Source organism: Streptomyces sp. NPDC126499, assembly GCF_040302485.1.
In the GTDB taxonomy this organism is placed as follows: Bacteria; Actinomycetota; Actinomycetes; order Streptomycetales; family Streptomycetaceae; genus Streptomyces.
This window is the reverse complement of sequence record NZ_JBEOUO010000012.1, coordinates 112,319-226,105: the sequence shown is the minus strand read 5'-3', so window position 1 is coordinate 226,105 and position 113,787 is coordinate 112,319. Positions and strand designations below refer to the sequence as shown.

100 protein-coding genes, 1 tRNA gene and 1 pseudogene (2 of these 102 only partly in view) are annotated in these 113,787 nt (G+C 72.3%); 33 read left to right on the top strand and 69 right to left on the bottom strand.

What is annotated here, in order from left to right; translation table 11 throughout:
• From ABTZ91_RS20225 to ABTZ91_RS20210, 4 genes are all read right to left on the bottom strand, one after another.
• A protein-coding gene (locus ABTZ91_RS20225; RefSeq protein WP_352078544.1) for a hypothetical protein crosses the window boundary here: on the bottom strand, positions 1-964 show its 5' portion. It extends 89 nt beyond the left edge of the window; the window shows 964 of its 1,053 coding nt (coding positions 1-964); it begins with the start codon at positions 962-964; the stop codon falls past the left edge of the window.
• Between the two features lie 502 nt (positions 965-1,466).
• Positions 1,467-3,161, bottom strand: coding sequence for a DUF3492 domain-containing protein (locus ABTZ91_RS20220; RefSeq protein ID WP_352078543.1), 1,695 nt, complete (start codon positions 3,159-3,161; stop codon positions 1,467-1,469).
• A 216-nt stretch (positions 3,162-3,377) separates the two neighbouring features.
• Positions 3,378-4,451 carry a DUF3152 domain-containing protein gene (locus ABTZ91_RS20215; RefSeq protein ID WP_352078542.1) on the bottom strand — a complete coding sequence of 358 codons (1,074 nt, stop codon included), beginning with the start codon at positions 4,449-4,451 and terminating at the stop codon, positions 3,378-3,380.
• Between the two features lie 545 nt (positions 4,452-4,996).
• Complete coding sequence (locus ABTZ91_RS20210) at positions 4,997-5,983, bottom strand: alpha/beta hydrolase (RefSeq protein ID WP_352078541.1); 987 nt, start codon at positions 5,981-5,983, stop codon at positions 4,997-4,999.
• Between the two features lie 151 nt (positions 5,984-6,134).
• On the opposite strand from ABTZ91_RS20210, the gene ABTZ91_RS20205 reads away from it, so the two are divergent.
• The 4 genes from ABTZ91_RS20205 to ABTZ91_RS20190 all read left to right on the top strand — a co-directional run bounded on the left by ABTZ91_RS20205 (position 6,135) and on the right by ABTZ91_RS20190 (position 8,224).
• The gene (locus ABTZ91_RS20205) at positions 6,135-6,350 is read left to right on the top strand and encodes a hypothetical protein (protein ID WP_352078540.1); all 216 of its coding nucleotides are present in this window, start codon (positions 6,135-6,137) and stop codon (positions 6,348-6,350) included.
• A 334-nt stretch (positions 6,351-6,684) separates the two neighbouring features.
• Positions 6,685-7,344 (top strand): TetR/AcrR family transcriptional regulator, encoded by a 660-nt coding sequence (locus tag ABTZ91_RS20200; RefSeq protein WP_352078539.1) that lies wholly within the window; start codon positions 6,685-6,687, stop codon positions 7,342-7,344.
• A gap of 147 nt (positions 7,345-7,491) precedes the next feature.
• A complete protein-coding gene (locus tag ABTZ91_RS20195; RefSeq protein WP_345485791.1) occupies positions 7,492-7,719 on the top strand; it encodes a DUF3107 domain-containing protein in 228 nt (75 codons plus the stop codon).
• A gap of 235 nt (positions 7,720-7,954) precedes the next feature.
• Positions 7,955-8,224 (top strand): hypothetical protein, encoded by a 270-nt coding sequence (locus tag ABTZ91_RS20190; protein ID WP_352078538.1) that lies wholly within the window; start codon positions 7,955-7,957, stop codon positions 8,222-8,224.
• A 28-nt stretch (positions 8,225-8,252) separates the two neighbouring features.
• Here the strand turns inward: ABTZ91_RS20190 and ABTZ91_RS20185 are convergent, their stop codons facing one another.
• Entirely contained in the window at positions 8,253-8,984 is a 732-nt protein-coding gene (locus tag ABTZ91_RS20185; protein WP_345485793.1) for a ferritin-like fold-containing protein, read from the bottom strand.
• Positions 8,985-9,466: 482 nt separating this feature from the next.
• Here ABTZ91_RS20185 and ABTZ91_RS20180 point away from each other — a divergent pair, with 482 nt between their 5' ends.
• The 3 genes from ABTZ91_RS20180 to ABTZ91_RS20170 all read left to right on the top strand — a co-directional run bounded on the left by ABTZ91_RS20180 (position 9,467) and on the right by ABTZ91_RS20170 (position 14,458).
• Complete coding sequence (locus ABTZ91_RS20180; protein ID WP_352078537.1) at positions 9,467-12,337, top strand: DEAD/DEAH box helicase; 2,871 nt, start codon at positions 9,467-9,469, stop codon at positions 12,335-12,337.
• A gap of 457 nt (positions 12,338-12,794) precedes the next feature.
• Entirely contained in the window at positions 12,795-13,286 is a 492-nt protein-coding gene (locus tag ABTZ91_RS20175) for a hypothetical protein (RefSeq protein ID WP_352078536.1), read from the top strand.
• A 215-nt stretch (positions 13,287-13,501) separates the two neighbouring features.
• The gene (locus ABTZ91_RS20170; protein ID WP_352078535.1) at positions 13,502-14,458 is read left to right on the top strand and encodes an alpha/beta fold hydrolase; all 957 of its coding nucleotides are present in this window, start codon (positions 13,502-13,504) and stop codon (positions 14,456-14,458) included.
• On the opposite strand, the gene ABTZ91_RS20165 is transcribed toward ABTZ91_RS20170, so the two are convergent.
• Positions 14,376-15,296, bottom strand: coding sequence for an NYN domain-containing protein (locus tag ABTZ91_RS20165; protein WP_352078534.1), 921 nt, complete (start codon positions 15,294-15,296; stop codon positions 14,376-14,378). The two genes, ABTZ91_RS20170 and ABTZ91_RS20165, sit on opposite strands and share 83 nt — an antisense overlap.
• A gap of 109 nt (positions 15,297-15,405) precedes the next feature.
• On the opposite strand from ABTZ91_RS20165, the gene ABTZ91_RS20160 reads away from it, so the two are divergent.
• On the top strand, positions 15,406-15,558 hold the full coding sequence (locus tag ABTZ91_RS20160; RefSeq protein WP_352078533.1) for a hypothetical protein: 153 nt from the start codon (positions 15,406-15,408) through the stop codon (positions 15,556-15,558).
• Positions 15,559-15,659: 101 nt separating this feature from the next.
• On the opposite strand, the gene ABTZ91_RS20155 is transcribed toward ABTZ91_RS20160, so the two are convergent.
• The 4 genes from ABTZ91_RS20155 to ABTZ91_RS20140 form a co-directional block, all read right to left on the bottom strand.
• On the bottom strand, positions 15,660-16,265 hold the full coding sequence (locus ABTZ91_RS20155) for a MarC family protein (protein ID WP_345485798.1): 606 nt from the start codon (positions 16,263-16,265) through the stop codon (positions 15,660-15,662).
• A 398-nt stretch (positions 16,266-16,663) separates the two neighbouring features.
• On the bottom strand, positions 16,664-17,524 hold the full coding sequence (locus ABTZ91_RS20150) for a PHP domain-containing protein (RefSeq protein ID WP_352078564.1): 861 nt from the start codon (positions 17,522-17,524) through the stop codon (positions 16,664-16,666).
• A 135-nt stretch (positions 17,525-17,659) separates the two neighbouring features.
• Positions 17,660-18,298, bottom strand: a complete 639-nt coding sequence (locus tag ABTZ91_RS20145; protein WP_352078532.1) for a DUF6758 family protein — start codon at positions 18,296-18,298, stop codon at positions 17,660-17,662.
• 256 nt (positions 18,299-18,554) lie between these two features.
• Complete coding sequence (locus ABTZ91_RS20140; protein WP_352078531.1) at positions 18,555-19,145, bottom strand: suppressor of fused domain protein; 591 nt, start codon at positions 19,143-19,145, stop codon at positions 18,555-18,557.
• A 426-nt stretch (positions 19,146-19,571) separates the two neighbouring features.
• Between ABTZ91_RS20140 and ABTZ91_RS20135 the strand changes: the two genes are divergently transcribed.
• Together ABTZ91_RS20135 and ABTZ91_RS20130 are read left to right on the top strand one after the other, a co-directional pair.
• Complete coding sequence (locus ABTZ91_RS20135; RefSeq protein WP_352078563.1) at positions 19,572-20,717, top strand: magnesium and cobalt transport protein CorA; 1,146 nt, start codon at positions 19,572-19,574, stop codon at positions 20,715-20,717.
• 119 nt (positions 20,718-20,836) lie between these two features.
• Complete coding sequence (locus ABTZ91_RS20130) at positions 20,837-21,355, top strand: hypothetical protein (protein ID WP_352078530.1); 519 nt, start codon at positions 20,837-20,839, stop codon at positions 21,353-21,355.
• Between the two features lie 99 nt (positions 21,356-21,454).
• On the opposite strand, the gene ABTZ91_RS20125 is transcribed toward ABTZ91_RS20130, so the two are convergent.
• On the bottom strand, positions 21,455-22,222 hold the full coding sequence (locus ABTZ91_RS20125) for a hypothetical protein (protein ID WP_352078529.1): 768 nt from the start codon (positions 22,220-22,222) through the stop codon (positions 21,455-21,457).
• Positions 22,223-22,442: 220 nt separating this feature from the next.
• Here ABTZ91_RS20125 and ABTZ91_RS20120 point away from each other — a divergent pair, with 220 nt between their 5' ends.
• Genes ABTZ91_RS20120 through ABTZ91_RS20110 form a run of 3 tightly spaced genes read left to right on the top strand, consistent with a single transcriptional unit; the run spans position 22,443 to position 25,469 of the window.
• Positions 22,443-23,723: a magnesium transporter MgtE N-terminal domain-containing protein gene (locus ABTZ91_RS20120; protein ID WP_352078528.1), complete on the top strand. Its 1,281-nt coding sequence runs from the start codon at positions 22,443-22,445 to the stop codon at positions 23,721-23,723.
• Positions 23,716-24,291, top strand: a complete 576-nt coding sequence (locus ABTZ91_RS20115; RefSeq protein ID WP_352078527.1) for a DUF1003 domain-containing protein — start codon at positions 23,716-23,718, stop codon at positions 24,289-24,291. The genes ABTZ91_RS20120 and ABTZ91_RS20115 overlap by 8 nt, the downstream gene beginning before the upstream one ends.
• A 44-nt stretch (positions 24,292-24,335) precedes the next feature.
• The gene (locus ABTZ91_RS20110; RefSeq protein ID WP_352078526.1) at positions 24,336-25,469 is read left to right on the top strand and encodes an Mrp/NBP35 family ATP-binding protein; all 1,134 of its coding nucleotides are present in this window, start codon (positions 24,336-24,338) and stop codon (positions 25,467-25,469) included.
• Between the two features lie 86 nt (positions 25,470-25,555).
• Here ABTZ91_RS20110 and ABTZ91_RS20105 read toward each other — a convergent pair whose 3' ends face one another.
• From ABTZ91_RS20105 to sigE, 5 genes are all read right to left on the bottom strand, one after another.
• On the bottom strand, positions 25,556-26,158 hold the full coding sequence (locus ABTZ91_RS20105) for a hypothetical protein (RefSeq protein ID WP_352078525.1): 603 nt from the start codon (positions 26,156-26,158) through the stop codon (positions 25,556-25,558).
• A 74-nt stretch (positions 26,159-26,232) separates the two neighbouring features.
• Positions 26,233-26,670 (bottom strand): sec-independent translocase, encoded by a 438-nt coding sequence (locus tag ABTZ91_RS20100; RefSeq protein ID WP_352078524.1) that lies wholly within the window; start codon positions 26,668-26,670, stop codon positions 26,233-26,235.
• Positions 26,671-26,776: 106 nt separating this feature from the next.
• Positions 26,777-28,426 (bottom strand): trypsin-like peptidase domain-containing protein, encoded by a 1,650-nt coding sequence (locus tag ABTZ91_RS20095; RefSeq protein ID WP_352078523.1) that lies wholly within the window; start codon positions 28,424-28,426, stop codon positions 26,777-26,779.
• 85 nt (positions 28,427-28,511) lie between these two features.
• Positions 28,512-29,207, bottom strand: a complete 696-nt coding sequence (locus tag ABTZ91_RS20090) for a zf-HC2 domain-containing protein (protein WP_352078522.1) — start codon at positions 29,205-29,207, stop codon at positions 28,512-28,514.
• Positions 29,204-29,962 (bottom strand): RNA polymerase sigma factor SigE, encoded by a 759-nt coding sequence (sigE, locus tag ABTZ91_RS20085; RefSeq protein WP_352078521.1) that lies wholly within the window; start codon positions 29,960-29,962, stop codon positions 29,204-29,206. Before sigE ends, ABTZ91_RS20090 begins: the two co-directional genes overlap by 4 nt.
• Positions 29,963-30,104: 142 nt before the next feature.
• On the opposite strand from sigE, the gene ABTZ91_RS20080 reads away from it, so the two are divergent.
• The gene (locus ABTZ91_RS20080; protein WP_352078562.1) at positions 30,105-30,785 is read left to right on the top strand and encodes a class I SAM-dependent methyltransferase; all 681 of its coding nucleotides are present in this window, start codon (positions 30,105-30,107) and stop codon (positions 30,783-30,785) included.
• Positions 30,786-30,935: 150 nt separating this feature from the next.
• On the opposite strand, the gene ABTZ91_RS20075 is transcribed toward ABTZ91_RS20080, so the two are convergent.
• Positions 30,936-31,103 carry a DUF3117 domain-containing protein gene (locus ABTZ91_RS20075; protein WP_006346801.1) on the bottom strand — a complete coding sequence of 56 codons (168 nt, stop codon included), beginning with the start codon at positions 31,101-31,103 and terminating at the stop codon, positions 30,936-30,938.
• A 279-nt stretch (positions 31,104-31,382) separates the two neighbouring features.
• Between ABTZ91_RS20075 and ABTZ91_RS20070 the strand changes: the two genes are divergently transcribed.
• A complete protein-coding gene (locus ABTZ91_RS20070) occupies positions 31,383-32,186 on the top strand; it encodes an enoyl-CoA hydratase-related protein (protein WP_352078520.1) in 804 nt (267 codons plus the stop codon).
• On the opposite strand, the gene ABTZ91_RS20065 is transcribed toward ABTZ91_RS20070, so the two are convergent.
• Entirely contained in the window at positions 32,183-32,785 is a 603-nt protein-coding gene (locus tag ABTZ91_RS20065; protein ID WP_352078519.1) for a DNA-3-methyladenine glycosylase I, read from the bottom strand. The two genes, ABTZ91_RS20070 and ABTZ91_RS20065, sit on opposite strands and share 4 nt — an antisense overlap.
• Positions 32,782-33,102 carry a DivIVA domain-containing protein gene (locus tag ABTZ91_RS20060; RefSeq protein ID WP_352078518.1) on the bottom strand — a complete coding sequence of 107 codons (321 nt, stop codon included), beginning with the start codon at positions 33,100-33,102 and terminating at the stop codon, positions 32,782-32,784. Before ABTZ91_RS20060 ends, ABTZ91_RS20065 begins: the two co-directional genes overlap by 4 nt.
• Before the next feature lie 113 nt (positions 33,103-33,215).
• Between ABTZ91_RS20060 and folP the strand changes: the two genes are divergently transcribed.
• Entirely contained in the window at positions 33,216-34,076 is an 861-nt protein-coding gene (gene folP, locus ABTZ91_RS20055) for a dihydropteroate synthase (RefSeq protein WP_352078517.1), read from the top strand.
• Between the two features lie 81 nt (positions 34,077-34,157).
• On the opposite strand, the gene ABTZ91_RS20050 is transcribed toward folP, so the two are convergent.
• Both ABTZ91_RS20050 and dapE read right to left on the bottom strand, forming a co-directional pair.
• Complete coding sequence (locus tag ABTZ91_RS20050) at positions 34,158-34,907, bottom strand: TIGR00730 family Rossman fold protein (RefSeq protein ID WP_352078516.1); 750 nt, start codon at positions 34,905-34,907, stop codon at positions 34,158-34,160.
• An 84-nt stretch (positions 34,908-34,991) separates the two neighbouring features.
• Positions 34,992-36,098, bottom strand: coding sequence for a succinyl-diaminopimelate desuccinylase (gene dapE, locus ABTZ91_RS20045; protein WP_352078515.1), 1,107 nt, complete (start codon positions 36,096-36,098; stop codon positions 34,992-34,994).
• 38 nt (positions 36,099-36,136) lie between these two features.
• On the opposite strand from dapE, the gene ABTZ91_RS20040 reads away from it, so the two are divergent.
• Positions 36,137-37,075: a hypothetical protein gene (locus tag ABTZ91_RS20040; protein ID WP_352078514.1), complete on the top strand. Its 939-nt coding sequence runs from the start codon at positions 36,137-36,139 to the stop codon at positions 37,073-37,075.
• A 340-nt stretch (positions 37,076-37,415) separates the two neighbouring features.
• Positions 37,416-37,814 carry an ATP-binding protein gene (locus tag ABTZ91_RS20035; RefSeq protein WP_352078513.1) on the top strand — a complete coding sequence of 133 codons (399 nt, stop codon included), beginning with the start codon at positions 37,416-37,418 and terminating at the stop codon, positions 37,812-37,814.
• Positions 37,815-37,909: 95 nt separating this feature from the next.
• Here the strand turns inward: ABTZ91_RS20035 and ABTZ91_RS20030 are convergent, their stop codons facing one another.
• Together ABTZ91_RS20030 and fdxA are read right to left on the bottom strand one after the other, a co-directional pair.
• Positions 37,910-39,004 carry a bifunctional succinyldiaminopimelate transaminase/glutamate-prephenate aminotransferase gene (locus ABTZ91_RS20030; RefSeq protein WP_352078512.1) on the bottom strand — a complete coding sequence of 365 codons (1,095 nt, stop codon included), beginning with the start codon at positions 39,002-39,004 and terminating at the stop codon, positions 37,910-37,912.
• 76 nt (positions 39,005-39,080) lie between these two features.
• On the bottom strand, positions 39,081-39,401 hold the full coding sequence (gene fdxA, locus ABTZ91_RS20025) for a ferredoxin (RefSeq protein ID WP_010474859.1): 321 nt from the start codon (positions 39,399-39,401) through the stop codon (positions 39,081-39,083).
• A 112-nt stretch (positions 39,402-39,513) separates the two neighbouring features.
• Between fdxA and ABTZ91_RS20020 the strand changes: the two genes are divergently transcribed.
• Together ABTZ91_RS20020 and ABTZ91_RS20015 are read left to right on the top strand one after the other, a co-directional pair.
• Positions 39,514-40,515 carry a GNAT family N-acetyltransferase gene (locus ABTZ91_RS20020; protein WP_352078511.1) on the top strand — a complete coding sequence of 334 codons (1,002 nt, stop codon included), beginning with the start codon at positions 39,514-39,516 and terminating at the stop codon, positions 40,513-40,515.
• Positions 40,512-41,351, top strand: a complete 840-nt coding sequence (locus tag ABTZ91_RS20015; protein WP_352078510.1) for a transglutaminase-like domain-containing protein — start codon at positions 40,512-40,514, stop codon at positions 41,349-41,351. The genes ABTZ91_RS20020 and ABTZ91_RS20015 overlap by 4 nt, the downstream gene beginning before the upstream one ends.
• A 23-nt stretch (positions 41,352-41,374) precedes the next feature.
• On the opposite strand, the gene ABTZ91_RS20010 is transcribed toward ABTZ91_RS20015, so the two are convergent.
• From ABTZ91_RS20010 to ABTZ91_RS19990, 5 genes are all read right to left on the bottom strand, one after another.
• Positions 41,375-41,453, bottom strand: a tRNA-OTHER gene (locus tag ABTZ91_RS20010).
• Between the two features lie 109 nt (positions 41,454-41,562).
• Positions 41,563-43,578 (bottom strand): hypothetical protein, encoded by a 2,016-nt coding sequence (locus tag ABTZ91_RS20005; protein WP_352078509.1) that lies wholly within the window; start codon positions 43,576-43,578, stop codon positions 41,563-41,565.
• A 173-nt stretch (positions 43,579-43,751) separates the two neighbouring features.
• Entirely contained in the window at positions 43,752-44,132 is a 381-nt protein-coding gene (locus ABTZ91_RS20000) for a DUF6113 family protein (protein WP_407077994.1), read from the bottom strand.
• On the bottom strand, positions 44,129-45,076 hold the full coding sequence (gene mshB / locus ABTZ91_RS19995; RefSeq protein WP_352078508.1) for an N-acetyl-1-D-myo-inositol-2-amino-2-deoxy-alpha-D-glucopyranoside deacetylase: 948 nt from the start codon (positions 45,074-45,076) through the stop codon (positions 44,129-44,131). Before mshB ends, ABTZ91_RS20000 begins: the two co-directional genes overlap by 4 nt.
• Positions 45,077-45,117: 41 nt before the next feature.
• A complete protein-coding gene (locus ABTZ91_RS19990) occupies positions 45,118-45,312 on the bottom strand; it encodes a hypothetical protein (RefSeq protein WP_345485825.1) in 195 nt (64 codons plus the stop codon).
• A 168-nt stretch (positions 45,313-45,480) separates the two neighbouring features.
• Here ABTZ91_RS19990 and ABTZ91_RS19985 point away from each other — a divergent pair, with 168 nt between their 5' ends.
• Positions 45,481-47,712, top strand: coding sequence for an alpha/beta fold hydrolase (locus ABTZ91_RS19985; RefSeq protein WP_352078507.1), 2,232 nt, complete (start codon positions 45,481-45,483; stop codon positions 47,710-47,712).
• On the opposite strand, the gene ABTZ91_RS19980 is transcribed toward ABTZ91_RS19985, so the two are convergent.
• The 13 genes from ABTZ91_RS19980 to ABTZ91_RS19920 all read right to left on the bottom strand — a co-directional run bounded on the left by ABTZ91_RS19980 (position 47,713) and on the right by ABTZ91_RS19920 (position 65,765).
• Complete coding sequence (locus tag ABTZ91_RS19980; protein WP_352078506.1) at positions 47,713-48,699, bottom strand: hypothetical protein; 987 nt, start codon at positions 48,697-48,699, stop codon at positions 47,713-47,715.
• A gap of 235 nt (positions 48,700-48,934) precedes the next feature.
• The gene (locus tag ABTZ91_RS19975) at positions 48,935-50,020 is read right to left on the bottom strand and encodes a dipeptide ABC transporter ATP-binding protein (protein WP_352078505.1); all 1,086 of its coding nucleotides are present in this window, start codon (positions 50,018-50,020) and stop codon (positions 48,935-48,937) included.
• Positions 50,013-50,996 (bottom strand): ABC transporter ATP-binding protein, encoded by a 984-nt coding sequence (locus ABTZ91_RS19970; RefSeq protein WP_352078504.1) that lies wholly within the window; start codon positions 50,994-50,996, stop codon positions 50,013-50,015. The genes ABTZ91_RS19975 and ABTZ91_RS19970 overlap by 8 nt, the downstream gene beginning before the upstream one ends.
• A 4-nt stretch (positions 50,997-51,000) precedes the next feature.
• Entirely contained in the window at positions 51,001-51,993 is a 993-nt protein-coding gene (locus tag ABTZ91_RS19965; protein WP_352078503.1) for an ABC transporter permease, read from the bottom strand.
• Positions 51,986-52,909 (bottom strand): ABC transporter permease, encoded by a 924-nt coding sequence (locus ABTZ91_RS19960; RefSeq protein WP_352078502.1) that lies wholly within the window; start codon positions 52,907-52,909, stop codon positions 51,986-51,988. The genes ABTZ91_RS19965 and ABTZ91_RS19960 overlap by 8 nt, the downstream gene beginning before the upstream one ends.
• A gap of 104 nt (positions 52,910-53,013) precedes the next feature.
• A complete protein-coding gene (locus ABTZ91_RS19955; protein WP_352078501.1) occupies positions 53,014-54,639 on the bottom strand; it encodes an ABC transporter substrate-binding protein in 1,626 nt (541 codons plus the stop codon).
• 185 nt (positions 54,640-54,824) lie between these two features.
• Positions 54,825-55,931 (bottom strand): dipeptide ABC transporter ATP-binding protein, encoded by a 1,107-nt coding sequence (locus ABTZ91_RS19950; protein ID WP_352078500.1) that lies wholly within the window; start codon positions 55,929-55,931, stop codon positions 54,825-54,827.
• Positions 55,924-56,982, bottom strand: coding sequence for an ABC transporter ATP-binding protein (locus ABTZ91_RS19945; RefSeq protein WP_352078499.1), 1,059 nt, complete (start codon positions 56,980-56,982; stop codon positions 55,924-55,926). Before ABTZ91_RS19945 ends, ABTZ91_RS19950 begins: the two co-directional genes overlap by 8 nt.
• Positions 56,983-56,996: 14 nt before the next feature.
• Positions 56,997-57,947, bottom strand: coding sequence for an ABC transporter permease (locus ABTZ91_RS19940; RefSeq protein ID WP_352078498.1), 951 nt, complete (start codon positions 57,945-57,947; stop codon positions 56,997-56,999).
• Entirely contained in the window at positions 57,940-58,872 is a 933-nt protein-coding gene (locus ABTZ91_RS19935; protein ID WP_352078560.1) for an ABC transporter permease, read from the bottom strand. The genes ABTZ91_RS19940 and ABTZ91_RS19935 overlap by 8 nt, the downstream gene beginning before the upstream one ends.
• A 171-nt stretch (positions 58,873-59,043) precedes the next feature.
• Positions 59,044-60,681: an ABC transporter substrate-binding protein gene (locus tag ABTZ91_RS19930; RefSeq protein ID WP_352078497.1), complete on the bottom strand. Its 1,638-nt coding sequence runs from the start codon at positions 60,679-60,681 to the stop codon at positions 59,044-59,046.
• Between the two features lie 451 nt (positions 60,682-61,132).
• Entirely contained in the window at positions 61,133-63,034 is a 1,902-nt protein-coding gene (gene typA / locus ABTZ91_RS19925) for a translational GTPase TypA (RefSeq protein WP_345485838.1), read from the bottom strand.
• Positions 63,035-63,392: 358 nt separating this feature from the next.
• Positions 63,393-65,765 carry an ABC transporter family substrate-binding protein gene (locus ABTZ91_RS19920; protein WP_352078496.1) on the bottom strand — a complete coding sequence of 791 codons (2,373 nt, stop codon included), beginning with the start codon at positions 65,763-65,765 and terminating at the stop codon, positions 63,393-63,395.
• Between the two features lie 296 nt (positions 65,766-66,061).
• Here ABTZ91_RS19920 and ABTZ91_RS19915 point away from each other — a divergent pair, with 296 nt between their 5' ends.
• From ABTZ91_RS19915 to ABTZ91_RS19900, 4 genes are all read left to right on the top strand, one after another.
• Entirely contained in the window at positions 66,062-66,289 is a 228-nt protein-coding gene (locus ABTZ91_RS19915; protein ID WP_352078495.1) for a hypothetical protein, read from the top strand.
• A gap of 86 nt (positions 66,290-66,375) precedes the next feature.
• Entirely contained in the window at positions 66,376-67,197 is an 822-nt protein-coding gene (locus tag ABTZ91_RS19910; protein WP_352078494.1) for a hypothetical protein, read from the top strand.
• A 1-nt stretch (position 67,198) separates the two neighbouring features.
• A complete protein-coding gene (locus ABTZ91_RS19905) occupies positions 67,199-69,130 on the top strand; it encodes a fumarate reductase/succinate dehydrogenase flavoprotein subunit (protein ID WP_352078493.1) in 1,932 nt (643 codons plus the stop codon).
• A complete protein-coding gene (locus ABTZ91_RS19900) occupies positions 69,127-69,897 on the top strand; it encodes a succinate dehydrogenase/fumarate reductase iron-sulfur subunit (RefSeq protein WP_352078492.1) in 771 nt (256 codons plus the stop codon). The genes ABTZ91_RS19905 and ABTZ91_RS19900 overlap by 4 nt, the downstream gene beginning before the upstream one ends.
• 38 nt (positions 69,898-69,935) lie before the next feature.
• On the opposite strand, the gene ABTZ91_RS19895 is transcribed toward ABTZ91_RS19900, so the two are convergent.
• Entirely contained in the window at positions 69,936-70,937 is a 1,002-nt protein-coding gene (locus ABTZ91_RS19895; RefSeq protein WP_352078491.1) for a hypothetical protein, read from the bottom strand.
• A 234-nt stretch (positions 70,938-71,171) separates the two neighbouring features.
• Here ABTZ91_RS19895 and ABTZ91_RS19890 point away from each other — a divergent pair, with 234 nt between their 5' ends.
• Positions 71,172-73,268 (top strand): TPM domain-containing protein, encoded by a 2,097-nt coding sequence (locus ABTZ91_RS19890; protein WP_352078490.1) that lies wholly within the window; start codon positions 71,172-71,174, stop codon positions 73,266-73,268.
• A gap of 47 nt (positions 73,269-73,315) precedes the next feature.
• The gene (locus tag ABTZ91_RS19885) at positions 73,316-74,026 is read left to right on the top strand and encodes a PspA/IM30 family protein (protein WP_352078489.1); all 711 of its coding nucleotides are present in this window, start codon (positions 73,316-73,318) and stop codon (positions 74,024-74,026) included.
• Between the two features lie 86 nt (positions 74,027-74,112).
• Here ABTZ91_RS19885 and ABTZ91_RS19880 read toward each other — a convergent pair whose 3' ends face one another.
• From ABTZ91_RS19880 to ABTZ91_RS19860, 5 genes and pseudogenes are all read right to left on the bottom strand, one after another.
• Positions 74,113-76,776, bottom strand: a complete 2,664-nt coding sequence (locus ABTZ91_RS19880) for a SpoIIE family protein phosphatase (RefSeq protein WP_352078488.1) — start codon at positions 76,774-76,776, stop codon at positions 74,113-74,115.
• Between the two features lie 144 nt (positions 76,777-76,920).
• On the bottom strand, positions 76,921-77,343 hold the full coding sequence (locus tag ABTZ91_RS19875) for an ATP-binding protein (RefSeq protein WP_407077993.1): 423 nt from the start codon (positions 77,341-77,343) through the stop codon (positions 76,921-76,923).
• A gap of 325 nt (positions 77,344-77,668) precedes the next feature.
• Positions 77,669-78,085: pseudogene (locus ABTZ91_RS19870) on the bottom strand ((deoxy)nucleoside triphosphate pyrophosphohydrolase); the annotation flags it as partial.
• A 106-nt stretch (positions 78,086-78,191) separates the two neighbouring features.
• The gene (locus ABTZ91_RS19865) at positions 78,192-78,374 is read right to left on the bottom strand and encodes an SPOR domain-containing protein (RefSeq protein ID WP_352078486.1); all 183 of its coding nucleotides are present in this window, start codon (positions 78,372-78,374) and stop codon (positions 78,192-78,194) included.
• 179 nt (positions 78,375-78,553) lie between these two features.
• Positions 78,554-79,306 (bottom strand): GntR family transcriptional regulator, encoded by a 753-nt coding sequence (locus ABTZ91_RS19860; RefSeq protein WP_352078485.1) that lies wholly within the window; start codon positions 79,304-79,306, stop codon positions 78,554-78,556.
• A gap of 231 nt (positions 79,307-79,537) precedes the next feature.
• Between ABTZ91_RS19860 and ABTZ91_RS19855 the strand changes: the two genes are divergently transcribed.
• A complete protein-coding gene (locus tag ABTZ91_RS19855; RefSeq protein ID WP_352078484.1) occupies positions 79,538-80,887 on the top strand; it encodes a glycoside hydrolase family 18 protein in 1,350 nt (449 codons plus the stop codon).
• Between the two features lie 176 nt (positions 80,888-81,063).
• Here the strand turns inward: ABTZ91_RS19855 and ABTZ91_RS19850 are convergent, their stop codons facing one another.
• Entirely contained in the window at positions 81,064-82,332 is a 1,269-nt protein-coding gene (locus tag ABTZ91_RS19850) for a DUF4190 domain-containing protein (protein ID WP_352078483.1), read from the bottom strand.
• A 138-nt stretch (positions 82,333-82,470) separates the two neighbouring features.
• Between ABTZ91_RS19850 and ABTZ91_RS19845 the strand changes: the two genes are divergently transcribed.
• On the top strand, positions 82,471-83,685 hold the full coding sequence (locus ABTZ91_RS19845; RefSeq protein WP_352078482.1) for a serpin family protein: 1,215 nt from the start codon (positions 82,471-82,473) through the stop codon (positions 83,683-83,685).
• Between the two features lie 96 nt (positions 83,686-83,781).
• On the opposite strand, the gene ABTZ91_RS19840 is transcribed toward ABTZ91_RS19845, so the two are convergent.
• Positions 83,782-85,356, bottom strand: coding sequence for a S8 family peptidase (locus tag ABTZ91_RS19840; RefSeq protein ID WP_352078481.1), 1,575 nt, complete (start codon positions 85,354-85,356; stop codon positions 83,782-83,784).
• A 206-nt stretch (positions 85,357-85,562) separates the two neighbouring features.
• Between ABTZ91_RS19840 and ABTZ91_RS19835 the strand changes: the two genes are divergently transcribed.
• On the top strand, positions 85,563-86,702 hold the full coding sequence (locus ABTZ91_RS19835; protein WP_352078480.1) for a threonine synthase: 1,140 nt from the start codon (positions 85,563-85,565) through the stop codon (positions 86,700-86,702).
• 20 nt (positions 86,703-86,722) lie between these two features.
• On the opposite strand, the gene ABTZ91_RS19830 is transcribed toward ABTZ91_RS19835, so the two are convergent.
• The 15 genes from ABTZ91_RS19830 to ABTZ91_RS19760 form a co-directional block, all read right to left on the bottom strand.
• Positions 86,723-87,445 carry a DUF4232 domain-containing protein gene (locus ABTZ91_RS19830; RefSeq protein ID WP_352078479.1) on the bottom strand — a complete coding sequence of 241 codons (723 nt, stop codon included), beginning with the start codon at positions 87,443-87,445 and terminating at the stop codon, positions 86,723-86,725.
• Positions 87,446-87,970: 525 nt separating this feature from the next.
• The gene (locus ABTZ91_RS19825) at positions 87,971-88,120 is read right to left on the bottom strand and encodes a hypothetical protein (RefSeq protein ID WP_352078478.1); all 150 of its coding nucleotides are present in this window, start codon (positions 88,118-88,120) and stop codon (positions 87,971-87,973) included.
• 365 nt (positions 88,121-88,485) lie between these two features.
• Positions 88,486-89,838: a methylaspartate mutase gene (locus ABTZ91_RS19820; protein ID WP_352078477.1), complete on the bottom strand. Its 1,353-nt coding sequence runs from the start codon at positions 89,836-89,838 to the stop codon at positions 88,486-88,488.
• On the bottom strand, positions 89,835-90,278 hold the full coding sequence (locus tag ABTZ91_RS19815) for a cobalamin-dependent protein (protein WP_352078476.1): 444 nt from the start codon (positions 90,276-90,278) through the stop codon (positions 89,835-89,837). Before ABTZ91_RS19815 ends, ABTZ91_RS19820 begins: the two co-directional genes overlap by 4 nt.
• A complete protein-coding gene (locus tag ABTZ91_RS19810) occupies positions 90,275-91,570 on the bottom strand; it encodes a glutamate synthase-related protein (RefSeq protein WP_352078475.1) in 1,296 nt (431 codons plus the stop codon). Before ABTZ91_RS19810 ends, ABTZ91_RS19815 begins: the two co-directional genes overlap by 4 nt.
• Positions 91,567-92,580 (bottom strand): asparagine synthetase A, encoded by a 1,014-nt coding sequence (locus tag ABTZ91_RS19805; RefSeq protein ID WP_352078474.1) that lies wholly within the window; start codon positions 92,578-92,580, stop codon positions 91,567-91,569. The genes ABTZ91_RS19810 and ABTZ91_RS19805 overlap by 4 nt, the downstream gene beginning before the upstream one ends.
• A 238-nt stretch (positions 92,581-92,818) precedes the next feature.
• On the bottom strand, positions 92,819-94,039 hold the full coding sequence (locus ABTZ91_RS19800) for a serine hydrolase domain-containing protein (RefSeq protein WP_352078473.1): 1,221 nt from the start codon (positions 94,037-94,039) through the stop codon (positions 92,819-92,821).
• Positions 94,036-95,310, bottom strand: a complete 1,275-nt coding sequence (locus ABTZ91_RS19795) for an ATP-grasp domain-containing protein (protein ID WP_352078472.1) — start codon at positions 95,308-95,310, stop codon at positions 94,036-94,038. The genes ABTZ91_RS19800 and ABTZ91_RS19795 overlap by 4 nt, the downstream gene beginning before the upstream one ends.
• A gap of 6 nt (positions 95,311-95,316) precedes the next feature.
• Entirely contained in the window at positions 95,317-96,543 is a 1,227-nt protein-coding gene (locus tag ABTZ91_RS19790) for an ATP-grasp domain-containing protein (protein WP_352078471.1), read from the bottom strand.
• On the bottom strand, positions 96,540-97,769 hold the full coding sequence (locus ABTZ91_RS19785) for an ATP-grasp domain-containing protein (protein WP_352078470.1): 1,230 nt from the start codon (positions 97,767-97,769) through the stop codon (positions 96,540-96,542). Before ABTZ91_RS19785 ends, ABTZ91_RS19790 begins: the two co-directional genes overlap by 4 nt.
• A complete protein-coding gene (locus tag ABTZ91_RS19780; protein WP_352078469.1) occupies positions 97,766-99,064 on the bottom strand; it encodes an MFS transporter in 1,299 nt (432 codons plus the stop codon). Before ABTZ91_RS19780 ends, ABTZ91_RS19785 begins: the two co-directional genes overlap by 4 nt.
• Positions 99,061-100,305: an ATP-grasp domain-containing protein gene (locus tag ABTZ91_RS19775; RefSeq protein ID WP_352078468.1), complete on the bottom strand. Its 1,245-nt coding sequence runs from the start codon at positions 100,303-100,305 to the stop codon at positions 99,061-99,063. Before ABTZ91_RS19775 ends, ABTZ91_RS19780 begins: the two co-directional genes overlap by 4 nt.
• 37 nt (positions 100,306-100,342) lie before the next feature.
• Positions 100,343-101,203, bottom strand: a complete 861-nt coding sequence (locus ABTZ91_RS19770) for a TauD/TfdA family dioxygenase (protein WP_352078467.1) — start codon at positions 101,201-101,203, stop codon at positions 100,343-100,345.
• 70 nt (positions 101,204-101,273) lie between these two features.
• A complete protein-coding gene (locus tag ABTZ91_RS19765; RefSeq protein WP_352078466.1) occupies positions 101,274-103,205 on the bottom strand; it encodes a cobalamin-dependent protein in 1,932 nt (643 codons plus the stop codon).
• Positions 103,206-103,319: 114 nt separating this feature from the next.
• The gene (locus ABTZ91_RS19760) at positions 103,320-104,189 is read right to left on the bottom strand and encodes a hypothetical protein (RefSeq protein ID WP_352078465.1); all 870 of its coding nucleotides are present in this window, start codon (positions 104,187-104,189) and stop codon (positions 103,320-103,322) included.
• Positions 104,190-104,394: 205 nt separating this feature from the next.
• On the opposite strand from ABTZ91_RS19760, the gene ABTZ91_RS19755 reads away from it, so the two are divergent.
• On the top strand, positions 104,395-105,282 hold the full coding sequence (locus ABTZ91_RS19755) for a succinylglutamate desuccinylase/aspartoacylase family protein (protein WP_352078464.1): 888 nt from the start codon (positions 104,395-104,397) through the stop codon (positions 105,280-105,282).
• Positions 105,279-106,607 (top strand): helix-turn-helix transcriptional regulator, encoded by a 1,329-nt coding sequence (locus tag ABTZ91_RS19750; protein WP_352078463.1) that lies wholly within the window; start codon positions 105,279-105,281, stop codon positions 106,605-106,607. The genes ABTZ91_RS19755 and ABTZ91_RS19750 overlap by 4 nt, the downstream gene beginning before the upstream one ends.
• 120 nt (positions 106,608-106,727) lie before the next feature.
• Here the strand turns inward: ABTZ91_RS19750 and proS are convergent, their stop codons facing one another.
• Positions 106,728-108,140, bottom strand: coding sequence for a proline--tRNA ligase (gene proS, locus ABTZ91_RS19745; protein ID WP_352078462.1), 1,413 nt, complete (start codon positions 108,138-108,140; stop codon positions 106,728-106,730).
• A gap of 295 nt (positions 108,141-108,435) precedes the next feature.
• On the opposite strand from proS, the gene ABTZ91_RS19740 reads away from it, so the two are divergent.
• Positions 108,436-108,573, top strand: a complete 138-nt coding sequence (locus ABTZ91_RS19740) for a hypothetical protein (protein ID WP_352078461.1) — start codon at positions 108,436-108,438, stop codon at positions 108,571-108,573.
• A 17-nt stretch (positions 108,574-108,590) separates the two neighbouring features.
• Here ABTZ91_RS19740 and ABTZ91_RS19735 read toward each other — a convergent pair whose 3' ends face one another.
• From ABTZ91_RS19735 to ABTZ91_RS19720, 4 genes are all read right to left on the bottom strand, one after another.
• A complete protein-coding gene (locus ABTZ91_RS19735; RefSeq protein ID WP_352078460.1) occupies positions 108,591-109,931 on the bottom strand; it encodes a tetratricopeptide repeat protein in 1,341 nt (446 codons plus the stop codon).
• A 115-nt stretch (positions 109,932-110,046) separates the two neighbouring features.
• Positions 110,047-110,865 carry a Rossmann-like domain-containing protein gene (locus ABTZ91_RS19730; RefSeq protein ID WP_352078459.1) on the bottom strand — a complete coding sequence of 273 codons (819 nt, stop codon included), beginning with the start codon at positions 110,863-110,865 and terminating at the stop codon, positions 110,047-110,049.
• A 28-nt stretch (positions 110,866-110,893) separates the two neighbouring features.
• Entirely contained in the window at positions 110,894-112,837 is a 1,944-nt protein-coding gene (locus ABTZ91_RS19725) for a B12-binding domain-containing radical SAM protein (RefSeq protein ID WP_352078458.1), read from the bottom strand.
• 44 nt (positions 112,838-112,881) lie between these two features.
• Positions 112,882-113,787 carry the 3' end of an SDR family NAD(P)-dependent oxidoreductase gene (locus ABTZ91_RS19720; RefSeq protein WP_352078457.1) on the bottom strand. The gene runs 4,950 nt beyond the window's last position, so the window shows 906 of its 5,856 coding nt (coding positions 4,951-5,856); the start codon falls outside the window, past its right edge; the stop codon is at positions 112,882-112,884.

Below are 113,787 nucleotides of genomic sequence, written 5' to 3'. Positions count from 1 at the left end.
AGACGAGGGCCGGTACGAGCGCCGGTCCCGCCAGGTCGACGAGCGCGCGGGCCGGTGTGCCGAGGACGTCCAGGCCCGGGAGGCGCGCGGCGAGGACACTGGCGAGGACGAGGGCCTCGGCCGCGCAGGCGGCGGCGAGGACGGTGGAGGCGGCTTCCTGGAAGCCGTGGACGGCGAGGAGCCGGGCGGTCAGGAGCAGCACGCCGAGGGCCAGTGCGCCCGGGTGGAACCCGGTGAGGACCAGGAGACCGGTGAGCGCGGCCAGGTGGAGGGCGACCGTGCCGAGCAGCAGGGGGCGGGCGCCCGCCGCGAAGTCGTCGAGGCCCCGGCTGGCGGCGAGTCTGCGGCGGGCGCCGGCCGTGAAGAGGCGGACGCACCAGGCGGCGGGGGCGACGGCGAGGGCGAGGGCCAGGAGCGGTCCGGTGTCGATCGCCCAGCCGCCGCCCTCGACAGAGCCGTCCAGGGCGGTGACCAGGGTGGGTCCCACGTCCGGTCCGCCGGTGAGGAACTGGTCGAGGAGCCCGTCTCCGGCCGCCGCGTAACCCAGGAGCCAGAGGGTCCACAGGGGCGCTGCGGTACCACGGCCCTGGGCGCGCAGCGGTCCGCGCCGGACGGCGAGGACGAGTGCGGCGGTCAGTCCGAGGGCCCCGAGGACGCCGGCCACGAGCCGGGGCGCCCCGGTGGTGAGGGCGAGCCCGGCGGTGGCGAGGACGGCGACGGCGCCGGGACCGCACGCGGCGAGCGCCCAGACGGCGGGCCGGACGTCGGCCGCCGGTTCGGGAGCGGCAGGGGCGGGGGTCGCGGCGCCCCGGGGCACGCGCGCGTAGAGCTCCTCGGCGAGCGAGAAGACGTCACGGTGCCGGAACCGTGCGGCGGTCCGGTCGGTCACCCCGTGCGCCTCAAGCCCGGCGGCGATCTCCAGGGCGTCCACCGCCCGCTCGCACAGGTCGCGGTGACGGTGCATCAGCGCCTTCACGGGGTCGGCGGGCCCGCGGCGGGCCCGGGGCCCGGCGGGGGCGGACGCCGGTGCGGGGGCCGTGGCCGAGGCCGAGGCCGGTGCCGGTGCCGGGGCCGAGGCAGCCGCCGGTACGGGCACGGGGGCGGACGCAGGTGCCGAGGCGGAGGCCGGGGCCGAGGCCGGTGCCGGTGCCGAGGCCGTGGCAGCCGCCGGTACGGGCACGGGGGCGGACGCAGGTGCCGTGGCCGGTGCCGAGGCCGTGGCAGCCGCCGGTGCGGGCGCCGGTGCGGCCGCTCTGGCAGGTGCGCCAGGCGCCGGGCCGGTTGCGGACTCCGGGCGCCGGGCTGCGGTGTCCCGCTGCTGAATCGCTTCGGCAGGGGTGCCGGGGGCGGCGGCCGTGGCGGTGCCGTTCGGGGCGAGGGCCCGGGTCCCGAGGAGGGCCTCGGAGCGCGAGTCCCAGGGGCCGGGGCTGGTGGGGGCGGCGGGGCCGCGCATGGGTGTGCCTCCTTCAGGCATCGGGGTCTCCCGCGCCGGCCGCGGCGGTGACCGGCTGGTCCGCCCAGCTGCCGGGCACATGGGCCTCGGCCGGGTGGGCGAACGGCACGCCGCTGGTGACACGGCGGCGGACCGGCGCGTGGGAGAGGAGTTCGAGGTAGATGCCGCGGAACGCGGCGAGGTTCTGTTCCACGGTGAAGAGTTCGAGGGCGCGGGCCCGGGCCGCGGCGCCGAGGCGGTATCGGCGCTCCGGGTCGCGCAGCAGGGCGAGACAGGCGTCGGCGAGCGCCTTGGGGTTGCGCGGGGGGACGACGAGTCCGGTCCCGCCGATGACCTCGACGACGGCCCCGACGTCCGTGGAGACGGTGGCCCGGGCGCAGAACATCGCCTCGACGAGGCCGACGGGGAAGCCCTCGACGACGCTGGAGAGGACGACGACCGCGGCGGCGGCGTAGGCGTCCTCCAGGGTGGGCGCCTCCGGTCCGCCGAGCTCCTCGAAGGAGACCGGGTTCTCGCCGACGGCGTGCCGGCCGGCCGCCTCGTCGGGGAAGAGCTGCTCGGCGAGGCTCCGGCAGTGCGCCAGATAGGCGGCGGCCCCCGGTTCGCGGACCGGCGCGGAGATGATCCGCAGCCGGGCGTCGGGCTGCTGTCTGCGCACGTCGGCGAAGGCGTGCAGCAGGGCCACGAGGTCCTTGGCGGGCTCCACCCGGCCGATCCAGGCGAGGGTCGCCGGGTCGCCGCTCTCCTCGTCCTCGCCGACCTCGGCGAAGCGGTCGGCGTCCATGCCGGGGTAGACCGTGCGCAGCCGGGACCGGTCGGCGCCGCACTTCTCCTGCCAGCGGCGGGCGTGGGTGTTGCCGGGGGTGAGCAGGTCGGCCCGGCGGTAGACCTCGCCGGCGAGCCGCCCGTGGAAGGCGGCGAGCAGGGCCCGTACGGGGGTGGCGAGGGGCGCGCCGGTGGCGGCGAGGTAGTGGGCGCGGAGCTGGACGCCGTACTCGGTGACGAGCAGCGGGGTGCCGAAGAAGCGTTTGGCCAGGAGCCCGGGGAGGGCGGCGGCTCCGGCGGAGGCCGCGTGGCAGAGGTCGACGAGACCGAGGCCGCCCGCGTCGCCGTCCGGGCCCGCGCCGTCCCGTCCCGCGCCCCCGGGGCCGTCCTCGTCTCCGTACCAGTCGAGGGAGAGCGGGCGCAGGGCGCGCTCCAGCTGGTCGGTGAAGGCGAGCTGGTCGGGGACGGTGACGGCGGCGACGCCGCGGCGGGCGCCGGGCGCGCGGCAGGCGGACTCCAGGATGCGGACGGCGGACTCGGAGCGGAGGGCCGCGGGCAGCCCGCCGTGTCCGCGGGCGAGGTCGGCGAGCGCGTAGAGTCCGGCGGCGAACCGCTGGGCGGCCTCGCCGTCGGCGGTGGGGTCGGCGCCCGGTTCGGCGCAGATGCCGTCGGCCAGGTCCTTGAACGCGGCCTCGAACCGGCGCCGTTCGCGCCGGCCGTAGCCGCGTCCGTCGTGCTCGGCGGGGCCGAGCGGGGCGGTCCGCACACGGCGCACGTTGGGCGGGAGGGGGAGCCGGGCGCCGGCCTCCTGGCGGGCGTCGTGGCCGAGGGCGTAGAGGTCGAACTCGTGCGGGGCGAGCCCGCGGACGAGCCGGTCGCACCAGAGCCCGGACTCACCCGTGGCATACGGATAACCACCCTCCGTGAGCAGTCCGATCCGCATGAGCACACCCCCGTTCTCCCGTGACGGCGGTCACCGTTCGGTCCGGTGACCCGCAGCGGGAAGAACGTAAGCGGATATGCCGGTGGTGCGACGGACGGTTGTCCGTCGCACCACCGGAAGGGGTGAATGCACGTAACTTTCCCACCACGGTCGCGTTCCGTCGCGCTAAGCGGCGAACCCGTCACGCTCGGTCAGGCCGTGGTGTGGGCCCGCGCGTCAACTACCGGGGTGCACCCAGGGGTTGGGGCGGCACTTGACGCCGTCGATGTCCAGCGACTTGGTCTGCTGCTGCATCACGGGGGCGAGCGCGCCCGGCGTGCGGCAGATCACGTGACTGTGCCCGAGCCGGTGTCCGACCTCGTGGTTGATGAGCATCTGGCGATAGGCGTGCATGGCCTTCGGCCCGAAGGTCTCCGACCCCTGCGCCCAGCGGAACGCGTTGATCATCACGCGCTCGGTGGAGGCGGAGTCGCAGGACACGTTGTCGATGGTGGTGTCCAGGCCGGACTTGGCGCACCAGTCGCCGGTGGTCCCCGGGCTCGCCAGGGTGACGACGAACTCGGGCTCTCCGGAGGAGATCCGCTCGAAGGTCATCGCCCCGTTCCCGGCCCAGCTGCGCCGGTCGTTGAGGGTCTTCTGCACCGCCTGCGCGAACAGCGCCGCGTCGAGCCCGAGCCCCTGCTCCACGTCGACCCGGTAGCGGATCTTGCGGCCCTTGCCGGGCGCCTTGTCGAAACCGGGGACCGCGGTGAACCGTCCGGAGCCCTTCAGGCCGGGGTCGACGGGGAACTGGCGGGCCATCAGCTGCTCGTACGACGGCGGGGCCGCGGGCGCCGGTTTCGCCGGGGTGGCCCGCTCGTCGGAGCGGGACGCGGGGCTCTCGGCACCGACCCGGTCGGCGGGGCCGTCGGCCGCCAGGGGGCGGGGCACGGCGCCGCTCTCGCGCTCGGCGACCTGACCGGCGACGACGACGGCGAGCACGGTGGTGATCGCCGCCGCGGCGATCCCGGTGAGGGTACGGCCCGTCCCGCCGGCCTTCGCGGTCTTGCGCTCCTCTGCCGCCTCGCTCGCCTCGCTCGCCTCGCTCGCCTCACGGGCCTCGTCCGCCTCGTCCCGCTCCTCCCCCGGCCGCTGCGCCGAGGGAGCCGGGGCGCGCCGCGGTCCGGGGACGTAGGGGGCGGCGGGGGACGGGCGGGACCCGCCCTCGTCGTGCGCGGGATGCCCGCCGCGTACGAAGGGGGAACCGGCCGTGGCGTCGTACGGCCCCTCGTAGCGCGGGGTGCCGTGCATCGGCGTGTCGGAGAGGGGTGCGGCAGGGGCCTGCGCGCCGTGGCCCGGGGCCCCCTGGCGACGCGAGCCGGAGGACGGGGCGCCGTGGCGGGGTGTGCCCGGGGCCGGGGCACCGTAGGCGGGCGTGCCGTGCGGCGGGGTGCCGTGAGCCTGCGGCCCCTGGGAGGGCTTCCCGTGGCGGGGCGTGCCGTGCGCCGGGGTGCCGTGAGCCGGTGTGCCCTGGGCGGGAGTCCCGTAAGCGGGTGTGCCGTGCGCGGGCGTGTCCTGGGCGGGAGTCCCGTAGGACGAGGCGCCAGAGGCAGGGGCGCCATAGGACGAGGCGCCGTAGGAAGGGGTGCCGTGGGTCGGCGTGCTGTCGTGGCCGGCCGGGGCCCCGGGGCCCTGCCGGTCGTAGGGGTGCGGGGGCTGCGGTGGTCCCGGGGGCTGCTGTCCCTCGACGCGCCTGCGTCGTCCCGTGCCCGCCCCCGGCCCCACGGCCTGCCGCTGCCCGGGTTCGGGCGTCGGGGCGGCGGGGCCCTTGCGACTATGTCGTCCCACGGTCCGGTTCAGCTCCCGCCCTCGGCCGCCGCCGCGCGCGCGGCATCGGTGATCAGCTCCCGTGCCGCCGCGGCGACGGTCTCCGGATACTCCATCATCGCCACGTGCCCGGCGTCCGGGAGCGTCAGCAGCCGCGAGCCCCGGAAGGCGGCCGCCGCCCGGCGCGCCATCCGGAACGACACCAGCCGGTCGCGCGCGCCGTACACCAGCAGCGTCGGCGCGAGCACCCGCTCCGCCTGCCGCCACAGACCGTGCTGGCCGCCCAGCGTGTACGCGTCGACGATGCCGCGCGAGGAGCGGGCCATCGCGTCCCAGAAGTACGGCAGCTCGAGCCGCCGCTCCATCTCCTCGACGGCGTGCCGCAGGCCCTCGTCGGTCACCCGGCCCGGGTCCCCGTAACAGAGCGAGAGGACGCCGCGGACCCGCTGCTCGGGGGTCCAGTCCTTGGTGAGCCGCGCGAAGAGCGCGGCCGTCCCGGGCAGCGCGAGCAGCGCGGTCGGCCAGGCGCCGCGCTGGGCGCGCAGCTCCGGCAGCGCCGGTGAGATCAGGGTGAGGGTGCGGACCAGGTCGGGCCGCACGGCGGCGACCCGGGTGGCGACCGCGCCGCCCAGCGAGTTGCCGAACAGGTGCACCGGGCCGCGGCCGGCCGAGTCGAGCAGCCGGATGACCGCACGCGCGTGCGCCGTGACGGAGTAGTCGCCGTCGTCCGGCGGCGGCGAGACGCCGAAACCGGGCAGGTCGACCGCCTCGCCGTCGACGAGGTCGGCGAGCAGCGGCATCAGGGCCGACCAGTTCAGCGAGGAGCCGCCGAGCCCGTGCACGTACAGCGCGGGCGGGAGCCCCGGCCGGTCGCCGGGCCGGGACCGCACGGTCAGCGTGAGTCCGGGCAGCGTGACGGAACGCAGCCGCTCGCCGTCGGCGACCCGCACGGTGCGGGACCCGGCCCCGGGCGGTGCGGCGACGGACCGGGTTTCCGGCAGCTCGGTCGAGGACATGGCAGCGATATTACGAGACGATCACGCCCGGACGCGTGTGGGTGGCGTCACAAGAGGGGGTGCGGCGGGGCGCGGGAGCTCCTACGCTCGGAGTGAGGGTCATCGGACAGGACCCGCGGAACCGCTTGCCCCGCTTGCCGGAAGGAGCCGCATGACCGCCGACCCGACCGAGCCGGACACGTTCGCCGAGGAAGAGGAAGCCCAGGTGCTCGACGAGGAGATCCCGGAGGCCGACGCGGCCGAGCAGCACACCGAACTGCAGCAGCTCGACGACGAGCCGCTCAGCCGGCTGCCCGAGTCGGCGAACGACGCGGACGCGGTGGAGCAGGCGCGGGTGGTGGCGCTCGACGAGGACGACTATCGCTAGGTGCGCTGTCCGGGACCGCCTGCCCGCCCGTGTGAGCCCGGCGTACGAGGGGCTGGTGCGGCCCGGCCGTACGAGCGGGGGCGATCCCGCCCGGCACTCGGCGGCCCGGCGGTCGGTGGCCCGGCGGTCGGCGGCCCGGAATGACTACCGCCGAGTAGCCCACGGCGCCTTTGTCGTTCCGTACGGTCGCATGACCATCTTGTTGCCCGTCGCCTCTCGCCCCGGGCGTCCGGTCCGTGAAATTCTGCGTTCGCACCGCGCACGGCCGGGTTACCCAAAAGTACGATGGCGGCGCGACGCCAATGCGCGCAAGGATCGACATTTGGGAGGCGGCGTGAGCGCCATCGAGCAGACAGAGGCAGCACGCCCTCGGGGCACGCGCCTGCCGCGCCGTGCCCGACGCAACCAGCTCCTCGGCGCGGCCCAGGAGGTGTTCGTCGCGCAGGGCTACCACTCGGCCGCCATGGACGACATCGCCGAGCGGGCCGGGGTCAGCAAGCCCGTGCTGTACCAGCACTTCCCCGGCAAGCTCGAGCTCTATCTCGCCCTGCTCGACCAGCACTGCGAGGCGCTGCTCCAGTCGGTGCGCACGGCTCTGGCGTCCACCACGGACAACAAGCTGCGGGTCGCGGCGACCATGGACGCCTACTTCGCGTACGTGGAGGACGAGGGCGGTGCCTTCCGGCTCGTCTTCGAGTCCGACCTCACCAACGAGCCGGCCGTGCGCGAGCGCGTCGACCGGGTCTCGCTGCAGTGCGCGGAGGCGATCTCCGACGTGATCGCCGAGGACACCGGTCTGTCGAAGGACGAGTCGATGCTCCTCGCGGTGGCGCTCGGCGGCGTCTCCCAGGTCGTCGCCCGCTACTGGCTCTCCAGCGAGTCCCCGGTGCCCCGGGACAAGGCGGTGTCCCTGCTGACCTCGCTCGCCTGGCGCGGCATCGCCGGCTTCCCGCTGCACCCGGCGGAGGGTCAGCTGGGCGCCGAGGGCCACTGAGCCCCGCCGGGCGGGCGCACCGCCGTCGGCGGCGCTGTTCGCTCTAGGCGTTTCCACGCGCGCCGTGTCCGTCCCCTCACCGGGCTAATGTGGGCCGGGTACGGCGCGGGATCCACGCGCAAGCCGACCGTTCGGAGGGACATAGCCGTGGAGGTCAAGATCGGCGTGCAGCACGCACCCCGGGAGATCGTTCTGGAGAGCGGGCAGTCCGCCGAGGAGGTCGAGCGCGCGGTGTCCGACGCGCTGGCCGGCAAGGCGCAGCTGCTCAGCCTCTCGGACGAGAAGGGCCGCAAGGTCCTGGTTCCGGCCGAGAAGATCGCGTACATCGAGATCGGCGAGCCGGCGGTGCGCCGGGTGGGCTTCGGCGCGCTCTGAGCGGATCCGTGACACGAAGGAAGGCCCGGTGGACCAGTCCACCGGGCCTTCCTTCCTGTCTCCGCCCTCGTCCCCGCCCTCGTCCCCGCATCTGTCTCCGCCTTGTGTCCGCCCACGTCAGGCGGTACGGGACGGATGCTCCCCAGGGGTGGCGGGAGGATTGTCATCACGAGTGACCGGGTAGGACGGGTGTGACCGAACTGCCCGCCCCGCACCGCACGCGAGGTGATCCGCCGTGTTCCTGGAAGCCCTCGGTTCCGCCCTGCTCGGTTTGGCCCTGGCCTGGGCCGCCGTGCACCGGTTCTCCGGCCGCCTTCCCGCACGGGGCCTGGTCCTCGCCACGGGCTCGCTCGGGGCGGTCTTCGGCGCGCTGGTGACCCATGGAGCCCTCGGCCCCGGGCACTTCGTGGCCACCGTGGCCGGCGCCGTGGCGGTGGCGGCGGTGCTGCTCTCGCTGCTGCTGCGTCCGACCTCGCGCCGACTGCGCCGATCAGCGGCGGTGTGAGGACCGCCGCCCGGTGCCGTGATGCGCCTTACGCGGCGAGGCCGAGCGCGGCCATCCGCTTGGTGTGCGCCTCGGTGATGCGGGAGAACATCCGGCCGACCTCGGCGAGGTCGAAGCCCGCCGCCATCCCGTCCACTCCGCCGACCAGCATCGTCGACAGGGCGTCGCGCTCGGCGACGACGCGCTGCGCCTGGGACAGGGCCTCGCCCATCAGCCGGCGGGCCCACAGGGCGAGCCGGCCGCCCACGCGCGGGTCGCTGTCGATCGCCGCGCGGACCTTCTCCACGGCGAAGTTGCCGTGGCCGGTGTCGTCGAGCACGGACAGCACGAGCGCGCGGGTGTCGGAGTCGAGCCGGACCGCGACCTCGCGGTAGAAGTCACTGGCGATCGAGTCGCCCACGTACGCCTTGACCAGGCCCTCGAGCCAGTCGGAGGGCGCGGTCTGGCGGTGGAAGTCGTCCAGCGCGCGGGCGAACGGCTCCATCGCGGTCGTCGGCTCCGCGTCCACGGCGGCGAGCCGGTCGCGCAGCCGCTCGAAGTGGTGGAACTCGGCGGAGGCCATCTTCGCCAGCTCCGCCTTGTCCGCGAGGGTCGGCGCCAGCTTGGCGTCCTCGGCGAGCCGCTCGAAGGCCGCGAGCTCGCCGTAGGCCAGCGCGCCGAGCAGGTCGATGACGGCGGCCCGGTACTGCGGCACGGCGGAGGCCGTGGCCCAGTCCTGGGCGGCGATACCGGTGGGTGTGGCGTTGTCAGGCGTCTCCATGAAGCGCACAATAGCCCGCTCCGCGGACCGCCCCCGGTGCCGGTCTGCCGGTGTGACCGTGGCCTCGTCGCGAATTCTCCCGACACACATGCGCGATTCCGGGGTACAGTGGTAATGCGCCTGCTGAGTATGCGGACATGCTTTCGCACGTTCGGACGTACTCCGTGGGCCGGTTCATGAATGAGGATGCCCGGTCGGTGGCCCGATCGGCTCCGGCCCGACAGCCCTTCCGGCGGCCCGCCGAAGGGTCCCTCAAGCGGCACGACGCTCGAGCGACGGCAGTGGTCCCGCGCCACCCGGTGGAGATCTTCCCCGATCCCGCCGGAGGTTCCCGGCACGGTGAGACCCCCTTCGTTCGCCTCGCGGCCGCGTCTCACAGAAGAGGCAGCACCCTGACTACGTTCCGAGACCTCGGGATTCTTCCCGAGACCGCCGAGGCCCTGGAAGCCGTCGGCATCGTTTCCCCCTTTCCCATCCAGGAGATGACCCTTCCGGTCGCCCTCACCGGCACCGACATCATCGGCCAGGCCAAGACCGGCACGGGCAAGACCCTCGGTTTCGGCCTCCCCCTCCTGGAGCGCGTCACCGTCCCGGCGGACGTCGAGGCCGGCCGGGCCAAGCCCGAGCAGCTGACCGACGCCCCGCAGGCGCTCGTCGTCGTCCCCACCCGCGAGCTGTGCCAGCAGGTGACCAACGACCTGCTGACCGCCGGCAAGGTGCGCAACGTGCGCGTCCTCGCCATCTACGGCGGCCGCGCCTACGAGCCGCAGGTCGAGGCCCTGAAGAAGGGCGTCGACATCGTCGTCGGCACCCCCGGCCGCCTGCTCGACCTGGCCGGCCAGCGCAAGCTCGACCTCTCGCACGTCCGGGCCCTGGTCCTGGACGAGGCGGACGAGATGCTCGACCTCGGCTTCCTGCCGGACGTCGAGAAGATCATGAGCATGCTTCCGGCGAAGCGCCAGAGCATGCTGTTCTCGGCGACCATGCCGGGCGCCGTCATCGGCCTGGCCCGCCGCTACATGTCGCAGCCCACGCACATCCGGGCCACCTCGCCGGAGGGCGAGGGCGTCACGGTCGCCAACATCAAGCAGCACGTCTACCGCGCGCACTCGATGGACAAGCCGGAGATGGTCTCCCGCATCCTGCAGGCCAACGGCCGCGGGCTCGCGATGATCTTCTGCCGTACGAAGCGCACGGCGGCCGACATCGCCGAGCAGCTGGAGCGCCGCGGCTTCGCCTCCGGCGCGGTCCACGGTGACCTCGGCCAGGGCGCCCGCGAGCAGGCGCTGCGCGCCTTCCGCAACGGCAAGGTCGACGTGCTCGTCTGCACCGACGTCGCCGCGCGCGGCATCGACGTCGAGGGCGTCACCCACGTCATCAACTACCAGACCCCCGAGGACGAGAAGACCTACCTGCACCGCATCGGCCGCACCGGCCGCGCGGGCGCGAGCGGTACGGCGATCACGCTGGTCGACTGGGACGACATCCCGCGCTGGCAGCTGATCAACAAGGCGCTTGAGCTGGACTTCCACGACCCGGTCGAGACGTACTCCAGCTCCCCGCACCTGTACAGCGAGCTGGACATCCCCGAGGGCACCAAGGGCATCCTGCCGCGCGCCGAGCGGACCCGTGCGGGCCTGGACGCGGAGGAGCTGGAGGACCTGGGCGAGCCGGGCGGCCGTCGTGGCCGTGGCCCGCGCCAGGAGAAGCAGGAGCGGACCGAGGAGCGCCCGGCGCGCGCCCGTGCGCCGCGCCAGCGTCGCCGCACCCGGGGCGGCGAGACCGTCACGGACGCCGTCGAGCAGTCCGCCGCCCCGGCCCCGGCCGCCGGCCCGGACACCGACGACGCCTCGGGCCCGCGCCGCCCCCGCCGCCGCCGTACGCGCGGCACGGGCGGTACGGGTCAGGGCATCCCGGTGGCGGGCGCCCAGCCGGCCGCCGTCGAGGCGCCCGCGGTGGAGGCCCCGGCCGCCGAGGCCCCCGCCGTCGAGACTCCGGCCGTCGAGGCTTCCGCCCCGGCGACGGAGACCCGCACGGGCCGCACTCGCACCCGCACCCGTACCCGGTCCGCCGAGGGCGGCACGGCCGAGGCCCCCGTGGCCGAGGCGCCGGCTCCCGAGGCTCCGGCCGTGGAGGCCCCGTCCGTCGAGGCTGCGGTCACCGAGGCTCCCGCCACCGAGGTGGCCGCGCCGGCCGAGCCGCGTGCCCGGCGCACCCGGAAGCGGGCTTCCGAGGGCCGCACCGCCCAGGCTCCGGTCGCCGAAGCGCCCTCCCGGCCCGTCGAGGCTCCGGCCCCGGCACCGGCCGCCGCGGAGAGCGCACCGCGTCGCCGCCGTGGCCGTGGGGCGCGCGCGGAGGCCGCCGAGACCTCGGTCTCCGGCTCGGTCGCCGTGGCCCTCCCTGCCCCGACGCCGGCTCCGCGCCGCCGCCGGGTCCGGCGTCCGGCCGAGGACACCGTGACCTTCCAGACGGTCGAGACGGCCGCCGCCGCGCTGGCCGCCACCAAGGTGCCGGCCCAGGCCGCCGAGGAGCCGAAGAAGGCCCCCGAGGCGACCGCCGTGACCGCCGTCGTACCGGCGCAGGCCGCCGAGACGGCCGTGACGGCTCCCTCGGCGCCGCGTCAGCGTCGCCGTGTGACGCGTCCGGTGACGACCACGACCGCGACGGTCGAGGCCCCGAAGGAGCCGGAGGCCCCGGCCGCCGCCCCCGTCGAGGAGCCGAAGCCGGCCCGCCGCCGGGCGCCCCGCCGGGTCTCCAGCCCGGTCACGTCGACCCCGGCCGCCGAGGCCGTGGTGATCGTCGAGGCCGCACCGGTCGAGACGCCCGCCGAGGAGCCGAAGAAGGCCGCGCCGCGCAAGCGGACCGCCAAGAAGGCCGTCGCCCAGGCCGCCACGGAGGTCGTCGCCGACTCGGTCGCCGAGCCGGTCGCTGAGACCGCCGCCGAGCCGGTCGCCGAGGCCGCGCCGAAGGCGCCGCGCAAGCGGACCGCCAGGAAGGCCGTCGTGGCCGAGGCTCCGGCCGCCGACACGGCGCAGATCCCGGCCGAGGCCGAGGAGCCGAAGAAGGCGGCCCCGCGCAAGCGGACCGTCAAGAAGGCCGTCGCCGAGCCGGTCGCGGAAGCCGCCGCCGAGCCGGTCGCCGAGGCCGCGCCCAAGGCGCCGCGCAAGCGGGTCGCCAAGAAGGCCGTGGTCGCCGAGGCACCGGACGCGTCGGAGCCGAAGACGACGACCCGTCGCCGTACGACCAAGAAGGCCGTCGCGGAGACGGCCGAGACGCCCGAGGCCCCGAAGGCGCCGCGCAAGCGCGCCGCCAAGAAGGCCGCCGCCCAGCCGGAGGCCCCGGCGGAGGCGTAAGCACCGAGCGCCACCGTGGCCCGGCCCCTCTCCTGAGGGTCCGGGCCACGGTGCGTTGTGCCCTGGACGGCTCCGCAGTCCCCGCATGGGCCCGACTCCCAGCCCGGCCGGCCGGCGGTGCGGGACCGAGAGCTCGTACGGGGCGGGGCAAGCCGCCTGCCGGCGCCCCTGTCGACGGGCCGGCCCGTGCCCGGCCGCGTGCGCAGACAGTTCCCGACCGCGCTCGGCGACCCCGCCTGCCGCCGGACCGACCTGCCCGCCCTGGGCCAAGCGGCCCGGCCCTCGCCGAGACCCCGCACGCGCCCCCTCGCCCCTGGCTTTGTCCACGAGAACGGACAGCGAATGTTCACCACTTCGGGAGGCAGCTGACCCGGCCTCTGTCCGATATTCGTGACGTGGGTCGAGCTGCCCCGACGGTCCGGCCGTAGCGGCTGGGCCGCGAAGCTACGCTTCGACCATGCCCCCTCAGAACCCGTCCGCAGACCACGCCGACGACCCGTTGCCGATCCTCGATGGCTTGATCCTTCGGCCCTTTCCTGACGAGGAAGGACGACCGGACGCGAACGGGCAGTGGGGCGGGCCCGGCTTCCACCTGGCGGTGCTCCGAGAGAGCCAGGACTTCTGGGAAGACCGGAGCACCGAGATCGTCAACGCGGCCAAAGGGGAGCTGGCAGCCGACCTTGCCGCGCTGGCTGTCGTTCTCACTGGTCGCTGGGGTGCCCCGGAGGCTGTCGACTTGCGGCCTTACCTCGGGCTTGACGACCCGGGCCACCCCGGCAACGAGGCGCCCGAGCCGTTGAGCTACTTGTGCAATGTCGCCGTGGACATGCAGGTTTGGCGGGTGCCGTCTGCCGGCCGCTGGCTCGGCCTCACTATCGGCCAGGGGGACCGAGAGCTCCCCTTCCAGCTTCTTGCCGCCGTCGGTGAGAGTTCCGCGTTTCCGAGGTGAGCAGAGAAGAGCGGCGCCTCCGAAGTGCCCCAGACTGCTGACCGCGAGCCCCCGCCCGCCGCCCCGCGGCCCACGGCCCGCGCCGACCTCAGCCGGTCGCCTGCCAGGCTCATGGACCCGCACCGCCCACAGACGGTCGGCCACCGCCCCGGCGCACCCCACCTCCCCGCGAAGTCGCCGCGGGCGGTACGCGTCGGTCCGGTTAAAGTCCCTGTATGAGCAAGCCCCGGTCCCTGGCGTTGCCGCCGCGTACCCGTGCCTATCGGCTCGTCACCGCGCGGGGTGGGTTCGCCGTGCTGGACACCGCCGCCGGCACGGCGGTGGCACGGGGGACCGCGCTGTTGCTGCCGGGGTACACGGGCAGCAAGGAGGACTTCCTCGCGCTGCTCGGCCCGCTGGGCGAGGCGGGGTACCGGGCGGTCGCCGTCGACGGGCGGGGGCAGCACGAGACGCCGGGGCCGCGTGGCCGGGCCGCCTACCGGCGGAAGGCGCTCGCGCTCGACGTGGTCGCGCAGGCGGCGGCGCTGGGCGACGGGCCGGTGCATCTGCTGGGGCACTCGTTCGGTGGTCTGGTGGCCCGGGCGGCGGCCGAGCTCGCGCCGGACGCGTTCGCCTCGCTGACCCTGCTGTCCTCGGGACCGGGACGGGTCGCACGGCCGCAGCGGGTGCGGGTGCGGGCCCTGCGGGGCGCGCTCGCGCTGCTGCCGAAGGAGCGGGTGTGGCAGGCGACCCGCTGGCTGGACAGCCGGGGCGAGCAGCCGGGTCTGGCGGATCCGGACGAGATCGTGGCGTTCCTGCGGCGGCGGTGGATGACCACCCGGATCGCCCAGTTGTCGGGCGCGGGGCGGCTGCTCCTGGCCGATCCGGACGGTACGGCGGCGCTCGCCGCGCTGGCGGATCTCGGGATGCCGCTGCACATCGCGTACGGCGACGAGGAGATGGTCTGGCCGACGGCGGCGCTCGCGGCGGCGGCCGCCCGTACCGGCGCGCACCACACGGTCGTGGTGGGCGCCGGTCACTCCCCCAACGTGTCGCACCCCAAGGAGCTGGCCGCCCGGCTGACCGCGTTCTGGGACCTGGCGGCCCAGGTCAGTACTGCGCCCGCAGATGCTGCCAGAAGCCGTCCCGCAGCGCCCGGCGCAGCGGAGCGTGGCCGCGCAGGGACCGGCTGAGGAGCCGTTCCGCCTCGACGAGGAGGTCCTGGTCGTAGGTGCCCGGCAGATAGGGGTCGCCGGGGAGGAGTTCCGCGAGCCGGTCGCGGCCGCGTTCGGCGAGCCAGGCGGCGGCGATCTGCGCGCCGACGAAGCGGACCTCGTCGCGCGAGGGCGGGGGCTCGCCCTCGTTCTCGTACAGCGTGACGGGCTTGCGGGTCACGTACGGCCGGCAGAAGTCGAGGTCGAAGACGCGCCGGCTGTCGACCTCCCAGAGCAGCGGCTCGGCCTGGTTGCTGCTCCCCTCGGCGGCCTCGATGCCCCACAGGTGGACGCGGGCGCCGTAGCCCTGGGCGGCCTCGACGGCGGAGACGAGGTCCTCGTCTCCGCCGACCAGGGCGGCGTCGCTGATGGCGCGGTGCCGGGCCAGGGACTCCAGGTCGCTGCGGATGAGGGAGTCGACGCCCTTCTGCTGGTTGTTGGCGTTGAGGTTGCCGAGGCGGACCTTGACGTCGGGGAGCTCGGCGACGGCCTGCTGCTCGGCGGTGTGGATGCGGCGCCGGGCTCCGTCGTACCAGTAGACGCGCAGCAGCCTGCTGTCGGCGAAGATCGTGCGCGCGGTGTCGATGAAGGCGTCGATGAGGCCCTCGGCGTCGAGGTCGAAGTTGCGGCGGTCCTCGGTGCCCGCGACCAGCAATCCGGCGGAAGCATAGACGTAACCCGCGTCGACGAAGATGGCGTGGGTAGACGGGGTCTTGGCCACCTCGGCCAGCATCCGCTGGAGGAGCTCGTTGGTGCGCTCCAGGCGGGCCAGGATCTCGCCCGGCCCGTCGTTCCCTACCGGTGGGTAGTTAGTCATCCAAAAAATTTCCTTAGCGTAGGGAATGTTTGCAGGGTGCATCCCGTTGGACCCGTACGTAACGCAGTTCTCCACCAGGAGGATCAACTCAGACGAAGGGAGAAGCCCCATGCGCTTCGAAATCCTGCGACTCGACGACATCGACGGTACGCCCGTCGACCGGACCGTCGTGGACGCCGCCTCCGTCAACGGGATCGTGCAGCAGGCCGCTTCGATCGGCCAGCGCATCTGGATCCGTCCGGCCGACACCACGGCCTCGTAACGCCGCGTCGGTACCGCGCACAGACACACCGCGCCCCCGCATGGACTCCGCAGCAGCGGAATCCGTACGGGGGCGCAGTGGCAGCTGGGTGAGCTCGGGCCTCAGGAGCCCTGGATCACCTGGGTCACGCCGTTGATGATCTGCTGCACGGCGATCGCGGAGAGCATCATGCCGGCGAGGCGCGTCACCAGGACGACACCGCCGTCCTTGATGACCCGGATGATCACCAGCGAGTAGCGCATGGTCAGCCAGAGCACCACGTGCATGGCGGCGATGGCGGTCCACACGGACACCTGCGAGGCGACGCTGTCGGCGTGCTGCACGGCGAGGATGACGGACACGATGGCGCCGGGGCCCGCGAGCAGCGGCATGCCCAGCGGTACGAGGGCGACGTTGACGTCCTTGGTCTGCTTCGGCTCGTCCGTCTTGCCGGTGAGCAGGTCGAGCGCGATGAGCAGCAGGAGCAGACCGCCCGCGATCATCAGGGCGGGCACGGAGACGTGCAGATAGGCCAGGATCTGCTGGCCGAGGATGCCGAAGACGGTGATGACACCGAAGGCGACCGCGACGGCCTGCCAGGCCATGCGGCGCTGGACCTTGGCGGCACGGCCGGAGGTCAGGGCCAGGAAGATCGGGGTGATCCCGGGGGGATCCATGATCACGAAGAGCGTCAGGAACAGCGAGCCGAAGACGGCGACGTCGAACACGGTGAAGAGCCTTGCGGGAAAGGGGTGTACAAGAACATCCGGAACTGGGGATTCCGGAGCAGGGGCAGGATGCGGCCCGACAGGGAGGAAGAGTGCGCCGGTCACGATCACGCGGTCGGTCACGAGCAGGGCCGCCACCGGTCACGAGCGCGCCGACCGCTCGCGATCACGCGAGCGACCACAGCCGGCATCACGCGAGCGATCACACCTGCCATCGCGCAAGCGACCACAGTCGGCATCACGCGAGCGGTCAGGCGGAGCGATCTGAAGGCCCGGACGGCGGGCGACACCGGCGGGGGGACCTCAGCGGCGCGCCCCGGCCGTGAACCTGGTGCGACGACCGGCACCGCGCCGGAAGACCGGCGACCGGCGGCGGACGACCGGCGACAGGCGCCCGGCTAGACGCGTCCGCCGGCGCCCGGCACCGGGAAGGCGCCCGTCGCGCGGCGGGTGATCTCGCCGAAGATCTCGGGGTCGGTGGTGAAGTCGCCGAGGCCGCAGGTCTTGCGGCTGCCGTGGTAGTCGCTGGAGCCGGTGGTCAGCAGCCCCAGCTCCTTCGCAAGTCCGCGCAGCCGCGCCCGGGTCGGCTCGTCGTGGTCCATGTGGTCGACCTCGATGCCGTCCAGACCGGCCTCGGCCAGGCGGGCTATCGCGGACTCCGGCACGCACTCGCCGCGCTTGACGGCCAGCGGGTGGGCGAAGACGGTGACCCCGCCGGCGGCCTTGACCAGGCGGATCGCGTCCACCGGGTCCAGCTCGTGCTTCTCCACGTAGGCGCGGCCGCCGTCGGCGAGCCACTCGGCCGTGAAGGCGCCGGAGACGTCCGGCACGACACCCAGCTCGACGAGGGCCTCGGCGACGTGCGGACGGCCCACGGAGCCGTCGCCGGCGATCCGGGCGACCTGCTCCCAGGTGACGGGGACGCCGAGCTCCTGGAGCTTGCCGACCATCGCGCGCGCCCTCGGCACCCGGTCGTCCCTGACCAGCTCGCGCTCGGCGACGAGGGCGGGCTCCTCGGGGTCGAAGAGGTACGCCAGCATGTGCAGGCTCACGCCGTCCAGGCGGCAGGACAGCTCGGCCCCGGTGACCAGGGTCAGCCCCTCGGGCAGGGCGGCGATCGCCTCGGCGTGTCCGCGCGTGGTGTCGTGGTCGGTCAGCGCGACGACGTCGAGGCCGGCGGCGGCAGCCTTGCGCACGAGCTCGGCCGGGGTGTCCGTGCCGTCCGATGCCGTGGAGTGGGTGTGCAGATCGATGCGCACGACGCGGGGCTCCAGGGTTCGGGGGCGGACGATGGGACGCTCCAGCATAACGGGCGAATCGAACACACTCGTACGGTTCCGTCGAACCCGTCACCCCTTACCCACCCCGGGCTACCCCGGCCTACCCCGGCCGCCTCACGACAGCAGTCTCGGCGTGAGCGCCCCGCAGGGCAGCAGCTCGACCTCCGCGCCCGCGTCCCGCAGGTCGGTCAGCACCAGCTCGTCGTACATCAGCAGGCCGGACTGCTCGGGCCAGACGATCGCCCACAGCCACAGCCCCCGGGCCTCGCCCGCGAAGACCGCGCGGTCCTGCGGGGTGCCGTTGACGTGCCAGAGCGGGGTCGGCCGGCCGGCGGCGAGCACCTTGACCTGTGGCGGCTTGTCGATCGACATGCCGGGTCCCGGATCGGGTCCGTCGATGCCCGCGTAACGCGCCCCGAGTCCGACGCCGAGCTCCTCGGCGACGAGCAGCAGCTCTCCGATGCCGCCGAGCGGACCGGGCCCCGAGCAGGCGACGGCGGTCGCGCGCCCCCCGCTGCGATCGTCACCGGCGTACGCGACCCCGGTGAAGAGCCATCCGACGGGCAGGGGCCACGGCATCCACACCGGCACGTGGGCCCGGTGCACCACGACACCGAGGGCCTCGACGCTGGGCGGGATCACGGGCTGCAGCGGGTACACCGAGCCATGCACGTCGCACTGCCACGAGTCGGCAAAGAGACCGGGCGCCCTGACCCGGCCACCGCACTTCGGGCAACTGGGTTCGCCCCTCATAGGGCTCAACGGTCCTACCACGGGAGCCCCGCGTCAAGGACGATCACCGATGATCACCCGTCCGGCCGGAACCGTTCACCCTCCGTCGGGCACCGGTGGCCGCGCAGCACGGCACCGACCGCCGGTCCACCGCTGGTCCGCCGCCCGCCCGCCGCCGGTCCACCGCCGGTCCACCGCCCGCCCACCGCCGGTCTGCCGTCCCTCCACCGCCGGTCGTCAGTCCGCCGTCAGTCCACCGCCGGTCGCCGGTCCGCCGTCAGTCCAGGGTCACCGAACGCCGCAGCGGGTCGCGCAGGTCCGTGCCGTTCGCCAGCCAGCGCTCCTCCAGGGCCTGCGCCCCGTGCACCCGCTTCCACGCGGCCTCGTTCGACGTCATCGGCAGCAGCGGAAGGAAGCGCACGGGATCCATCGCCTCGTTCAGCTCCAGGTCCTCCACGAGCCCGCCCGGCTCGGCGACCAGCACCGAGCTGAAGGGGGCGCCCGGCCACAGCGGCTCCCCCACGTCGAGGGAGGCGCCGGGAGCCACGACCACGCCTTCCACCTGCGGGGAGGCGGCCAGGACCGCGAGCGGGCGCAGCACCTTGTCGGTGTCGGCGAGCCCGGCCCGTACGGAGAGGACCAGCTCGGCGCGGGGGCCCTTCACCGGGTCGGCGAGCACGGCGGTCGGGTCCGCCATCGGCTGGGCGGACATGCCGAGGGTCGCGTAGCGCACGAGACCGGCGTCGGTGTCGACGAAGCGGAGCACCTCGATGCGGTCGGTGCCGAGGAAGGTGACCGCGGCCCGTGCGTCCGGCTCGCCGAGGGCCGTACGGAGCCGGGCCTCGACCAGCGCAAGAATTTCTCCCATGCGGCGAGCATAAAGCGCGTATGGAACGGGCAAAGGAAGGGATTGACCCTCGGTCGACTGATAGTCTTGGCCACTGGTCGGGGTTCCCGACTGCTCGTCACACGTCATCCCTCACGGGGGACCGGCCGGAGGAGGTGGGACTGCGATGGATCGAAGTCGATCGGGCAGTACCAGCCGCTCTTCCGCCGCACCGCACCCGAGCCCGGTGCGTTCCTCCCTCCGGTGATCCAGGCCTGACGGTCTTACGGCCTCTCCTCTCCGGCATCGCGTACGACGGAAGAGCACATCTCTTTTTTGCCTGTCTGTAGCGAACGCCGTCACCGCGATCCTCCGGTGCCGCCCGCTTTGTGGACGACGTCACCCCCCGTCCCCATTCCGGGTTGCGCCATGCTCGCCGACGGCCTCTCCGTGAAGGAGCAGCACGCCATGTCGATGATCCGCGACCTCCGCGCCGCCGTCCGCCCGTCCCTGCGGCACTCCCTGCGCAAGACCCCCGGCGCCGGCGCCGGCACCTCCCCGTACGCCAACTACGACGCCACCCGCGACCCCACGGCCGCCACCGCCGTCGTCGACTGCGCCGTCTACCGCGACGGGCGCCGCGTCGACGACCGGGCGTGCCTGACCCCGCGCGGCGCGATGCGCCAGGTGCGGGAGAGCGGAGGCTTCGCCTGGATCGGTCTGCACGAGCCGACCGAGGCCGAATTCGCCGGTATCGCCGCCGAGTTCGGGCTGCACCCGCTGGCCGTCGAGGACGCCGTGCACGCCCACCAGCGGCCGAAGCTGGAGCGGTACGACGACACCCTCTTCACCGTCTTCAAGACGATCCACTACGTCGAGCACACCCAACTCACCGCCACCAGCGAGGTGGTGGAGACCGGCGAGGTGATGGTCTTCACCGGCCCCGACTTCGTCATCACCGTCCGGCACGGCGGCCAGGGTTCGCTGCGCAACCTCCGCCACCGCCTCCAGGGCGAGCCGGAGCTCCTCGCCAAGGGCCCGTCCGCCGTTCTGCACGCCATCGCCGACCACGTCGTCGACGGCTACATCGCGGTGGCCGACGCGGTCGAACTCGACATCGACCAGATCGAGATCGACGTCTTCTCGCCCCCCGCGAAGGGCTCCACGCGCGGCGCCGACACCGGCCGGATCTACCAGCTCAAGCGTGAGGTACTGGAGTTCAAGCGGGCGGTCACGCCGCTGCTGCGCCCGATGCAGCTGCTCAGCGAGCGGCCGATGCGGCTGGTCGACCCGGACATCCAGAAGTACTTCCGTGACGTCGCCGACCACCTCGCGCGCGTGCAGGAGCAGGTCGTCGGCTTCGACGAGCTGCTCAACTCGATCCTCCAGGCCAACCTGGCGCAGGCGACCGTCGCGCAGAACGAGGACATGCGCAAGATCACCTCGTGGGCGGCGATCATCGCCGTCCCCACGGCGGTCTGCGGCGTCTACGGCATGAACTTCGACCACATGCCGGAGCTGCACTGGAGGTACGGCTATCCGATGGTGCTCGGCGGCATCGCCGTCATCTGCTTCGCCATCCACCGCACGCTGAAGCGCAACGGCTGGCTGTAGCGGCGACGGCCGGAGCACCGGCAGCCGACCGGAGCGGCGACGGCCGGCCGGAGCACCGGCAGCCCACCGGAGCGGCGACGGCCGGCCCGAGCACCGGCGGCTGTCGATAGGCTTCGGCCATGACCGATCAGTCGCTCGGGCCCGCCCTCGTCGAGGAGGCCACCAAGAAGTCCGGCCTCATCTGGGTACGGGGCGAGGCTCCGGCTGCCCGGGCGCTGTGGCACGTCTGGCACGACGGCGCCGCGCATGTCGTCGGCGACGGCCCCGGCGAGCAGCCGCTGCCGGGCCTGGTGGACGGCGGCACCGCCGAGGTCACCGTGCGCAGCAAGGACAAGGGCGGCCGGATCGTCGCCTGGACGGCCGCCGTGCGCGAGGTGGCGCCGGGCACGGAGGAGTGGGACGCCGCGGTCGCCGAGCTGAAGGGCAAGCGGCTCAACGCCTCCGACGGCGAGGCGATGCCGGAGCGCTGGGCCCGCGAGTGCCGGGTGGTGCGCCTGGAACCGCGGTCGTCGACCACCGACCTCCCGGACGGTTCGCTGGCCGCCGTGCCTCTGCCGTCCCCGGGCATCACCCGCCGCCCGATCCCGGCGGGCCTGCCGAAGCTGCTGTTCGGGAAGAAGCGCCGCAAGGGCCACTGACGGCCGGGGGACCCCTGCGTACGGGGACCCCTGCGTACGGAGCCCCTGAGGTGACGGGGACCCTTCCCGTACGCAGCCCCCCTTACGTACGAGGGACCCCTACGTACGGGGCAGCTGCTTGCCGTAGTCCAGGGTCTGGCCCTTCGACGGCTCGGCCAGCGGGAAGTCCTTGTCCCACTCGGACAGGATCACCACACCGGCGCCGCCGCCCCGCGCGAAGCGCAGCGGGAACGGGGTGCCCTGGAGGGAGACGTCGAGGGAGCCGCCCTCGCCGTCCTCGCCGCCCTTGACGTTGACCGTGCGGATGCCGCCGATCTTGTCGTAGTCGCCCTTCACGACGTCACCGTGCAGCCCGATCAGCCCGTCGAGCAGCAGGTCCATGTCGGTGAAGCCGCGCAGCTGCTTGTAGGAGGGGTCGTCCTGCGGCACCTTCACGTACATGTCGTCGAGCTTGTCGGCGGCCTCGGAACCGGCGTCCCCCGACTCGGCGGGCGTGTTCGACGGCGTGTCCTCGTGCTCCCAGAAGGCCGCGTCGGCCTTCAGATAGAGCGCCTCGCCGACCCGCAGCAGTTCGAAGGTGCTGTTCTTCGTGGTCACCGAGCCCGCGGCGCCGTCCTGCTTGAGCCGCATGTTCAGCTTGTACGTGCCGCCCTTGCTGACCAGCGTGCCGGACAGCCGTACGGCCTTGGCCGCGTCGGCCGCCGACTGGGCCTTCTCCTCGATGGCCGTCGGGTCGAGCTTCCCCACGCCGTTCGTCCCCTCGTCCGGGTCGGCCGCGCAGGCGGTCAGGCCCGACAGGAGACCGGCGCTGAGCGCCAGCGGCAGGACGGCCCCGCGGATACGCGAGGACGGACGGAGGACGGTCACCTGGGCGCCTCTCGGGTCGATGGGGGGACGGGCCGGTGGAAACCGGGTGCCGGTGGGGACGGCAGACCGCAGCGTACCCGGGCCGGGACACCGCTCCGCAGGCAGCCGGACGGGCGCTCTGCCGAAGCGCCCCGCACCGGTACGGGCTAGCCTGAACCCGGCAAGCGGGATGACAGCCCGACATCGACCCGAATCGTGCGGCACCGAGGAGGCGCGTGGCATGGCGGCAGGCGCCCCCCGCATCTTCGTCTCCCACCTCGCCGGGGTCCCCGTCTTCGACCCGGTCGGCGACCAGGTCGGGCGCGTCCGGGACCTGGTGGCCATGCTGCGGGTGGGCCGCAGGCCCCCGCGGCTGCTCGGCATGGTGGTCGAGGTGCTGTCGCGGCGGCGGGTCTTCGTGCCGATGACCCGGATCACCGGCGTCGAGTCCGGGCAGGTCATCACCACCGGCGTGGTCAACATGCGCCGCTTCGAGCAGCGCCCGACCGAACGGCTGGTCCTCGGCGAGCTCCTCGACCGGCGGGTGCGGCTGGTCGGTCCCGACGGGCGGGAGGGCGAGGAGGTCACCGTCCTCGACGTGTCCATCCAGCAGCTGCCCGCCCGCCGCGACTGGGAGATCGACAAGGTCTTCGTGCGGCGCGGCAAGGGCGGGGCGCTGCGCCGCAAGGGCGAGACGCTGACCGTGGAGTGGTCGGCCGTCACCGGCTTCTCGCTGGAGGAGCACGGGCAGGGCGCCGAGAACCTGGTCGCCACCTTCGAGCGGCTGCGCCCCGCCGACCTGGCGAACGTGCTGCACCACCTGTCCCCGAAGCGACGGGCCGAGGTCGCCGCCGCCCTCGACGACGACCGGCTCGCCGACGTCCTGGAGGAGCTGCCGGAGGACGACCAGATCGAGATCCTGGGCAAGCTGAAGGAGGAGCGGGCCGCCGACGTCCTGGAGGCGATGGACCCGGACGACGCGGCCGACCTGCTCTCGGAGCTCCCCGAGGAGGACAAGGAGCGGCTGCTGACGCTGATGCAGCCGGAGGAGGCGGCCGACGTGCGCCGGCTCATGGCGTACGAGGAGCGGACCGCGGGCGGTCTGATGACGACGGAGCCGATCGTGCTGCGCCCGGACGCCACGGTCGCCGACGCGCTGGCCCGGGTGCGTCAGCAGGACCTGTCCCCCGCGCTCGCGGCGCAGGTGTACGTGTGCCGGCCGCCGGACGAGACGCCGACGGGGAAGTACCTGGGCACGGTGCACTTCCAGCGGCTGCTGCGGGACCCGCCGTTCACGCTGGTCGGCGCGCTGGTGGACAGCGATCTGCCGCCGCTCGGCCCGGCCACTCCGCTGCCGGCCGTCACCAGCTATTTCGCCGCGTACAACCTGGTGGCGGCTCCGGTGGTGGACGAGAGCGGTTCGCTGCTCGGGGCGGTGACGGTGGACGACGTGCTCGACCACCTGCTGCCGGACGACTGGCGGGAGACGGAGTTCCACGAGGAGGGGGTGGCCGGTGGCTGAGCGCGCGCAGGAACGGGACCGGGAGCGGGACCGCCCGGCATTGCCGCGGATCCGGCTCGACCTCCCGCGCGAACGGCGGGCGAGGCTGCTGCCGGAGTACGACCCGGAGGCGTTCGGGCGGCTGTCGGAGCGGATCGCCCGCTTCCTGGGGACGGGGCGCTTCCTGGTCTGGATGACCCTGACGATCGTCGTCTGGGTGCTGTGGAACGTGTTCGCCCCGCCGCCGCTGAAGTTCGACGAGTACCCGTTCATCTTCCTGACCCTGGCGCTGTCCCTGCAGGCCTCGTACGCGGCGCCGCTGATCCTGCTGGCGCAGAACCGGCAGGACGACCGGGACCGGGTGAACCTGGAGCAGGACCGCAAGCAGAACGAGCGGTCGATCGCCGACACCGAGTACCTGACCCGGGAGATCGCGGCGCTGCGGATGGGCCTGGGCGAGGTGGCGACGCGCGACTGGATGCGCTCGGAGCTCCAGGACATGCTGAAGGAGCTGGAATCCCGGGACGGGGAGCGGCGTGATGTATTCCCGCCGGACGGCGATCGGCACAGTGACGTACCCGACCGTTGACGGGGCTTTCCGGCGCCGGTGGTCGGCGCCGTACCATCGTCCGTATGGCTACGGAAGACGCGGTGCTCGAAGCACTGGCGACGGTGAACGACCCCGAGATCAACAGACCCATCACCGAGCTCGGCATGGTCAAGTCGGTGGAGATCGGTGACGACGGCACGGTCGCCGTCACGGTCTACCTCACCGTCTCCGGCTGTCCGATGCGCGACACGATCACCCAGCGCGTGACGGAGGCGGTCTCGCGTGTCGAGGGCGTGACCCGCGTCGACGTCACGCTCGACGTGATGAGCGACGAGCAGCGCAAGGAACTCGCGGCCGCGCTGCGCGGCACGACGGCCGAGCGCGAGGTCCCCTTCGCCAAGCCGGGCTCGCTGACCCGGGTGTACGCGGTCGCCTCCGGCAAGGGCGGCGTCGGCAAGTCCTCGGTGACGGTCAACCTGGCGGCGGCGATGGCCGCCGACGGGCTGAAGGTCGGTGTCGTGGACGCCGACATCTACGGCCACAGCGTGCCGCGCATGCTGGGCGTGGACGGCCGTCCGACCCAGGTCGAGAACATGATCATGCCGCCGTCGGCGAACGGCGTGAAGGTCATCTCCATCGGCATGTTCACTCCGGGCAACGCGCCGGTGGTGTGGCGCGGCCCGATGCTGCACCGCGCGCTCCAGCAGTTCCTCGCCGACGTGTACTGGGGCGACCTGGACGTCCTGCTGCTCGACCTGCCGCCGGGCACCGGTGACATCGCGATCTCGGTCGCGCAGCTGGTGCCGAACGCGGAGATCCTGGTCGTCACCACTCCGCAGCAGGCGGCGGCCGAGGTCGCCGAGCGGGCCGGTTCGATCGCGGTGCAGACCCACCAGAAGATCGTCGGTGTGGTCGAGAACATGTCGGGCATGCCGTGTCCGCACTGCGACGAGATCGTCGACGTGTTCGGCACGGGCGGCGGCCAGAAGGTCGCCGACGGGCTGACGAAGACCACCGGCGCGTCCGTGCCGGTGCTCGGCGCCATCCCGATCGACGTCCGCCTCCGTGAGGGCGGCGACGAGGGCAAGCCGGTCGTCCTGACCGACCCGGACTCCCCGGCGGGTTCGGCCCTGCGCGCCATCGCCGGCAAGCTGGGCGGCCGTCAGCGCGGCCTGTCGGGCATGAGCCTGGGCATCACGCCGCGGAACAAGTTCTGAGCGGTGCGCGACGTGAGGGGGCACCCCGCGAGCCGGGGTGCCCCTTCCTCGTGCCTGCCGTCAGGCGTACGCGCTCGTACCCGCCGTCAGGTGTACGCGCCCAGGTCCTTGACCTGCGCGAAGCCGAGCCCGTACGCGCTCATGCCCCGCCCGTACGCCCCGATGTGCACGCCCGGCGCCGACCCCGCGAGCACCCAGCCGAACTCGGACTCGCGGTAGTGGAACGGCACCGGCACGCCGTCCACCGGCAGGGAGAGCGTGGACCAGGCCGGGCCGTCGAGGTCGTCGGCCAGTTCGAAGGCGGTCTCCGTCTGCTGGTCCAGCCAGTTGTCGCGCAGGGTGTGGTCGAGCTGCGCGGGCCAGGTGTGGGCGAGCAGCCCCGAGCCGGCCAGCCAGGCCGCGGAGGAGACCGTGGTGGCCTCCAGGACGCCCGTGCCGTCGCCGGTACGGCGTACGGGGTTGGCGGCGACGGTCACGACGACCGCGAACCGCTCCTTCTCGGCGCCGCCGGCCTCGGACTTTATCGACGGCTCGTCACCGTGGCCCATCGAGCCGTGCTGGACGGTGCCGTCCGCCGCCGTGCCGATCTGCAGGAGCCGGCGCGGGCCGGTGAACGCCTCGTCGAGCCCGTACCAGGCGAAGGGTGCGCGTAGAAAGCCCTCGGCTTCCACCCGACTCGTCGTCTTCATCTCGGCCGCCTCCTCGTTCTGTCAACACAGGGAGGATAGCCACCGATGCGCAGTGGGTCGGTGACTGGCCGTCGTCAGGTGGCGTCCGCGTCGTACGGCGGGCGCTCGTCGCCGTCCTTCTTGTCCTGCTTCTTCAGCAGGTCGGGGCTGCCGTTGACCGCGGCGGGGGCGGTGGTCTGGGTCTCCCGGCCGTGGACGGCGTCGGCGACCTCGTTCATCTCCTTCTTGAGGTCGAAGGAGGAGCGGAGCTCCTTCAGTTCCTTCAGGTCCTCGTTCTCCGCGAGCTGCTTGCGGAGGAAGGTCTTGGGGTTGAGGTCCTCGAACTCGAAGTCCTTGAACTCGGGGCCGAGCTCGCTGCGGATGTCCTGCTTGGCGCTGTCCGAGAACTCGCGGACCTTGCGGATGAAGCGGGAGACGTCCTGGATCACCTTCGGCAGCTTCTCGGGGCCGAAGATGAGCACGGCGAGCACCACGAGCGTCACCAGCTCGAGCGCGCCTATGTCGCTGAACACCCTGTAGCTCCTTCACGCCGTTCCCGGGCCCGGTCCACGGTACCCGCCGAAACTGTCCGGCGGGTACCAGGTGGTGTCCTCCACATGGCGCTCGGGCGAGAAAGCCCTAGGAGCCCGAGGAGGAACCGAGGGTCAACGTCTTGGTCTGCTCCGAGCCGCCGCGGGTCAGGGTCAGTTCGAGGCGGTCGCCGGGGCGGTGGGCGCGGATCTTGACGATCAGCTCCTCGCCGCTGTGGACGCGCTGGCCGTCGACCTTGGTGATGATGTCGCCGGGCCGGACGCCGGCCTTGTCGGCCGGGCCGCCGGGCGTGACGGACGCGGTGCCGCCCTTGCCCTTGTCGCCGACCCGGGCGCCGTCGCCGGTGTACTGCATGTCGAGGCTGACGCCGATGACCGGGTGGGTGGCCTTGCCGGTGTTGATGAGTTCCTCGGCGACGCGCTTGCCCTGGTTGATCGGTATGGCGAAGCCGAGGCCGATGGAGCCGGACTGGGCGCCGCCCTCGCCGCCGGGGCCGTTGCCCGCGGCCCGGATGGCGCTGTTGATGCCGATGACCCGGCCCTGGGAGTCGACGAGCGGGCCGCCGGAGTTGCCGGGGTTGATGGGGGCGTCGGTCTGGAGGGCGTCGACGTAGCTGATGTCGCTGCCGTCGCCCTTCTCGCCGCCGGCGGTGATCGGCCGTTCCTTGGCGCTGATGATGCCGGAGGTGACGGTGTTGGAGAGGTCGAAGGGGGCGCCGATGGCGACGACGGGGTCGCCGACGCGGACGCTGTCGGAGTTGCCGAGCGGCAGCGGCCGCAGGCCCGAGACCCCGGAGACCTGGATCACGGCGAGGTCGTATCCGGTGTCGCGGCCTATGAGCTTGGCGCGGACCGAGTCGCCGTTGCTGAAGGTGACGGAGATCTCGCCCGAGGAGGCCGCGGCGTCCACCACGTGGTTGTTGGTGAGGATGTGGCCGCGGGTGTCGAGGACGAAGCCGGTGCCCGTGCCCGAGGAGCCGGCGCCGTTGACGTGGATGGTGACGACGCTCGGCAGGGCGCGGGCGGCGATGGCGGCGACGCTGCCGGGCGCGCGGCCGGAGTCCTCGGGTCCGGCCTGGGGCAGCTCGACGGTGGTGATGCCGCCGTGCCGTTCGATGTACGCGCCGACGCCGCCGCCGATGACACCGGTGACGAGGGCGAACGCGAGGGCGCCGGCGAGCGCGAGGCCGCGGCGCGGCTTGCGGGGCGCCGCCGTGCCCTCGGCCGGGCCGGGGTGGGCGCTCCACGGGTCGTAGAGCGGCGCCCCGGGCGGCGGCGGTGCGGGCTGGGCGGCCACGGGGGCCGGTGCCGGGGCCGGCGGTGCGGGCGGCACGGGCCGCTGCACCGGGGGCGCGGGCGCCCACGGGCCGGGCTCGCCGTAGGGCGGCGTCCGGTACGGGTCGGGGGCGTGCAGCGGCTGCGGTGCCGTCTGCGGCGGTACGGGCACGGGCGCCGGGTCCGCGTCCTGGTCGGGTCCGGGTCCGGGTGCCGGAACGGGCGCGGGCGCGGGCGCCGGATCCGGAGCCCGGTCCGCGGCGGGCGCCGGCGCATCAGTGGGCGCCGGTACCTCGGCGGGCGCGGGCGCGACGGCCGCCGGTGCCTCGGCGGCCGGAGCGGGGGCCGTGGCCGGGGCGGCGAGGGTGAAGTCGCTGTCCCCGGCCGGGTCGGCGGGCGCACCGGGCGGCGTGGTGGGTGTGGTCGACGGCCGGCTCCACCAGGTCGGCTTCCCGTTCTTCATGCTCTCCCCGCAACAGATGACCCTGTCCGCACCGCTCGGATCTTCGGCGGCGCGCCCCTGCCCCTGGATTCAACCAGGTCGCCGCTCAGCGGTGGGAGGGGCCGGGAGCGGGGTTGGCGCTCGGGGACGGGCCGGGTTCGAAGGAGAGCCGGAGCGCCGGGCTCACGGGGCGTACGAACGGGGACAGTTCGAGCCGCGCCGGGACGACCGTCGGAGGCGCGGTCTCCGGGGCCTGCTCGCGGCGGGAGCCGGAGGCGAAGGTGGCCGGCGCCCGCAGCGGGGTGACGTTGCTGCCGCCGGTGCCCTGGCCGCCGCGCGAGGTGTCGAGGGACAGGGTGCCGCTCAGCGCGATCGCCGCGAAGGAGACCGCGCTGGCCGCCGCGAAGGCGAAGCGCCGTCCTCGCCACGACGAACGGTCACCGACCTCGTGGATGCGGAATCCGGTGTCCGGGGGGACGGGCGTCGCCGTGGCGAAGCCGTCGGCGGGCACACCGCCCCGGCGCAGCAGGTCGTCGAAGGGTCCCCCCTGGTCATGGGGTCCCCCCGGCAGCCCCTGGAGGCGTGCGAGGAGCCCCTCCGAGGGGGGCGGGGGCGCGGTGGACGCGAAGACGCTCTTCAGGGTGCGCTGGGCGTCCGCCTCGGCCTTGCACTTGGGGCAGGTGGCCAGGTGGGCGAGGACCCGCTCGCGGGCGTCGTGGCCGAGCTCGCCGTCGACGAGCGCGGCCAGCCGGTCCCCGAGGTGCTGTTCCGCGGGGGTGGGTGACGGACTCGTACCGCTCACGCCGCTCCGCCCTCCCAGCCGACGGCGGCGAGCGCCCGCTCCGCGCGCGCCTCGGGCGAGCGGTGCTTGAGCGCCTTGCGCAGGTGGGAGCGGCCGCGGTGGATGCGGCTGCGGACGGTGCCGAGCTTCACGCCGAGGGTCGCGGCGATCTCCTCGTACGAGAGGCCCTCGATGTCGCACAGCACGACCGCGGCGCGGAACTCGGGCGCGAGGGTGTCCAGGGCCTGCTGCACGTCGGCGTCGAAGTGCGTGTCGTTGAAGGCCTGCTGCGGGGACGGCTCGCGGCTGGGCAGCCGCTCGGCGGCGTCGTCGGCGAGCGCGTCGAAGCGGATGCGCTGCTTGCGGCGGACCATGTCCAGGAACAGGTTCGTGGTGATGCGGTGCAGCCAGCCCTCGAACGTGCCCGGCGTGTAGGACGACAGCGAGCGGAAGACCCGGACGAAGACCTCCTGGGTCAGGTCCTCGGCGTCGTGCTGGTTGCCGGTGAGGCGGTAGGCGAGGCGGTAGACCCGACCGCTGTGCGTGCTGACGATCTCCTCCCAGCTGGGAGGGGTCCACGCCTGCGATTCCGCATCCGAGGCGAAGGTCGCGGTGGTGGGTGCGGAGTCGGCGGTGCGGGAACGGTCAGCGGTGTCGGTCACGGATTTCGGCTCACCTGCCGACCTGAGGAGGCGTCGAAGCGCTCCTCGCCTGGTCACAGGCGCAGCCGCACCTCCCCTGTCGGCTCTGGTGGTGTCCAGTGGAGCCCCTACCATAGCCACCTCGCCCGTTAGCTCCGGATAAGAATCTTTACGCGAATTTGGGGTCGGCTCATGCCGCTGACCCGCCTCGCTTCCTGTCCCTGTGAACGCGCGGTCCCATCTGCGGGTTCCCGGGCGCAGCGGATACAGTCGACGCCTGCGTCAACTACGGCGTCCACGACGGGAACAGGAGAGGGCCATTACCGCCAACCGGCAGACGAGCTTGGCGTTCGCCGACGCCTTTGTCGCCGAGGACGAAGCGCTGCGCTGGGCCCGCGAACGGGCCCGGGAGGCGGGGCTGCCCTCGGTCTCGCCGGGCACCGGTGCGGCCCTGCGTCTGCTGGCGGCGACGGCGGACGCCAAGGCGGTGGCGGAAATCGGTACGGGCACCGGCGTGTCCGGCATCTATCTGCTGCTCGGGATGCGGCCGGACGGGGTGCTGACCACCGTGGACATGGAGCCGGAGCGGCAGGCGCACGCCAAGGCGGCGTTCCGCGCGGCGGGGTTCGCGGGCAACCGGGCGCGGTTCATCCCGGGCCGCGCGCTGGACGTGCTGCCCCGGCTCGCGGACGGCGGCTACGACCTCGTGTTCTGCGACGGCGACCGGCTCGAGCTCCTGGACTATCTCGCTGAATCGTTGCGCCTGCTGCGACCGGGCGGGCTCGTCTGCTTCGAGGGCGTCTTCGCGGACGGCCGCACGGTGGACTCGGCGGCCCAGCCGGCCGAGGTGCAGCGGATACGCGAGCTGCTGCGGACGGTGCGGGAGAGCCGGGAGCTGCTGCCGACGCTGCTGCCGGTGGGCGACGGCCTGCTGTGCGCGGTGCGCCGGGGCGCCTGAGCCGCGCCCGTACCGTACGGCCTGTGGTCCCCGGCTCCGGCTCGGGGCTCCGGCACACCTCCCCACGACGAACGCGCCCCCGATACACCGCTGCCCCGGTGCGGTGGGTACCGTACCGGGGCAGAAGCGGAAATACGTGACAAGGAAGTGTCAGCCGACGACCTGCTTCAGGGCGTCACCGAGCGCCTCGGCCTCGTCCGGGGTCAGCTCGACGACGAGCCGGCCGCCGCCTTCGAGCGGAACGCGCATGACGATGCCCCGCCCCTCCTTGGTCACCTCGAGCGGGCCGTCACCCGTCCGCGGCTTCATGGCCGCCATGCTCGTTCCCCTTCCTGAAACCAGCTCATCGTCAGCATCGAACACGATTGCTTCCAGGTCATTATCCCGCATCAGAGGACCCGATGACCAACATCGGGTGGCATCGCTTCCGCAACGCGCTTTCACAAAGCCAGACATTTCGCCGATGCACCTGCGATACTTCGCCGCCGCCGGTCCGCTGCGGCCGGGTGATTCTTTGACGCAGCTCACATGTGCGGCGGGGGTGATCTCCGCCATGCTGAGCTCGTCAGAAGAGCGAAGAAGCGAAGGGATCACACGATGGCCGACACGGTGCTGTACGAGGTGAGCGACGGGCTCGCCACCATCACCCTCAACCGTCCGGAGGCCATGAACGCGATGAACGTGGCGGCGAAGGTGGCCCTGCGGGACGCCGCCGAGTCCGCCGCCGCCGACCCGGCCGTACGCGCGGTGCTGCTCACCGCGGCGGGCGACCGCGCGTTCTGCGTGGGCCAGGACCTGAAGGAGCACGTCGGGCTGCTGCTCCAGGACCAGGAGTCGGGCACGAACAGCACCATGAACACGGTCCGGGACCACTACAACCCGATCGTGCGGGCGCTCGCCGGAATGGCCAAGCCGGTCGTCGCGGCGGTGAACGGGGTCGCCGCCGGCGCCGGCTTCGGCTTCGCCCTCGCGGCCGACTACCGGATCGTGGCGGACACCGCCTCCTTCAACACCTCCTTCGCCGGCGTGGCCCTCACCGCCGACTCCGGCATGTCCTGGACCCTGCCCCGGCTGATCGGCCGCAGCCGCGCCGCCGACCTGCTGCTCTTCCCCCGCTCCATCAGCGCCCAGGAGGCGTACGAGCTCGGCATCGTGAACCGGCTGGTCCCGGCGGACGCGCTCGCCGAGGAGGCCGTGAAGGTGGCCCGCACGCTGGCCGAGGGCCCGACCGTCGCCTACGCGGCCCTGAAGGAGTCCCTGACCTACGGCGCGGACCACTCGCTCGCCGAGTCGCTGGAGAAGGAGGACGAGCTCCAGACGAAGGCCGGCGCGTCACAGGACCACACGATCGCCGTGCAGGCCTTCATCGCCAAGGAGAAGCCGAAGTACCTCGGCCGCTAGGCGGGGGAGCGGTCGGCGGCGCCCCGGACGAAACAGCCGGCGATGTGGTCGTCGACCAGGCCGCAGGCCTGCATCAGGGCGTACGCCGTCGTCGGGCCGATGAAGCGCAGGCCGCGCTGCTTGAGGGCCTTGGACAGGGCCGTCGACTCGTCCGTCACGGCCGGGACCTCGCCGGTCGCGGCCGGGACCGGACGGGTCGCCGGATCGGGCGCGTACGACCAGATCAGCGCGTCCAGCTCGCCCGGCTCCCATGCGGCGAGCACCTTGGCGTTGGCGAGGGTGGCGTCGATCTTGGCCCGGTTGCGGATGATCCCCTCGTCGGCGAGGAGCCGCTCCCGGTCGACGTCGGTGAACCGGGCCACCTCGGCGATGCGGAAGCCCGCGAAGGCCTTCCGGAAGCCCTCGCGGCGGCGCAGGATCGTGATCCACGACAGGCCGGACTGGAAGGCCTCCAGACACAGCCGCTCGAACAGCGCGTCGTCACCGTGGACCGGCCGGCCCCACTCCTCGTCGTGGTACGCCACGTAGTCCTCGGCCGACAGGCCCCAGGGGCAGCGCGGCCGGCCGTCCGGCCCCGCGACCGCCCTGCCGTCGCTCATGCGCCGTCCTCCTCGGCCCGCGGCCCGCCGCCCGCGAGGGCCGCCTCCAGGTCCGCGATCCGGGCGTCCCGCTCGGCGAGCTCGGCGCCCAGCCGGTCGAGGACGTCGTCCACGTCCGCCATCCGGTACCCCCGGGCGGCGACGGGGAGCCGCAGCGCCTCGATGTCGGCCTGGCCGACCGGGCGGGTCGCGGGGAGCGGGTCGATCAGTTGCTCGGGCGCCACCTCGGGCAGCACCTCGCTGTCGCCGCCGCCGACCACCGCCAGGGTGACCGCCGCGACGACCACGACCATCGTGATCAGCAGAAACCAGAACACCAGCGCGCCTCTCCCGGTCCATGGAAAACGTCCCGTGCCGATCGTGCCATGCGCCACCGACAGTTAGGGTCGCAGACGACGCAGGCGACCGGCCGCGAGGGAGGACATAAGGGATGCTGCGCTTGGGACGGCGTGAATTCGGGCCCCACGAGCCGGTGATCATGGCGATCGTGAACCGGACCCCGGACTCCTTCTACGACCAGGGGGCGACCTTCCGCGACGAGCCGGCGCTCGCCCGGGTCGAGCAGGCCGTGGCCGAGGGCGCGGCGATCGTCGACATCGGCGGCGTGAAGGCGGGCCCCGGCGAGGAGGTCACCGCCGAGGAGGAGGCGCGCCGCACGGTCGGCTTCGTGGCGGAGGTCCGCCGGCGCCACCCGGACGTGGTGATCAGCGTGGACACCTGGCGGGCGGAGGTGGGCGAGGCCGTGTGCGAGGCGGGCGCGGACCTCCTCAACGACGCGTGGGGCGGGGTCGACCCGCGGCTCGCGGAGGTCGCGGCGAAGTACGGCGCGGGACTCGTGTGCACGCACGCGGGTGGCGTGGAGCCGCGGACCCGGCCGCACCGGACCGCGTACGAGGACGTGATGGCCGACATCCTGCGGGTGACGGTCGGCCTCGCGGAGCGGGCGGTCGCGCTCGGCGTGCGGCGCGACGGCATCATGATCGACCCGGGGCACGACTTCGGGAAGAACACGCGGCACAGCCTGGAGGCGACCCGGCGGCTCGGTGAGATGACGGAGACCGGCTGGCCGGTGCTGGTCTCGCTGTCCAACAAGGACTTCGTGGGCGAGACGCTGGACCGGCCCGTGAAGGAGCGGGTGCTCGGGACGCTGGCGACGACGGCGGTCTCCGCGTGGCTCGGCGCGCGGGTGTACCGGGTGCACGAGGTGGCCGAGACGAAGCAGGTGCTCGACATGGTGGCGTCCATCGCGGGCCACCGCCCCCCGGCCGTGGCGCGGCGCGGACTCGCGTAGGCGGTCGCCGCGCCCGCTCGGGCCCGCTCGGGCGGTCGGCAGCGGGGGTGCCGAGCGGCGGCGCCCCCGCCCGCCCGCGCCCTAGCGGCCGACCTCCTTCGACACCAGGGTGACCGCCTCGTCCACGTCGTCCGTCACGTGGAAGAGCAGCAGGTCGTGCTCGGACGCCTTGCCGCCCGCGACGACCGAGTCGCGCAGCCAGTCGACGAGGCCCTTCCAGTACTCCGTACCGAAGAGGACGATCGGGAAGCGGGTGACCTTGCGGGTCTGGACCAGCGTCAGCGCCTCGAAGAGCTCGTCGAGGGTGCCGAGGCCGCCCGGCAGGACGACGAAGCCCTGCGCGTACTTCACGAACATCGTCTTGCGGACGAAGAAGTAGCGGAAGTTCACGCCGATGTCGACGTGCGGATTGAGGCCCTGCTCGAAGGGCAGCTCGATGCCGAGGCCCACCGAGACGCCCTTGGCCTCCCTGGCACCCTTGTTGGCCGCCTCCATGGCGCCGGGGCCGCCGCCCGTGATCACCGCGAAGCCGGCCTCCACGAGCGCGCGGCCGAGGCGGACGCCCGCCTCGTACTCGGGCGAGTCCGGCTTGGTGCGCGCCGAGCCGAAGACGCTGATCGCGCTCGGCAGTTCGGCGAGGGCGCCGAAGCCCTCGACGAACTCGGACTGGATGCGCATGACCCGCCAGGGGTCGGTGTGCACCCACTCCGAGTCGCCCTCGGTGTCGAGCAGACGCTGGTCCGTGGTGCCGGGCTGGATCTGTTCACGGCGCCTGAGCACCGGTCCCAGTCGCTGCTCCTCCGGCTTCCTCGGCTCCTCGGGTACGCCCATGGCCCGCTCCTTTCACCGTTCCACTGATCTTCCGGTCCGGTCAGGGTAGGACCAGAGAGGTGAAGAAAAGCGAAATTACGGGAATCACTCGGTCAGCCAGTCGCGGAGACGTGCCTCGCAGTGGTGGATGCGCTCCACGTGCACGTGCTCGTCGCGCTTGTGGGCGTACAACGGGTCACCGGGGCCGTAGTTGACGGCCGGGACGCCGAGCGCGCTGAAGCGGGCGACGTCGGTCCAGCCGAACTTGGGGTGGGCGCTGCCGCCGACCGCCTTCATGAAGGCCGCGGCGGCCGGGTGCGACAGGCCGGGCAGCGCGCCGCCGCTCTCGTCGTCGATGACGAACTCGGCGACGCCGCAGTCCGCGAACACCTCCTTCACGTGGGCGACGGCCTGCTCCGGGGAGAGGTCGGGGGCGTAGCGGTAGTTGACGGTGACGACGCACGCGTCGGGGATGACGTTGGTGGCGACGCCGCCCTCGATGCCGACCGCGTTGAGGCCCTCGTGGTACTCCAGGCCGTCGATGACGGGCTTGCGCGGCTCGTAGGCGGCGAGGCGGGCGAGGATGGGGGCGGCGGCGTGGATGGCGTTGGAGCCCATCCACGAGCGCGCGGAGTGGGCCCGCTCGCCCTCGGTGCGCAGCTTGACCCGCAGGGTGCCCTGGCAGCCGCCCTCGACCTGGCCGTCGGAGGGTTCGAGCAGGACGGCGAAGTCGCCGGCGAGCCAGTCGGGGTGCGCCTCGGCGATCTTGCCGAGGCCGTTGAGGTGGGCGGCGACCTCCTCGTTGTCGTAGAAGACGAACGTGAGGTCGCGGTTGGGCGCGGGCACGGTGGCCGCGATCCGCAGCTGGACGGCGACCCCCGACTTCATGTCGGAGGTCCCGCAGCCCCACAGGACGCCGTCCTCGTCGAGCCGGGAGGGCACGTTGTCGGCGATCGGGACCGTGTCGATGTGTCCGGCGAGGACGACCCGCTCGGCACGGCCGAGGTTCGTGCGGGCGACGACGTTGTTGCCGTGGCGGTCGACGGTGAGGTGCGGCAGGGCGCGCAGGGCCCGCTCGATCGCGTCGGCGAGCGGCTTCTCGGTGCCGCTGACGGAGGGGATGTCGACCAGGGCGGCGGTCAGCGCGGCGCCGTCGAGCGAGAGGTCCAGCGAGGCGTTCAGCGGGGCACTGAGAGGAGCGGTGTCAGCCATGTGCCGACCCTAACGCGGCCTCCAGTACGGTGGGGCGCGTGTCCGAGCCCAGCCGTCCTTCCCGTCCCGCCCGCCGCGGTCGTCCCGCCCGGTTCGTGGCGGCGTTCGCCGTGCTCCTCGGCCTGGTCGCCTATGTGGCGGTGCACTACGTCACGGGCAGCAAGGGGGCGCCCCGGTGCAGTGTCGGAAGCGGGGCGAACCGGTACGAGTTCACCCCCGAGCAGGCGTCCAACGCGGCCACGATCGCGGCCGTGGGCACCAGCCGCGGCCTGCCGGAGCGCGCGGTGACGATCGCGCTCGCGACGGCGCTCCAGGAGTCGGCGCTGCGCAACATCGAGCACGGCGACCGGGACTCGCTCGGCCTGTTCCAGCAGCGGCCCTCGCAGGGCTGGGGGACGCCGGAGCAGATCCTGGACCCGGTGTACTCGTCGGCGAAGTTCTACGAGGGCCTGGAGAAGGTCCCGGGGTATTCGCGGCTGCCGCTGACGGTGGCGGCGCAGAAGGTGCAGCGCAGCGGTTTCCCGCAGGCGTACGCGAAACACGAGCCGGACGCGACGCTGCTCTCGGCGGCGCTGACCGGCCGGTCGCCGGCCTCGCTGACCTGCACGGCCAACGTGCGGGAGGACCGGCCGGGCGATCCGGCGCGGGTGCGTACGGAGCTGGTGCGGGCCTTCGGTGAGGAGACGGCGCCCCGGCAGGCGGCGAAGGGCGCCGGGGCGGCCGGCGCGAACGCGGGCGCGGCCCCCGTGGTGGAGCTCTCGGTGCCGGTGCGGGACTCCCGGGGCGCGCGGGAGCGGCGCGGCTGGGAGCTGGCGCAGTGGGCGGTGGCGCGGGCGGACGAGCTGCGCATCGCGGAGGTGGCGTACGGGGACCGGGTGTGGGTCGCGGACGACGCCTCGGGCGAGTGGGAGCCGGCGGGCCCCGAGGGGCCCAAGGGCACGGACGGCTCGTCGGTACGGATCCGGCTGGCGCGCTGACGCGCCGGGCCCGCACGGGGCCGGCGCGGGGGCCCGCAGGGCGGCACTCGGGACCGCTGAGTGGGCAGCCGTGCGAGCCGTCACCTGAAAGTGTCATGGGGCCGGTGTGGCGCGAAGCTCTCCGGTCACCTTTTCAGCGGGCTGACATGTCACCGCAAGGCCCTTGCGCCGCAAGGGAAGTGACGGTTCGGCAACCCACACCGCATTGACGCGTTCGTCCGCTTTCCTCCCCGCCCGCCCCTGCGGCGCATTACCCAGTCTTTACCTTCGGCCTCCGCAACCTCCCCCGCCCCGGGGCCGGTTGTCAGCGCGTCATCGTCCTCTCCGTCGAAGGAGCACCATGTCCCTCCCCCTGACCCGTCGGATCGCCCGCGCCGCCCTGCTCGTCGCGGCCGGAGCAGCCCCCGTGGTCGGTGCGGCCGGCTCCGCGAGCGCGCTGGACCACTCCCTCGCCCCGGCCGGCGGCCTGCCCGGTCTGAGCGCCCTGGACACCACCGCGGCGGACTCGACCCTCGACACCGCGACCGGCGTCGTCGGCGAGACCGGCGGCAAGGCCGCCCCGGCCGCCCAGCAGCTCGCGAGCGACCCGGCCGGTGCGGCGGCCGACACCCTCGGCCAGACCGCGGGCGCGGCCGCCGAGTCCGCCGAGGCCCCGGCCTCGGACGCCCTGGGCGGCCTCCCCGACACCGGCGCCCTGCCCGGCGCCGGCCTGATGGGCGGCCTGCCGATCGGCGGCTGACCGGCCGCCGCACACGCCGAGGGCCCGGGGAGCACCGTCCCCCGGGCCCTCGGTCCGTCGAGGGACAACCGGCGGCTCCCGACAGGGATCCGGGGTCACCCCAGGCGCTTGACCGCCGCCTCGACCCGCTCGTCCGTCGCCGTGAACGCCACCCGCACGAACCGCTCGCCGGCCTCCCCGTAGAAGTCGCCGGGCGCCACCAGGATGCCCTTCTCCGCCAGGTACGCCACCGTGTCCCAGCACGGCTCGTCCCGGGTCGCCCACAGGTAGAGGCTGGCCTCGCTGTGCTCGATCCGGAAGCCGTGCGCCTCCAGGGCCCCCCGCAGGGCGGCCCGGCGGGCCGCGTAGCGGGCCCGCTGCTCGGCCACGTGCGTGTCGTCGCCGAGCGCCGCGACCGTGGCGGCCTGCACGGGGGCGGCCGTCATCATGCCGCCGTGCTTGCGGATCTGGAGCAGCTCGCCGAGGACGGACGCGTCGCCCGCGATGAACGCCGCCCGGTAGCCCGCCAGATTGGACCGCTTGGACAGGGAGTGGACGGCGACGATCCCCTCGTACGAGCGGCCGCAGACGTCCGGGTGCAGCACGGAGACCGGGTCGGCCTCCCAGCCCAGCTCCAGGTAGCACTCGTCGGAGAAGACCAGCACGCCGTGCTCGCGCGCCCAGGCGACGATCCGCCGCAGCTCGTCCTTGTCGAGGACCCGGCCGGTCGGGTTGGACGGCGAGTTCAGCCACAGCAGCTTCAGCCCCGCCGGGTCGAGCCGGGTCGGGTCGTCGTAGACGAGGGGCTCCGCGCCGCACAGCCGCGCGCCGACCTCGTAGGTCGGGTAGGCGAGCCGCGGGTAGGCCACCTTGTCCCCCGGGCCGAGGCCCAGCTGCGTCGGCAGCCAGGCCACCAGTTCCTTGGAGCCCACCACCGGCAGCACGTTCTCGTGCGCGAAGCCGGTCGCGCCGAGACGCCGCTCGCACCAGCCGGTGAGCGCGTCCCGCAGCTCCTTCGTGCCCCACACCGTGGGATAGCCCGGCGAGTCCGCCGCCGCGACCAGGGCGTCCTGGATCAGCGCGGGCACCGGGTCCACGGGCGTGCCCACGGACAGGTCGACGATGCCGTCCGGGTGGGCCGTCGCCGTCTGCTTGTACGGCTCCAGCTTGTCCCAGGGGAAGACGGGCAGGCGCGAAGAGACTGCGCTCACGGTTGTGCTCCTCGTACGTACGGATACGCGTCGGTCCCGTACAGCGGCGAGGCCGTACGGGACCGAGGGCGAATGATCAGCCGTTCTGCGGCGGCAGGGCGGCGATGAAGGGGTGGTCGCGCTCGATCAGGCCGAGCTTGGAGGCACCACCGGGCGAGCCGAGCTCGTCGAAGAACTCGACGTTCGCCTTGTAGTAGTCCTTCCACTCCTCCGGAGTGTCGTCCTCGTAGAAGATCGCCTCGACCGGGCAGACCGGCTCACAGGCCCCACAGTCGACGCATTCGTCCGGGTGGATGTACAAGGACCGCTGGCCCTCGTAGATGCAGTCGACGGGGCACTCCTCGATGCACGCCTTGTCCTTGACGTCGACACAAGGCTGCGCGATGACGTAGGTCACGCTGTCGTTCCTCCTCGATAGGGCTGGTCTGCGCGGGAGCGCGGTGTCGTCGATGCCCGCCCCTAGTATCTCCGTTCTTGGGGACGATCCGAACAGGAGGGGCTCAGAAGCTGTGGAATTCACCGGTGGAGGACGCCTCGAGGTCCGCATTACCGCTGCTGACGTGGGAAAACGTGTCTCAGTTCGGTGCGTGACGGACTCGGGTGCGGCGGACGCGAGATTCACCGACGCGGTCGGGGTTCTCACATCATGGGACGCGGGTGTGCTGCTGATCACACGGCGGACCGGTGAGGTCGTCCGGATCGCGGAATCCTCGCTCGCCGCGGGCAAGGTCGTCCCCGCCGCCCCGGCCCGCCGGCGCGGCCCGGCCGCCGGCTTTCCCGAGCTCGCGCGGGCCGCCGCGCGCGCGTGGCAGCCGCTGGAGAGCGAACCCCTCGGCGAGTGGACGCTGCGCGCCGCCGGAGGATTCACCCGGCGCGCCAACTCCGTGCTGCCGCTCGGTGATCCCGGCCTCCCGCTGGACGCCGCCCTGGAACGCGTACAGGAGTGGTACGCGGCCCGCGGGCTGCCCGCGTACGTCCAGGCGGCGACGGGCGCCGAGGGCACCCAGGAGCTGCTGTGCGCCGACCTGGAGCGGCGCGGCTGGGTCCGGGAGGTCTCGGCCGAGCTGCGGACCGCGTCGCTCGCCCCGATCGGCGACACCGACGCCGACGTGGACGCCGTGCGGCTCGCCCGGTCCGTCGACGAGAACTGGCTGCGCCGCTACCAGCGCTTCGGCGAACCCGGCCCGCACGTGGTGAAGGTGCTCGGCAGCGGCCCGAGTGTGTGGTTCGCGTCCGTACCGGGCACGGAAGACATACCGGCGGCGATCGGACGCTGTGTCGTCGACGGCCGCTGGGCCGGCTTCATGGCCGTGGAGGTCGACCCGGGCCGGCGGCGCGGCGGCCTGGCGACGGCCGTCATGACCGCGCTCGCCCGCCGGGCCCTGGACGAGGGCGCCTCGGCCGCCTGGCTCCAGGTGGAGTCGGACAACGACGGCGCCCGGGCGCTGTACGACGGGATGGGCTTCACCGTGCACCACCACTACCACCACTACCGCTGGACGGACGCGTGACCGACGGAGGCGACGTGACCGACTGGCGGCGGGAGTTCGCGGAGGAGGCCAGGTCCGAGCGGCCCGACCTCGCCCGGCTCTGCCTCCTCGTCGGCGCGGTGGCCGACCCCGCGGTGACCCAGGCCGACCTGGACGCCGCCGAGATCGAACTGGACCGGCTCGCCGGTCTGCTGCCCTACGGGACGCGGGGCGGCGCGGACGCGTGGGTCACGGCGCTCGCCGAGCTCCTCGGCCGGCGCGAGGGCTTCCTGGGCGTGCCCGCCGACTACCAGCGCCTGGAGTCCTCGCTGCTCCACGAGGTGCTGCGGCGCCGGCGCGGACTGCCGATCCTGCTGTCCGTGGTGTGGATCGAGGTCGCCCGCCGGGCCGGCGCCCCCGTCTACGGCCTGGGCCTGCCCGGCCACTTCGTCGTCGGCTTCGGCGACCCCGCGGAGCTCCACCTCGCCGACCCCTTCGCCGGCGGCCGGCCGATGACCGCCGCCGACGCGGAACTTCTCTTCGCGGGCGCCACCGGCGAGGCGCTCGACCCGTCGATGCTGCGCCCCGCCACTCCGGCGGCGATCGTGCTGCGCATCCTCAACAACATCCGCGCCTGGGCCGCCGCCCGCCCCGAACGCTCCGACGTGGCCCTGTGGGCGGTGGAGCTGTCCCTGCTGCTCCCCTCCCACCCGGCCCGCCTCCGTTACGAGCGCGCGGAGCTGCTCGTCCAGCGCGGCGACTTCCTGACGGGGGCGGCGGAGATGGAGGCGTACGCGACGGTGATGGACGCGGTGGAGCCGAGCGCGGCCGAGACCATCCGCCGCAAGGCGAAGGCGGCCCGCGCGCTGCTGAACTAGCCGGTCCCCCGGGGCGGGGTGAGGGCGGGGCGGCCGGATGCGAACCGGCGTCCTCGCGGTTTTGAAAGACCGCGCGCGTCGACCTCTGCGCTACGACCCCGCCCTCGGGAGGCAGCCTCGGGCACATCTCGCGTACGGACCCGGATACGCGGGGAGCCCCGCCCGGTGGTGCGGGCGGGGCTCCTCGGTCGCTCGGGGGGCGTAGGGGCCGTCAGCCCTCGCCGCTCAGGTCGATCGACTTCGTCCGCTCGGCCTTGGTCTTCCCGCGCAGCGCGTCGCGCATCACGAAGGCGACGTCGTCGGCGGAGACCTCGTGCCGGGTGCCGTCGGCCTTGGTGATCATGATGCCGTCGAAGACGCCGTCGAGGAGCTCCTCGATGGCCTTCTTGTCGTAGACCTCGACCAGCCGGCCGTCGACGGCCTTCATGGAGAGGATCTTCGGCAGGGACCGCGCGGGGCCGAAGTCGATCTGCTTGGAGCCGGCCTTGATGGTGATGATGCCGGACATGGCGGGCTCGGCGAACTCCTCCATCGCCCGGTCGAGCTCGGCCTTGGTGATGGTCGGCTGCCGGGTGACGACGGGCAGTTCGACGACCTTGGACCGGCCGGTCTCGACCTGGGCGCGGTAGGCGTCCTTGACCGCGATCATCGAGCGCTGGACGTCGAGGCCCTTGCCCGGCTTGCCCTCGACCGCGGTGACCTTGCCCGGGGAGAAGACGATGGTGCCCTCGGTGACCGAACCGGAGGTGCCGGCCAGGTCGGTGAGGGCGACGCCGAGCTTCTCCTCGTCGACCGGGAAGACCGGCTGGGCGACGCGCTCGCCGCCGAAGAGGGAGCCGATGACGGAGACGGGGTTGTAGTCGCTGCCGGCGGCGGCGCGCACGGTCTCCTGGGCGTCCAGGGCGAGGCCCGCCTTGTCGGGGGCCAGTTCGGTCTTCCGGCCGCCGACGCTGAGCTGGAGCGGGGCGTGGGCACGCTTGCCGAGCTCCGCCTCCAGCCTGGTGACGGCCTCCTCCTTCGTACCGCCGCCGATGTCGACGCCGAGGACGGTGGTGCCCTTGGGGACGTCGGAGTGGTTGAGGAGGAGCCCGGCGCCGTAGGCGACACCGGCGAGGCCGACGACGCCGACGCAGGCGAGGACCAGCTTGGAACGCTTCTTCACGGGCCTGGCCGTGGACGCCGGTGCGGGCCTCGGGGCCGGGGCCGCGGCGGCCGCGACGTCCTGGTCGCGCTCGGGGATACGGGGGGTCAGGTCCGGCCCGGACGGCGGGACGACGGGCATCCCGCTGGTGAGCGTGGCGCCCGAGACGTGGCCGCCGTCGACCGGGCCCGGCACCGGGGCCGGGGGCTGCGGGGTGAGGATCGCGGTGTCGTCGGACATGCGCGGCGGCACCGAGCCGCGGGGAGCGGCACCGCGCGCGTGGTCGGGTCCGACGACCGGGCTGGTGCCGGTGACCGGTCCGGTGGTCGGCCCGACGGGGGCACCGGCGGCGTCGACGACGGGCGTGCCGGCGGCCGGGGTGTGGCCGGGGCCGCTGTCGTAGAGGGGGTTGGCGGGGGCGGCCGGGCCGTCGTGGCGGGGGGTGCCGCCGGCGGGCGTGTGGCCGGCGCCGGTCAGCGGGGTGACGACCGGCATGCTCTGGGTGGTGGAGGCCGACGGGACGCCGTCCGCGGCGGAGCCGGCGAAGCCGGTGGCCGGGGCGGACGGAGCGGCCGGGGCGGACGCCGACGGGCCGGGGCCCGGGACCGGGGCGGCCGGAGCCGGGGCGGGCGCGGACGGCGGAGTGGGCTTGGGCGGCGCGGACGCCTTCCGCGGCGCGAACCAGTCGCTGGTCTTCTCCTCGCCCGTGCCCTGCTCGGCCGCGGCCGGGGGCTCCGGCTGGGGCGCGGGGGCCGGGGCGGGCCGGGGCGGCTCGACGGCCGTCCGTGGCTCGGCGGCCGGTCCCTGGCCCTGCGCCTCGGCTCCGGCCTGGGTGTCGCCGACCGGCTTGCGGACGACCACGGGCGGGATGGGACGCGAACCCGGGATGTTGATCCGGATCCGGGTGGTCAGCGTGGTCTCGGTCTTGGGCTCCTCCGGCGGTCCGGCGGCGGCCGCCGCCTCGTGCGCGGCCTCCTGGCCCGCACGCAGGCCGTACGGCGGAGTGCCCGAGGGGTACGCCGCCCCGCCGCGCGGCTGGGCGCCGGAGGACGAACTGTCAGTCTCTCGACCAGTTTCACGACTCAAAGCAGGATCTCCCGGTTGGCTCCGCCGCCCGCTCTTGCTGATGCTCGTGGTGATCCGGGCGGTCGGCGGCGCGCACCACCATACTGGCCGCCGCCGATCCGCACCCGACCCGGCGTGGATCCGCCATGGGCATTCCGGCCGAAGTCAAGACAGGATGGCGTCAAGTCTCCCTGCTACGGGGTGGGTCGGGGCAGCCGGTTCATCGTGGCGCACATCACAGCGAGGGCCATGCCGCCGAGGAGGTAGACCATCTCGCCGAGGCCGCCGCCGAACAGTCCGTCGCCCTCGGGGCGCCCGAGGCTGAGCAGCACGACGGCGACGAGCCAGCCGCCGCCGGCCGCGGCGACGCCGAGCTGGGTGCCGGTGGCGCGCACCGCGCCGTAGAAGAGGCCGGCGGAGGCGAGCAGCGCCAGGAACAGCCCGGCGGGCAGCCAGGCCGCCTGGACCAGCGATCCCGCGGTGCCGACGAGGGCGCCGAGGACGAAGAGCACCGCGTACCAGACGTAACGGACGGCGGGGGCGGGCAGCACGTCGGGGTGCCGGGGCGCGGTCACTCGGCGACTCCGGCGAAGAGGTCGGTCTCGCGTTCGCCCGTGGGTGCGCCGGGCGTGCCCTGGACGAGCTCGTAGTACTCGGTGGTGAAGAGGGGCTGGCCCAGGTTGTTGGAGAGCGCGAAGAAGGGGCCGTCGACGGCGACCTGGGTGACGTGGGCGCGCATGGCGGCGGCCTTGCGGGCGGCGTACGAGGGGGTCTTGCCGCCCTCCTCGCTCTCCCCCGCGCGCTCGCCCGCGGTCTCCCCGGCGCTCTCGCCCGCGATCTCGGCGGTGATACGGGAGTCGTCGACGACACCGGGGACGTCGTCGATCGTCGCGTCCTCGGGGAAGACCGAACCCTCGGCGCGCAGCCGTGCGAAACCGGCCTCGGCGACGGAGCGCGGGACCCGGTTCCAGTAGATCTTGGCGATGGCGTGGGCGGGGCCGAGGTCGGGCCGGTACGAGGGGTCGGCGGCGAGCTCGGCGGCGCGCATGGCGACGCGGTGGGCCTGGATGTGGTCGGGGTGGCCGTAACCGCCGTCGGGGTCGTAGGTGACGAGGACCTGCGGACGGGTCTCGCGGACCACTTCGACGAGGTGGGGGGCGGCGGTGTCGACGTCGGTGTTCCAGAAGGCGCCGTCGCGGCGGTTCTGCTCGGCGCCCATCATCCCGGAGTCGCGGAAGCGCCCCGGGCCGCCGAGGAAGCGGTGGTCGGTGACGCCCAGCTCCTTCATGGCGGCGGCGAGTTCGCCGACGCGGTGCTCGCCGAGCCGGTCCTCCCGGTCCGGCGCCAGGTGGGCGAGCTCGGGCGGGATGACCTCGCCCTCCTCGCCCAGGGTGCAGGTCACCAGGGTCACGAGGGCGCCCTCGTCCGCGTACCGGGCCATGGTGACGCCGTTGTTGATCGACTCGTCGTCCGGGTGCGCGTGCACGAGGAGCAGACGACGGGCTGGGAGATCCGTCATGGCCCCACCCTACGAGGCGGGGCCCGCGACGGTCGGGCAGGTCAGAACTTGAGGCCGCCGATCATGCTCGCCACGTTGGTGGTGAGCGTGCTGATGGACGGGGCGATGGACGAGCTCGCCAGGTAGAAACCCAGGAGTGCGCAGACCGCCGCGTGACCGGCCTTGAGCCCGGATTTCCGGATCAGGAGGAAGACGACGATCGCCAGCAGCACAACCACCGAAATCGAGAGTGCCACGGCGGTTCACCTCCACACTTCTTCGGTCGGACATTTCGGTCGGACGTTCGGTTGGCATGTGCCGGTGGATGCATACCCACCTAGCGCTACGGATCATAACTATCCGTGCCATCGCATCGATCGGTGTACGGGGGCATGAGGGGGCGCACGGACGCTAGTTTCGGTCACATGACTTCGCCACGAGACGAATCGGTGTCCTTCCCCCGCCAGTACGCGCGGACACAGCGCTTCACGCTCGGCGCACCGCGCGGTTTCACGGTCTCTCCGGACGGCGGGCGCGTGGTCTTCCTCCGCTCCGGTACGGGCCCGGCCGACGCCGGGACCGACCGCTCGCACCGACTGTGGGTGCTCGACCTCGACACGGGCCGGGAGCGGCTCGCGGCGGATCCGGAGGTGCTGCTGGCGGGTGCCGCCGAGGAGTTGTCGGCCGAGGAGCGGGCGCGCCGGGAGCGGGCCCGGGAGGGCTCGGGCGGGATCGTGGGCTACGGCGTGGACGGGGCGGTGGAGTTGGCGGCGTTCGCGCTGTCCGGGCGGCTGTTCACGGCGGAGCTGCGGGCGGGGACCGCGCGCGAGCTGCCGGTGCCGGGTCCCGTGGTGGACCCGCGTCCGTCGCCGGACGGGCGGTGGGTCGCGTACGTGGCGGGCGGGGCGCTGCGGGTGTGCGGCGCGGACGGCACGGGCGACGACCGGGCCCTGGCCGGGCCTGGAGCAGACGGGGAAGGGGCGGCGGACGCGGAGGAGGCGGACGCGGAGGGGGCGGACGCGGAGGGGGTCACGTACGGGCTCGCCGAGTTCATCGCGTCGGAGGAGATGAACCGCGGCCGTGGCTTCTGGTGGAGCCCCGAATCCGACCGCCTGCTCGTCGCGCGCGTGGACGAGCGTCCGGTGCGGCGGTGGTGGATCGCGGACCCGGCGCACCCGGACCGCGCACCGCAGGCGGTCGCGTACCCGGCGGCGGGGACGGCCAACGCGGAAGTGCGGCTCTTCGTCGTGGATCTGGCCGGAAACCGCACCGAGGTGGAGTGGGACCGGGCGGCCTTTCCCTACCTGGCCCGGGTGCACTGGTCGGCCGGCGGGCCCCCGCTGCTCCTCGTCCAGGCGCGTGACCAGCGCACGCAGGCGTACCTGGCGGTCGACCCGGACTCGGGGGCGACCCGGACGGTGCGCCGGGAGGAGGATCCGGTCTGGCTGGAGCTGTTCACCGGGGTGCCGGCCTGGACGGCGGACGGACGTCTCGTACGCGTCGAGGACCGGCCGGGCGAGGGCGGCGCACGGGTCCTGGCGGTCGGCGACCGGGCGCTGACGGACGCCCGGCTGCACGTGCGCGCGGTCCTCGACGTCGGCTCAGAAGATGTCCTGATCTCTGCGTCGGCCGGTGAGGCCGCCGAGGCGCCCGAGACGGGCGAGATCCATGTGTACCGGGTGCGTCTGGACGGTGAGCCGGGCGTGGAGCGGCTCTCGGAGGGCACCGGGGTGCACGGGGCGGTGCGGTCCGGCGCGGTGACGGTGCTGTCCTCGGCCCGGCCGGACGTGCCGGGGAGCGTGACGCGGGTGCTGCGGGACGGGAAGCGGGTCGCCGAGGTCGCCTCGTACGCGCGGACGCCCGGGCTACGGGCCGGGGTGCGCCTCACCGAGGCGGGCGCGCGGCGGATCCCGTGCGCCGTGCTGCTTCCGTCGGGCTGGACGGAGGCGGACGGGCCGCTGCCGGTGCTCATGGACCCGTACGGCGGTCCGCACGGGCAGCGGGTGCTCGCCGCGCACAACCCGCATCTGACCTCGCGGTGGTTCGCCGAGCAGGGTTTCGCGGTGGTCGTCGCCGACGGACGGGGCATGCCCGGTCGCTCCCCCGCCTGGGAGAAGGCGGTCCACCGTGACCTCGCCCTGTCGCTCGACGACCAGGTCGACGCGCTGCGGGCGCTGGCCGGGCGCTTCCCGCTGGACCTCGGGCGGGTGGCGATCCGCGGTTGGTCCTTCGGCGGCTATCTCGCCGCGCTCGCGGCGCTGCGCCGCCCCGATGTGTTCCACGCGGCCGTGGTGGGCGCGCCGGTGACGGACTGGCGGCTGTACGACACCCACTACACCGAGCGGTATCTGGGCCGCCCGGACGAGGAGCCGGAGGTCTACACGGCGAACTCGCTGCTGTCCGACGACGGCCTGACCGATCCGCGGCCGCCGTTCCGGCCGATGATGATCGTGCACGGTCTGGCCGACGACAACGTGGTGATGGCGCACACCCTGCGGCTGTCCTCCGCGCTGCTCGCGGCGGGCCGGCCGCACGAGGTCCTGCCGCTGTCGGGCGTCACGCACATGACCCCGCAGGAGCGGGTGGCCGAGAACCTGCTGTTGCTCCAGGTCGACTTCCTGCGGCGGTCGCTCGGTCTGGATCCGTCCTCCGACTGATCACCAGCCGGGCGGGGGCTTCGCCGGCGGGGCCGGGGGGAGGGCGGCGACGGGCCGGTACGGGGCGGGGCGCGGCCGGCCCGGGCGGGCGAGCAGGGCGAGGACGGTCAGCCCGGCGAGGAGGGAGAAGAGGCAGCCGAGGTCGTACGCGCCCGCGTACAGGCCCTGTTCGGCGGGGAAGGCGTGCCGGCCGGGGTGGGGCGCGGCGGCGGCTTCGCTCGCTCCGACGCAGGCCAGGAGCAGTCCGGCGAGCAGGCCGAGCGGCCGGGTGGGCCGGGCGCGGGCGAAGGCGCTGACGGCGGCGGCGAGGAGGAGCAGGACGAGGACGGCGTTCAGCCAGGCCGGGGGGACGGCGAGGGCGGGCAGCTGCAGGCCGCGTCCGCCGGTGAAGCGGCTGAGGGTGTGGTCGGCGGGGAGCAGCGTGGCCCAGCGCAGCTCCCAGCCGGCCCACAGCAGGGCGGCGGTCGCGCACAGGACTCCGGCGGCGACGGCGGGGCCGGTCGAGGGGCGTGCGGGTGGGGGCAGGGTGCCGGGGCGGGAGACGGAGCGGGGGCCGAGGCCAGGGCGGGGACCCGGGGCGGACTCCGGGCCGTCGTCGCGGCGGCCCGCGGCGGCGGTGGCGACGAGCCCGGCGGCGAGGGCCAGGAAGAGGAGGGTGGTCAGGAGCACCTCGACGCCGGAGGCCCACAGTCCGGGCAGGCGCAGCGCGAGGGTGGCGAGGCCGGTGACGGTGAACGCGGAGGCGGCGAGAGGGGAGCGCAGGGCGGCGGCTCCGGTGGCGGCGTAGACGAGGACCAGGAGCGCGTCGACCGGCGAGGTCGCGGTGGCATGGCGGCTCCGGAAGCGGAGGTCGCCGACCCAGTACCGGAGGAGTTCGGTGCTCGGGCCGAGGGCGGCGAGGTCGCGCAGCATCCAGAGGACGACGACGAGGGCGAGCGCGGCGCACAGGGCGGCGCCGGTGAGACGTGCCGTTCGTGTGACAGTCACGAGGCCGATACTCACGGTCGCCTTCGGCGGGGACAAGCGGTTCCGCATATGCGCGGTGCTTGTGCGTCAAGTCGGGGGCCCGGGTGGTGGGACGGGGGCTCCAAGGCGCTGGGGCGGGGCGGCCGGCCGGGGCGGTATGGCGCGCTCCGGCCGGCCTACGGCACCCGCACGGCCGTACGTCGCCGAGCTTCCCCGGTTCGTATATCGGATCCAATTCGGCGAAGTTGCCTCTGCGTTAAGGCATGTTGGATCCAGTATCCGATCCGCCGGATCCCCCCGGTCGATCGGATCCGTTCTCCGAGGGCACCACGTGCTTCTCCTCCGCGAAGTGGCAGGCCGAGTCGTGCCGCGCCGGGGAGTCGGTGTCCCGGAAGACGGCCGGGACGGCGAGCAGCGGGACCTCCAGGGCGCAGCGCTCCTGCGCCTTCCAGCAGCGGGTGCGGAAGCGGCAGCCCGAGGGGATGTTCGCCGGGGAGGGCACGTCACCGGTGAGGATGATCCGCTCGCGGTGCGCGCGCGCCTCGGGGTCCGGCACCGGGACGGCGGACAGCAGCGCCTGGGTGTAGGGGTGGGTCGGATGGTCGTAGATCTGGCTGTCGGTGCCGGTCTCCACGATCCGGCCCAGGTACATGACGCCGACCCGGTCGGAGATGTGCCGGACGATCGACAGGTCGTGCGCGATGAAGACGTACGAGAGGCGGAACTCCGTCTGGAGCCGTTCGAGCAGGTTGACCACCTGAGCCTGCACGGAGACGTCGAGGGCGGACACCGGCTCGTCCGCGACGATGATCTCGGGCCGGAGGGCGAGGCCGCGGGCGATGCCGATGCGCTGGCGCTGACCGCCGGAGAACTGGTGCGGATAGCGGTTGATGTACTCCGGGTTGAGGCCGACGACGTCGAGCAGCTCCTGCACCTTGCGGCGCCGGTCGCCCTTCGGGGCCACCTCGGGATGGATCTCGTACGGCTCTCCGATGATGTCGCCGACCGTCATGCGCGGGTTCAGCGAGGTGTACGGGTCCTGGAACACCATCTGGATGTTGCGGCGCACCGCCTTGAGGGCGCGCGGGGACAGGGTGGTGAGGTCCTCGCCCTTGTACAGGATGGCGCCGGCGGTCGGCTTCTCCAGGTTGACCAGCATCTTGGCCACGGTCGACTTGCCGCAGCCGGACTCGCCGACGATGCCGAGGGTCTCGCCGGCGGCCAGCTCGAAGTCGACGCCGTCGACCGCCTTGACCGCGCCGATCTGCTTCTTGAAGAGCACGCCCCGGGTGAGCGGATAGTGCTTGACCAGGCCGCGGACCTGGAGAATCGCCTCATCCATGGAGGCACTCCTTCCAGTAGTGGCAGGCACTGGAGCGCGGTACGGGTGACTCGGTGACGTCGTACAGCGGCGGCACGTCGGTGCGGCACCGGTCCCGGGCGAGCGGACAGCGCGGGTTGAAGGCACAGCCGGGCGGAATGGCGAGGAGGTTGGGCGGCAGGCCCTTGATGGCGAAGAGCTCCGAGCCCTTCTGGTCCAGGCGCGGGATCGATTCCAGCAGCCCCTTCGTATAAGGGTGGGCGGGCGCCTTGTAGATCTCGTGGACGGGCGAGTGCTCCACGATCCGGCCCGCGTACATGACGGCGATCTTGTCGGCGACGTCGGCGACCACGCCGAGGTCGTGGGTGATGAGGATGAGCCCCATGCGCAGCTCGCGCTGGAGCTCGGCGAGCAGCTCCATGACCTGCGCCTGGACGGTGACGTCGAGGGCGGTGGTGGGCTCGTCGGCGATGATCAGGTCCGGCTCCAGGGCGAGCGCCATGGCGATCATGATGCGCTGGCGCATGCCGCCGGAGAACTGGTGCGGGTACTGCCCGACCCGTTCCTTGGCCGCGGGGATGCGGACCCGGTCCATCAGCTCGACGGCCTTGGCCCTGGCGTCCTTGCGGGACATCCCGCGGTGGACCTCGAACATCTCGCCGAGCTGGTCGCCGACGGAGAGGACCGGGTTCAGGGAGGACAGCGCGTCCTGGAAGATCATCGCCATCCTGGCGCCGCGGATCTTCCGCCGCTCCTCCTCCCGCAGTGTCAGCAGGTCCTGGCCCTGGAAGAGGATCTCGCCGCCGGTGATCCGCCCGGGCGGCATGTCCAGGATGCCCATGACGGCCTGGGCGGTGACGGACTTGCCGGAGCCGGACTCGCCGAGCACGGCGAGGGTCTCCCCCGCGTCGACGGAGTAGGTGACGCCGTTGACCGCCTTGGCCACCCCGTCGCGGGTGTGGAACTCCACGTACAGGTCACGGACTTCGAGCAGCATGGCCCTACCTCAGCTTGGGGTCGAGGGCGTCGCGCACCGCGTCGCCGAGCATGATGAAGGCGAGCACCGTGATGGCCAGGGCGCCGGCCGGCCAGAGCAGCATGTGCGGGGCGTTGCGGATGTACTGCGAGGCCGAGGAGATGTCGATGCCCCAGGAGACGGTCGGCGGCTTCAGGCCGACGCCGAGGTACGACAGGGTGGCCTCCAGGGCGATGTAGGTGCCGAGCGCGATGGTGGCGACGACGATCACGGGGGCGACGGCGTTGGGTGCGATGTGGCGCAGCAGCATCCGGGAGTTGGAGGCGCCGAGGGCGCGGGCCGCCTGGACGTAGTCGTTCTGTTTGGCGGTGATGACGGAGCCGCGGGCGATGCGGGAGATCTGCGGCCAGCCGAGCAGCACCATGAAGCCGATGACGGGCCAGACGGTGGAGCTGGTCACCACCGAGAGCAGCACCAGGCCGCCGAGGACGACGGGGATGGCGAAGAAGATGTCGGTGACGCGGGAGAGGAAGCCGTCCCAGGCCCCGCCGAAGAAGCCGGCGAGGCCGCCGAGCACGCTGCCGAGGATCGCGACGCCGAGGGTGGCGCAGACGCCGACGGTGACGGAGGTGCGGGCGCCGTAGACCGTACGGGTGTAGACGTCGCAGCCCTGGCCGTTGAAGCCGAAGGGGTGGCCCGGCTGGGAGCCCTCCTGGGCCTTGGACAGGTCGCAGTCGAGCGGGTCGCCGGAGGCGATCAGCTGGGGCCAGATCGAGATGACGACCAGGAAGAGGATGACGAGGCCGGAGACGATGAAGACGGGGTTGCGGCGCAGGTCGTGCCAGGCGTCCGACCACAAGGAACGCGGCTTTCGGTCCGGGCCGGTGCCTTCGGGGCCGCCCGGTGTCTTCTCCAGCGTCTCGCCCTCGTCCATGGCGAGGTCCACGGCCCCGCCCGCTCCGGTGGCGGCGATGGCGGCCCCCTCCTCGTGGTACGGGTCGTGCGGCTGCTCAGGCATAGCGAATCCTCGGGTCGAGTACGGCGTACAGGAGGTCGACCAGCAGGTTGGCCAGGAGGAACACCAGGACCAGGACGGTCACGAAGCCGACGACGGTCTGGGTGTTCTGGCGGACGATGCCCTGGTAGAGCTGGTAGCCCACGCCGTGGATGTTGAAGATCCGTTCGGTGACGATGGCGCCGCCCATGAGGGCACCGACGTCGGCGCCGATGAAGGTCACCACGGGGATCAGGCTGTTGCGCAGCAGGTGCCGGGTGATGACCCGGCGGCGCGGCAGGCCCTTGGCGACGGCGGTGCGCACGTAGTCGGCGCGCTTGTTCTCGGCGATCGAGGTCCGGGTGAGCCGGGTGACGTACGCGAGGGAGACGGAGGCGAGGACGAGGCCGGGGACGATGAGCTCGCCGAAGGCGGCCTCGGGTGACACGGCGGGCTTGATCCAGCCCCACTTCACGCCGAGGAGCAGCTGGATGAGCAGACCGGTGACGAAGGTGGGGACGGACAGGACGACCAGGGTCAGCAGCAGGACCGTGGTGTCGACGGGGCGGCCCCGGCGCAGACCGGTGACGACGCCGAGGGCGATGCCGATGACGATCTCGAAGAGGATGGCGACGATGGTGAGCCGGATGGTGACCGGGAAGGCGTTGCCCATCAGCTCGGTGACCGGCTGGCCGTTGAAGGCGGTGCCGAAGTCGCCGGTGAAGACGTTGCCCATGTAGGTCAGGTATTGCTGCCAGACCGGCTTGTCGAGGCCGAACTCCCTCTTCAGCTGGGCGGCGGTCGCCGGGTCGCACTGGCGGTCGCCGCACAGACCGGCGATGGGGTCGCCCATCACGTTCACCATCAGGAAGATGAGCAGGGTGGCGCCGAAGAAGACCGGGATCATCTGCAGCAGCCGCCGGATCACGTAACGACCCACGGAAACCTCCAAAGAGGGCGAGGAAGGCGTACGGCCCGGCGCGGGGTCCGCGGGGCCGGGCCGTACGCCGCCGACCTGTCAGGCCTGCTCGGCCCGCCGGGGCATCACTTGACCTTGATCTGGTCGTAGACCGGGACGCTGAAGGGGTTCAGGGAGACGTTCTCGACGCGCTCGGAGTAGCCGGCGCTGCCGTTCTGGTACCAGAGCGGGATGGCGCCCATGTCGTCGCGGAGGACTTCCTCGGCCCGCTGGAAGAGCTCGACGGCCTTCTTGGTGTCGGTCTCGGCGTTGGCGTCGTCGACGAGCTTGTCGAACTCGGGGCTGGAGTACTTGCCGTCGTTGGAGGAGGCGTTGGTGTAGTATAGCGGCTGGAGGAAGTTCTGGATGAGCGGGTAGTCCATCTGCCAGCCGGCCCGGAAGGGCCCGTTCAGCTTCTGGGTGGTGACCTGGTTGCGGTAGTCGGCGAAGGTGCCGACCGGGTTGCCGACGCAGGCGTTGTTGTTGCCGAGGGCGCGGTTGATGGAGTTGCAGACGGCGTCCACCCACTCCTTGTGGGAGCCGGTGTCGGCGTTGTACGAGATCCGGAGCGTGCCGCCGGGGATGCCGCCGGCCTCGGCGACCAGCTTCTTGGCCTCGGCCGGGTTGTACTCGCAGGCCTCGCCGCAGAGTTCCTTGTAGCCGCCGTCGGCGCCGAGGACGGGTGAGGTCCAGTCCTTGGCGGGGGTGCGGGTGTTCTGGAAGATCGTCTCGGTGATCTGCTTGCGGTCGATGGCCATCGACAGGCCCTTGCGGAGCTTCTCCTGGCCGGGCTTGTTGAACTCCGGCTTGTAGAAGGGCCAGGCGAGGGTCTGGATGATGCCGGCGGGGGTGTTGATGTACCGGTCGCCGAGGTCCGCGGAGACGTTCTTGAGCTGGGAGGCGGGGACGTCGTCGACGAGGTCGAGGTTGCCGGCCGTCAGGTCGGTGTAGGCGGTGTTGTTGTCGGTGTAGACCTTGAGGGTGATGCCGCCGTTCTGGGCCTTGTCCGTGCCGGGGTAGGCGTCCCACCGCCGGAGGACCATCTGGGAGCCCTTGGAGTACGAGTCCACGGTGTACGGGCCGTTGCCGATGGGCTTGGACAGCCAGCCGGCGTGGTCGTCGTAGAAGGCCCTGGGGAGCGGGGCGAAGGCCGCGTAGCCGAGGGTGTCGGGGAAGGTCGAGAACTTCTGGGTCAGCTTGACGGTGAAGGTCCGCTCGTCGACGACCTTGAGGCCGGACAGGGTCGCGGCGGTCGGCTGGCCCTTGTCGGGGTGGACCTTGTCGTAGCCCTCGATGTAGCCGAAGAAGTAGGCGTTCTTCTGGTTGTTCTTCAGGTGGGCGCCGTAGTTCCAGGCGTCGACGAAGGACTTCGCGGTGACCTTCTCGCCGTTGGAGAAGGTCCAGCCGTCCTTGACGGTGATGCGGAAGTTCGTCGAGTCGGTGGTCTCGATCTTCTCGGCGAGCATGTCCTTGGCCTCGCCGGTCTTCGGGTCGTACTGCTTGAGCCCGCGGAAGATCATGGACAGCACCTTGCCGCCCTGCACCTCGTTGGTGTTCGCCGGTTCCAGCGGGTTCTGGGGGTCACCCCACGAGGAGGTCACGACGCCGTCCGCGCCGCCGCCGCCGGTGTCGCCGCCCCCGCCGCAGGCGGTCGCCGCGAGGGCGACGGCGGTGGCCAGAGCGGCCCACTTGGCGTGCGTGGCTCCGCGCATGGAGTGCCTCCCGATGTCCTCAGTCTGACTTAGGGCCCAATATCACCCGATATGGAGGGGAGTGCACTTTTACGGCGTCCGGATGAACGCAAGGGCCCCCGGCACCCTCACGGGGTGCCGGGGGCCCTTGCGGACGAGGCCGGACGAGACCGGATCAGACCGGATCAGGCCGGATCAGGACCGGATCAGACGGCGAGGACCGCCTTCTCCTCGGCGAAGTGGCACGCGGACTCGTGCGCGGCCGGGGTGTCCTGCCCCTTGAAGCGCTCCGGGACCGCGAGCAGCGGGACCTCGGTGGCGCACTTGTCCTGCGCCTTCCAGCAGCGGGTGCGGAAGCGGCAGCCCGACGGCGGGTTGGCCGGCGAGGGCACGTCACCGGTGAGGATGATCCGCTCGCGGTGCGCGCGGGCCTCCGGGTCCGGCACCGGCACCGCGGAGAGCAGCGCCTGGGTGTACGGGTGGGTCGGGTGGTCGTAGATCTGGGTGTCCGTACCGATCTCGGCCATCTTGCCCAGGTACATGACGCCCACGCGGTCCGAGATGTGCCGGACGATCGACAGGTCGTGCGCGATGAAGATGTAGGAGAGGTTGAACTCGTCCTGCAGCTTCTCCATCAGGTTGATGACCTGGGCCTGGACGGACACGTCCAGGGCCGAGACCGGCTCGTCGCAGATGATGATCTCCGGGTTGAGCGCGAGGCCGCGGGCGATGCCGATGCGCTGGCGCTGACCGCCGGAGAACTGGTGCGGGTAGCGGTTGATGTACTCGGGGTTCAGACCGACGACGTCCAGCAGCTCCTGCACCTTGCGGCGCCGGTCGCCCTTCGGGGCCACCTCGGGGTGGATGTCGAAGGGCTCGCCGATGATGTCGCCGACCGTCATGCGCGGGTTCAGCGAGGTGTACGGGTCCTGGAACACCATCTGGATGTTGCGGCGCACGGCCTTGAGCGCGCGGCCGGACAGCCGGGTGATGTCCTGGCCCTTGTAGAAGACCTCTCCCGCGGTGGCCTTCTCCAGGTTCATCAGGAGCTTGGCGACGGTGGACTTGCCACAGCCGGACTCGCCCACGATGCCGAGGGTCTCGCCCTGGAAGAGGTCGAAGGAGACCCCGTCCACGGCCTTGACCGCGCCGACGCTCTTCTTGAACAGGATGCCCTGGGTGAGCGGGAAGTGCTTCTGCAGGTTGCGGACCTGGAGAATCGGCTCACCGCGCTCGACCGGAGCCTCGATGGCGGCTACGGCCTCCGCCTCGGACACGCCCCCGGCCTCGTTCGTCTTGCTCAGCTCAGCCATGGATCGTCTCCTTCCAGAAGTGGCAGGCGCTCTTGCGGCCCGGCAGCTCGGCGCCGTCCTGCTCGGTGACCGGCGCGAGCGCCGGGATCTCCGTACGGCACAGGTCGGTCGCCTTGGGGCAGCGCGGGTTGAAGGCGCAGCCGGTCGGCACGCGGAGCAGGTTGGGCGGGAGGCCCTTGATCGCGTAGAGCTCCTGGCCCTTCTGGTCCAGGCGCGGGATCGAGTCCAGCAGACCGCGGGTGTACGGGTGGGCCGGGCGCTTGTACAGCTCGTGCACCGGCGCCTGCTCCACGATGCGGCCGGCGTACATGACCGCGATCTTGTCCGCGACGTCGGCGACGACGCCGAGGTCGTGGGTGATCAGGATCAGACCCATGTTGTATTCCTGCTGGAGCTCCGCGAGGAGGTCCATGACCTGAGCCTGAACGGTCACGTCGAGCGCCGTGGTGGGCTCGTCCGCGATGATCAGGTCCGGCTCCAGGGCGAGCGCCATGGCGATCATGATGCGCTGGCGCATGCCGCCGGAGAACTGGTGCGGGTAGTCGGAGACCCGCGCCTTGGCGGCGGGGATCTTCACCCGGTCCATCAGCTCGATGGCCTTGGCCTTGGCGTCCTTCTTGGACAGGCCGTGGTGCACCCGGAACATCTCGCCGAGCTGGTAGCCGACGGAGAGGACCGGGTTCAGGGAGGACAGCGCGTCCTGGAAGATCATCGCGATCTTGCGACCGCGGATCTGCCGGCGCTCCTCGTAGGACATCTTCAGCATGTCCTGGCCGCGGAAGAGGATCTCGCCCTGCGGGATCCTGCCGGGCGGCATGTCGAGGATGCCCATGATGGCCTGGGCGGTGACGGACTTGCCGGAGCCGGACTCGCCGAGGACGGCGAGCGTCTCGCCGGCGTCGACCGAGTAGTTGACGCCGTTGACCGCCTTCGCGACACCGTCGCGGGTGTGGAACTCGACGTGCAGGTCGCGCACTTCGAGGAGCGGACCGGTGTGGTCGTCGCCGTCGCGCGGCGCGGGGACGGCCGCGGTCTTGTCAAGGATGGTCATCTGTTACGCCCTCCTCAGCGCATCTTCGGGTCGAGGGCGTTACGGACCGCTTCGCCGAGCATGATGAACGCCAGAATGGTGATGCTCAGCATGATCGAGGGCCACAGCAGGATGTGCGGAGCAACGCGGATCTGGTCGACGGCGGTGGAGACGTCGACGCCCCAGGAGACCGTCGGGGCCGCGAGACCGAGACCCAGGTAGGACAGGGTCGCCTCGGCCGAGATGTAGCCGCCGAGCGCGATGGTCGCGACGACGATCACGGGCGCCATGGCGTTCGGCAGGATGTGCTTGAACAGGATCCGGCCGGTGCCGGCGCCGAGCGCCTTGGCGGCGTGCACGTAGTCGGCCTGCTTGACGGTGATCACGGCACCGCGCATGACGCGGGCCATCTGCGTCCAACCGAGGAAGGCCAGTGCGCCGACGACCACCCAGACGGTGCGCTCGGTGAAGGACTGCAGGACGACCATGGCGCCGAGCAGGAACGGGATGCCGAAGAAGATGTCGGTGACCCGGGAGAGGATCGCGTCCATGACGCCGCCGAAGTAGCCAGCGAGCATGCCCATGAGGCCGCCGACGACGGTGACGATGGCGGTGACGCAGACGCCGACGATGATCGAGGCACGGGTGCCGTGGATCATGCGGGCGTACACGGAGCGGCCCTGGCCGTCGTAGCCGAGCCAGTCGGCCTGGCCGATGTGCGCGAGCTGCGGCTTGCCCAGGTAGTGGTTCACCAGGTCACCGACGGTCGGCGAGGCGCTGGTGAACAGCGTCGGGAACGCCGCGACCATCAGCAGGAAGAGGATCAGCACGGCCGAGACGAGGAAGTACGGGTTACGACGCAGGTCGTGCCACGCGTCGCCCCACAGCGAGCGGGGCTTGTCCTGCTTCGGCGCGGCGGCCTCGACGACGGAGGGGGCGTCGACGGCTTCTTCTGCCACGGTGGCGGTCTTGGTCACGTCAGGCATAACGGATCCTCGGGTCCAGGACCGCGTACAGCAGGTCGATGAGAAGGCTGGTGACGAGGTAGACGATCACCAGGATGGTGACGAGACCGACCAGGGTCGAACCCTCGCGGCGCGAGATCGACTCGGCGATCAGACCGCCGACGCCCTTGATGTTGAAGATCTTCTCCGTCACGACCGCGCCACCCATGAGGGCACCGATGTCGGTGCCGAGGAAGGTGACGACGGGGATCATCGAGTTGCGCATCAGGTGGACGCCGATGATGCGGCGCTTGGGCAGGCCCTTGGCGACGGCCGTGCGCATGTAGTCGGCGCGCAGGTTCTCCGCCATGGACGTACGGGTCAGTCGGGCCACGTACGCGAGGGACAGACCACCGAGGACCACCGCCGGGGCGATCATCTCGGACCACAGCTGGTCGTTGCTGACGTTCGGCTCGATCCAGCCCAGGTTGTCGGCGAAGACCATCTTGATGAAGAAGCCGAGCACGAAGACCGGGATCGAGATGATCAGCAGGGTGAAGATCAGGATCGCGTTGTCGGCGAGCTTGCCGGCCTTCAGGCCACCGATGATGCCGAGGCCGATGCCGAAGATGAGCTCGAACGCGAAGGCCAGGGTCGCCAGCTGGAGCGTCACGGGGAACGCCTCACCGAGCACCTCGGTGACCGGGCGGTCGTTGCGGATCTGGGTGCCGAAGTCGAAATGAAGGATGATGCCCTTCATGTAGTTCCAGTACTGCTCGTACAGCGGCAGGTCCAGACCGAGCTTGTGTCTGATGGCCTCGATGGTCGCCGGGCTCGCGCCCTTGTCGCCGAACAGACCCGCCACGGGGTCGCCGGGCAGGCTGTAGACCATGAGGAAGATCAGCAGGGTTGTCCCGAAGAACACCGGGATCATCTGGAGCAGTCGTCGTGCGACATAGCGCCCCATCATGCCTCCGTTGAGATGTGACGGCCGCAGCCGACGGGCCCTCCCCCGACCGCGCGCCCAGATGCGGGCACGCCGATGTCGTGGAAGGGCCCCCCAGCCACTGCGTAAGGCGCCGAGACGGGGCTGACGATCCGTCAGCCCCGCGACGGCGAGCGGACTACGCTTGGGTGATTACTTCTTGACCTCGACGCCGGTCAGGATCGGGTCGCCGTCCTGGCCGTACGCCACGCCGGAGACCTTCTCCGAGTAGCCCGCGTTGACCTTGTAGTACCAGAGCGGGATCGACGGCATGTAGTTGACCAGGTCCTTCTCGATGGCCTGGTACGCCTTGACCGACTCGTCGAGCGTCTTGGCCGAGTCGGCGGCCGCGATCTTGGCGTCCAGCTCCTTGTTGGAGAAGTCGCCCTGGTTGCCGCCCGCACCCGTACGGAACAGGTCCGAGATGAAGTTGGCGTTCACCGGGTAGTCGAGCACCCAGCCGGAGCGGTACAGGGACTTGACCTGCTTCGTCTTACGAGCGGTCAGGTCGGCCTGGAAGTCCGGCTTGCCGTCGCCGACGCACTGGACGCCGGTGGACTGCTGGATGGAGTTGCAGACGGCCTCCACCCACTCCTTGTGGCCGCCGTCGGCGTTGTACTGGATGGAGATCTTGTTGCCGGGGACGCCGCCGCCGGCCTTGATGAGCTCCTTGGCCTTGGCCGGGTCGAACTTGGTGATCTCGACCGCGTTCGGCTGGTAGCCGAGCACACCCTTGGCGACCCAGCCGGTGGCGGGCTCACGCGTGCCGTTCAGCACCGTCTTGGTGATGGTGGCGCGGTCGATGCCCATGGACAGACCCTGGATGACGCGCGGGTCGACCTGCTTCGGCTTCTTCCACTGGTCGGCGTAGAAGGCGACGGCGACGGTCTGGATCGCGGAGTACGCCTGGTCCACGGCGCGGTCGCCGAGGTCCTGGCGGTAGACCGGGAGGTCCTTCGGGGCGATCTGACGCAGGACGTCGACGTTGCCCGACTTCAGGTCCTCGTACGCGGCCTCGAGGGTGGTGTAGTTCTTGAAGACCACACCGCCGTTCTTCGCCTTGTTCGGGCCCTTGTAGCCGTCGTAACGGACGATCTCGATCTTCTTCTTGTGGTCCCAGGACTTGAACTTGTAGGGACCGTTGCCGACCGGGTTCTTGCCCGCGGCGACCGGGTCCTTGAAGAAGGACTCCGGGAGCGGGGCGAAGACGATGTAGGCGAGCTTGTGCGCGAAGTACGGGACCGCGCTCTTGAGCTCGATGGTGAAGGTGTTGTCGTCGACGATCTTCAGACCGTCGAGCTTGTCGGAGGTCGGCTTGGCGCCCTCCCCCTCGGGGTGCACCTTCTCGAAGCCCTTGACGTCCGCGAACCAGGACGCGAGGCCCTGCGCGTTCTTGACGTTGGCGTTCCAGTTCCACGCGTCCACGAAGGACTTGGACGTCACCGGGGTGCCGTCGTGGAAGGTCCAGCCCGGCTTGAGCTTGACGGTCCAGGTCTTCGAGTCGGTCGTGGTGACCGACTCGGCGTTGATCATCTCCAGGGAGCCGTCGGCCTTGTAGTCGACCAGGGTCGAGAACAGACCGGACATGACCGCGGAGCCGTTGGACTCCATCGTGTCACCGGTGAGCAGGGGCTTCTCAGGCTCGCCCAGCTCGACGGAGAAGATTCCGTTCGGGTCGACGGCGCCGGCGCCAGCCTTGCCCTCGTCGCTCTTACCCCCGCCACAGGCGGTCGCTGCCAGGGCGACAACGATCGCGCCCGCTACCCACTTGGCGCTCTTGGCACCGCGCATGGGTTCCTCCTCATGAGTCCACTTGTCACTACAAGAGAGGCACTCCGAGTTCTGCCGACACCCCTGACGGCGTTGCACTCAAGTGCCCCGAGTGTGCTCGTGAGTCGGCACTCCCCACAGTGCGTGACCCATTGACCCGAGCTCAATGGAGCCAACTATTAAGTACGTCCGGGCCGTAAACCACACTTAAGCGGTCTCGTTTTGACAACATCACCGAAGCCGGGAAGACCGAAATCCGGACAAAGCGAGCAGAGACAGACACCGACGAAACGGACCGTTAACACACGTTCCGGAGAGCGACGACCGATATCCGGACGCTTGGCCGGGTAAATATGCTTGACGCAAGTTGACGAACCGTTGAAGAAGGGTCCGACCCCCCGCACGGTGTGCGGGGGGCCGGACCCTGAATGTGAGCTTCCGCTCGGACGGCCTCAGCGGCCGTCGCGCCGGCTCAGCCGTTCTTCGCGCGGGAGGCGGCGCGGGCGCGCTCGCGGGCGTCCAGGTTCACCTTGCGGATGCGCACGGCCTCCGGGGTGACCTCGACGCACTCGTCGTCGCGGCAGAACTCCAGGGACTGCTCCAGGGAGAGCTTCCGCGGCGGGACGATCGCCTCGAAGGAGTCGGCCGACGAGGAACGCATGTTCGTCAGCTTCTTCTCCTTGGTGATGTTCACGTCCATGTCGTCGGAGCGGGAGTTCTCACCGACGATCATGCCCTCGTAGACCTCGGTGCCCGGCTCCACGAAGAGGACGCCGCGCTCCTGGAGGTTGGTCATCGCGAAGGCGGTGACCGCGCCGGCGCGGTCGGCGACCAGGGAGCCGTTGTTACGGGTCTGCAGCGGGCCGAACCACGGCTCGTGGCCCTCGTGGATCGAGTGGGCGATGCCGGTGCCGCGGGTCTGGGTCAGGAACTCCGTACGGAAGCCGATGAGGCCGCGGGACGGAACGACGAACTCCATGCGGACCCAGCCGGAGCCGTGGTTCGACATGTTGTCCATGCGGCCCTTGCGGACGCCCATGAGCTGGGTGACGGCGCCCATGTGCTCCTCGGGCACGTCGATCGTCATGCGCTCGACCGGCTCGTGGACCTTGCCGTCGACCTCCTTGGTGACGACCTGCGGCTTGCCGATGGTCAGCTCGAAGCCCTCACGGCGCATCTGCTCGACCAGGATGGCGAGCGCGAGCTCACCACGGCCCTGGACCTCCCAGGCGTCCGGGCGCTCGGTCTCCAGGACGCGCAGCGAGACGTTACCGATCAGCTCGCGGTCCAGACGGTCCTTCACCTGACGTGCCGTGACCTTGCGGTCCTTGACCGCGGCCTTGGCGTCGGCGCCCTTGCCGGTGCCGCCACGGCCGACCAGCGGGGAGGTGTTCGTACCGATCACCATGGAGATGGCCGGCTCGTCGACCGTGATGAGCGGCAGCGCGACCGGGTTCTCCGGGTCGGCCAGCGTCTCGCCGATCATGATGTCGGGGATGCCGGCGACGGCGCAGATGTCACCGGGGCCCGCCACCTCGGCCGGCTTGCGGGTGAGCGCCTCGGTCATCATCAGCTCGGTGATGCGGACGTTCTGGATCGAGCCGTCCCGCTTGATCCACGCGACCGTCTGGCCCTTGCGCAGCTCGCCCTGCTCGACGCGGAGCAGCGCGATGCGGCCGAGGAAGTTGTCGGCGTCGAGGTTGGTGACGTGGGCCTGGAGCGGCGCGTCCTCCTCGTACGTCGGGGCCGGGACGTGCTCCAGGATCGTGGAGAAGAAGGGCTCCAGGTTGGTGGAGTCCGCCGGGACGGTGCCGTCCTCGGGCTTGGTCAGCGAGGCGATGCCGTCACGGCCGCAGGCGTAGACGATCGGGAACTCGATCTGGTCCTCGTCGGCGTCCAGGTCCAGGAACAGGTCGTAGGTCTCGTTGACGACCTCGTCGATCCGGGAGTCCGGGCGGTCCGTCTTGTTGATGCAGAGGATGACGGGCATCCGGGCCTGCAGCGCCTTGCGCAGCACGAAACGGGTCTGGGGCAGCGGGCCCTCGGAGGCGTCGACCAGCAGGACGACGGCGTCGACCATCGACAGACCGCGCTCGACCTCGCCGCCGAAGTCGGCGTGGCCGGGGGTGTCGATGATGTTGATCGTGATCGGGGCCCCGCCGTCCTTGGGGTGGTACTTCACCGCCGTGTTCTTGGCGAGGATCGTGATGCCCTTCTCACGCTCCAGGTCGTTCGAGTCCATCATGCGGTCGTCGAGCTGCTGGTGGGCGGCGAAGGCACCCGCCTGCTTGAGCATGGCGTCGACGATGGTCGTCTTGCCGTGGTCGACGTGGGCGACGATGGCTACGTTACGGATGTCGTGGCGCGTGGGCATGGGTGGCTTGCGCTTCTCTCGGATCGTGGGAATCGGCGTCAGTTCCTCTTACGCCCGCCGGGCGGACGCGCCACGGCTATGTCCTATGGTACGGGGCTGCCGTGCAAGGGGCTTCCCCGGAGGGATCCGAGAGGGTCTACTGGGAGGTTTCGGGGTGTGGGGAAGGTCATGTGGGCTCATGCGGCCGGGTCAAGGGGCCATCGTGATCCTGCCCGCCGGCGGGACCGGCGGGCAAGGAAATTGAGCTCCTTCTGAGCTTCGGACTTGGAGTTTCGGTTACTTTCGGGTATTGGGGCGGCTTTCGGCCCCGGGGGGTGCGGGGAGCGGGCGGACGTCACCGGGCGGGGCCCGGTCGCCCTCACCCCTTGTTGCGCTCGGCGCCCTTCGCGGTCTCCGGCTTCTTGAAGCCGATGTCCTGGTAGCGCGGGGAGGCGAAGCCCCACGCGCCCGCGTTCAGCACGTCCGGCTTGACCGCCACCAGCTGGGGGCGCTGGTAGAGGGGGATGGAGCCGGCCGCGGCCCAGATCCGGGCGTCGGCCTGGCGGACGAGGTCCCGGGCCTCCTCCTCGTCGAGGGTGGCCGCCGCCTGGTCGAAGAGCTGGTCGATGCGGTCGGTGCCCACGCGCGCGTAGTTCTGCTCCACCAGCAGCGAGCCGTCCGAGGCCGGCTCGGGCTTGGCGAAGATCGGCCGGGCGTCGGTCGCCGGGAAGGCGGTCGCGGGCCAGGAGTAGAGGGCGAGGTCGTAGTCGCCGGAAGCGATGTGGTCCTTGAAGAAGCTCTCGTCGGAGACCTTGATGATCTCGGTGCGGACGCCGATGGCGTCGAGCATCCGGACGATCCGGTCGCCGACCGCCCGCAGCGCCTCCGAGCCCGGCCCCGAGGGCAGGACGAAGCGGAGGCTGAGCGGCTTGCCGTCCTTGCCGAGCGCCCGCGCGGCCGCCGCGTCCACCGCCGCCGGGGCGGCGGTGCCGCGCGGGGCGTAGGCGCCGGCGACGGGCCCGGCCACCGGCTTGCCCTCGGCCTTGGCACCGGCGTCCGTGTCGAGGGCCGCGGCCTGGCGCAGCAGGGCGGCGCCCTGGAAGGCGGCGACGGGGGCCGGGGCGAGGATGTTGGTGCCGTTCTCGGGTCCGCCCGCGCCGATCAGCGGTGCGGCGGGACGCTCGCCGGGCTTGTCGTCCCCGACGATGTAGAGGCCGTCGTCGGAGGCGGTGTCCGCCTTCGGGTCCTGCTCCGCCGTGGCCTTGTTCCCGGCGCTTTCGCCCTCGGCCTTCTCCCCGGCGGCCTTCTTCTCGGCCTCGCTGCCCGCCTTCTTCACGGCCGGCGGCTTCTTCAGCGCCCCGCCCGGCACCCAGCCCGCGTCCGCGAGGAGCGCCCGCGCCTCCTCGGTGTCCTGGTCGCCGAGCGCGTCGCTGCTGTCGGCGTACGCGGGCTGCCCGGCGAGCGCCAGGTGGCTGCCCGGGGGCTTGGCCGGCAGGCCGAGCGGCTTGAGTACGGTGTCGGCCAGCTCCTGGCGGTCGATCGCGCGGGCCACGGCCCGGCGCACCCGCTCGTCGGCGAGCGGCCCGGACTCGCCGTTGAGGGAGAGCTGGGTGTAGGCGGGCTCCAGTGACTTGCGGACCACGAAGCCGGCGAGGCCCTTCTGTTCGGCCGCGTACCGGGCGATGGCCTGCTGGTTCTGCTCCCGCGCCGCCTGGACCTCCTCGGCCTTCTCCTCGTCGGAGCCGTAGGCGAGTGCCCAGGACTTCAGGGCGGCGGCGGGGGTGATCCCGGCGCCGGGCCCGTGGGTGAGGGCCTGCGCGCCGTTCCGTCCGGCGCGGGCGTCCCGTACCGCGAGGGCGATCCGCTCGGCGGTGGACCGGTCGATCTCGGCCAGGTCCAGCTTGTCGGCGGCGAGGGCGGCGGCCCGCTCGGTGCGGGGCACGGCGGTCAGGACGAGGGAGTCGAGCTTGGCGGCCTGGCCCCACCAGCGGGGGTTGCGGGAGAGGGTGACCTGACCGTTCTTGCTGTCGACCGCCTTGAGCAGGAACGGTCCTGCGGTGGACTTGAGGGTGGTGCGCGCTCCGTCGTTGAAGGTGTTCGGGGAGCCCATCACCTCCTTCGGGTAGAGCGGGGTGAACAGGGCGCGCCAGTCGGCGTAGGGCTTGCCGAAGGTGACCCGTACCTCCAGGTCGTTCTTGCCCCGCTCGATCTTCTCGATCCGCTCGTAGCCGGCGTTGCGGGCGGTCCAGTAGGCGGTGTCGCGGCCGCTCAGCGCCCGCCACTGGGCGACGAAGTCGGGGGCGCCGATCTCGCGCCCGTCGCTCCAGACCGCCTGCTGGTTGAGCTTGTAGAGGACGACCTGCTTCGGTTCGGTCTCGATGACCTCGGCGGACTCCAGGTAGTCGGGGTTGAGCCGGGGCCGGCCGCGCTCGTCGAAGGTGTGCAGGGCGGGGAGCACGGCTCCGGCGATGCGGGCGGTGGCGCCGTCGGCGTCGGCCTGGAAGGCGTTGAGGGTGGTGGGCAGGGCGTCGACGGCCCAGCGCAGGGTCCCTCCGTCGGCGACCTTGTCGCGGGGGGCCGGTGCGTTGTCCTGGGCGGCGGTCGGCGGCTGGTCGCCGCTGTCGCCGGAGCTGCATCCGGCGAGCACGGCGAGGGCGAGGACCGCGCTGCCGAGGGTCGCGACGGAGTGGAGCGTGCGGGAGCGGGGGCTCCTGGAGCATGTCCTCCCGCGTGGGGCGCCGACCTGGGACATGACTTATACCCCTTCGTCCAGTTTCATGCCATTTGGAGATGATCACACCTATTGCTCATACACTGAAAAGGACGGAGCGGATCCGGTGGCGGCGACACGACGGCACGGACGGCGAACCCCACCCGTGCGGCCCAATCGCCCGGTGCCGGGGCGCTCCGGACGAGTGGAATCAGGTGCACACGGCTTCACAAGCGGGATGTGACGCGCGACACTCCCCGAAGGTCTCCCTTGGGCCGACCGGGGGCACCCACCAGCGCGTGTTCGCCACCCCCGCACTCGCGGAAGTGAGGGCAACCATGTCCGTTCAGGACGATCTGGCGGCCGTCAAGCGCCGCCTGCACGACCTCGAGCACACGGTCGAGCAGCTGGAACGCCGCGTCGCGGCGGAGCGGGGCGCGCCGGGGCGGCCGGCCGCGGGCCGGCCGGAGAACCTCGTACCCGTCCCGGACACCCCGTACGACAGCGGAATGTGGACCGACTCCGACGACGAGGGCCTGGGAGCACGCGACCGCCACGCGCCGTAGGCGCCCCCGGCAGACGCCGCCCGTCGGCAGACGGCAGCCCATCGGCACACGGCAGCCCATCGGCACACCGCAGAGGAGGCCCCCCGTTGGCCACAGGTACCGAACCCTCCGAACGGCCGACGGGGGTGCGCTCCCCGGGGCGCGCCTCCGTCGCCGCCCGCCATCTGCGCACCGACCGCTGGTGGCTGGCGCCCGCCGCCACCGCCGCCGGACTGCTCGCCTTCATCGCCTACTCGACCTGGCGGGCCTTCGCGAACGCCCACTACTACGCCGCGCCCTACGTCTCGCCGTTCTACTCGCCCTGCCTCGCCGAGAACTGCGTGCCCATGCGCGGCGGCCCGAACTGGGAGCTCTTCGGCAGCTGGTGGGGCCTGTCCCCCGCCCTGCTGATCCTGGTCTTCCCGCTCGGCTTCCGGCTGACCTGCTACTACTACCGCAAGGCCTACTACCGCGGTTTCTGGGCCTCCCCGCCGGCCTGCGCGGTCGCCGAACCCCACCGCGCGTACAGCGGTGAGACCCGCTTCCCGCTGATCCTGCAGAACGTCCACCGGTACTTCTTCTACCTGGCCCTGCCGGTCGCCGGAGTCCTCACGTACGACACCGTCCTCGCCTTCCGGGACGCCTCCTACGCGTGGGGGCACGCCGGGCTCGGGACGGTGGTCTTCCTCGTCAACATCGTGCTCATCTGGGCGTACACCCTGTCCTGCCACTCCTGCCGGCACGTGGTCGGCGGCCGGCTGCGGCACTTCTCGAAGCATCCGGTGCGCTACCGGCTGTGGACCTGGGTGGGGCGCCTGAACCGGCGTCACATGCTGCTCGCCTGGACCTCGCTGTTCAGCGTCGCGCTCTGCGACCTGTACGTGTACCTGCTCGCCACCGGCGCCTTCGACGACCCGAGGTTCTTCTGAGATGACCGACACGGAACGGCAGCAGTGGGACGTGATCGTGGTCGGCGCCGGCGGCGCCGGGCTGCGGGCGGCGATCGAGGCGCGGGCCCGGGGCGCCCGTACCGCCGTCATCTGCAAGTCCCTGTTCGGGAAGGCGCACACGGTGATGGCCGAGGGCGGCATCGCCGCCGCCATGGCCAACGCCAACCCACACGACACCTGGCAGACCCACTTCCGCGACACCATGCGCGGCGGGAAGTTCCTCAACCAGTGGCGGATGGCCGAGCTGCACGCCCAGGAGGCCCCCGAGCGGGTGTGGGAGCTGGAGACCTGGGGCGCGCTCTTCGACCGCACGGCCGACGGGCGGATCTCCCAGCGCAACTTCGGCGGCCACGAGTACCCGAGGCTCGCGCACGTCGGCGACCGGACCGGCCTCGAACTGATCCGCACCCTCCAGCAGAAGATCGTCGCCCTCCAGCAGGAGGACTTCCGCGCCACCGGCGACTACGAGAGCGGCCTGAAGGTCTTCCAGGAGTGCACGGTCACCCGGATCCTCAAGGACGGCTTCGGCAGGGTCGCGGGCGTCTTCGCCTACGAGCGGGAGTCCGGGCGCTTCTTCGTCCTCCAGGCGCCCGCGGTGGTCCTCGCGACCGGCGGCATCGGCAAGTCCTTCAAGGTGACCTCCAACTCCTGGGAGTACACGGGTGACGGACACGCGCTCGCCCTGCTCGCCGGGGCGCCGCTGGTGAACATGGAGTTCGTGCAGTTCCATCCGACCGGGATGGTCTGGCCGCCGTCGGTGAAGGGCATCCTCGTCACCGAGTCGGTGCGCGGCGACGGCGGGGTGCTGCGCAACTCCGACGGCAGACGGTTCATGTTCGACTACGTGCCCGAGGTCTTCAAGGAGAAGTACGCGCAGTCGGAGGAGGAGGCCGACCGCTGGTACGAGGACCCGGACGCGGGCCGCCGGCCGCCCGAGCTGCTGCCGCGCGACGAGGTGGCCAGGGCGATCAACACCGAGGTCAAGGAGGGCCGCGGCTCCCCGCACGGCGGGGTCTTCCTCGACGTGTCGACCCGGATGCCGGCCGAGGTGATCCGGCGCCGGCTGCCGTCGATGTACCACCAGTTCAAGGAGCTGGCGGACGTGGACATCACGGCGGAGGCGATGGAGGTGGGGCCGACCTGCCACTACGTGATGGGCGGCGTCGCCGTCGACTCCGAGACGGCGGCCACGGTCGGCGTCCCCGGGCTCTTCGCGGCCGGTGAGGTCGCCGGCGGCATGCACGGCTCGAACCGGCTCGGCGGCAACTCCCTCTCCGACCTGCTGGTCTTCGGGCGCCGGGCCGGGCTCTACGCCGCCGAGTACGCGGCGGGGGCGGCCCGGACCGAGGCCGCCGAGGAGGCGGTGGCGGCGGCGCGGGCGGAGGCGCTGGCCCCGTTCGACGGCGAGGCGTCCGGGGACGCCGCCGAGAACCCGTACACGCTGCACCAGGAGCTCCAGCAGACGATGAACGACCTCGTCGGGATCATCCGGCGGGAGAGCGAGATGGCCGAGGCCCTGGAGCGGATCGCGCGGCTGCGCGAGCGGGCGCGGCACCTCGCCGTCGAGGGGCACCGGCAGTTCAACCCGGGCTGGCACCTGGCCCTGGACCTGCGCAACATGCTCCTGGTCGGCGAGTGCGTGGCCCGGGCCGCCCTGGAGCGGACGGAGAGCCGCGGCGGGCACACCCGGGAGGACCGCCCCTCGATGGACCGCGCCTGGCGGGCGGTGAACCTGCTGTGCCGGGCCGTCGACGGGGGCGAAGACGGAGGCGGAGGCGGCGGGGTGCGGCTGGAGCGGGTGCGCACCGAGCCGATCCGCGCCGATCTGCTCGCCCTCTTCGAGAAGGAGGAGCTGGCGAAGTACCTGTCCGAGGAGGAGCTGGACGCGGCGGAAGCGGGGCTGGAGTCATGAGTACGTACGACGCGCGGTTCCGCATCTGGCGGGGCGACGCCGGGGGCGGCGAACTGACCGACTACACGGTCGAGGTGAACGACGGCGAGGTGGTCCTCGACATCGTCCACCGTCTCCAGGCCACCCAGGCGCCGGACCTGGCCGTGCGCTGGAACTGCAAGGCCGGCAAGTGCGGTTCCTGCTCGGCCGAGATCAACGGGCGGCCGCGGCTGCTGTGCATGACCCGGATGTCGGTCTTCGGGCGGGACGAGACCGTCACCGTGACGCCCATGCGGGCCTTCCCGGTGATCCGCGACCTGGTGACGGACGTGTCCTTCAACTACGCGAAGGCCCGGGAGATCCCGGCCTTCGTGCCGCCCGCCGGGCTGGCACCGGGCGAATACCGGATGCGGCAGGAGGACGTCGACCGCTCGCAGGAGTTCCGCAAGTGCATCGAGTGCTTCCTGTGCCAGAACACCTGCCACGTGGTCCGTGACCACGAGGAGAACAAGGACGTCTTCGCCGGCCCGCGCTTCCTCATGCGGATCGCCGAGCTGGACATGCACCCGCTCGACGCCGCCGAGGAGGCCGGCCTCGACCGCGCCCGCACCGCCCAGGACGAGCACGGCCTCGGCTACTGCAACATCACCAAGTGCTGCACGGAGGTCTGCCCGGAGGACATCAAGATCACGGACAACGCCCTGATCCCGATGAAGGAGCGGGTCGTGGACCGCAAGTACGACCCGGTGGTGTGGCTGGGCGACCGAATCCGGCGACGCCGGTCGTAGGCGGGTGCCGGTCGCGGCCCGGCGCGCGGCGGGCCCGCTCAGTGCCAGCCCTCCCGGTAGGCCGCCCAGTCGCCCTCCTCGGCCGCGAAGTCGACGTACAGCGCCAGTCCGAAGCGCTCCCGGCCGGGGTCGGTGCGCCCGAGGCCGAGGCGGGCACCGCGGACGGCGGCAGCCACGGTCTCGGCGTTCTCGTGGTGCCCGAGGTCGTCCTCGTGGAAGAAGGGCAGCCCCATGAGCAGGTCCGTCCCCTCGGGGGTCACCTCCAGGGCGAGGCTGGTCTGCTGGGCGACATAGCCGCCGTACAGGCCCTCCAGCGGCATCCACGTGTCGTACGACATGACGGCTATCTGGTCGACGCGGCGGGCGACCTGGCCGAAGAACTCCTGCGACCACCACTTCTCGCTGCCGCCGGTGACCACGCCGAGGGCGGTGTGGGCGGCCGGCAGCGGGTCTATCTGGTGCGCGGCGACCGACAGCGGGGCCTTGCGGGCCCGGGTGAGCGCGCCGAGGTCGTCGAGCAGCGACAGATAGTTCCGGTCGTCGGAGTGCAGCGGCTCCAGGTCGAAGTGGACGCCCTCGAATCCGGCGTCGAGGACCTGCCGCGCCGAGGCCACCACCGCGGCCCGCGATCCGGCGTCCTCCAGGCGCAGTCCCTCGGGGCCCTCACTGGCGAGGATGTCGCCGAGCCAGGCGTGCACCCGTATGCCCGGCATCGTGCGGTGGACGCCGTCGAGGAGCCAGCGCGCGCGGGGGTAGCGGTCGGCGGGCAGGGTGCCGTCGTGCTCCAGCGGCCCGGCGTGCACGTACAGGTCGCGGATGCCCGTGCCCTTGATCCGGGCGGCGAAGGCCGTGAGGTCGGCGTCCTTCTTCCGGCCGTCGACCCAGGCGTGGCCGAGCCAGATGGCGTCCTTGCCGCGCGTCTTGGTGCCCTCGCGCAGCTCACCGGTGTAGTTCAGGCGCAGCGCCGTGCCCGCGGCGAGCACCGGGACCACGAGCAGCAGGACGAGCCCGAGGGCGACCGGGCGTCCTCGCCGCCACATGCTCTTCCACCGTGCCTTCACCCGGGCCCCCCGAGGGTCGTCGTGTCACTGGAACCACCGTAGCGGTGGCTACCGACAGTGACGCGGGCCTGTGGAGAACGGTTTCCGCACCATCCGCCGGATCCGTGGGGACCGGCTCTGGCCCTTCCGGCCCTTCCCACCCGTCCGGCTCTCCCTGCCCGTCCGGCCCGGCCCCGGTCGCGCGGTCACCGACCCGGACATAGCCTCGCCCTCGTGACGCGAAGAGCCACCCGGGCGCTGCTGTCGGTGCTGGTGGCGGCGTGGTGGCTGGCCGTGCCCGCCGCCCACGGCGCCCACGCCGACGACCCCGTCGAGCTGTCCCGCCAGGGGCAGATCACCGACCGGGTGGGAGCCCTCGGCGACCGGCGGGCCGCGGTGGCCGAAGCCCTCGACCGGCTCTACGACGCCCGGCGGGTCCAGCTCTTCGTCGTCTACGTACGGGACTTCTCCGGCCGCCCCGCCCAGGGCTGGGCCGACGCCACCGCCGAACGCAACGGCCTCGGCCGTGACGACGTGCTGCTCGCCGTCGCCACCCACGCCCGGCAGTACGGCTACTCCGCCGACCCCGCTTCCCCTCTCAGCCAGGACCAGCTCGACGACGTGGCGCGCACCGCGATCGAACCCGCGCTGCGGCAGAACGACTGGGCGGGCGCGGCCGTCGGTGCCGCGAACGGCTACACCGCCGTCCTCGCCGGACAGCCCGTGCCCGTCCCCGCGATCACCCCCGGCCCCGCCGACCCCGGCGGCGGCCCGTCGGACGGCTCCGGTTCGGTGACCGACCTGCTCGTGCCGGTCGTCCTGCTCGGCGGCGCGGGTGCCGTGGCGGCGTACGCGTACGTCAGGCGGCGCCGCAGGACGGCCACCCGGACCACTCCCGGCGGCGGCCACGGCTGGGGCGCGCCGGCGGCCGGGCCGCAGCCCTCGCTCGACGAGCTGGAGGGGCGGGCCCGGCAGGCGCTGGTCGCCACCGACGACGCCGTGCGCACCAGCCAGGAGGAACTGGGCTTCGCCACCGCCCAGTTCGGCGAGGAGGCGACCGGGCCGTTCACGGAAGCGCTGCGGTACGCGCAGGGCGAGCTCACGGCCGCGTTCCGGCTGCGGCAGCAGCTCGACGACGCGTTCCCGGAGGACGACGCGACCCGCCGCGCGATGCTCGACGAGATCCTGAAGCGCTGCGCGGACGTCAACGCCCGCCTCGACGCCGAGTCCGCGGACTTCGACCGGCTGCGGGCCCTGGAGCGCAACGCCCCGCAGGCGCTGGCCGCCGTCGAGAGCGCCTTCCGCGAGCAGACCGGCCGGGTCGGCACGGCCGAGGCGACCCTGACCGCCCTGCGCGAGCGCTACACCGAGTCGGCGGCGGCCCCGGTCTCCGGCGACGTCGAACAGGCCAAGGACCGACTCGTGTTCGCCACCACCACGATCAACGAGGCCCGGCAGCGGCTCGACGCGGGCGACCAGGGCGCCGCCGCCGTGCAGATCCGGGCCGCCGAGGGCGCCGTCGACCAGGCGGCCCGGCTCATCGAGGCCGTGGACCGGCGGGCCCGGGAACTCGCCGAGGCGGCGGGCCGGCTGCCCGGGGCGATCGAGGAGACCGAGGCGGACCTGGCCGACGCCCGGGGGCTGCTCCAGGGCACCGCACAGGAGGTGCCGACGGCCGATCTGCGGGGCCGGATCGGCCGGGCCGAGGCGGTGCTGGCCGCCGTGCGGGCGGCCGTGGACTCCGGCCGGTACGACCCGATCGACGCGCTGCGCCGGATCGAGGAGGCGGACGCGGCGCTCGACGAGGCGCTGGAGGGCGCTCGGGAGCGCGAGTCGGGGGTGCGGCGTGCGCGTGCGCTGCTCGACCAGGTGACCTTGATGGCCCGTTCGGCGATCGGCGCGGCCGGCGACTACATCACGACGCACCGCGGCGCCGTGGGCGCCGAGGCCCGCACCCGGCTGGCCGAGGCCCAGCGGCGACTGGACCGGGCGGGTGAGCTCGCCGGTGACGATCCGCAGTCGGCGCTCGCCGAGGCACAGCGGGCGGACGCGCTGGCCCGGCGGGCGCAGGAGCTCGCGGAGCAGGATGTGCGGACGTATGGGAACCCGAACGGCCTGGGCGGTGTAACAGGGGTGGGAGGTGCCGGTGGCGGCGGGCTCGGTGGGGCCGTGCTCGGCGGCATTCTCCTCGGCGGACTGTTCGGGGGAGGTCGTGGTGGGGGTTTCGGTGGTCATGGCGGGGGTTTCGGGGGCGGCGGCTTCGGCGGCGGTCCCGGCAGCTTCGGCGGCGGCGGGACGCGCGGCCGGCTGGGCGGCGGCGGTCGTTTCTGACCTCGCTCTTTCACTCGTGTCCCGTCTTGTGCGCAAGGAGAGCGTCCATGAGCAAGCAGACCATCCTCGGCCGTGTCGCCCAGCTGGCGAAGGCCAACGTCCACGCCCTGCTGGACCAGGCGGAGGATCCGCAGAAGATGCTGGACCAGCTGATCCGCGACTACGCGAGCAACATCTCGGAGGCGGAGGAGGCGGTCGCGTCGACCATCGGCAATCTGCGGCTGATGGAGCAGGACCACCAGGAGGACGTGTCGGCGGCGCGGGAGTGGGGCGAGAAGGCCCTGGCCGCGAGTCGCAAGGCGGACGGGCTGCGGGTCGAGGGCCGGACGGCGGAGGCGGACCGCTTCGACAACCTGGCGAAGGTCGCGCTGGGCCGCCAGCTCCAGTCGGAGAAGGAGGCGAGGACCGCCGAGCCGACCATCGCCGCGCAGACCGAGGTGGTGGACAAGCTCAAGGCCGGCCTGGACCAGATGAAGGTGAAGCTGGGCGAGCTCCAGGCCAGGCGCGACGAGCTGGTGGCGCGGGCGAAGTCGGCGCAGGCGCGGAACACGATGATGGACGCGGTCAAGAGCATCGACGTCCTGGACCCGACGAGCGAGCTGAGCCGCTTCGAGGACAAGGTCCGCCGGGAGGAGGCGAGGGCGATGGGCAAGCAGGAGCTGGCCGCCTCCTCGCTGGACGCCCAGTTCGAGCAGTTGGACGCCCTCGGCGACGAGGCGGAGATCGCGGCCCGTCTCGCCGCGCTCAAGGCCGCCTGACCGGCGCGGCGGTGTGGCGGGCCGGCGCGGCGATGCGCCGGGCCCGCGCCGGGTGGCGGACCGGTGCGGTGCGTCGGGCGGGCCGCTCAGAACATGCTGAGCAGCTGGTCGACCGTCGGCTCGGCGAGACCGTCTCCGTCCGGCAGGGGCAGCTCGAACCAGACGGTCTTGCCGCGCGGGGTGCGGCGCGAGCCCCAGGCGGCGCTGAGCAGTCCGACCAGTTGCAGGCCGCGGCCGCCCTCGTCGGTGTCCTTGGCGCGGCGGCGCCGTGGCTGGACGAGTCCGGCGTCCCACACCTCGCAGACGAGGGTGCGGTCGCGCAGCAGGCGCAGCCGGATCTCGCCCTCGCCGTAGCGCAGCGCGTTGGTGACGAGCTCGCTGACGAGCAGTTCGACGGTGTCCACCAGCGGCTCCAGCTCCCAGCTCGTGAGCTGGGCCCGGGCCAGTTCGCGGGCGCGGCCGACCGAGCGGGGCTCCCTGGGGAGCCGCCAGTCGCCCACGGCCTCGCTGGGCAGGCCCTGGATCCTGGCCATGAGCAGGGCGATGTCGTCCTCGCCGTGGTGGGTGTCGAGGGTGGTCAGGACGTGGTCGCAGACGTCCTCGAGGGGGCGGCCCGGGTTGGCGAGGGCGCTGCGGAAGGCGCTCAGTCCCTCGTCGAGGGGATGGTCGCGGGACTCGACGAGCCCGTCGGTGTAGAGGGCGAGCAGCGCGCCTTCGGGGAGCTCGACCTCGACCTCCTCGAAGGGCTCGCCGCCGACGCCGAGCGGCATCCCGGGGGGCACGTCGAGCAGCAGGGCCTCCTCGCCGGGTTCGAGGAGCACGGGCGGCAGATGGCCCGCGTTGGCGAAGGTGCAGCGGCGGGTGACGGGGTCGTAGACGGCGTAGACGCAGGTGGCGAGGTAGACCTCGGACAGTTCGGGGCCGCGGGTCTTGTGGTGGGCGCGGGCGGACTGCTGGGCTCCGGCGGGGGCGCCGAGGCCGCGGGCGATCTCGTCGAGGTGGGACAGGACCTCGGCGGGTTCGAGGTCGAGCTGGGCGAGGGTGCGCACGGCGGTGCGCAGTTCGCCCATGGCGACGGCGGCGCGCAGGCCGCGGCCCATGACGTCACCGATGACCAGGGCGGTGCGGTGGCCGGGCAGTTCGATGACGTCGAACCAGTCCCCGCCGACCTCGGAGCCGACGGTGCCGGGCAGATAGCGGCAGGCGATGTCGAGTCCGGCGGCCTCCGGGTCGCCGGGCGGCAGGAGGCTGCGCTGGAGGATGAGGGCCCGCTCGTGTTCGCGCCGGTAGAGGCGGGCGTTGTCGATGCAGACGGCGGCGCGGGCGGCGAGTTCGACGGCGAGGGCGCGGTCGCGTTCGCCGAAGGGCTCGCTGCCCTTGGTCCGGGAGAACTGGACGAGGCCGACGACGGTGTCGTGGGCGACCATCGGGACCACGAGGGTGGACTGGACGAGGCCGCCGTCCCGTCCGGGGACGGTGCGCAGGCGGCCGGTGCGCAGGGCCCCGGCGCAGGGCGAGTTGAACGGGTAGCGGTGCACGGAGCCGACCTGGACGGGTCCGTCGTCGCAACACAGGTCGGCGGACGGGCCGGTGTGCCGGGTGTGTCCCATCTCCCCGCCGGCCGGGCCCGCCGCGTCCGGCCCGCCGTCCCCCGGGCCGGCGTCCTCCGTGCTGCCGCGCGGCTTTCCGACGCGTACGGGGGTGTCGGCGACGGCGCTGGCGACGGCGACCCGGCGCAGCTCGGCGCTGCCCGCCCCGTAGCCGACGTCATGGGAGCTGCCCCAGCGTCCGGGCGGCGCCTCGTCGCCGGTGAGCAGGCCCTGGTAGAGGTCGACGGCGGCGAGGTCGCAGAAGCCGGGGACGGCGACGTCGAGGAGTTCGCGGGCGGTGGACTCCAGGTCGAGGGAGTTGCCTATGCGGGCGCCGGCCTGGTTGAGGAGGGCGAGGTTGCGGCGGGCGCTGGCGGCCTCGCGGGCGGCGTTGTGCCGGCGGGTGACGTCGATGCCGAGACCGGCGACGCCGATGGGGCGGCCGGAGCCGCTGTGCACGCGGTAGAGGTTGACCGACCAGTGGCGCCGGTCGTGGGAGCCGGGTGCGGCGCCGACGATCTGGAGGTCGGCCACGGACTCGCCGGTCTCCAGGACCTTCTTCAGCGCGGCGGTCATCCGGTCCGCCTCGGGCCGGGCGAGGTAGTCGTGGACGGTCCGGCCGCGGTGGTCGTCGGCGGAGCCTCCGAAGACGGTGGCGAAGCGGCGGTTGGCGCGCTTCACGGTCAGGTCGGTGCCGAAGAGCAGAAAGCCGAAGGGCGATTGGCCGAAAATGGCCTGCGAGGCGGCGAGGTCCGTCTCGATGCGGCGCAGGGCCCGCACGTCGACCACGATGCACAGCGCCGCGCGTTCCCCGGTCTGTGTCTCGCTCGGCATCACGTACAGCTCGGCGAGGCCCTGGCGGCGGTCCTCCCCCGGCGTGCGGAAGGGGACGAGGCCCGTCCACTCCTTGCCGTCCAGGATCTCCCTGACCCTGTGATGTCCGCGCTCGCGCAGGTCGGCGGGCAGGAATGCCTCGACCGGATCCTTGCCCCTGGCCTCCTCGGCGGTGACTCCGAAGAGCTCGACGGCGCGCCTGCTCCACTGGTCGACGAGCCCGTCGGGGCCTATCGAGAAGGAGGCGACCCGGATGTAGTCATAGATGGATCCGGGCGGGCTGCTCTGCCACACGACACCGCTCGCCGTCTCAGGTATCTCGCTCACGCGACCGTCCCCTCCAGCTCACCGCACCGGACCGGCCATGACGGCAGTATTCAGCACCATGGCCCCCGTCGGCACGACGTTCACGATCACAGGGTGGTCTCGTTCGTTTCCGGCAGAGGCCCGCTGATCGTCGTCCCACCCTCTTTACTCACCCGGCAAGGCCAGCTCGAACCACACGGTTTTCCCGGTCCGTCCCGCGCGGGTGCCCCAGCGGCGTGCGGAACCGGCCACGAGCTGGAGCCCGCGGCCACCCTCGTCGTCGGGTCCTGCGGGGCGTTCGGTCGGCCCGTCCGGAAGCGGATCCGACACCTCCACGAGGAGCGCGGGCCCCTGCCCGGCGCCGGGCCCGTCGGTCCCGAGGCGGACCAGGCGGACGCCGATGGGCCCGGAGGCGTAGCGCAGGGAGTTGGTGACCAGCTCGCTGACCAGCAGGACGGTCACGTCCCCGATCACCGCGTCGAGCTGCCAGGCCCTCAGGGCGTCCCGCACCGCGTGGCGGGCGGTGCGCACGGCGTCGGCCTCCGCGGGGAAGTGCCACTCGGCGCGGTCGCCTTCGGTGTCGATCACGGGGCCCACGTCCTATTTCGGGGGGTTAGTCAGGACATACCCGATATTCGGAGTGGGATATCGCGCCGGGCGCGCCAGTCGGCGCACGGTGGCACGAACGGCGTAGACGTCAGCGACGCACGCCGCCGGGCGGACCGACGATGCCGGCGGAGCCGGTCGGGGCGGTGCCGGTGGAGGCGTTGGAGGCGGTGCCGGCGGCGGTGCCGGGCCCGGCAGTGGCGGGCCCGACGGAGCCGGTCGAGGCCGAGCCGGCAGGGGCGGAGCCGGCCGGGGCCGAGCCGGGGGCGGTACCGGTCGGAGCCGAGCCGGCAGGGGCGGGGGCGGTACCGGCCGGGGCGGCGGGCAGCAGTCGTCCGGCCTCGGCGACGGCGGGGCGGTCCTGGTCGAGCCAGTCGACGGAGTCCAGCTCGTGACGGGCCAGCCAGCGCAGCTCGTCGTGGTCCTCCAGCGGCCGGGGCTCGCCGGAGCGCAGCCGCGCGGCCCACACCCGCAGGACGTAACCTGGCTTCAGCGGCCATTCGCCGGGGAGGCGCTCACCGACCTCCACCTCGACGCCGAGCTCCTCGCGCAGCTCCCTGAGCAGAGCCTCCTCGGCGCTCTCCCCCGGCTCCAGCTTGCCGCCGGGCAGCTCCCAGCGGCCCGCGAGCTCGACGGGCGCGCTGCGCCGCGCGGCGAGGAGCCGCCCGTGGTGGCAGAGGGCCCCGGCGACGACCACGACAGGGCCGGCAGTGCGATCGGTCATGCCGCGACCTTAAGCCCTGCGTGCCGGAGCAGGCCCGCGCCCGACGCGCAGGGTCCGGCGACCGGCGGCCCCGCCGGTCGCCGGGCCGCCGGTCGGTGACCCCGGCTCAGAGCGCGGGCTGGCCGATGCGCTCCACCACGTACAACTGCTGGTGCCGCCCACGGGCGTGGAGGTTGTCGGCGATCTTCTGGGCTTCGTCCTCGGTCGCGTACCGGCCGACGCGGTAGCGGTTGCCGTTGTCGTCCTGCCGAATGACCAGCCAGGGAAGGACGGGACCGCTGTCGCTCATCGGACTTCTCCCTCCGCCGGCCCAGCCGTTTCTAACGATCTCCTGGAAACCCCGATCCGCATATGCCCGAGCTTACGCCTGACCTTTACAGAGCGGATACGGGTTTTCACAAAGAGATACGTATCTGGCCAGTAACAAGCGGTGGACGGCCGGAGACCGGACCACGGGAGCGCCCGGCGTCAGCGCACCGGCAGGTGGTAGGCGATCCGGTAGCGGTCGGCCGGGATGACGACGTCGGCGGTCTCGACCGCGCGGCCCGAGGCGTAATACGTCCGCTCGATGACCATCACCACATGGCCGGGCACGCCGCCGAGGGTGAGGAGCTCCTCCGCGAGCCCTGGGCGGGCGCCGACCTCCTCGACCACGTTGTCCACGACCACGTCGATCGCCGCCATCCGCTCGACGACGCCGGAGCCGCCCAGGGGGCCCTCCTCCGGCAGCATCACCGGGGTCCGGCCGGTGACGGACAGCGGCTCCCAGGAGGTGGAGAGCATCATCGCCTCGCCCGCGTCCCGGAACACGTACCGCGTGCGCATCACCCGCTCGCCCGGCTCGATGCCGAGCCGGGCGGCGACCTCGGCGCTCGCCGGCTCCTGCTCGCTCGCCGACTCCCAGGTGCCGCGCGCCCCTTCGGCGGCCTGCTCCTGGCGGAAGGGATTGGCGCCCGTCGAGGGCCGGTACCCGGAGCGGGCGATCCGGCGCGGCACGGGACGCTCGCGCACATAGGTCCCCGAGCCGGAGCGGCCCTCGACCAGACCCTCGGCCATCAGGACCTTGCGCGCCTCCAGTGCGACGGTGTCCGAGACCCCGTACTCCTCGCGGATGCGCGCCTGCGAGGGGAGCCGGGTGTGCGGAGGAAGCGAGCCGTTGGCGATCTTCTCCCGGAGATCGCTCGCCACACGCAGATAGGCCGGCTGCTCACCGAACGTCACTGGACACTCCCCTCAGCTTGACTGTCAGCTACAGCGTGACGACCGAGGGTGCGCAGCCGCAAGCATGGGCCAAGGTTTCACCCGAAGTGATGATTTGCCTTTACGCGGCCCCTTGTCGCAGGTATAGCCACCGAACTCCCGTCGGAATCCTTGACGTTAATGGTCCAGACCAATACGTTCCTGTGCGCACAGCTCACCCTTCCGGCACGCACCCGCACAGGAACGAGCCCCATGCGTCGCAGAACCCTTTCCCGGCTGTCCGTCGCCACCGCCGCCACCCTCTCGCTCGGCCTTCTCACCGGCCTCGCCCCCGCCGCGCAAGCCCATGAGACTCCCGCCAAGCCCGCGTACAAGCGCGTCGGCTACTTCACCCAATGGGGCGTCTACGGGCGGAACTTCCAGGTCAAGGATCTGGACACCAGCGGCACCGCGGCCAGGCTGAGCCATGTCAACTACGCCTTCGGCAACGTCGGCGCGGACGGCCGGTGCTTCACCGGCAACGTCCCCGGCGAGGCCGACGCCTGGGCCGACTACGTCCGCCCGCTCGACGCCGCCGGCTCCGTCGACGGCGTCGCCGACACCCCGGACCAGCCGCTGGCGGGCAACTTCAACCAGCTGCGCGAACTCAAGGCCAAGCACCCCGGCCTCAAGGTGATGATCTCGCTCGGCGGCTGGAGCTGGTCCACCCACTTCTCCGACGCGGCCCGCACCCCCGCCTCGCGCAAGGCTCTGGCGGCCTCCTGCATCGACCTCTACATCAAGGGCAACCTGCCCGTCGACGGAGCGCGCGGCGGTGCGGGAGCCGCGGCCGGCCTCTTCGACGGCATCGACCTCGACTGGGAGTGGCCCGGCTCCGCGGGCGACACCGACACCGTCTTCCGTCCCGAGGACAAGCAGAACTTCACCGCGCTCGTACGGGAGTTCCGCGCCCAGCTCGACGCCTACGCCAGGCAGCAGAGCGCGGCGGGCAAGCCGCGCCGGCACTACGAGCTGACGGCGTTCGTCCCGACCGCGCCCGCGAAGATCGACGCCGGTTTCGAGGTCCGGAAGATCATGCGCGACCTCGACTTCGTGAACCTCCAGGGCTACGACTTCCACGGCAGCTGGGAGTCCACCACCGCCCAGCAGTCCGCGCTCTTCGCGCCCCGCGGCGACTTCAGCGTCGACCAGACGGTGAACGACTGGCTGCGGCGCGGCGCACCGGCCCGCAAGCTGGTGGTCGGCATGCCGTTCTACGGCCAGGGGTGGACGGGCGTCACGGGCGGCGGCGACGGCCTCGGCCGACCGGCCGCCGGCCCCGCCCCCGCCACCTGGGCCAACGGCTACGAGGACTACAAGGCGCTGAAGAAGCTGGCGGAGTCGGGCGCGTACACCCTGCACCGGGACCGGAAGAACGGCCACGCCTGGCTGTTCGACGGCACGACCCTGTGGACGTACGACGACCCGGGGGTGCTGCGCGCCAAGTCGGCGTACGTACGGGCCCGGGGCCTCGGCGGCGCGATGTTCTGGTCGCTCGACGGGGACACCCCAGACGGCGAGCTGATCAGGTCGGTGGACGGCGTCCTCGGCGGCCGCCGCTGACCGGCTGAGGCCGGGGCGGCGCAGGGCGAGGCCAGGCGGCGCCGGGCGGGACCAGAGGCTGAGGCCTGGCGGGGCCGAGGGCTGAGGCCGGGCGAGGCCGGGGACTGAGGCCGGGCGGAGCGGGTCCCCGCCCCGGGGATCCGCCCCCGGTCCCCCGGGGCGGCGGCGCGGAGGCGTCAGACCTTCTGGCCGCCCCCGCCGCCCCCACCGCTGCCGCCGCTACCACCACTGCCACCCGTGGTACCGGCGCTGTCCTCCTCCAGGGTGTCGGTCAGCCCGAGCGCGGAGCGCGACGGCTTCTCGGAGTCCGTCGAGAGCGCGTCGTAGGCGTCCTCGTAGACCTCCCAGAACGCGTCCGCGTCCTTCGCCGTGGCGAGCGCGTGCCACTTGGGCGCGGCGGCCTCCAGCTTCTGCGCCAGCTCGCCGACCGGCTTCGCGGAGCCGTCGGGCCAGGTGTGCCCGCGCAGGCCGTCGCCCGCCGTGGTGACGGCCTCGTGCACCTTCCGGGCCCAGGCCTTGTTGCCCGCCAGGTCCGCGTCGACGTCCTTCTCGGGCTCCTCGAAGAGGGCGTCGTCGATCGGGTTCATCTGCTTCAGGAAGTGCACCTGGTGGGCGTCGAGGGTGCTCTCGTCGCTGCGCAGGGAACGGGTGAAGGGCGCTTCCTCGGTGGCCAGCGCGCAGGTCACGGCCCGGTCGCCGGCCCGCCAGCTCTCCTTGGTGGGCAGGTAGTAGTAGGTCAGCGCGTCCTCCGGGACGGCCCAGGTGTCGAGCGCGTACGCACTGTTGACGTCCTGGCAGCGGTCCTCGGCGATGCGGTCGATGGCGTCCTCGCCCGGCCACTTGGTGAAGCCGGTGACCTTGAACCCTCCGCTGACCTCGCCCTCGTGGGGCGTGGTGCACGGCACCGTCTCCACATCCGTGGCGTACGTCTCGCGCTTGACGTCGACGCGGAAGCAGTCGCCCTTGCGCAGCGAGAACGCCGACCGTTCGGCGGCGGCCTCGTCCATGCCCTTGTCGAACTCGCGCCACGCGTCGGCGAATCCGCCGCTCACGAAGCCGAGGGCCATCATCAGGCAGGCGAGGGACGAGAGCACGATGCCGGCGATGGCCATGCCCTTGCCCTTCTGCTGCTTCTTCTTGATCTGGGGCAGGGCGATCAGGCCGAAGACGAGGCCGAGGGGCGGCAGGCAGCAGACGATGCCGGAGACGAGGGACGCGACGGCCAGACCGTTGGTGCTCTGCCGCGGCACCCCGTACGGGCCCGGCACGCCGTGGCCCAGGGGACCCGCGGGTCCCCCGGGACCGTAGGGGCCGTACGGGCCGGGCGGCGGCGAGGTGTACGGGCCGGGGGACGCGTACGGGCCGGGCGCGGGCCCGCCCTGCCGCGGCGGCTGCGGGGGCTGCTGCGAGGCCGGGGAATCCTGAGGCGGCTGGAACGGGTCCACGAGTACGGTGCTCCTGTGGGGCGGGCGGGGCGGGAAGTCCGACGATCGGAGGATCGCGTCATCACCGGCTCGGGGAGTCGGAGAATCACGAGTTCGAACGGGCGCGCGCATCGTACGTGGTCCGGGGGCGGGGGCGGTATGCGGGGCTCTACGGTACGGGCGGTCAACCGCCTCACGGCACGCTGGGCCGGAGTCCTGCCGCCCGGCCGGGACACCGTCCTGTCGGCGAGCGGTGTCTGGCCCCTGCTCGCCTTCCTCGCGGACGGCGCAGCGGGCCCGGCCAGGGCCGAGCTGGAGGAGGCGCTCGGGATGCGGGCGGCCGAGGCGGCGGGCGCGGCCCGCGAACTGCTCGACGGCCTCGCCAGGATCCCCGGTGCCGGCTCGGCCGTCGGTCTGTGGACCCGCCCTCGTGTCCGGCCCTACGACGCGTGGGTCGCGGGCCTGCCGGAGGCCACGCTCGGCCGGCTCGGTGACGACGACGCGGAGAACCGGCGGCTTGTGGACACCTGGGCGGCGGAGCGTACGGGCGGCCTGATCCCCTCTATGCCGGTGGAGGTGACCAAGGACATGGATCTGGTCCTGGCCACCGCCCAGGCGGTGCGGACGAGGTGGCTGCGGCCCTTCCGGGAGGGCGGCATGTTCCCCGACGACGGCCCCTGGGCCGGGCGGGAGCTCGCCGCGCTGCACCGTACGACGGGTCTGCTCGACCGGGTCGGGGTGGCCGGGACGGACGCGGGTCCGCTCACCGTGCTGAAGGTACTGGGGAACACCGGGGTCGACGTCCACCTGCTCCTCGGCCCGGTAGAGGCGGAGCCCGGCGCCGTCCTGAAGGCGGGCGTGGACGTCCTGACCGGCGCCTTCCGGACCGTCCCGGGCGACCTGCTCCCGCTGGGCGAGCCGGGCCCGGGCCTGAACGTCCGCAAGGTGCGCAGCACGTCCCGCGAGCCGTACCTCTCGGTGACGACCTCGCCGTTCTCGCTCACGGCCGAGCACGATCTGACGGCGCTGCACGAGCTGTTCGGGCTCACGACGGCGCGGGACGACACCCGGGGCCACTTCCCGGGCATCTGCGCGCACCCGCCGCTGGCCGTGCGGCAGGCCCGGCAGGCGGCGATGGCCCGCTTCGGCGCGAAGGGCTTCCAGGCGGCCGCGGTCACGGCGATCGGCATGCCGGGGGCGGGGGTGCCGCGCACCCCGTACGTGGTCCGGCGCGTCGACCTGGACGTCGACCGGCCCTTCGGCTTCCTGACCGTGCACCGCACCTCGCGGCTGGTCCTCGCGGCGGGCTGGGTGGCCGAGCCCGTGCCGTACGTCTTCGAGGAAGAGCGGTGGGAGGACGCAGAGGAGAGCTGACGACAGGGGCGGCCGCCGGATCGGCGACCGCCCCTGTCGTGCGGTGTGCTTCTTCCTCGGGCGTCAGACGTGCGTCAGACGTGCGTCAGACGTGCGTCAGAACTGCAGCGCCCAGGAGTCGATCCTGCCGGTGTCGTAGTTCGCGTTGTCCGTGACCCGGAGCTTCCACGTGCCGTTCGCGACCTCGGAGGAGGCGTTGACGGTGTACGTGGTGTTGATGTTGTCCGCGCTGCCGCCGGTGCCGAAGGCCTTCAGCGTGTACGCGGTGCCGTCCGGGGCGATCAGCTGGACCTGGAGGTCACCGATGTAGGTGTGGACGATGTTCACCGGCACCTGGAGGGCGGAGGGGGCGTTGCCCGCGACGCCGCTGACGGTGACGGGCGACTCGACGGTCGCGTTGTCGCTGATCGTGTAGTCCGCGGTGTTCTCGAAGCGCGGGCCGGGCGGGGTGGTGGTGCCGCCGCCGACGTACAGCAGACGGTTCGGGGAGCCGGTGCCGGGGCTGGTGACCACGTTCGGGGTCGCGGCGTTGACGAGGGCCGTGGAGACCGCCGACGGGGTGGCCGTCGGGTTGTCCGCCAGGTAGAGGGCGGCGGCGCCGGCCACGTGCGGGGTCGCCATCGACGTGCCGGAGATGGTGTTGGTGGCGGTGTCGTTGGTGTTCCAGGCCGACTTGATGGAGGAGCCCGGGGCGAAGATGTCCAGGACGCTGCCGTAGTTGGAGAAGCTGGATCGGGCGTCCGAGCTGGTCGTGGAGCCGACCGTGATGGCCTCGCCGACGCGCGCCGGCGAGTAGTTGGACGCGTTGGAGTTGTCGTTGCCCGCGGCGACCGCGTAGGTGATGCCGGCGGCGATCGACCGGCGCACGGCGTCGTCGAGGACGGTGTCGACGCCGCCGCCGAGGCTCATGTTGGCGACGGCCGGCTTGACGGCGTTCCGCGTCACCCAGTCGATGCCCGCGACGACCTGCTCGGTCGTGCCGGAGCCGGAGTTGTTGAGGACCCGGACACCGACGATCTTCGCCTTCTTGGCGACACCGTGCGCCGTGCCGGCGACGGTGCCGGCGACGTGCGTGCCGTGGCCGTGGCCGTCCTGCGCGGTGTTGTCGTTGTCGATCGCGTCGTAGCCGTTGAAGGCCCGGCCGCCGAAGTCGCTGTGGCTGATGCGGACGCCGGTGTCGATGATGTACGCCGTGACGCCCTGGCCCGCGCTGTCCGGGTAGGTGTAGCTCTGGTTGAGCGGGAGGGCCTTCTGGTCGATCCGGTCGAGGCCCCAGGACGGCGGGGAGGGCTGGGTGGCGTCGATGGTGAAGACGCGGTTCTGGCTGACGGACTCGACGGCCGGGTCGGCGGCGAGCTTCCTGGCCTGCGCCTCGGAGAGCTCGACGGAGTAGCCGTTGAGCGCCGCGGTGTACGTCCGCTTGATCTTGGCACCGAACTTCGTCGCGACCGCCCGTCCCTGCGCGGTCTCCGCCTGGGCGGCGGACTCGCGGAGGGTGACGATGTAGCTGTTGGGGACGGTCCCCTCCGCGCCGGCGTTCAGGATGACGCCTTCGGCGGTGGTCCCGGCGGCGGTGGCCGGAAGGGCGGAGAGGGAGCCGAGCGCCAGGGAAGCGACGGCTATGGCGCCGGCCGCGGCGAGTCTGCGCCGCGAGTCACGCATCACGGACATGTGAGGGGTCCTCCTCATTGGGTGGTGCGCTGCTGTGGGGGTTGTCGAGCGGTGACGCTTTCAGCAGGGACATGACAATGCGGCGTGGCTCCACACCGTTCGCCAAGTCCGGGTGCCGACCGAAAGATTGACGGATCCATAGGAATCACACAAGGGTTCCGCCCGCCCCGTAACACCGCCGCCACACGACTGCGAAGCTGGGGATCATGAGCGACTACGTGTGTCCCCGATGCCGTACGCGAGCCCCCGGCACCGCCCTCACCTGGTGTTGTCCCGGCTGCCGGGGCCCGTGGGACCTCGCCCACACGGCCGCGCCGGTGCCACTCGCGTCACTTCCGTACCGCGTGAATTCATTGTGGCGTTACGCGGAAGCACTACCGCTCGCCACCGGGAACGGGGCGACCGGCGGGCCCACGGGAACCACCGGGGTGCCCGCGCTGTCCCTCGGGGAGGGACGCACGCCCCTGATCCCGCTCACCGATACGGTTTCGGCCAAACTCGACTTCCTCATGCCCACGTCGTCCTTCAAGGACCGGGGCGCCGTCATGCTCGCGGAACTCGCGCGCCGCCTGGACCCTCGCCGCGTGATCGCCGACAGCAGCGGCAACGCGGGCACGGCCGTCGCCGCGTACTGCGCCCGCGCCGGCCTCGACTGCGCCGTCCTCGTACCGGAGGGGACCTCGCCGAAGAAGCTGGAGCAGATCCGCGCCCACGGCGCCCGTACGGTCGTCGTCCCCGGCGACCGCGAGGCCACGGCGCGGGCGGCCCGCGCGGCCGCCGACGAACCGGGGGTCTTCTACGCCTCGCACGTGTACAACCCGCACTTCCTCCACGGTACGAAGACCTACGTCTACGAGTTGTGGGAGGACCTCGGCGGCCGGCTGCCCGACACCCTCGTCCTGCCGGTCGGCAACGGAACGCTGCTGCTCGGCGCGGCCCTCGCCGTGGAGGAGCTGTACGGCCACGGGCTCGTCGACCGCCGCCCCGCCCTCGTCGCCGTTCAGGCCGAGGCCGTCTCGCCCCTGGCCGCCGCCTTCCACGCGGGCGCGGACGACCTGCCGGCCCCGGCCGCCGCCCGCCCCACCCTCGCCGAGGGCATCGCCATCCCGAACCCGCCCCGCGCGGCGCGGATCCTGCGGGCCGTGCGGGCCTCCGGCGGCACCTTCCTCACCGTGCCGGAGGACGGCATCCGCGCCGCCCAGCTGGACCTGGCGCGGCGGGGCCTGTACGTGGAGCCGACGGCGGCCGTCTGCTGGGCGGCCGTACGGGCGACGCCGCCGCGCCCCGGCACGACGGTCGTGCCGCTGTGCGGGGCGGGCGCGAAGACGGGCCTGGCGGCGGCGTGACGCGTGCCTCGCCCGAGGGGTCAGAACTCGTCGGCGCCGTTACGGAGTTCCGGCGTCCAGTAACCGGTCTTCGCGATGGCCTCGTCGACGGCCAGGCCGCCCGCCGGGGCCTTGACGACGATGCTGCCCTCGGCGGGGGCGTCGCCGGCGAAGAGGTTCACATGGAAGGAGGTGACGACCTTGTTCTCCTCGTCGACACCGCCGAGGGCGATCCGTACGTTGGCGTACGCGGGGGCACCCGGCTCCAGGACGACGGGGGCGGCGGGCTTGCTCTTGGCGACCGCCGGGACGTCCTTGGCGGTCTGGATCTCGCCGAAGGCGATCAGCGGGTAGCCGTGGAGGCGGCAGGCGCGGCCGGAGGTGTTGGTCGCGGTGAGGACGATGTGCTCGGTGGGCGTCTCGTCGACCTTGGCGGCCGTGACCTTCACGTCCTTGTAGGTGCAGGCCGGGGCCTTGGCCGAGGAGCCGGATGAGGCCGAGGCCGTCGACCCGCCCGAGACCGCGGCGCCCCCCTTGCCCCCGGCCGTCGAGCCACTCGCCGCCGCGCCACCGGCGGCCGATCCACCGGCGCTCCCGGCGCCGACCGTCGCCCCGCCGATGGCCCCGCCCTCCGGCGTGACCTGCGTGATCGCGGCCCCCTCGTCCCGGCTCCCGCCCTCGTCCCCGCCACAGGCGGTCAGCCCCAGCGAGAGGACGGCGGCGGCCGCGACGGCGAGGACGGTGTTCTTACGGTACGTACGCATGGTGGTTCTCCCCCGGTTCACGTTCGAACGGCCCCACATCCGGTGCCACCTACACCTTCCCGCCCCCGCTTGCCGTCCCGCTTGCGTCCGACTAACGCCGGACTGCCGCGCCCTCCGGTTCTCGCCCGCCGAGCTCACGCTTGCAGTCGGAGATCCCAAGACGGCAACTGATTGTGCGACCCCCTCGACCTCCCCATGCCAGCGCAATCCCAGCGCGGTACCGATGACCGGGGATGACGACGGTGCCGAGAGGTGAGTTGTCCCAGCACCGTCCCAGCGCGGGAAAAACCAAGGGCCCGACTCCGAGGAGTCGGACCCCTTGTGGCCTGCACGTTTACCGGATCAGCACGTGGTGAACGGCAGCCGCTACACGTTGCGTTGCTTCAACGCGCTCATGGCTCCAGGGCCGTGGCGACTCGCTATGACAAGAGGGCCTACGTCTCCACGGCACGGTTACTCTTGCGACGATTCGGTTGTGGCTCCGCCACTGATGTCAGCCACCGCAGCGGATGCCCCCGTGGTTGCTCAGCCGTCGGCGGCGATGATGAGCGTGATCCGCCCAGCCGAGCGGTCGACGAGCACGAACTCGTGAAAGCAGTCGTGCACGCGTTCCCAGTCATGAATTGCCTCATCGCCGAGCTCGCTGAGGTAGTAGATGCCATCGGCTGCGGCCACGCGGGCGAACACCTCCCGCTGCAGATCTGCCTCCAGCCAGCTCGGTGGGCACGTCCCAGAGCGGATCCACCCACTCCCGCAGGATCTGCACAGCCTTCTCCTGGCTGATGGACTCATAGAGGTCGGGAATGATCAACCGCAGCCCATACGGACCGTGCCGAGGCGTCCGGAAGCAACACCTCCAGGCCGTCCGCGCCGCCTCCTCGGCGAACACGCACCCGTGGCGCGGAGCCGCGCGGCGACGGCGGATTCGGAGTGGTCGAGTTCGGAGCCGCCGAGTTCGACGTGGTCGAGCGGAGGAATCGACATGAAAGCCCTTCGGGCACGGGGATCGACAAGCAACGGCACACCGTCCCGTCGTGCGGTCACGGCGCTTTCGTTGCCGAGCCGTCGTGCTGTTCCGCCGTGTGCCGGAGCATCCTCATCAGCTCCGTGGAGCCCACCCTGGTGCGGGGCGTGCCGCCGGTGCGGGAAGGGAGCGGCAGCCGCCCGGTCCGGGCCCAGACCAGCCGGCCGTTTTCGGTGATCGCGCCCTGGGTCAGCCCCCGGTTGTCCGGATGTAGGCAGAAGGGCACGTCGAGAAGGCCGGCGGAGAAGGCCCTGAGCAGTGCGGTGCCGATGTCCTCGTGCAGGTCGAGGACGGTGTGGACCAGGATCCGGGCCTCGGTGAGCACCTCGGAGCAGTCCACCTCGGCGGCCCACGGCAGGGGGTCGGCGGCCGGGCCGTGTGCGGCGGTCGCCGCCGCGGTGGCGGCCGCCGCGCGCAGCGCGTGGACGTTCTCGGCGACGGTCGGCAGCCGTCGGCCCTCCGCCACCGTCTTGACGATGAGCCGTTCAACTCCGCCGCGCACGGCGAGCGCGGCGCTGCGGTCCATCAGCAGTCCGGCCCCGGCTTCGGTGGACGGGAAGACGCCCATGTACGTGTAGAGGACACGGTGCCAGTCGACGCCGTCGGGAATCAGTTCACCGGCGAGCAGCCCGAGCGCCGCCAGGGCCTCCACGTCCTGGACGGGATGGGTCTGCTGGGCATAGCTCAGCGAGATGCTGCGTACCCCGTTCTGGAGGAAGAACAGGCCCTCCAGGAGGCTCATCGCGACCAGCATCGACGGCGGGCACAACTGGCCGAGGAGACAGCCTCCAAAGGTCTCCAGATGGGCGGTGCGACCCAGGGCGGCGCAGTCGTCAGCCAGTTGCCGGGTCGACTCCCGCCAGTTGCCTACCGATTCGGCGAGCGGGGTGCGGCCGTAGGGCAGGCAGTACGAGACGGGGCCGCCCTCGCTCACCGAGAGTCCCGCCCGGGCCAGGGTGCGGAAGATGTCCTGGGGCCGGGCGGAGCCGTGGCGTATCTGCACCGGGATACGGCCGGCGGCCGCGGCCACGTCGGCGGTGGTCGCGGGGCCGTGCGCGACGAGCGGGAAGCCGTTGAGCCCGGCGGCCGCCGGGTCGCGCAGAGCCGCCCGCGTGCTGTCATGGTCGCCCACGCGCGTATAGCTGTCGAGCGTGATGGTGCCAACGGCGCGCACTCCAATGGCGGCCACGGCGCGGAGCCCGGCGGACATGTCCGTCGGATGCGCCATGCCCATCCTCGGCTGGACGACGAGGGTCCCGGCGCTCTCCCTCATGTACGTCCCGAAGTCTGTGTATGTGCCGGAGTCGATGTCCGTCTCGACGTCTGGGTACGTCCCGAGGTCCGCGTACGAGTGGGGCTGCGGGGTCACCGTCGGCCCCCTGCCCCGAGCAGTCCCGCGTCCGTGCCGGCGAGGGCGAGCGCCGCCAGCCGGTCGCGCAGCCGTGCCGGGTCGCTCCCTTCGGTGAACACCTCGTCGAAGCCGGCGTTCCTCAGGCCCCGGGCATGTTCGATGTTGTCGTCGCCGAGGATGCCGAGTTTGCCGCCGATCAGCATCGGAAGATGGCAGATCTCGCGGTCGGCGCGTACCGCCTTGACCAGTCTCGCGCCGTCCAGGTGGCCATGGCCGTTGACCGAGCTGATCACGATCACGTCCGGGCGCTCCTGGCGCGCGGTCTCGATCAGCAGCCTGTCGGGGACGCAGGGGCCGAGGTTGACGACGTCATGGCCCCATTCCTCAAGCAGGAGCTGGAGGAAGACGAGATTCCAGGTGTGGGAGTCCGAGGACACCGTCGACAGGAGGATCCTCACCGTGGACAGCTCTCTCCGGCGGGGAAGTCCCGGCGCTCCTCCTCCAGGGGGGTCGCCTGGCACCAGAGGTCGTCGGCGGAGAGCTCGGACGTCCGGTACTTGCCGAGCGCGCTGATCAGCAGCTGCATCTCGAACCGCAGCGCCTCGACGAGTCTGATCAGGCCCTCCCGGGGGTCCTCGTCGACAGCAAGCAGGGCGGCCCGTCCTAGGCCGACCGCTTCGGCGCCCAGGGCCAGGCACTTCACGGCGCGGCTGCCTTCCCAGATCCGTCCGGAGGCGAGCAGCCCGCGGCCCACCGGGCCGTCGCGCCGTACGCGGGCCAGCACCTCGCCGAGCGGCAGTCCGACCTGGTCGAGGAAGACGGTGGGGGCCCAGCCCGTACCGCCCTCGGCTCCGTCGACGGTCACGGCGTCGGCTCCGGCTGCCAGGGCGACGCGGGCGGCGTGGGCGATGTCGCGGCCGGGCGGCAGCTTCACCCAGACCCGGCAGCGCGGGTAGTTGTTGCGCATCAGCCGGATCTGCTGCGTGAGGATCTCCGCGGTGAAGGTGCCGGGGGTGGCACACCGAACCACGGTGTCGCTGTCGGGGCCGAAGCTGTCGGCGATCTGGAAGCGGTCGGTGAGCGAACCCGCCTTCCGCCGGTCGACCAGGGTGAGGCCGCCGAGCCCAGGCTTGGCACCCTGACCCACCTTCAGCTCGAAGGCGAGCCGATCTGATTCGAGGAGCGGCAGCGCGGCGGGGTCGCTGTAGACCAGGTTCCAGACCTCGGCGTCGGCGTCCTGGGTGGACTGCTGGACGACGACGCCGCCCGCCGTACCGCTCTCCTCCACGTATCCGGAGATCCTCGCCAGGAGCGAGCCGGGACCGTGCTCGCCGGTGCGCCCGTAACCGTTGACCGGGACGACGTTCTCCCCGATGACCATAGGGATGCCGAGTCGTCCGGCCTGGCGGCTGAGGTCCTCGCCGAGCGTGGAGGAGGCCACCTGGGTGGAGCCGAAGGCGGAGACGTACAACGGCAGGGGGGAGTCGAACCCGCCGACCTGGCCGGCCAGGTCGACGTCGTCGGGGAGCGGCTCCTCCCCCAGCTCGAAGAGCTTCTCCAGCCTGTGCGGCACGAACACGGGAGGCACGATCCTCAAGGCGTCGAGCCGGTCGCGTCCGGCCGCCGTGCCCGCCGCGCCGAGCACGGCGCGCCCGTAGTTCTCCGGTTCGGGGAAGACCGCCGCGGCTCCCCGGCGTGCTCTGTCGCGTATCGCCGTTTCCTCGTATCCCGGCGCCCTCAGCGCGCTCACGCGGATACCACCCCGGGGATCTTCGGGAAGGAGCTGGCCCGCCAGACCGCGTCCAGTCCGGCGACGCAGCGGGTGAGCCGCTCCAGTCCGATGCCGAAGCCGGCGCTGGCCGGGATGCCTTCCCTCGCAATGTCCAGGTACCAGCGGTACTTGGAAGGGTTCTCGCCCGTCTCGCGCATCCTGGTGATCAGCCGGGTGTAGTCGTGTTCGCGCTCACTGCCGCTGATGACCTCTCCGTACCCCTCGGGCAGGATCAGGTCGAAGTTCCGCAGGACGCCCGGGTCGCTGCGGCTCTCCCGGTCGTAGAAGCCGCGTGAGCCCTTGGGGTAGTCGACGACGAAGAAGGGGCGGACGCTGTGGCGCGAGAGGAGTTCCTCGCCGACCCAGTCCAGCTCCGCGTCGGGGCTCTGCGGGTGACCGAGGTCCCGCAGCAGCTCGGCGGCCTCGTGGTGGGAGACGGTGTCGAAGTCCGTGTCGGCGACGGCGAGCAGGGCGTCGACGTCCCGATTCAGGAGCTTCAGCTCGTCCCGCATGTCGGCGGCACAGGCGGCGAAGACATGGCGGATCAGCCTCTCGGCGAGGGCCGTCACGTCCTGCCGGGTGGCTCCCGCCACTTCGACGTCGATCTGGTGGAACTCGGCGAGGTGACGGTGGGTGGTGGCGGTCTCCAGCGGTTCAAGGCGGACGTTGGGCGCGATGTTGAAAATCTTCTCGAAGGCCAGCAGCGACGCCTGCTTGTAGAGGATGCCGCTCGTCATGAGCTTGTAGCGGTGGCCGTAGAAGTCGATGTCCACCTGCTTGGCTCCGCGCGCCCCCGGGTCGGTGACCGGGCCGATCGTCGGCGGGAGCAGCTCCATGAAGCCCTCGGTACCCAGGAGTTCGCGGGTCGCGGTCAGGATCCGCTGCTGGATCCGCAGGACGGCGCGGGTCGCCGGGGAACGCAGGTGCTCCAGCGGGGGTGGGGGCACCGCGGTGTCCGGCGCTGCGGGCGAGGCGGTCATGGTGGTCATCGTCGTTTCCCTTGTGTGTGTTCAGGAGCCCGGCGTGGTGCCGGGCGTCGGCGCACCGACGGCGGTCGGGAGCGGAGTCACCGGTGCGGCCGCGGCCTCACGTCGTGCCGATGAGTCATCGGAGCGCCCTCCGGCCAATGAGTCATCACGCCGGGGGGGCGGAGAGCCGCCGGAGGGCCGTGTCGGCGAAGGGCTGGGCCGTTCACCCGGCCCCCCTGGAGTCATACCTGATCTTCAATTAGTCATCGCTACCTGTCAATATTCCCCGAGCGCAGTCCCGCGCGACTTCCGCCAGTGCGCGGCTCCGCGGATCCGCCCCGGCGTGGGACTGCTCCTGGACCGTCGTGTAACCGAAGGCGAGCCGGTGCTCGGGCTCGGCGAAGGCCAGGGGCCCGCCCATGCCGTAGTGCCCGAAGCAGCCGGTGTCCTCGCCGGCCATGGGGCGGGTGGGATCCGGGAGCATGAAGCCCGTGGCGTAGCGGCGGTAGTAGCCCACGACCCGGTCGGTGCCCGCCGCCTGCTCCCGGCGGGCGGCGTCCACCGCCTCGGGGTCGAGCAGCCGGATGCCGTCGACCTCGCCGATGAACGCGGCGTAGAGCCGGGCGAGGGAGCGGGCGTCGGCGACCCCGTTGGCGGCCGGAACCTCGGCGCGGAGGTACACGGGATCGTGCTCCACCTCCGACACGTCGGGGTTCATCAGCGCGCGGAAGGCGAAGGAGGCGGGATCCGCCAGCGCCGTGCGCAGGGCTGTGGCCCGTGGATCGCGCAGCACCTCCGGGGAGAGCCCCGCCGCCGGCCGGATGCGCGCCAGCCGGGAACGCGCTTCGTCGGGCAGCCCGATCCACAGGTCGAGACCCAGTGGCTTCGCAAGCTCCTCGCGGACGAGGGTGCCGACGGTGCGGCCGGTGATCCGGCGCAGGATCTCGCCCGTGAGCCAGCCGAAGGTGAGGTCGTGATAGCCGAGCGCGGTGCCGGGTTCCCAGTTGGGGCGCTGCTCGGCGGCCGCCGCCGCGGCGGGCTCCCAGGCCAGGATGTCGTCCACCGTCAGCGTGCGGTCCAGGGCGGTGACACCGGCTTGATGGGTGAAGACCCAGCGGATCGGGATGTCGCCCTTGCCGTTCCGCGCGAAGTCCGGCCACACCTCGGCGATCGGACGGTCGAAGTCGAGGACCCCGCGGTGCGCGAGGACGTGCGCGAGGACGGAGACGACGCTCTTCGCGATGGACCGGATGAGCTGTACGGAGTCTGTGCGGTAGGACCCGCCGACCAGATCGACCACCGGGACGCCGTCGTGGTAGACCGCCACCGCCGCGCCGGTGTCCCCGCGTTCGGTGATGTTGCGGCCGAACTCCCTGGCCACGCGCTCGAAGCCCGGTGCGGCAAACCCGCTGAACCCGTCGGCGGCGGTCGCGTAGGTACGGCGGGCGCCGGAGAGGGAGCGCGCCGGTCCGCCGGTCATCGGTCTCCCTCCGCGTCCGGGACCGGCTCCACCTGGGCTTCGATGAGTTCGGCGCCCTGGCGGGCGGCGGCGAGGGCGCTGTCCACGGTGGCGGCCTTCGCCCGGACCGACGCGAGACGGCACCAGGAGTCCCGTACCTCGGTGATCACTGCTCCGGTCTCGGCGACCGAGGCCGCGGCGACCACGTGCTCCACGGCGCGCGCCTTGTCGAGGCCCGTGATCGCGGTGATCCGTCCGGGGAAGCTCGGGAGCGCGTACCAGATGGCGGCCGCTCCCGCGCCGGTGCCGTCGAAGGCCTCGCCGGAGCGGAGCCGTGCCAGCGCCGGCCGCCCCAGGGTCTGGTCGACCAGCAGGGCGATCATGTCCACGCCGAGCGCGTCCTGTACCAGGTCCGGGGTGTCGTCGCCGGGCGGGCGCAGGTGGGTCTCCACCACCCGCAGCTGCCCGTCCTCCGCCAGTTTGATCTCCGTGTGCGTGCCGCCCCGCCGGACGCCGATGGCGTCCAGCATGTCCCCGACGAAGGCGCGCACCCGTGCCTCGTCCTGGGGAGTGAGACCGGCCGGTACGACGTGCCCGACCTCGACGCAGTGCGTCGGCAGCGAGTGCTTGGCCGTCATGGCCACGAGCTCGTGGACGCCGTCGTCCGAGAACATCTCGACGGTGTACTCCGCGCCCGTCAGATACTCCTCGACCAGGACGTCCGGGGAATCGGCCCAGTCGGCGGCGGCGGCCCAGGACCATGCCTCGGCGGCCTGCTCCGGTCCGTCCACCACGGTGACGCCGGAACTCGCGGTCCCCTGGACGGGCTTGACCACCACGGGCCAGCCGTACGCGTCGCCGAAGGCCACCACGTCGTCGCCGGAGGCCACGGGCGCGTTGCGCGTGGCGTCGACTCCCGCCTCCCGGAGCCGCTGTCGCATGGCCAGCTTGTCGTGGACCAGGGTCACCGTCTCCGGCGTGTGCCAGGTCAGTCCCAGGGCCTGCGCGACGTGCGCCGCCTTGTCCTGGTCCAGCTCGCTGAAGGAAGCGACCGCCGTGAACGGGTCCCGGGCGTGCAGCAGCACCGCCAGCTCGGTCCACGCCTCCACGGGTGCCGTGTGTGCCAGACCGTGCACCCCGGCCGTCCGCTCGACCTCGCGGATGCTCGGCAGTACCTCCAGCCGGCAGATGAAGCTGGTCCGCGCGCCCGCCTCCCGCAGGCGCCCGGGAATCTCCCGGCCGCCGCCGATCACCAGGATGTGCGGTGCGCCGAGGACGTCGTCGTGTGTCATGGATTCTCAGTTCTTTCCGTGGGGGGTTTCGGTGGGCGACGACGCGAACGCCGTCCGCGCGGTCCGGATCGCGTCCTGGAGCGCCGTCTCGGTGGGCAGGTCGAGCAGGGCGAACGCCATGCGTTCGAGGTTCGACTCCGGAGGGTTCATGACCGTGCCCGGTTCCTGGCGCAGCCCGCTGCGGAACACGCCCGGCACGGCGTCCAGCACGGATGTGTCCTCCGGGACGATCTCGCCGGGCCGTTCGGCCGCCAGGAACACGCTCGCAGTGTGCCGGAACGATTCGCCCTCGGGCGGGAGTTCCGGCTTCTCGCCGAGCGCCAACCGCAGGCAGGCCTCGTACAGGTCGACTCCGTGGGCACGGGAGACGACGTCCAGGAGGTAGCAGCCCGGTGTACGGACCGCCGCCTCCATGACCGCGATCCGGCCGTCGTCGGCGACCCGGAACTCCAGGTGGATCAGGCCGTCCCGCATCCGCATCGCGTCGATCACCTCGGCACCCAGCCGCGCCGCGCGCTGCCGGTCCCCGGCCGCCTCGGGGCTCCCGCTGGGCACGTGCTGGAGCTCCACGAAGGCCGGCGGACCGGTGGTGGTCTTGACCGTCAGATTGCGGAACACCGTTCTGCCGCCCTGGACAAGACCCTCCCAGCTGTACTCCTCCCCGGTGGCGTACTCCTCCACGAGGAAGGGCCCGCCGCCACGGCGGCCGGCCACCGCCGCCGACCACCCCCGCGCGTCCCTGACCTGTTCGACCCCACGACTCCCGAACGACGAGAGCGGCTTGATCACGACGGGGAAGTCCGGGAGGTCCGTCTCGTCGAGCGACTCGACGAGACGGCTGTGCGGCTGGGGGACTCCCGCCGCGCCGAACAGCTGCCGCTGCAAGGCCTTGTTCCGGGAGACCTGGGCCGCGTAGAGCCCGGGTCCGGGCAGTCCGTGGGCCTCCGCGACCAGCGCGGCAGCCAGCACATGCGGCTCGGAGAAGGCGAGCACGCCCCGTGGCCGCGTGCGCGCCGCCAGGCCGAGCGCGGGCCCCGCCCAGACCTCGTCATGATCCTCGGCCGTGGCATCGGCGGACGCGTGGGCGACGACCACGTCACCGTACTCACGGCGTACCGCCTCGACACGGTCGGGGGTCTCCACCACGGCGACGCGCAGACCGAGGCGGCGCGCGGCGTCCAGGTATCCGCGGGCCATGTTCCCGCAGCCCACCAGGAGCACATCGGCGGTCATGCGGCGAGCCCCCGCTGCGCCTCGGCGGCCTCGAAGTCGCAGGCGTCAGCGAACCATTCCACCGCGTCCGACAGTCGCTCCAGGACCTCCGCCCGGTCGCGTCCGGTCGCGACGAAGGAAGCCAGCATGTCCGCGCTGGACCGGGCGTCCTCCAACAGGGTTCCGTCCGCCACCCCCACGTGGAACTGCTCGATCCCGGGGAGCGGGCAGCTGCGCGGGGCGCTCACCAGAAAGCCGGCCCGGGGCGGGACCAGGGCGAATCCGGAGTTCACCAACGGCTCGTCCGGCAGGGCGGGCAGCTCGTCGCCGGCGAGCCAGGATGCCTGGAGGCGCAGCGGGTCCGTGCCGAAGGAGTACACCATGAGGTCCTGCACATGGGCGCCGCCCATCCGGGAGCCGATCTCGTTCACCTTCAGCGACCCGTCCGGGGACTTGAAGACCTCCGCGTGGAAGGCCGTCGTCGGCGGCGTGGGCAGGGCCGTCAGGGTCTTCTCCAGCAGGTCGACGAGGCGCCGGCGGTCGGGGTCGGCGGCGTCGAGGGTGGCGGCGACCTGGCACTCGCCGTGCCGGAAGCCGAGCGGGGAGGACGTGGACGAAGGCCAGCAGAGCCTGACCGTGCCGTCCACCACGACCCCGTCCACGAAGAACATCTCGTTGGGCACCCACGCCTCGGCCATGAGGTGGGCCGGCCGGTCGGCAGCCAGGTCCGCGCAGGTCCGTACCGTCTCGTGCAGCGCGGCCTCGTCCGTCAGGATTTCGATGCCCAGCGAGGAGGCCCCGCGCCGGGGCTTGAGGACGAGGGGGAACCCCTGCCGGGCCGCGAAGGCGAGCAGGTCGCTCGGGTCGTCGACGGCGGCGAACGGGGCGACGGGAACGCCCGCCGCGTCCAGGATCCGCTTCATCGTCAGCTTGTCCCGGTAGGCCACGGCACTCTCCGGCGACTGGCCCGGCAGGCCCCAGTCGGCACGGAGTCGCGCCGCGCGCAGCAGGTCCCACTCGGAGTAGGCGACGATCCGGTCGAAGCCGTAACGCCGGTGCAGACGGTGGGCGTGGTACTCCACCGAGGCCGTGTCGGCGTAGCCGGGCACCTCCACCACCTCGGCGTAGTCGCCGGTGACCGCCCCGTCCGCCGAGCGCGTCAGGAGGACGACGGTGTGCTCCGGGCCGAACCAGGCTCCGTACGGGACCAGTTCCAGGGGGAACCGGTTCAGGACGAGAATCTTCAACGAAGGGTCCTTTTCTCAGGGACGAGGAGCGGGGTGTGCGCAGGAGGGGCGAGCCGGGCCGCCGACCGGCGGGCGAAGGGGACGACGAGCCAGGAGGAGGCGAGGACCACGACGCCGAGCGACAGCCATCCGAGCCCGCCGTCGCTGGAGAGGACCACGGCGCCCAGGACCGGGCCGAGGGTGCTCTGGACGGGCATGGTCAGGGCGAACGCGCCCTGGTATTCGCCCTGTCGGTCGGGCGGGGCGAGGTCGTAGGCGAGTCCCCAGGCGCTCGCCGACTGACCGAGCTCCGCCGCGGTGACCAGCAGGATGCCGAGGAGGAGCAGCACGGCGAGGAGCGGTCCGCCGGTCCGGCCGGTCAGGGCGAAGGCGGCGAAGGAACCGGTCAGCAGCAGGCCGGACCAGCGGGCCAGCCGTGCGGCGTGGCGCCATGTGGGTGCCAGGCTGCTCACCCGTACCTGGAAGGCGATGGCGAGGACGGTGTTGACGGTCATCAGCAGGGGCAGGTACCAGCTCGGTGCCGAGGTATTGCCGACGATCCAGAGCGGCAGCACCACGGCGAGTACCGCGCCGTGCAGGGAGAGCGCGGAGGAGACGGCGACCACCGAGAGGTACGGTCCGTCCCTGAGCGCCGCGAACCGTGGCGCTCCCGGGACGTGCGGCTTGGGGCGGGTGGCGGGGAGCCGTCCCGCCACGATCACGCAGAGCGCGAGACTGAGGCCGTTCACGACGACGAGGGAGTAGTAGGCGGCGTCTGTGCCCACCGCGATCACCCCGCTCGTGGCGAGGGATCCGACGGTCAGTCCGAGATTGACCAGAGCCCGGTACTTCCCCCGGGTCTCGACCCGGATGTCGGCCGGCACGCACTCGGCGACCAGGCTGGCCCAGGCGGGCACCGCCCCGAACTCGGCGGCGGCCACGGCGCAGACGACGGCGACGAACAGCGGGAAGGAGGAGACCCAGGGGTAGCCCAGGAACAGGGCGGCCTGGAGGAAGGTGAGCGTCTTGTAGACGCGGCGGGCGCCGAAGCGGTCGCTGATCTGGCCGAGGAGTGGGGCGGCGACGAAGCCGGTGAACCCGGCGGCTGACATGCCGATGCTCGTCTCGACCGGGGTCAGGCCGACGACCTTCACGAAGAACAGGGCGCTTCCCGCCATGAAGAAACCGGTGCCGAGGCCGCTGACCACGGCCATCACCGCCAGGACCCGGATGGGTCCGGTCTTGTGGAAGGGTTCGAACATGCGCCAGCGCGTCACCCGCAGCTGGGACGTCAGTCGGTCCCGGTGGCGGCTCACGCCGCGGCCTCGACCCGGATCGTCGCCCGGGCGCGTGCGATCAGCTCCCGGCAGTGCGCGACGGACTCTCCACGCGCGCTGATCCAGCCGTAGCGGGCCTTGTAGCCGCGGGGCGGGAGCGCGAGCACGTCACCGGGTCGGGCGCTCAGGTGTACGTGGACGCCGTCCGGCAGGACGCCCTGGACGGAGAGGCCGACGAGAGTCAGGTCGGTGTCGGGGTACAGGAACTCGATCGCCGCGGCACCGTTCGGGCGCCGGACGGGGGCCGGGTTCCGGCCCGTGGCCAGGTCCGCGGCGACCAGGACGGCGGAGACGCCGGTGACCTGGGCGCCCAGGAAAGGGATGAGGTCCCCGCCCGGCCGTGCGTTGACCTCGACGAGCCGGGGGCCGTCCGAGGTGAGCCGCCATTCGCTGTGGGTGACGCAGCCGGTGATCCCCAGGGCTCGGTGGACCCTGAGGAGTTCACGTGCCAGCGCCGGGTCCTCGTACAGCGGGTCGGCGCCGTCGATGACGTGCCCGCTCTCCTCGAAGAAGGGCGGGAAGGACGTCTGTTTGCGGGCGATGACGAGCGGCATCACGCCGTCCTCGGTGACCAGGGCGTCCACACTGATCTCGGGACCGTCGAGGTACGGCTCCACGAGGACGCTTGCCGCGAAGCGCTGGGGGACGTCGGGCAGTTCGGCCGTGGCCGCCGTGAAGGCCGCCGTCAGCTCGTGCGGGCCGTCGGCCCGCCGTACGCCGATGCTGCCGCCCAGCGCCCGGGGCTTGCACACGACCGGGTAGCCGATGGCGGCGGCGATGTCGAGCGCCTGGCCGAGGTCGGCGGCCGTTTCCGCGCCGGGCTCCGCGACCCCGTGCGCGGCGAGCGCGGCGCGGGTCAGGGCCTTGTCCCGGCAGCGCCACACGGCGTCCCGGGCCGGACCGGGCAGTCCGAGCTCCTCGGCGACGTGGGCGGCCGGCCAGACCATGGCCTCGTTGAGGCAGAGGACACCGGTGATCCGGCGGGACTCGGCCACCTCCGCCGCGTCCTTGGTGAGCACGTCCGGGGTGAGCGGATCCGTCAGGGTCCAGCCGGCCAGGTAGGGACGTTCCCAGGTCGGCGGGGTGTCGGTCATCAGCCACAGCCGGTGCTGTCCGGATGCGGCGATCTCCTGGAAGGCGTACTCACGGAACGCGGCCGCCCCGGAGCCGACGACCAGCAGGACGCCTCCTGCCTCCGCCGGGTCCGCTGTGTGGTGCATCGTGCTTCTCCTCTGTATGGGTCCTACGGGGAAGGCGTCAGGCGGCCCGGAGCACTCCGTAGCCGCGCCGCAGCCTGCGGCGGTGGAGGCGCTCGGTGAACGGCGTACGGCCGTGGACGAAGCGGAAGTTGTCCCACAGCAGGACCTGGCCGCGGCCGATCAGCACGGCTTCCTGGTAATCGGGCCGGGCAACCAGTGCGTCCCAGGCGTCGAGAGCCTCAGTGAGCCCCTCGCCGATGGTCTGTCCCTGCGCCAGGTACCCCTGCTCGACGTAGCGGCGCAGGTAGCGGACCTGGGTGCCGCTGTCCGTGCGCGTGAGGATCCGGTGGAGCATGACCGGGTCGTCGGTGCTGTCACCGGAGTGGAAGGGGTGGGGCTCCGCCAGCACGTCCAGGTGCTGAGGTGCCTGCGCGGTCAGCGCGGCGACGAGGCCCTCCACGTCCACCAGGACGGTCTCCCCGCCCTCGTCGGCCGTGGACAGTCCCGCGAGCATGGCCACGTCCGGGGTCGTGTCGAGGAGGGTGCCGTCGGTGTGGAACCCGCCGGTGCGGCTGGAGGAGGAGTAGTGGCTGGAGGCCAGGGTGGGCGCGGCAGTGACCTCGACGGGGTACATCAGCTCGCCGGTGCGGTACTGCGGCACGGGACGGCACAGAACGGTGAACAGGTTCCAGACGGCGCTGGTCACCTGCTCGTCGTCGAGATCGGCGAGCCCGGTGTCGACGACCAGCCAGCCCTCCTTCTCGCGGAGGCGGCGGGTGATGTCCAGGCAGGCAGTGAGGAGGGAGTCCGTGGTGTCGTCGGGGGCGTCGAGCGGCCAGGCGTCCAGGGGCCGGCCGGCCGGGGTCGTACGGGACAGCAGGGCGGCGTGCGTCTCTTCGGGAAGTCGGTAGGTGTTCACAGAGATCTCTCCATACGAGGAGTCGGACGGATAGCAGAGGGTGGACGACCGTCAGTCGGTCAGCGGGCCGTCAGTCGGTCAGCGGCCAGTGGTCGAATTCGCCCCGGGCGGTGCGCAGGACATCGCCCTCGATGAGGACGTCCAGGTCGGCCCGGTCGCGTGTCTGCCGGTCCCGGACCGCCCGCGCGTGCAGGCGCGCGATGTCGTCCGGCAGGGGGATCGCGCCGGGGTCGGCGAACCGTACGGCTCCGGAGCAGTCGCGTACCGACATGGCACGGCCGGCGTTCCACAGGTTCGGGGAGAACGGCACGTCGAGAAGGCCGGTCTCGACCGCGAGCGCCACGCGCTCGCCGAGCCCGGAGGCGTCCAGGGCGAGGATGGCGTCGAGTACGGCGCTCGCCTCGCGGACGATCAGGTCCTCCTCGAAGTCGGCCTCCTCGGGGACCGGCGGCGCGTCCGGACCGTCGAGCGCGGACCGGACGAGGGCCAGTCCTTCCGCGTTGTGCGCGGCGGACGGGATCTGTGAGGACTCGACGGCGGTCTTGAGCATCAGCCGGGTGGCGCCGCTCAGCCGGGCGGTGAGGGCCGAACCGTGCAGCAGGGCCAGCGACTTCTCCGGGTCCTTCGGAAACGCGGCCATGTACTGGTGGAAGACGGTGTGTACGGCGACGTCCTCGTGACCGTGGCGGTCGAGGTAGCGCCGGCCCACCCGGCGCAGGGCGCGGATCGCTCCGATGTCCTGGGCTCGGTTGCCCTGTTCCGCGTAGCCCAGCGAGACCGACTTGACGCCCTCCTGGGCGGCGAGCAGCGCTTCCAGTACGCAGGCGACCACGGCGATGCAGGCGGGGACCATGGCGGCGGTGAGCACGCCGAAGAACTCCCGGTCGACAGTGATGCCGAAGCGCTCGTGGTACAGGCCGGTCAGCCGGTCCACGTAGGCCCAGCGCGGTACCGAGTGCCAGGGCGAGTAGTCGCGGTAGTAGGGCAGGTTGTAGGTGAGGGCGCCGCCCTCGAAGGCCGTCACGCCCGAGGCGTAGGTGATCTCGGCCAGCAGCCGGGGGTCCCGGGTGGAGTGCCGGACCTGGAACGGGGTGCCGGGGAAGTGCGCGGTGACGCTGCGGCCCGCCCCGACGCCGTGGTTGACGAGGGGGAAGCCGTTGAGGCCGTGGAAGGTGTCGAGCTGGGCGCTGGACTCCTTCAGGAGCAGGTCCACCTGGTCGTGCAGGTTGTTGCGGGTGAGCGAGTCGATCTGGAAGGAGAGGACGTCGGCCCCCGCCTCGTACAGCTCGCGGAAGAGCTCGATCTGCCCCCGCACCCCGGCGACACCGGTGCGGGGATGGATGAGGACCCGGCCTTCGCGCGCCGCCCGGTCCTGTACGTCGGCCAGGCTGAGGCGGGCGGCGCAGGCCGCGGCGTTGTCCTCCAGGTCGTTCGCCTGGTGTCCGGTGTGCCACTGCGCGAGGACTTCTTCGCGCTGTACGTCGAAGGCTTCGGCCCGGAGGGCGCTCGGGCGCGGGGACGCGGAGCGCGCGCGCTCGGGGACGTCCCCGGCGGAGGTTCCGGCGCCCGGCCGCTCCCCGGGGGTGCGCCGGCTCCGGTCGGCCAGGTCCTCGTCGAGGCAGGCGATCACATGGGCGGGGTCGACGTAGCCGAGGAAGACGCGACGGAAGCCGAGCGCGTGGAGTTCGTCCACGGCGGCGGGGTCTCCCGTGAGCGAGGGGTTGCCCCCGAGGAACCAGACGGAGTCCTCGGATCCGTGCAGGACGCGCAGGCCGTGCAGGTCGCGCAGGTAGTAGGCGGCGTGCCCGTCCATGTTGGAGACCAGGACGGCGTCCGCTCCCTGGGCGCGGGCGCACACCTCGTCCGGCGCGTTCTGGGTGGACAGGAAGTCGACGGTGAATCCGGCTCGTTCGAGAGCGCGGCGGAGGATGATGAGGCCGACGGAGTGGGAGTCGCCGCCCACTCCCGCCAGCACGATGCGGCGGCCGCTTCGGTCAGTCACGTTGGGTGCCTCTTCGGACGGGGATCGGGTGAATTCGGTCCGGCTCGTCGATGGGTCTGCGCCATCGACGTCCCGAAACCGTCGGGGCCCGCGGGACGGTGTCCGCGGGTTCGTTCACGCCCCGGTGCCGGTGGAGGCGCCGGTGCTTCGCTCCAGGAGCAGCGTTTCGCTGAGTTGCGTCGCCCGGTGGCGGGCCGTGACGGTCCAGCCCTCGCGCAGGTCGGGGTCCACGTGCTCGTACAGCAGGCGTCCCATGAGGACGGGGAGCCGGATGAGCACGCGCACGCCCGGCGGCGCCGTGCGGCGGATCCGGTCGAGGAGCCGGGCCTTGCCCCGAAGGCCGTTGGCCACAATCAGCAGGTCGTAGGGCGCGTAGTCGACCGCCGCGGCGTCCGAGCGGTCGATGCCGACGTCGGGGCCGGTGCCGCAGAAGCGACGGGTGACGGCCTCGGCCAGTTCGGCGCTGGGCCCGTGCCGGTCGATGCCGACGACCGACCGCCGTACGAGTCCGCAGGCTTGCAGGGCCATGAGCGTCTCCGGGTACGGGCCGCAGCCGACGACCGCCGCCTTCTCCGCGAACCGGCCGTCCAGCAGGCGCAGTTCGCCGGCGACTCCCTGGTAGTCCTCCATGGCGAGCATGGAGACGTCCCCGAGGCCGGTACGGTCCGCGTCGGCCAGCACACGGAGGCTGGTCCGCGTCTCGTCGCGGCTCAGATGCTCGGACCAGTGGGACGCGAGTGCCGACCGCAGCGCCGGGTACTCGGCGGCGGACTCGATCGCGTGGACCACCTCGGGGTCCGAGGTGGTCCGGCAGAACTCCCACAGATCGCCCATGGCGTCGGCCACGGCGACCGGTCCCGCGTGGTCGCGCGGTCCCGGGGCCACACGACCGACGAGGGTGTCCCGCAGCTCCGTCAGCTTCGTGAGGCCGCGGGCGCGGGGGGACAGACGGGGCGGGGCTGCAACAAGCTCTCTCCGCAACATACGGCACATCAAATATTGAGTCATGCCACTCAGTCAATATCCAATTTCCAGAGCATCGCATCAAGCGCCCCTGATCTGCGTGTATCTTGCCGCCTGGATGACGTAGACCTTCAACCTGAGGGGCTGAGCAGGAATCATGACCGCATTGACCCGAGAGCTAGTAAAGTTGGAGAGTCACGATTCGCCGGGGTGGGAGCTTCCCGTCGTGGAAGCCCGTGGATCACGGCCCGGGCCGGTGATCACCCTGCTCGCCGGTGTGCACGGATGCGAGTACGCGCCGATCGCGGCGCTACGGCGCTTCATGAACGGACTCGACCCGAGCCGGCTGACCGGGACCGTACGGGCCGTCCTGACGGCCAACCCCTCGGCGTTCCACCGGCGCACCCCCTTCGTCACCCCGGAGGACGGCAAGAACCTCAACCGGTGCTTCCCCGGCGACCGGGAGGGCACCTACTCCGAACGCCTCGCCGACCTCCTTTTCGAGCGGTTCTTCCGGGGCAGCGACGCCCTGATCGACCTGCACGCGGGAGACCTCGTGGAGGCCCTGACCCCGTTCACCCTGTACGACGCCTCGCCCGTCGCCGAGCGGTCGCGGGAACTGGCGACCGCCTACGGGCTGCCCCTGGCGATCCGCCAGGGGAACGACGGCGCGGCCGCCGCCGGGACCACCTACGGGGCGGCCGCCGCCGCCGGCATCCCCGCGATCATCGCCGAGGCCGGCGGCTGCGGACTCGTCACGGCCGACGCGGTCGCCGCGCACACGGCGGGCCTGCACCGGGTCCTCGACCACCTGGGGATGGTCCGGATGCCCGCCTCGGTTCCCCGTACACCCCCCATCCGCCACATGACGCGGTACGTATGGCTGCGCACCCCCGCGGAGGGCTGGTGGGAACCCGACGTGTCCCCCGGAACGGCAGTCGCAGCGGGAAGCCGGCTCGGCACGGTCCTGGACCCGTTCGGGAACGAGCTCGCCCGGATCACCGCGCCCGAGGACGGCATCGTCGTCTTTCTCACCACCAGCCCCGCCGTGGACTCCCAGGGGCTGCTGCTCGCGCTGGCCGGCGGCGAGCGGGAGCACGGAGGAGCGGGATGACCGCCGAGTTCGGGGCCTGGATCAAACTCCTGCGCACCCAGGCCGGCCTGTCCCAGGCGGAACTGGCGGGAACCGAGCTGTCCGCCAGCTACATCTCGCTGATCGAGGCCGGCAAGAGGGTCCCGTCGAGCCAGGCGCTCACCCTCATCGCACAACGGCTCGGCCGCCAAGTCGAGCAGTTGCGGTCCGTGGCGGCGGACAGCGTACACCAGTCACTGGAGCTCGCCCTTGCGGAAGCCCACTGGTCACTCGAGGACGGCACGCGGAGCGGCGTGGCGGAACTGTTCCGGAGAGTGGAACAGCGGGCTGAGGCCCTGGAACTGAGCACCTTCGCGGTCCGCGCCCGCTGGGGCATGGGGCTCGCCCTCGAACGCGAAGAACGCTTCGACGAGGCCATGCGCGCGTACCACAGGACACTGCGCGACCTGGGCCGGAGCACTCCGGGGGCACCGACCCGCCTGGAGGTCGTGAGCGCGCTCTGCCGGTGCGCGGTGGAGCTGGGAGAGTTCGAATGGGGCTCGGCGCTCGGGGCGCCGCTGCTGCGGGAGTTGCAGGACTACGGCGGCGCTGCGGCGCCCGCCGTCGTCGACATCGTCTGCTCGCTGGTCTGGGCCTGTCTGCACCGAGGCGAGCCCGGCCACGCCCGCCACCTCGCGGCCGCCGCCGTCAGCGACGCGGAGCTGACGCACGACCCACGGGTCCTGACCCGCACCTACCGGGCGGCGAGCCAGGCGGCCCGCGACGCCGGACACACCGCCGACGCGCTGATGTTCGTCCGGAAGGCACTGAACGCGGTGGCCGACACCCACGACGATCTCTCCCTGGGCAGGCTCCTCGCCCTGCACGGAACGGTCCTGCGCATGGAGGGCGCGGCTCCGGCCGCCGAGCGGGAGCTGGAGCGCGCCCTTCCCCTCCTGGAGTCCCGGGGCCGCCGGCGGGAGGCCGGGCACTGCCGCCTGGAGCTGGCTCGCTGCGCCCTCGCCCGGGGTGACGGCGAGGCGGCCGCCGGGCAGGCGGCACGAGCGGTGGCGCTGCTGGACGACGCTTCACCGGCGGACCGCGCCGCCGCGCTGCTCCTCGGAGCGGCCGCACGGCTGCTGTGCGGCGACCCCGCCGAGGCGCGGACGGGGTGCGACCAGGCAGTGGGGCTGCTCGACGGCGTCAGCGGCCGGGGCCGTATCACCGCCCACTGCTGGGCGGGGGCCGCCGAGTTGTACGCCGCCTTCGGCGAGACGGAGCGAGCGCTGGACGCCTGGCGTCGCGGATTCGCCGCCCTCGGCGGGGGCGATCCGCTGCTTCCCGGTACCACCGGGCTCGCGGTCTGACGTCGGCCCGACTCCCCCGGCCAGGCCTCGTATGCACCGGGAGTACGCCGAAACGCCGCCGTGGCCGGCGCGGACAGGAGTCCGTACCGGCCACGGCGGCGTCACGAAAAAGCGCGCCGGTCAATAGGCGCGGGCCATGACGGCGAGCGTGCCGGGCGCGTCATCCGACTCCGGGACCGAGCCGTCCTCCGCGACGAGACACCTGACGGTCACGCCTCGCTCGCCGAGCGCGGCCTCGCCCTCGACGCCGAGTTTGGCCCACGGCATCCGGGCCCAGCCGTGCGCCGCCACCTCGACGGCCTCGTCGAGGGAGTCGACGTCCGTGGTCCGCGACAGGCGGTTCTCCTCGGACTGCCGCAGCATGAGGGCCTGGTCCTCCTCAAGGAGCTTCGGCACCTCCGAAATCAGCGCGTCCAGCGCGATCGGGGACTTGCCGCCGGAGATCCGGCGCGCCAGCATGCCGGTGCCGGCCGCGAGATCGCGGGGGCCGATCTCCAGGCGCAGGGGCACGCCCTTCAGCTCCCAGTCCACGGCCCGGCGCCCGAAGGCCACGTCGACACGGTCGTCGGTCTTGACGCGTACACCGGCGGCCTCCAGCTCCCTGCCGACCTCCCGGACCTTCGCCACGGTGGCCTCGTCGTCCTTGACCGCCATGACGACGATCTGGACGGGCGCGAGCCGCGGGGGCACCCGCATGCCGTTGTCGTCTCCGTGCACCATGATCAGACCGCCGACGAGCCGGGTCGTGCTGCCCCACGAGGTCTGCCAGACGTGCTCACGGCCGCCCGAGTCCGTCAGGTAGTCGGTGTGGAACGCCTTGGCGAAGTTCTGGCCGAGTTCGTGGCTGGTCGTGAGCTGGAGCGCCTTGCCGTCGCCCATCATGCCTTCGAGCGTGAGGGTGTTGATGGCTCCGGCGAACCGCTCACTCGGGGTCTTGCGCCCCGGAAGGGCGGAGATGGCGAGGACGTCGCGCAGGAAGGCCTGGTAGACGTCGCGCTGGATCATCGCGGCGTAGTCGCGCGCCTCCTCGTAGGTGGCGTGGGCGGTGTGCCCCTCCTGCCACAGGAACTCGGTGGTCCGCAGGAAGGCCCTCGGGCGCTTCTCCCAACGGACGACGTTCGCCCACTGGTTGATGAGCAGCGGGAGGTCCCGGTAGCTCTGGATCCACTTGGAGAAGTACTCGTTGACGATGGTCTCGGAGGTGGGCCGGACGACGACCGGCTCCTCGAGCTGCTTGCCGCCACCGTGCGTGACCACGGCCAGCTCGGGGGCGAAGCCCTCGACGTGCTCCGCCTCGCGGGTGAGGTACGACTGCGGGATGAACATGGGGAAGTAGGCGTTCTGGGCGCCGGCGCGCTTGATCCGGGCGTCCATCTCCTGCTGCATGTGCTCCCAGAGGCCGAAGCCGTAGGGCCTGATCACCATGGTGCCGCGCACAGGGCCGTTGTCGGCCAGCTCGGCCTTGTTGAGCAGGTCCTGGTACCAGCGCGGGAAATCCTCCGCCTGGGGAGTGAGGACAGGGGCCTTAGCCATGCGGTCATCCTTGGGGTCGCGATACCGAGTCACAAGATAGCTAACTGGAGTCATCCGGGAGAGTCAAATAACTCAAACGGCCATGACAAGAGCGAGTCGGCGTCATGACTCACCTTGCCGATACGCCCCCTTTTGTGCCGTGAGAAGACTCAGAATACGGACATGAGGGGGCAATACGAACTTGACTGAGGGCATTGACAATGCTCATCCGGACAGAAACACTCTGATCATCTTTCAGCCCAGAAACACTCTGATCATCTTTCAACCATGACCAGCACAGGGATCCATTCTCGCTATGACTAGAATCGCCATTGTCGCCGCGACCGCCCTCGCCCTTCTCGGCCTCGCCGCCCCGGCGCAGGCGGCCGCGGCACCGAGCCCGTCGCAGGACGCCACGTACGTCGTGATGAACGATTTCCCCGGCTGCTGCTGATCACGTCCGAGCGCCCTTCAGTGCTGTGACGTCTCGGGCAGCGGTTCCGCGAGGGGGGAACTCCGGTGCCCCATCCGCAGCAGGCTCTGACGGTACGCCCGCAAGGCCCCGTCGGTGTCGCCGGTGGACGAAAGGGATTCGGCGAGTTCCGCCCACGCGAAAGCGGACTGGCGGGTCGCTCCCGAAGCTTCGAGATGGAGAGCGGCGGTCTCCCGGATCCGCCGGGCCTCCGCGTCCTCCCCCAGCCTGAAGTGCGCGGACGCCAGGATGAGCAGGGTGCGAGCCGTCTGGAGACGGTGCTCGGAGCCCAGGTGCTCCAGGCTCGCCTTCGCATGGGTGAGCGCACCCTGCACGTCCCCCAGCTGGAGGTCGGCACTGGCCCGGTTCATGAGGACGTACGCGGTGTCGACGACACTGCCCAGCTGCTCCAGCGTGGACTGCGCCTGGGTGAGCAGGTCCCGCGCGGCCGCCGGCTGTGGGGGCTCGAGGTGCAGGAGCACCGCCGCGTAGGCGGTCTGCAGACGGGCGACGGCGCGTTCATTGTCGCCCTCGGCGTACATGGCCAGCGCACGCTCTACGAAGGTCTCGGCCTGCTCGTAGTGGCCGTTCCGGTGGGCGACGAGACCCGCGTTCCAGTACGCGGCGCCGACGGCCCGGCGGTCGTCCACCTGGGCTGCCGTGTCGATGGCCTGCTGCGCGAGGGCCTCTGCCGTGTACAGATCGCCACGCTCGGCGTACAGGCCCACCAGCGTGGACATCAGCTCGATGCCCTCGACGGTGGGCACGATGCCGAGTTCGCGCAGCTCCGCGAGGGCCTTCTCCGCGACCTCGATGCCGCGGCCCAGGTCGCCCAGCTCACGCAGGCAGCGGCAGAGCGCGACGACCACGGAGAGGTCCAGCACCTTGCCCCGGTCCCGCGACGGAAGCCGGAGCAATGCCTCGTACTTCCGGGCGGCCGGCTCCAGCCGTCCGAGGTTCTCGAGGGAGCGCGCCGTTCCCCACTCGGCGCGCGCCAGAAGGGCGGTCAGGCCCGCTTCCCGGGCGCGCTCAGCCGCCGTCTCGAAGGCTTCGAGCGCCGTCTCCGAGTCACCGGACACCATCGAGAGCTCAGCGAACTTGAGTTCAAGCTCCAGGCTTTCCCCGGGATCCTCGTCGAGGCACTGGAGAAGGTAGTCAGGGTCGCACCGCAACTTCTCGGCGAGCTCGCGCAGCACCTCGTCGGAAGGCCTGCGCTTGCCCGCCTCCAGCAACGAGACATAGCTGGCGGACAGCCCGTCCCCCGCGAGTTCGGCCTGCGAGAGCCCCGCTCGACGGCGCAAGTCTCGAATTCTGGATCCAAGCTGCGTAAGCGCTGGCATTGTGAGCCTCGTTCGTGACTGAGTGACTTGACAGGTCATCGTATCGACTTTATGGCGCACGGTAAAGCCGACCACTCCCGTCGGTAGCGCCGATCCGGACGCGACGCCCGTCGGCCTATCCGGCGTCCTTCCGGTAGATCTCCAGGATCGAGGTCCCCTGGAAGAGGTACTGGGGCTGGGGCTCGGCGATGACGGTGTCGATGCCGAAGGTCGTGACGTACTCCTGCGCGAAGTGGCAGCCCGTCACGGCGAAGATCACCAGGCGCGTTCCGTGCTCCGCTGCGGCCGCCAGCAGTCCCTCCAGGGTGTGGCTGGCCAGCGTCTCACCGCACACCAGCGCCACATCGCTCTCCGCGACCAGCCGCGCACTCTCGTCACCCGGGACCACGGGGACACCGAGCACCCCGTTCTCGATCAGGTGGGGGTCGAAGTCACTGGCGGTGATGTCCACGTCCTCGCGCTGGAGGTGGTGGATCAGGTTGCCCATGACGCCGATCTGGGCGACCTTGCGGCCGTGCGAAAGCCTCAGCAGCCGCATCGTCTCGTCGACCACCGTACGGGCTCGGGCCACCGCCTTCTCCTCCGGCGACCCGTCGACGGTGACGACATGGGTCGGTGTGCGCGGCAGCGCTCCGAAGGCGGCGTCCAGGATCGCGATGTCCTCGGCCCGGGACCTGCCCCGCACGAGCCGGGCGTCCTTACCGATGAGCCCGTCGCTCGCCTCCCCGATCGGGACGGAGCCGAAGTCCGCGTAACTACAGCCCTGACGTACGGTCTGCGCCAGCACGAAGCTGTAGACCATGAAGCGCTCGTAGTCGGTCGGCTGTGCGCGGTAGTCGACGCTCCACATGCCGCGCAGCCGGAAGTCGGCGTCGGGCAGGTCCCGGCTCCGCTCGGCCAGGACGCCACGCAATGTCTCCAGGATGTCTTCCACGTCTGTCGTGACTCTCTCGTTCGGTGGGTTACGGGAACACGGGCTCGGCGGAGTTGCGGATGGTGCCCCAGCGCTTGGCGGTCGAGTCATGGATGAACCAGATGTCGTCCTCGGTGAGCCGGCGTGAGACGACGCCTGGGAACGCTTCCTCGAAATAGATGTACGGCGGCCGGTTCTCGATGTCCGGGGAGTGGTAGTCGAGCGCGTCCTGCATGCCGTGGTCCCGGGTGATCCGGGTCGCCGGGTGATAGGTGAGGATGTTGGGGCTGGCGAGCATGACGAGACCCTCGTCGACCAGCCGTCCCACCTCCTCGACGGTCTCCTCGATCGTCGCGCGGTTCTCGCCCTCCAGACCGAACAGCACGGAGGTTCCGACGGGCATGCCGGCGTCCCGGATGCGGGCAAGGGCGGTGCGGACCTTCTTCTTCCAGGGCAGGTCGGCGGTGCGGCGTATGTTCTTGTGGATGTGGTGCATGACCTCGGTCGACATGCTCTCGATGCCCATGTAGAGGTACGTGCAGCCGGCCTCCCGTAGGGCGGTGAGCAGCGCGCGCACCTCGCTCTCGGCGCGCAACGTGGTGAGGAGGTCGGCGGTCACCTGGCAGCCGAACTGCAGGTTCCGCAGGCGCTGCCAGTCGTCGTCCCCGGTGATCCACCGCCGGCAGCGCTCGGGGAGGTGGTCGGGCGACGGCGCGGTACGGGCCGCGCGCAGCGCCTCGCAGAACTCGTGGATGGCCTTGAAGGTGCCGGCCCAGAAGATGGAGTCGTCGAAGAAGACCGCTTCGGCGCCGTAGCTCACGTACTCGCACACACGCTCGAGCGCGGCCTCGGCCGGCGAGTCGGTGAAGCGCTTGAGTCCGCCGACCACGAGGGCGGACTCGGAGCAGAAGTCGCAGTGGTAGGGACAGGCGTTGGTCACGGTCATGTGGGCCGTGCGGGCGGGGCTGCCGTCCGGGAGAGGGAAGATCGGGAAACGGGCGCGGACGGCGAACCCCTGGTAGGGGGACGGCAGCTGCGCGAGATCGTACTTCTCTCCCCTGATGGGGAAGGCGTGCAGGACGCCCTCGTCCCGTGCGCAGAGCAGCGAGCTGCCCGGCAGCCGAAGCCCGGAGGCGCCGAGCAGGGCCAGGGTCTCGATCACGTCGCCGACCCGGGCCCGGGTGCGGTCGAGGTCCATCGAGAGGGCGATGGCCTTCATCAGCACGTCGAGGGCGAAGTAGCCCTCGCCGCCGACGCAGAAGTCCACGACCGGCTCGGCACGGCCCTCGGCGATGGCGCGCAACGTGCTGCTGTACTCCAGGGTGACGGTCCGGGCACCGGGCGTGTACCGCATGGTCTCGTCCATGTGCCGCCCGCCGAACACCACGAGGCAGTCGGGTTCCTCCTTCTTGACCAGCCGGGCCATCTCCAGGGCGTAGCGGTGCCCGGGGGACACGGTGCTGACGAGGAAGACCTTCGGGCGCAGGCGCCGGGTCATCGCCCGGAGCTGCTCACGGCTCTCGTCGTCCCATATCCGGGGGTCGAAGACGGCGCTGTCGGGAGTGGATTCGGCGTTCGCCCCGGAGCGCGGGCCGTGGCGCGCGGTGAGCCGCCGCTCCTTGTCCGGGGCGTGACGCCAGTCCGGACAGAGGTCCGTGAAGGGCGGCTCGCCGTCGCGGTACGCGGCGGGCCGGGCCGACTTCAGTGCGTTGTCGACGACGACACTGAGCGCCGCGTACAGGCACATGGGGTCACCGGGATAGGTGATCTCCCCTTCGGGAGACGTCATCACGGGCGCGAGCGCGGCGAGTACGGGGAAGGCGCGGGAGCTCCACGGGACCTGGTCCAGGTGGTCGTGTCCGCCCTGTTCGAGCAGGCTGTCGTACCGGTGCCGGCGCAGGGCGGCGAGCATGCCGGCCGCTTCCTCGTCGACCTCCGCGGGGCGGTGGAAGACGTCGTGGACGACGGTGTGGTCGGTGAGGGTGGTCTGCAAGGCGGTACCTGACTCCCGAGGGTCGGTTCGAAGGACGGATTCCGTCACAGCTCCCCCAGCGCCGTACGCAGCTCGTCGAGGTACTGGCCGGCCCACTCCGCCACCTGTTCCCGGGAGAAACGGTGCTGGTGGTACCAGAAGTTGAAGCGCGGCTCGTCCTGCCAGATGTCGATGATCAGGAACAGGCCCGCGATCTCCAGAAGCGTGGGGGCGTCGAGGCCGGACAACTCCGGGTCGCTCAACGGGGCGAGGCATTCGAGCACCTCGACGCGGAGCTCTTCGGACCGTTCCTCGCGCTGGTAGTTGTTGAACATGATGAACGGATCGGTGAAGTACGTGTCTTCCGGAAGCCCGGTGAAGGGCGGCACGTGCCGCACGAGGTCAGCGGGCGGGTAGGCGCAGCGGCCGTTGACCGCCGCGATGCCCCGGGTGCACTGGGCGGCAATCTCGTCCACCCGGCGTCCTGTGGTCCGTACGGACACGGGGAAGGGTGCGACGAAGGGACCCACCGTCCGGGCGAACTCCTCGGGACGCCCCGTGACGATGGTGCCGAGGGTGACATCGCCCTGGCCCGTGATCCGGCTGATGAGCCGGGCGTAGACGGCGGCGAGCAGGGAGAATGGGGACGCGCCCGCACGGCCGGCGGCCGCGACCACGTCGGGCCACAGCGTCTGGTCGACCGCCGGCGTGAGCCGGGCGGAGTCGTGGCCCCGGGTCACGGCGAGTCCGTCGGGGGACCCCGGAGTGCCGTCGGCGCCGGGCAGCAGGGTCGGCCCCGGGCTGTCGGTGTAGAGGCCGGTGAAGAAGGCGCGGTCCTCCTTGACAGGTCCCTCCAGGTAGGAGGACTGCCAGGCGACGAAGTCGGCGTAGCGGGGCGCGGGGGCGTCGAACGCGGGCTCGCCTCGGACCGCCGCCAGGTAGGCGGTGCGCAGGTCGTCGGTGAACACGGA

Bases quoted from the DNA above. Each gene is read 5' to 3' on its own strand.
- ABTZ91_RS19775 (WP_352078468.1), bottom strand. From the start codon at position 100,305: ATGCACCACACAGCGGACCCGGCGGAGGCAGGAGGCGTCCTGCTGGTC.
- ABTZ91_RS20215 (WP_352078542.1), bottom strand. From the start codon at position 4,451: ATGCACGGCACCCCGCGCTACGAGGGGCCGTACGACGCCACGGCCGGT.
- ABTZ91_RS20145 (WP_352078532.1), bottom strand. From the start codon at position 18,298: ATGAGGGGCGAACCCAGTTGCCCGAAGTGCGGTGGCCGGGTCAGGGCG.
- ABTZ91_RS19915 (WP_352078495.1), top strand. From the start codon at position 66,062: ATGTCCGTTCAGGACGATCTGGCGGCCGTCAAGCGCCGCCTGCACGAC.
- ABTZ91_RS19945 (WP_352078499.1), bottom strand. From the start codon at position 56,982: ATGACCATCCTTGACAAGACCGCGGCCGTCCCCGCGCCGCGCGACGGC.
- ABTZ91_RS19935 (WP_352078560.1), bottom strand. From the start codon at position 58,872: ATGGGGCGCTATGTCGCACGACGACTGCTCCAGATGATCCCGGTGTTC.
- ABTZ91_RS20130 (WP_352078530.1), top strand. From the start codon at position 20,837: ATGACCGATCAGTCGCTCGGGCCCGCCCTCGTCGAGGAGGCCACCAAG.
- ABTZ91_RS19975 (WP_352078505.1), bottom strand. From the start codon at position 50,020: ATGGATGAGGCGATTCTCCAGGTCCGCGGCCTGGTCAAGCACTATCCG.
- ABTZ91_RS19940 (WP_352078498.1), bottom strand. From the start codon at position 57,947: ATGCCTGACGTGACCAAGACCGCCACCGTGGCAGAAGAAGCCGTCGAC.
- ABTZ91_RS19930 (WP_352078497.1), bottom strand. From the start codon at position 60,681: ATGCGCGGTGCCAAGAGCGCCAAGTGGGTAGCGGGCGCGATCGTTGTC.
- ABTZ91_RS20035 (WP_352078513.1), top strand. From the start codon at position 37,416: ATGTCCCTCCCCCTGACCCGTCGGATCGCCCGCGCCGCCCTGCTCGTC.
- ABTZ91_RS20065 (WP_352078519.1), bottom strand. From the start codon at position 32,785: ATGAGCGACGGCAGGGCGGTCGCGGGGCCGGACGGCCGGCCGCGCTGC.
- ABTZ91_RS19920 (WP_352078496.1), bottom strand. From the start codon at position 65,765: ATGTCCCAGGTCGGCGCCCCACGCGGGAGGACATGCTCCAGGAGCCCC.
- ABTZ91_RS20135 (WP_352078563.1), top strand. From the start codon at position 19,572: ATGTCGATGATCCGCGACCTCCGCGCCGCCGTCCGCCCGTCCCTGCGG.
- ABTZ91_RS20220 (WP_352078543.1), bottom strand. From the start codon at position 3,161: ATGCGGATCGGACTGCTCACGGAGGGTGGTTATCCGTATGCCACGGGT.
- ABTZ91_RS20205 (WP_352078540.1), top strand. From the start codon at position 6,135: ATGACCGCCGACCCGACCGAGCCGGACACGTTCGCCGAGGAAGAGGAA.
- ABTZ91_RS19835 (WP_352078480.1), top strand. From the start codon at position 85,563: ATGAGCGACTACGTGTGTCCCCGATGCCGTACGCGAGCCCCCGGCACC.
- ABTZ91_RS19805 (WP_352078474.1), bottom strand. From the start codon at position 92,580: ATGACCACCATGACCGCCTCGCCCGCAGCGCCGGACACCGCGGTGCCC.
- ABTZ91_RS20175 (WP_352078536.1), top strand. From the start codon at position 12,795: ATGCCCCCTCAGAACCCGTCCGCAGACCACGCCGACGACCCGTTGCCG.
- ABTZ91_RS20110 (WP_352078526.1), top strand. From the start codon at position 24,336: ATGGCTACGGAAGACGCGGTGCTCGAAGCACTGGCGACGGTGAACGAC.
- ABTZ91_RS19985 (WP_352078507.1), top strand. From the start codon at position 45,481: ATGACTTCGCCACGAGACGAATCGGTGTCCTTCCCCCGCCAGTACGCG.
- ABTZ91_RS19955 (WP_352078501.1), bottom strand. From the start codon at position 54,639: ATGCGCGGAGCCACGCACGCCAAGTGGGCCGCTCTGGCCACCGCCGTC.
- ABTZ91_RS20050 (WP_352078516.1), bottom strand. From the start codon at position 34,907: ATGGGCGTACCCGAGGAGCCGAGGAAGCCGGAGGAGCAGCGACTGGGA.
- ABTZ91_RS19950 (WP_352078500.1), bottom strand. From the start codon at position 55,931: ATGGCTGAGCTGAGCAAGACGAACGAGGCCGGGGGCGTGTCCGAGGCG.
- ABTZ91_RS19795 (WP_352078472.1), bottom strand. From the start codon at position 95,310: ATGACACACGACGACGTCCTCGGCGCACCGCACATCCTGGTGATCGGC.
- typA (WP_345485838.1), bottom strand. From the start codon at position 63,034: ATGCCCACGCGCCACGACATCCGTAACGTAGCCATCGTCGCCCACGTC.
- ABTZ91_RS19855 (WP_352078484.1), top strand. From the start codon at position 79,538: ATGCGTCGCAGAACCCTTTCCCGGCTGTCCGTCGCCACCGCCGCCACC.
- ABTZ91_RS19965 (WP_352078503.1), bottom strand. From the start codon at position 51,993: ATGCCTGAGCAGCCGCACGACCCGTACCACGAGGAGGGGGCCGCCATC.
- ABTZ91_RS19740 (WP_352078461.1), top strand. From the start codon at position 108,436: ATGACTAGAATCGCCATTGTCGCCGCGACCGCCCTCGCCCTTCTCGGC.
- ABTZ91_RS19790 (WP_352078471.1), bottom strand. From the start codon at position 96,543: ATGACCGCCGATGTGCTCCTGGTGGGCTGCGGGAACATGGCCCGCGGA.
- dapE (WP_352078515.1), bottom strand. From the start codon at position 36,098: ATGGCTGACACCGCTCCTCTCAGTGCCCCGCTGAACGCCTCGCTGGAC.
- ABTZ91_RS20105 (WP_352078525.1), bottom strand. From the start codon at position 26,158: ATGAAGACGACGAGTCGGGTGGAAGCCGAGGGCTTTCTACGCGCACCC.
- ABTZ91_RS19885 (WP_352078489.1), top strand. From the start codon at position 73,316: ATGAGCAAGCAGACCATCCTCGGCCGTGTCGCCCAGCTGGCGAAGGCC.
- ABTZ91_RS19735 (WP_352078460.1), bottom strand. From the start codon at position 109,931: ATGCCAGCGCTTACGCAGCTTGGATCCAGAATTCGAGACTTGCGCCGT.
- ABTZ91_RS20210 (WP_352078541.1), bottom strand. From the start codon at position 5,983: ATGTCCTCGACCGAGCTGCCGGAAACCCGGTCCGTCGCCGCACCGCCC.
- ABTZ91_RS19760 (WP_352078465.1), bottom strand. From the start codon at position 104,189: ATGTTGCGGAGAGAGCTTGTTGCAGCCCCGCCCCGTCTGTCCCCCCGC.
- ABTZ91_RS19865 (WP_352078486.1), bottom strand. From the start codon at position 78,374: ATGAGCGACAGCGGTCCCGTCCTTCCCTGGCTGGTCATTCGGCAGGAC.
- ABTZ91_RS20075 (WP_006346801.1), bottom strand. From the start codon at position 31,103: ATGGCGGCCATGAAGCCGCGGACGGGTGACGGCCCGCTCGAGGTGACC.
- ABTZ91_RS19800 (WP_352078473.1), bottom strand. From the start codon at position 94,039: ATGACCGGCGGACCGGCGCGCTCCCTCTCCGGCGCCCGCCGTACCTAC.
- ABTZ91_RS20170 (WP_352078535.1), top strand. From the start codon at position 13,502: ATGAGCAAGCCCCGGTCCCTGGCGTTGCCGCCGCGTACCCGTGCCTAT.
- ABTZ91_RS19895 (WP_352078491.1), bottom strand. From the start codon at position 70,937: ATGTGGCGGCGAGGACGCCCGGTCGCCCTCGGGCTCGTCCTGCTGCTC.
- ABTZ91_RS20165 (WP_352078534.1), bottom strand. From the start codon at position 15,296: ATGACTAACTACCCACCGGTAGGGAACGACGGGCCGGGCGAGATCCTG.
- ABTZ91_RS20185 (WP_345485793.1), bottom strand. From the start codon at position 8,984: ATGGAGACGCCTGACAACGCCACACCCACCGGTATCGCCGCCCAGGAC.
- ABTZ91_RS20070 (WP_352078520.1), top strand. From the start codon at position 31,383: ATGGCCGACACGGTGCTGTACGAGGTGAGCGACGGGCTCGCCACCATC.
- sigE (WP_352078521.1), bottom strand. From the start codon at position 29,962: ATGGTAGGGGCTCCACTGGACACCACCAGAGCCGACAGGGGAGGTGCG.
- ABTZ91_RS20140 (WP_352078531.1), bottom strand. From the start codon at position 19,145: ATGGGAGAAATTCTTGCGCTGGTCGAGGCCCGGCTCCGTACGGCCCTC.
- ABTZ91_RS19750 (WP_352078463.1), top strand. From the start codon at position 105,279: ATGACCGCCGAGTTCGGGGCCTGGATCAAACTCCTGCGCACCCAGGCC.
- ABTZ91_RS20180 (WP_352078537.1), top strand. From the start codon at position 9,467: ATGACCCTTCCGGTCGCCCTCACCGGCACCGACATCATCGGCCAGGCC.
- ABTZ91_RS19845 (WP_352078482.1), top strand. From the start codon at position 82,471: ATGCGGGGCTCTACGGTACGGGCGGTCAACCGCCTCACGGCACGCTGG.
- ABTZ91_RS19905 (WP_352078493.1), top strand. From the start codon at position 67,199: ATGACCGACACGGAACGGCAGCAGTGGGACGTGATCGTGGTCGGCGCC.
- mshB (WP_352078508.1), bottom strand. From the start codon at position 45,076: ATGACGGATCTCCCAGCCCGTCGTCTGCTCCTCGTGCACGCGCACCCG.
- folP (WP_352078517.1), top strand. From the start codon at position 33,216: ATGCTGCGCTTGGGACGGCGTGAATTCGGGCCCCACGAGCCGGTGATC.
- proS (WP_352078462.1), bottom strand. From the start codon at position 108,140: ATGGCTAAGGCCCCTGTCCTCACTCCCCAGGCGGAGGATTTCCCGCGC.
- ABTZ91_RS20120 (WP_352078528.1), top strand. From the start codon at position 22,443: ATGGCGGCAGGCGCCCCCCGCATCTTCGTCTCCCACCTCGCCGGGGTC.
- ABTZ91_RS19970 (WP_352078504.1), bottom strand. From the start codon at position 50,996: ATGCTGCTCGAAGTCCGTGACCTGTACGTGGAGTTCCACACCCGCGAC.
- ABTZ91_RS20095 (WP_352078523.1), bottom strand. From the start codon at position 28,426: ATGAAGAACGGGAAGCCGACCTGGTGGAGCCGGCCGTCGACCACACCC.
- ABTZ91_RS19840 (WP_352078481.1), bottom strand. From the start codon at position 85,356: ATGTCCGTGATGCGTGACTCGCGGCGCAGACTCGCCGCGGCCGGCGCC.
- ABTZ91_RS19900 (WP_352078492.1), top strand. From the start codon at position 69,127: ATGAGTACGTACGACGCGCGGTTCCGCATCTGGCGGGGCGACGCCGGG.
- ABTZ91_RS19830 (WP_352078479.1), bottom strand. From the start codon at position 87,445: ATGCGTACGTACCGTAAGAACACCGTCCTCGCCGTCGCGGCCGCCGCC.
- ABTZ91_RS20160 (WP_352078533.1), top strand. From the start codon at position 15,406: ATGCGCTTCGAAATCCTGCGACTCGACGACATCGACGGTACGCCCGTC.